Annotated in this window: 114 protein-coding genes and 1 pseudogene (2 of these 115 only partly in view); 62 read left to right on the top strand and 53 right to left on the bottom strand. The window is 70.2% G+C overall.

The features are described 5' to 3' along the window. The 4 genes from acuI to AC0N04_RS05960 form a co-directional block, all read left to right on the top strand. Nucleotides 1-867, top strand: partial view of an acrylyl-CoA reductase (NADPH) gene (gene acuI, locus AC0N04_RS05975; RefSeq protein ID WP_474279674.1) — the 3' portion only. Its footprint begins 117 nt before the window's first position; the window shows 867 of its 984 coding nt (coding positions 118-984); its start codon lies off the left edge, out of view; the stop codon is at nucleotides 865-867. Between the two features lie 70 nt (nucleotides 868-937). After that, on the top strand, nucleotides 938-1816 hold the full coding sequence (yghU, locus tag AC0N04_RS05970; protein ID WP_474279672.1) for a glutathione-dependent disulfide-bond oxidoreductase: 879 nt from the start codon (nucleotides 938-940) through the stop codon (nucleotides 1814-1816). A gap of 32 nt (nucleotides 1817-1848) precedes the next feature. Next, nucleotides 1849-2481, top strand: coding sequence for a glutathione S-transferase family protein (locus AC0N04_RS05965; RefSeq protein ID WP_474279670.1), 633 nt, complete (start codon nucleotides 1849-1851; stop codon nucleotides 2479-2481). Nucleotides 2482-2538: 57 nt separating this feature from the next. Then, on the top strand, nucleotides 2539-3432 hold the full coding sequence (locus AC0N04_RS05960; protein ID WP_474279668.1) for a DMT family transporter: 894 nt from the start codon (nucleotides 2539-2541) through the stop codon (nucleotides 3430-3432). Between the two features lie 39 nt (nucleotides 3433-3471). Here AC0N04_RS05960 and AC0N04_RS05955 read toward each other — a convergent pair whose 3' ends face one another. Together AC0N04_RS05955 and recG are read right to left on the bottom strand one after the other, a co-directional pair. After that, nucleotides 3472-4395: a hydrogen peroxide-inducible genes activator gene (locus tag AC0N04_RS05955; RefSeq protein ID WP_474279666.1), complete on the bottom strand. Its 924-nt coding sequence runs from the start codon at nucleotides 4393-4395 to the stop codon at nucleotides 3472-3474. Between the two features lie 10 nt (nucleotides 4396-4405). Further along, the gene (gene recG, locus AC0N04_RS05950) at nucleotides 4406-6538 is read right to left on the bottom strand and encodes an ATP-dependent DNA helicase RecG (RefSeq protein ID WP_474279663.1); all 2133 of its coding nucleotides are present in this window, start codon (nucleotides 6536-6538) and stop codon (nucleotides 4406-4408) included. A 244-nt stretch (nucleotides 6539-6782) separates the two neighbouring features. On the opposite strand from recG, the gene AC0N04_RS05945 reads away from it, so the two are divergent. From AC0N04_RS05945 to tgt, 4 genes are all read left to right on the top strand, one after another. After that, on the top strand, nucleotides 6783-6914 hold the full coding sequence (locus AC0N04_RS05945; protein ID WP_474279661.1) for a hypothetical protein: 132 nt from the start codon (nucleotides 6783-6785) through the stop codon (nucleotides 6912-6914). Nucleotides 6915-6996: 82 nt separating this feature from the next. Further along, nucleotides 6997-8109, top strand: a complete 1113-nt coding sequence (gene queA / locus AC0N04_RS05940; protein ID WP_474279659.1) for a tRNA preQ1(34) S-adenosylmethionine ribosyltransferase-isomerase QueA — start codon at nucleotides 6997-6999, stop codon at nucleotides 8107-8109. A 182-nt stretch (nucleotides 8110-8291) separates the two neighbouring features. Then, nucleotides 8292-8681 carry a c-type cytochrome gene (locus tag AC0N04_RS05935; protein ID WP_474279657.1) on the top strand — a complete coding sequence of 130 codons (390 nt, stop codon included), beginning with the start codon at nucleotides 8292-8294 and terminating at the stop codon, nucleotides 8679-8681. A gap of 47 nt (nucleotides 8682-8728) precedes the next feature. Further along, nucleotides 8729-9874 carry a tRNA guanosine(34) transglycosylase Tgt gene (gene tgt, locus AC0N04_RS05930; protein ID WP_474279655.1) on the top strand — a complete coding sequence of 382 codons (1146 nt, stop codon included), beginning with the start codon at nucleotides 8729-8731 and terminating at the stop codon, nucleotides 9872-9874. 79 nt (nucleotides 9875-9953) lie between these two features. Here tgt and AC0N04_RS05925 read toward each other — a convergent pair. Beyond that, nucleotides 9954-11276: pseudogene (locus tag AC0N04_RS05925) on the bottom strand (MFS transporter); the annotation flags it as partial. Then, nucleotides 11273-12460, bottom strand: a complete 1188-nt coding sequence (locus AC0N04_RS05920; RefSeq protein WP_474279653.1) for a CaiB/BaiF CoA transferase family protein — start codon at nucleotides 12458-12460, stop codon at nucleotides 11273-11275. The pseudogene AC0N04_RS05925 and the gene AC0N04_RS05920, both read right to left, overlap by 4 nt. Before the next feature lie 129 nt (nucleotides 12461-12589). Here AC0N04_RS05920 and aqpZ point away from each other — a divergent pair, with 129 nt between their 5' ends. Continuing rightward, a complete protein-coding gene (aqpZ, locus tag AC0N04_RS05915; protein ID WP_474279651.1) occupies nucleotides 12590-13273 on the top strand; it encodes an aquaporin Z in 684 nt (227 codons plus the stop codon). 13 nt (nucleotides 13274-13286) lie between these two features. On the opposite strand, the gene AC0N04_RS05910 is transcribed toward aqpZ, so the two are convergent. Further along, nucleotides 13287-14174 carry a 23S rRNA (adenine(2030)-N(6))-methyltransferase RlmJ gene (locus AC0N04_RS05910; protein ID WP_474279649.1) on the bottom strand — a complete coding sequence of 296 codons (888 nt, stop codon included), beginning with the start codon at nucleotides 14172-14174 and terminating at the stop codon, nucleotides 13287-13289. 294 nt (nucleotides 14175-14468) lie between these two features. Here AC0N04_RS05910 and AC0N04_RS05905 point away from each other — a divergent pair, with 294 nt between their 5' ends. After that, complete coding sequence (locus AC0N04_RS05905; protein WP_474279647.1) at nucleotides 14469-15572, top strand: alkene reductase; 1104 nt, start codon at nucleotides 14469-14471, stop codon at nucleotides 15570-15572. Nucleotides 15573-15681: 109 nt separating this feature from the next. Then, nucleotides 15682-16422, top strand: coding sequence for a BPSS1780 family membrane protein (locus tag AC0N04_RS05900; protein WP_474279645.1), 741 nt, complete (start codon nucleotides 15682-15684; stop codon nucleotides 16420-16422). A gap of 31 nt (nucleotides 16423-16453) precedes the next feature. Here the strand turns inward: AC0N04_RS05900 and AC0N04_RS05895 are convergent, their stop codons facing one another. Next, nucleotides 16454-17032, bottom strand: a complete 579-nt coding sequence (locus tag AC0N04_RS05895) for an MOSC domain-containing protein (RefSeq protein ID WP_474279643.1) — start codon at nucleotides 17030-17032, stop codon at nucleotides 16454-16456. A gap of 62 nt (nucleotides 17033-17094) precedes the next feature. Between AC0N04_RS05895 and AC0N04_RS05890 the strand changes: the two genes are divergently transcribed. Continuing rightward, nucleotides 17095-18474 (top strand): HD-GYP domain-containing protein, encoded by a 1380-nt coding sequence (locus AC0N04_RS05890; protein WP_474279642.1) that lies wholly within the window; start codon nucleotides 17095-17097, stop codon nucleotides 18472-18474. A 7-nt stretch (nucleotides 18475-18481) separates the two neighbouring features. Here AC0N04_RS05890 and AC0N04_RS05885 read toward each other — a convergent pair whose 3' ends face one another. From AC0N04_RS05885 to AC0N04_RS05875, 3 genes are read right to left on the bottom strand one after another with little or no spacing between them, the layout of a single operon-like run. Then, a complete protein-coding gene (locus AC0N04_RS05885; RefSeq protein ID WP_474279640.1) occupies nucleotides 18482-18742 on the bottom strand; it encodes a hypothetical protein in 261 nt (86 codons plus the stop codon). Between the two features lies 1 nt (nucleotide 18743). Then, nucleotides 18744-20630, bottom strand: a complete 1887-nt coding sequence (gene feoB, locus AC0N04_RS05880; protein ID WP_474279638.1) for a ferrous iron transporter B — start codon at nucleotides 20628-20630, stop codon at nucleotides 18744-18746. A gap of 14 nt (nucleotides 20631-20644) precedes the next feature. Further along, nucleotides 20645-20887, bottom strand: a complete 243-nt coding sequence (locus AC0N04_RS05875) for a FeoA family protein (RefSeq protein ID WP_474279636.1) — start codon at nucleotides 20885-20887, stop codon at nucleotides 20645-20647. Nucleotides 20888-21275: 388 nt separating this feature from the next. Between AC0N04_RS05875 and AC0N04_RS05870 the strand changes: the two genes are divergently transcribed. The 19 genes from AC0N04_RS05870 (at nucleotide 21276) to AC0N04_RS05780 (ending at nucleotide 38583) form a co-directional block, all read left to right on the top strand. After that, nucleotides 21276-22376 carry a hydrogenase small subunit gene (locus tag AC0N04_RS05870; RefSeq protein WP_474279634.1) on the top strand — a complete coding sequence of 367 codons (1101 nt, stop codon included), beginning with the start codon at nucleotides 21276-21278 and terminating at the stop codon, nucleotides 22374-22376. A gap of 38 nt (nucleotides 22377-22414) precedes the next feature. After that, nucleotides 22415-24271: a nickel-dependent hydrogenase large subunit gene (locus tag AC0N04_RS05865; protein WP_474279632.1), complete on the top strand. Its 1857-nt coding sequence runs from the start codon at nucleotides 22415-22417 to the stop codon at nucleotides 24269-24271. A 38-nt stretch (nucleotides 24272-24309) separates the two neighbouring features. After that, nucleotides 24310-24891, top strand: coding sequence for a HupE/UreJ family protein (locus tag AC0N04_RS05860; RefSeq protein ID WP_474279630.1), 582 nt, complete (start codon nucleotides 24310-24312; stop codon nucleotides 24889-24891). 41 nt (nucleotides 24892-24932) lie between these two features. Beyond that, nucleotides 24933-25676: a Ni/Fe-hydrogenase, b-type cytochrome subunit gene (cybH, locus tag AC0N04_RS05855; protein WP_474279628.1), complete on the top strand. Its 744-nt coding sequence runs from the start codon at nucleotides 24933-24935 to the stop codon at nucleotides 25674-25676. A 7-nt stretch (nucleotides 25677-25683) separates the two neighbouring features. Beyond that, complete coding sequence (locus tag AC0N04_RS05850; protein ID WP_474279626.1) at nucleotides 25684-26364, top strand: HyaD/HybD family hydrogenase maturation endopeptidase; 681 nt, start codon at nucleotides 25684-25686, stop codon at nucleotides 26362-26364. Between the two features lie 15 nt (nucleotides 26365-26379). Then, complete coding sequence (locus tag AC0N04_RS05845; RefSeq protein ID WP_474279625.1) at nucleotides 26380-26697, top strand: HypC/HybG/HupF family hydrogenase formation chaperone; 318 nt, start codon at nucleotides 26380-26382, stop codon at nucleotides 26695-26697. A 47-nt stretch (nucleotides 26698-26744) separates the two neighbouring features. Continuing rightward, the gene (locus tag AC0N04_RS05840; RefSeq protein ID WP_474279623.1) at nucleotides 26745-27206 is read left to right on the top strand and encodes a hydrogenase; all 462 of its coding nucleotides are present in this window, start codon (nucleotides 26745-26747) and stop codon (nucleotides 27204-27206) included. A 21-nt stretch (nucleotides 27207-27227) separates the two neighbouring features. Further along, nucleotides 27228-28121, top strand: coding sequence for a hydrogenase expression/formation protein (locus AC0N04_RS05835; RefSeq protein ID WP_474279621.1), 894 nt, complete (start codon nucleotides 27228-27230; stop codon nucleotides 28119-28121). A gap of 119 nt (nucleotides 28122-28240) precedes the next feature. Continuing rightward, on the top strand, nucleotides 28241-28468 hold the full coding sequence (locus tag AC0N04_RS05830) for a rubredoxin (RefSeq protein WP_474279619.1): 228 nt from the start codon (nucleotides 28241-28243) through the stop codon (nucleotides 28466-28468). 4 nt (nucleotides 28469-28472) lie between these two features. Then, entirely contained in the window at nucleotides 28473-29012 is a 540-nt protein-coding gene (gene hybE, locus AC0N04_RS05825) for a [NiFe]-hydrogenase assembly chaperone HybE (RefSeq protein WP_474279617.1), read from the top strand. Then, a complete protein-coding gene (locus AC0N04_RS05820; protein WP_474279615.1) occupies nucleotides 29009-30172 on the top strand; it encodes a serine/threonine-protein kinase in 1164 nt (387 codons plus the stop codon). Before hybE ends, AC0N04_RS05820 begins: the two co-directional genes overlap by 4 nt. Next, nucleotides 30160-30531 carry a hydrogenase maturation nickel metallochaperone HypA/HybF gene (locus AC0N04_RS05815; protein WP_474279613.1) on the top strand — a complete coding sequence of 124 codons (372 nt, stop codon included), beginning with the start codon at nucleotides 30160-30162 and terminating at the stop codon, nucleotides 30529-30531. Before AC0N04_RS05820 ends, AC0N04_RS05815 begins: the two co-directional genes overlap by 13 nt. A 10-nt stretch (nucleotides 30532-30541) precedes the next feature. After that, nucleotides 30542-31603: a hydrogenase nickel incorporation protein HypB gene (gene hypB, locus AC0N04_RS05810; protein ID WP_474279612.1), complete on the top strand. Its 1062-nt coding sequence runs from the start codon at nucleotides 30542-30544 to the stop codon at nucleotides 31601-31603. Between the two features lie 4 nt (nucleotides 31604-31607). Beyond that, complete coding sequence (locus tag AC0N04_RS05805; protein ID WP_474279610.1) at nucleotides 31608-32777, top strand: Kae1-like domain-containing protein; 1170 nt, start codon at nucleotides 31608-31610, stop codon at nucleotides 32775-32777. A gap of 5 nt (nucleotides 32778-32782) precedes the next feature. Then, nucleotides 32783-33016: a HypC/HybG/HupF family hydrogenase formation chaperone gene (locus tag AC0N04_RS05800; RefSeq protein WP_474279608.1), complete on the top strand. Its 234-nt coding sequence runs from the start codon at nucleotides 32783-32785 to the stop codon at nucleotides 33014-33016. Next, nucleotides 33013-34152 carry a hydrogenase formation protein HypD gene (gene hypD, locus AC0N04_RS05795; RefSeq protein WP_474279606.1) on the top strand — a complete coding sequence of 380 codons (1140 nt, stop codon included), beginning with the start codon at nucleotides 33013-33015 and terminating at the stop codon, nucleotides 34150-34152. The genes AC0N04_RS05800 and hypD overlap by 4 nt, the downstream gene beginning before the upstream one ends. A gap of 15 nt (nucleotides 34153-34167) precedes the next feature. Then, a complete protein-coding gene (gene hypE, locus AC0N04_RS05790) occupies nucleotides 34168-35226 on the top strand; it encodes a hydrogenase expression/formation protein HypE (RefSeq protein WP_474279604.1) in 1059 nt (352 codons plus the stop codon). A gap of 110 nt (nucleotides 35227-35336) precedes the next feature. Next, nucleotides 35337-37070, top strand: coding sequence for an enoyl-CoA hydratase-related protein (locus AC0N04_RS05785; RefSeq protein ID WP_474279602.1), 1734 nt, complete (start codon nucleotides 35337-35339; stop codon nucleotides 37068-37070). A gap of 34 nt (nucleotides 37071-37104) precedes the next feature. Further along, complete coding sequence (locus AC0N04_RS05780) at nucleotides 37105-38583, top strand: sigma-54-dependent transcriptional regulator (RefSeq protein ID WP_474279600.1); 1479 nt, start codon at nucleotides 37105-37107, stop codon at nucleotides 38581-38583. Nucleotides 38584-38603: 20 nt separating this feature from the next. On the opposite strand, the gene AC0N04_RS05775 is transcribed toward AC0N04_RS05780, so the two are convergent. Then, on the bottom strand, nucleotides 38604-40001 hold the full coding sequence (locus tag AC0N04_RS05775) for a GGDEF domain-containing protein (RefSeq protein ID WP_474279598.1): 1398 nt from the start codon (nucleotides 39999-40001) through the stop codon (nucleotides 38604-38606). A 74-nt stretch (nucleotides 40002-40075) separates the two neighbouring features. On the opposite strand from AC0N04_RS05775, the gene AC0N04_RS05770 reads away from it, so the two are divergent. From AC0N04_RS05770 to AC0N04_RS05760, 3 genes are read left to right on the top strand one after another with little or no spacing between them, the layout of a single operon-like run. After that, nucleotides 40076-41080, top strand: coding sequence for an NADH-quinone oxidoreductase subunit B family protein (locus AC0N04_RS05770; protein ID WP_474279596.1), 1005 nt, complete (start codon nucleotides 40076-40078; stop codon nucleotides 41078-41080). Beyond that, nucleotides 41077-42567 carry a nickel-dependent hydrogenase large subunit gene (locus AC0N04_RS05765; RefSeq protein ID WP_474279594.1) on the top strand — a complete coding sequence of 497 codons (1491 nt, stop codon included), beginning with the start codon at nucleotides 41077-41079 and terminating at the stop codon, nucleotides 42565-42567. Before AC0N04_RS05770 ends, AC0N04_RS05765 begins: the two co-directional genes overlap by 4 nt. A gap of 30 nt (nucleotides 42568-42597) precedes the next feature. Then, on the top strand, nucleotides 42598-43956 hold the full coding sequence (locus AC0N04_RS05760) for a sensor histidine kinase (RefSeq protein WP_474279592.1): 1359 nt from the start codon (nucleotides 42598-42600) through the stop codon (nucleotides 43954-43956). A 30-nt stretch (nucleotides 43957-43986) separates the two neighbouring features. Here AC0N04_RS05760 and AC0N04_RS05755 read toward each other — a convergent pair whose 3' ends face one another. The 5 genes from AC0N04_RS05755 to AC0N04_RS05735 all read right to left on the bottom strand — a co-directional run bounded on the left by AC0N04_RS05755 (nucleotide 43987) and on the right by AC0N04_RS05735 (nucleotide 50318). Further along, on the bottom strand, nucleotides 43987-45708 hold the full coding sequence (locus tag AC0N04_RS05755; protein ID WP_474279590.1) for a thiamine pyrophosphate-binding protein: 1722 nt from the start codon (nucleotides 45706-45708) through the stop codon (nucleotides 43987-43989). A gap of 8 nt (nucleotides 45709-45716) precedes the next feature. Further along, the gene (locus AC0N04_RS05750; RefSeq protein WP_474279588.1) at nucleotides 45717-46763 is read right to left on the bottom strand and encodes a GGDEF domain-containing protein; all 1047 of its coding nucleotides are present in this window, start codon (nucleotides 46761-46763) and stop codon (nucleotides 45717-45719) included. Nucleotides 46764-46883: 120 nt separating this feature from the next. Further along, complete coding sequence (locus AC0N04_RS05745) at nucleotides 46884-48674, bottom strand: ATP-binding protein (protein ID WP_474279586.1); 1791 nt, start codon at nucleotides 48672-48674, stop codon at nucleotides 46884-46886. 55 nt (nucleotides 48675-48729) lie between these two features. Next, complete coding sequence (locus AC0N04_RS05740) at nucleotides 48730-49677, bottom strand: crotonase/enoyl-CoA hydratase family protein (protein ID WP_474279584.1); 948 nt, start codon at nucleotides 49675-49677, stop codon at nucleotides 48730-48732. Continuing rightward, entirely contained in the window at nucleotides 49674-50318 is a 645-nt protein-coding gene (locus AC0N04_RS05735) for a TenA family transcriptional regulator (RefSeq protein ID WP_474279582.1), read from the bottom strand. Before AC0N04_RS05735 ends, AC0N04_RS05740 begins: the two co-directional genes overlap by 4 nt. Nucleotides 50319-50591: 273 nt before the next feature. On the opposite strand from AC0N04_RS05735, the gene AC0N04_RS05730 reads away from it, so the two are divergent. Then, on the top strand, nucleotides 50592-51299 hold the full coding sequence (locus tag AC0N04_RS05730; protein WP_474279580.1) for a hypothetical protein: 708 nt from the start codon (nucleotides 50592-50594) through the stop codon (nucleotides 51297-51299). Between the two features lie 32 nt (nucleotides 51300-51331). On the opposite strand, the gene AC0N04_RS05725 is transcribed toward AC0N04_RS05730, so the two are convergent. The 4 genes from AC0N04_RS05725 to AC0N04_RS05710 are packed head-to-tail and all read right to left on the bottom strand — an operon-like array spanning nucleotide 51332 to nucleotide 55677. Continuing rightward, complete coding sequence (locus tag AC0N04_RS05725) at nucleotides 51332-52504, bottom strand: ABC transporter permease (protein WP_474279578.1); 1173 nt, start codon at nucleotides 52502-52504, stop codon at nucleotides 51332-51334. A 12-nt stretch (nucleotides 52505-52516) separates the two neighbouring features. Then, nucleotides 52517-53674 (bottom strand): ABC transporter permease, encoded by a 1158-nt coding sequence (locus tag AC0N04_RS05720; protein ID WP_474279576.1) that lies wholly within the window; start codon nucleotides 53672-53674, stop codon nucleotides 52517-52519. 18 nt (nucleotides 53675-53692) lie between these two features. Next, complete coding sequence (locus AC0N04_RS05715; protein WP_474279574.1) at nucleotides 53693-54388, bottom strand: ABC transporter ATP-binding protein; 696 nt, start codon at nucleotides 54386-54388, stop codon at nucleotides 53693-53695. Continuing rightward, nucleotides 54385-55677: an efflux RND transporter periplasmic adaptor subunit gene (locus AC0N04_RS05710; protein WP_474279572.1), complete on the bottom strand. Its 1293-nt coding sequence runs from the start codon at nucleotides 55675-55677 to the stop codon at nucleotides 54385-54387. Before AC0N04_RS05710 ends, AC0N04_RS05715 begins: the two co-directional genes overlap by 4 nt. A gap of 155 nt (nucleotides 55678-55832) precedes the next feature. Here AC0N04_RS05710 and AC0N04_RS05705 point away from each other — a divergent pair, with 155 nt between their 5' ends. Continuing rightward, nucleotides 55833-56459 (top strand): thioredoxin fold domain-containing protein, encoded by a 627-nt coding sequence (locus tag AC0N04_RS05705; protein ID WP_474279570.1) that lies wholly within the window; start codon nucleotides 55833-55835, stop codon nucleotides 56457-56459. 13 nt (nucleotides 56460-56472) lie between these two features. Here the strand turns inward: AC0N04_RS05705 and mnmA are convergent, their stop codons facing one another. Continuing rightward, complete coding sequence (mnmA, locus tag AC0N04_RS05700; RefSeq protein WP_474279568.1) at nucleotides 56473-57588, bottom strand: tRNA 2-thiouridine(34) synthase MnmA; 1116 nt, start codon at nucleotides 57586-57588, stop codon at nucleotides 56473-56475. 95 nt (nucleotides 57589-57683) lie between these two features. Then, nucleotides 57684-58172, bottom strand: a complete 489-nt coding sequence (locus tag AC0N04_RS05695) for an NUDIX hydrolase (RefSeq protein ID WP_474279566.1) — start codon at nucleotides 58170-58172, stop codon at nucleotides 57684-57686. A gap of 204 nt (nucleotides 58173-58376) precedes the next feature. Here AC0N04_RS05695 and AC0N04_RS05690 point away from each other — a divergent pair, with 204 nt between their 5' ends. The 10 genes from AC0N04_RS05690 (at nucleotide 58377) to AC0N04_RS05645 (ending at nucleotide 68088) form a co-directional block, all read left to right on the top strand. Next, nucleotides 58377-59507 (top strand): Re/Si-specific NAD(P)(+) transhydrogenase subunit alpha, encoded by a 1131-nt coding sequence (locus AC0N04_RS05690; protein WP_474279564.1) that lies wholly within the window; start codon nucleotides 58377-58379, stop codon nucleotides 59505-59507. A gap of 53 nt (nucleotides 59508-59560) precedes the next feature. After that, a complete protein-coding gene (locus tag AC0N04_RS05685; protein WP_474279562.1) occupies nucleotides 59561-59872 on the top strand; it encodes an NAD(P) transhydrogenase subunit alpha part 2 in 312 nt (103 codons plus the stop codon). Beyond that, nucleotides 59869-60081 (top strand): hypothetical protein, encoded by a 213-nt coding sequence (locus tag AC0N04_RS05680; protein ID WP_474279560.1) that lies wholly within the window; start codon nucleotides 59869-59871, stop codon nucleotides 60079-60081. Before AC0N04_RS05685 ends, AC0N04_RS05680 begins: the two co-directional genes overlap by 4 nt. After that, nucleotides 60078-61514 (top strand): NAD(P)(+) transhydrogenase (Re/Si-specific) subunit beta, encoded by a 1437-nt coding sequence (locus AC0N04_RS05675; protein ID WP_474279558.1) that lies wholly within the window; start codon nucleotides 60078-60080, stop codon nucleotides 61512-61514. The genes AC0N04_RS05680 and AC0N04_RS05675 overlap by 4 nt, the downstream gene beginning before the upstream one ends. Before the next feature lie 90 nt (nucleotides 61515-61604). Continuing rightward, nucleotides 61605-62381 (top strand): 5'-methylthioadenosine/adenosylhomocysteine nucleosidase, encoded by a 777-nt coding sequence (locus tag AC0N04_RS05670; RefSeq protein ID WP_474279556.1) that lies wholly within the window; start codon nucleotides 61605-61607, stop codon nucleotides 62379-62381. 88 nt (nucleotides 62382-62469) lie between these two features. Continuing rightward, nucleotides 62470-64152, top strand: a complete 1683-nt coding sequence (locus AC0N04_RS05665; RefSeq protein ID WP_474279554.1) for a long-chain-fatty-acid--CoA ligase — start codon at nucleotides 62470-62472, stop codon at nucleotides 64150-64152. A 78-nt stretch (nucleotides 64153-64230) separates the two neighbouring features. Next, nucleotides 64231-64764 (top strand): hypothetical protein, encoded by a 534-nt coding sequence (locus AC0N04_RS05660; RefSeq protein WP_474279552.1) that lies wholly within the window; start codon nucleotides 64231-64233, stop codon nucleotides 64762-64764. 43 nt (nucleotides 64765-64807) lie between these two features. Further along, the gene (locus AC0N04_RS05655) at nucleotides 64808-65536 is read left to right on the top strand and encodes a 16S rRNA (uracil(1498)-N(3))-methyltransferase (protein ID WP_474279550.1); all 729 of its coding nucleotides are present in this window, start codon (nucleotides 64808-64810) and stop codon (nucleotides 65534-65536) included. Nucleotides 65537-65715: 179 nt separating this feature from the next. Further along, entirely contained in the window at nucleotides 65716-66138 is a 423-nt protein-coding gene (locus AC0N04_RS05650) for a YidB family protein (RefSeq protein WP_474279548.1), read from the top strand. A 123-nt stretch (nucleotides 66139-66261) separates the two neighbouring features. Continuing rightward, entirely contained in the window at nucleotides 66262-68088 is a 1827-nt protein-coding gene (locus tag AC0N04_RS05645; RefSeq protein ID WP_474279546.1) for an ABC transporter ATP-binding protein, read from the top strand. Between the two features lie 49 nt (nucleotides 68089-68137). Here AC0N04_RS05645 and AC0N04_RS05640 read toward each other — a convergent pair whose 3' ends face one another. The 4 genes from AC0N04_RS05640 to AC0N04_RS05625 all read right to left on the bottom strand — a co-directional run bounded on the left by AC0N04_RS05640 (nucleotide 68138) and on the right by AC0N04_RS05625 (nucleotide 70951). Next, nucleotides 68138-68539 carry a thioredoxin gene (locus AC0N04_RS05640; RefSeq protein WP_474279544.1) on the bottom strand — a complete coding sequence of 134 codons (402 nt, stop codon included), beginning with the start codon at nucleotides 68537-68539 and terminating at the stop codon, nucleotides 68138-68140. A 62-nt stretch (nucleotides 68540-68601) separates the two neighbouring features. Next, nucleotides 68602-68982, bottom strand: coding sequence for a rhodanese-like domain-containing protein (locus AC0N04_RS05635; RefSeq protein WP_474279542.1), 381 nt, complete (start codon nucleotides 68980-68982; stop codon nucleotides 68602-68604). Nucleotides 68983-69025: 43 nt separating this feature from the next. Further along, nucleotides 69026-70030, bottom strand: coding sequence for an SLAC1 anion channel family protein (locus tag AC0N04_RS05630; RefSeq protein ID WP_474279541.1), 1005 nt, complete (start codon nucleotides 70028-70030; stop codon nucleotides 69026-69028). Nucleotides 70031-70060: 30 nt separating this feature from the next. Further along, nucleotides 70061-70951 carry an MBL fold metallo-hydrolase gene (locus tag AC0N04_RS05625; protein ID WP_474279539.1) on the bottom strand — a complete coding sequence of 297 codons (891 nt, stop codon included), beginning with the start codon at nucleotides 70949-70951 and terminating at the stop codon, nucleotides 70061-70063. Nucleotides 70952-71112: 161 nt separating this feature from the next. On the opposite strand from AC0N04_RS05625, the gene AC0N04_RS05620 reads away from it, so the two are divergent. Continuing rightward, nucleotides 71113-71526, top strand: coding sequence for a DsrE family protein (locus AC0N04_RS05620; protein WP_474279537.1), 414 nt, complete (start codon nucleotides 71113-71115; stop codon nucleotides 71524-71526). Between the two features lie 21 nt (nucleotides 71527-71547). Here AC0N04_RS05620 and AC0N04_RS05615 read toward each other — a convergent pair whose 3' ends face one another. The 17 genes from AC0N04_RS05615 to AC0N04_RS05535 all read right to left on the bottom strand — a co-directional run bounded on the left by AC0N04_RS05615 (nucleotide 71548) and on the right by AC0N04_RS05535 (nucleotide 85689). Further along, nucleotides 71548-72369, bottom strand: coding sequence for a sulfite exporter TauE/SafE family protein (locus AC0N04_RS05615; protein WP_474279535.1), 822 nt, complete (start codon nucleotides 72367-72369; stop codon nucleotides 71548-71550). Nucleotides 72370-72389: 20 nt separating this feature from the next. Next, nucleotides 72390-73097, bottom strand: a complete 708-nt coding sequence (locus AC0N04_RS05610) for a class I SAM-dependent methyltransferase (RefSeq protein ID WP_474279533.1) — start codon at nucleotides 73095-73097, stop codon at nucleotides 72390-72392. Between the two features lie 92 nt (nucleotides 73098-73189). Beyond that, nucleotides 73190-73894: a class I SAM-dependent methyltransferase gene (locus tag AC0N04_RS05605; RefSeq protein WP_474279530.1), complete on the bottom strand. Its 705-nt coding sequence runs from the start codon at nucleotides 73892-73894 to the stop codon at nucleotides 73190-73192. A 30-nt stretch (nucleotides 73895-73924) separates the two neighbouring features. Further along, the gene (locus tag AC0N04_RS05600) at nucleotides 73925-75280 is read right to left on the bottom strand and encodes a DUF3422 family protein (protein WP_474279528.1); all 1356 of its coding nucleotides are present in this window, start codon (nucleotides 75278-75280) and stop codon (nucleotides 73925-73927) included. Nucleotides 75281-75358: 78 nt separating this feature from the next. Then, nucleotides 75359-75814: a group II truncated hemoglobin gene (locus tag AC0N04_RS05595; protein WP_474279526.1), complete on the bottom strand. Its 456-nt coding sequence runs from the start codon at nucleotides 75812-75814 to the stop codon at nucleotides 75359-75361. 17 nt (nucleotides 75815-75831) lie between these two features. Next, nucleotides 75832-76968: an NAD(P)/FAD-dependent oxidoreductase gene (locus tag AC0N04_RS05590; RefSeq protein WP_474279524.1), complete on the bottom strand. Its 1137-nt coding sequence runs from the start codon at nucleotides 76966-76968 to the stop codon at nucleotides 75832-75834. A 15-nt stretch (nucleotides 76969-76983) separates the two neighbouring features. Further along, on the bottom strand, nucleotides 76984-77100 hold the full coding sequence (gene cydX / locus AC0N04_RS05585) for a cytochrome bd-I oxidase subunit CydX (RefSeq protein ID WP_474279522.1): 117 nt from the start codon (nucleotides 77098-77100) through the stop codon (nucleotides 76984-76986). A 19-nt stretch (nucleotides 77101-77119) separates the two neighbouring features. Then, nucleotides 77120-78262, bottom strand: a complete 1143-nt coding sequence (gene cydB / locus AC0N04_RS05580) for a cytochrome d ubiquinol oxidase subunit II (RefSeq protein WP_474279520.1) — start codon at nucleotides 78260-78262, stop codon at nucleotides 77120-77122. A gap of 9 nt (nucleotides 78263-78271) precedes the next feature. Beyond that, nucleotides 78272-79828, bottom strand: coding sequence for a cytochrome ubiquinol oxidase subunit I (locus tag AC0N04_RS05575; protein ID WP_474279518.1), 1557 nt, complete (start codon nucleotides 79826-79828; stop codon nucleotides 78272-78274). Further along, complete coding sequence (gene cydP, locus AC0N04_RS05570) at nucleotides 79825-80001, bottom strand: cytochrome oxidase putative small subunit CydP (RefSeq protein WP_474279516.1); 177 nt, start codon at nucleotides 79999-80001, stop codon at nucleotides 79825-79827. The genes AC0N04_RS05575 and cydP overlap by 4 nt, the downstream gene beginning before the upstream one ends. Nucleotides 80002-80140: 139 nt before the next feature. Next, nucleotides 80141-80647, bottom strand: a complete 507-nt coding sequence (locus tag AC0N04_RS05565) for a DsrE family protein (RefSeq protein WP_474279514.1) — start codon at nucleotides 80645-80647, stop codon at nucleotides 80141-80143. A 214-nt stretch (nucleotides 80648-80861) separates the two neighbouring features. After that, nucleotides 80862-82187, bottom strand: coding sequence for an OmpP1/FadL family transporter (locus AC0N04_RS05560; RefSeq protein ID WP_474279512.1), 1326 nt, complete (start codon nucleotides 82185-82187; stop codon nucleotides 80862-80864). 328 nt (nucleotides 82188-82515) lie between these two features. Further along, on the bottom strand, nucleotides 82516-83502 hold the full coding sequence (locus AC0N04_RS05555; RefSeq protein WP_474279509.1) for a sulfurtransferase: 987 nt from the start codon (nucleotides 83500-83502) through the stop codon (nucleotides 82516-82518). 28 nt (nucleotides 83503-83530) lie between these two features. Next, nucleotides 83531-84196: a DUF6969 family protein gene (locus AC0N04_RS05550; protein ID WP_474279507.1), complete on the bottom strand. Its 666-nt coding sequence runs from the start codon at nucleotides 84194-84196 to the stop codon at nucleotides 83531-83533. A gap of 35 nt (nucleotides 84197-84231) precedes the next feature. Continuing rightward, nucleotides 84232-84474 (bottom strand): hypothetical protein, encoded by a 243-nt coding sequence (locus tag AC0N04_RS05545; protein WP_474279505.1) that lies wholly within the window; start codon nucleotides 84472-84474, stop codon nucleotides 84232-84234. Nucleotides 84475-84530: 56 nt separating this feature from the next. Then, complete coding sequence (locus AC0N04_RS05540) at nucleotides 84531-85154, bottom strand: DUF6691 family protein (RefSeq protein WP_474279503.1); 624 nt, start codon at nucleotides 85152-85154, stop codon at nucleotides 84531-84533. Nucleotide 85155: 1 nt separating this feature from the next. After that, nucleotides 85156-85689 (bottom strand): YeeE/YedE thiosulfate transporter family protein, encoded by a 534-nt coding sequence (locus AC0N04_RS05535; protein WP_474279501.1) that lies wholly within the window; start codon nucleotides 85687-85689, stop codon nucleotides 85156-85158. Nucleotides 85690-85865: 176 nt separating this feature from the next. On the opposite strand from AC0N04_RS05535, the gene AC0N04_RS05530 reads away from it, so the two are divergent. Then, complete coding sequence (locus AC0N04_RS05530) at nucleotides 85866-86471, top strand: class I SAM-dependent methyltransferase (RefSeq protein WP_474279499.1); 606 nt, start codon at nucleotides 85866-85868, stop codon at nucleotides 86469-86471. Nucleotides 86472-86481: 10 nt separating this feature from the next. Here AC0N04_RS05530 and AC0N04_RS05525 read toward each other — a convergent pair whose 3' ends face one another. Beyond that, nucleotides 86482-86796 (bottom strand): rhodanese-like domain-containing protein, encoded by a 315-nt coding sequence (locus AC0N04_RS05525; protein WP_474279498.1) that lies wholly within the window; start codon nucleotides 86794-86796, stop codon nucleotides 86482-86484. A gap of 122 nt (nucleotides 86797-86918) precedes the next feature. Here AC0N04_RS05525 and AC0N04_RS05520 point away from each other — a divergent pair, with 122 nt between their 5' ends. From AC0N04_RS05520 to soxB, 8 genes are all read left to right on the top strand, one after another. Next, the gene (locus tag AC0N04_RS05520) at nucleotides 86919-87227 is read left to right on the top strand and encodes an ArsR/SmtB family transcription factor (RefSeq protein ID WP_474279496.1); all 309 of its coding nucleotides are present in this window, start codon (nucleotides 86919-86921) and stop codon (nucleotides 87225-87227) included. 69 nt (nucleotides 87228-87296) lie between these two features. Next, nucleotides 87297-88673, top strand: a complete 1377-nt coding sequence (gene soxC, locus AC0N04_RS05515) for a sulfite dehydrogenase (RefSeq protein ID WP_474280496.1) — start codon at nucleotides 87297-87299, stop codon at nucleotides 88671-88673. Further along, nucleotides 88657-89775, top strand: coding sequence for a c-type cytochrome (locus tag AC0N04_RS05510; protein ID WP_474279494.1), 1119 nt, complete (start codon nucleotides 88657-88659; stop codon nucleotides 89773-89775). Before soxC ends, AC0N04_RS05510 begins: the two co-directional genes overlap by 17 nt. Nucleotides 89776-89892: 117 nt before the next feature. Next, complete coding sequence (soxY, locus tag AC0N04_RS05505) at nucleotides 89893-90351, top strand: thiosulfate oxidation carrier protein SoxY (protein WP_474279492.1); 459 nt, start codon at nucleotides 89893-89895, stop codon at nucleotides 90349-90351. Between the two features lie 117 nt (nucleotides 90352-90468). Further along, nucleotides 90469-90780, top strand: coding sequence for a thiosulfate oxidation carrier complex protein SoxZ (gene soxZ / locus AC0N04_RS05500; RefSeq protein ID WP_474279490.1), 312 nt, complete (start codon nucleotides 90469-90471; stop codon nucleotides 90778-90780). Nucleotides 90781-90856: 76 nt separating this feature from the next. Then, a complete protein-coding gene (gene soxA / locus AC0N04_RS05495; RefSeq protein WP_474279488.1) occupies nucleotides 90857-91663 on the top strand; it encodes a sulfur oxidation c-type cytochrome SoxA in 807 nt (268 codons plus the stop codon). Between the two features lie 25 nt (nucleotides 91664-91688). Further along, nucleotides 91689-92339 carry a sulfur oxidation c-type cytochrome SoxX gene (gene soxX, locus AC0N04_RS05490; RefSeq protein ID WP_474279486.1) on the top strand — a complete coding sequence of 217 codons (651 nt, stop codon included), beginning with the start codon at nucleotides 91689-91691 and terminating at the stop codon, nucleotides 92337-92339. A 59-nt stretch (nucleotides 92340-92398) separates the two neighbouring features. Continuing rightward, a complete protein-coding gene (soxB, locus tag AC0N04_RS05485; RefSeq protein WP_474279484.1) occupies nucleotides 92399-94135 on the top strand; it encodes a thiosulfohydrolase SoxB in 1737 nt (578 codons plus the stop codon). Nucleotides 94136-94192: 57 nt separating this feature from the next. Here soxB and AC0N04_RS05480 read toward each other — a convergent pair whose 3' ends face one another. After that, nucleotides 94193-95314: a YeeE/YedE family protein gene (locus tag AC0N04_RS05480; protein WP_474279482.1), complete on the bottom strand. Its 1122-nt coding sequence runs from the start codon at nucleotides 95312-95314 to the stop codon at nucleotides 94193-94195. Between AC0N04_RS05480 and AC0N04_RS05475 the strand changes: the two genes are divergently transcribed. The 4 genes from AC0N04_RS05475 (at nucleotide 95307) to AC0N04_RS05460 (ending at nucleotide 97590) form a co-directional block, all read left to right on the top strand. Then, on the top strand, nucleotides 95307-95459 hold the full coding sequence (locus AC0N04_RS05475; protein ID WP_474279479.1) for a hypothetical protein: 153 nt from the start codon (nucleotides 95307-95309) through the stop codon (nucleotides 95457-95459). The genes AC0N04_RS05480 and AC0N04_RS05475 overlap by 8 nt on opposite strands. 106 nt (nucleotides 95460-95565) lie before the next feature. Further along, on the top strand, nucleotides 95566-96564 hold the full coding sequence (locus tag AC0N04_RS05470) for an MBL fold metallo-hydrolase (RefSeq protein ID WP_474279477.1): 999 nt from the start codon (nucleotides 95566-95568) through the stop codon (nucleotides 96562-96564). Next, nucleotides 96561-97097, top strand: a complete 537-nt coding sequence (locus AC0N04_RS05465) for a TlpA disulfide reductase family protein (protein WP_474279475.1) — start codon at nucleotides 96561-96563, stop codon at nucleotides 97095-97097. The genes AC0N04_RS05470 and AC0N04_RS05465 overlap by 4 nt, the downstream gene beginning before the upstream one ends. Before the next feature lie 100 nt (nucleotides 97098-97197). Then, nucleotides 97198-97590, top strand: a complete 393-nt coding sequence (locus AC0N04_RS05460) for an ArsR/SmtB family transcription factor (protein ID WP_474279473.1) — start codon at nucleotides 97198-97200, stop codon at nucleotides 97588-97590. A gap of 31 nt (nucleotides 97591-97621) precedes the next feature. Here the strand turns inward: AC0N04_RS05460 and AC0N04_RS05455 are convergent, their stop codons facing one another. The 7 genes from AC0N04_RS05455 to AC0N04_RS05425 form a co-directional block, all read right to left on the bottom strand. Beyond that, nucleotides 97622-98068, bottom strand: coding sequence for an OsmC family protein (locus AC0N04_RS05455; protein WP_474279471.1), 447 nt, complete (start codon nucleotides 98066-98068; stop codon nucleotides 97622-97624). Between the two features lie 46 nt (nucleotides 98069-98114). Continuing rightward, nucleotides 98115-98405 carry a metal-sensing transcriptional repressor gene (locus AC0N04_RS05450; protein ID WP_474279469.1) on the bottom strand — a complete coding sequence of 97 codons (291 nt, stop codon included), beginning with the start codon at nucleotides 98403-98405 and terminating at the stop codon, nucleotides 98115-98117. 103 nt (nucleotides 98406-98508) lie between these two features. Beyond that, nucleotides 98509-98736 carry a YgaP family membrane protein gene (locus AC0N04_RS05445; RefSeq protein ID WP_474279467.1) on the bottom strand — a complete coding sequence of 76 codons (228 nt, stop codon included), beginning with the start codon at nucleotides 98734-98736 and terminating at the stop codon, nucleotides 98509-98511. Between the two features lie 70 nt (nucleotides 98737-98806). Then, nucleotides 98807-100084: an NAD(P)/FAD-dependent oxidoreductase gene (locus AC0N04_RS05440; protein WP_474279465.1), complete on the bottom strand. Its 1278-nt coding sequence runs from the start codon at nucleotides 100082-100084 to the stop codon at nucleotides 98807-98809. Nucleotides 100085-100118: 34 nt separating this feature from the next. After that, nucleotides 100119-103409, bottom strand: coding sequence for an efflux RND transporter permease subunit (locus AC0N04_RS05435; RefSeq protein WP_474279463.1), 3291 nt, complete (start codon nucleotides 103407-103409; stop codon nucleotides 100119-100121). A 13-nt stretch (nucleotides 103410-103422) separates the two neighbouring features. Beyond that, entirely contained in the window at nucleotides 103423-104421 is a 999-nt protein-coding gene (locus tag AC0N04_RS05430; RefSeq protein ID WP_474279461.1) for an efflux RND transporter periplasmic adaptor subunit, read from the bottom strand. A 352-nt stretch (nucleotides 104422-104773) separates the two neighbouring features. After that, nucleotides 104774-105565 carry an exodeoxyribonuclease III gene (locus AC0N04_RS05425; RefSeq protein WP_474279459.1) on the bottom strand — a complete coding sequence of 264 codons (792 nt, stop codon included), beginning with the start codon at nucleotides 105563-105565 and terminating at the stop codon, nucleotides 104774-104776. A 13-nt stretch (nucleotides 105566-105578) separates the two neighbouring features. Here AC0N04_RS05425 and pyrE point away from each other — a divergent pair, with 13 nt between their 5' ends. After that, entirely contained in the window at nucleotides 105579-106265 is a 687-nt protein-coding gene (gene pyrE / locus AC0N04_RS05420; protein ID WP_474279457.1) for an orotate phosphoribosyltransferase, read from the top strand. Further along, nucleotides 106262-106603 carry a hypothetical protein gene (locus AC0N04_RS05415; protein ID WP_474279455.1) on the top strand — a complete coding sequence of 114 codons (342 nt, stop codon included), beginning with the start codon at nucleotides 106262-106264 and terminating at the stop codon, nucleotides 106601-106603. Before pyrE ends, AC0N04_RS05415 begins: the two co-directional genes overlap by 4 nt. Nucleotides 106604-106663: 60 nt before the next feature. Here the strand turns inward: AC0N04_RS05415 and gatB are convergent, their stop codons facing one another. Together gatB and gatA are read right to left on the bottom strand one after the other, a co-directional pair. After that, complete coding sequence (gene gatB, locus AC0N04_RS05410) at nucleotides 106664-108133, bottom strand: Asp-tRNA(Asn)/Glu-tRNA(Gln) amidotransferase subunit GatB (RefSeq protein WP_474279452.1); 1470 nt, start codon at nucleotides 108131-108133, stop codon at nucleotides 106664-106666. 1 nt (nucleotide 108134) lies between these two features. Next, nucleotides 108135-109145, bottom strand: the 3' portion of a protein-coding gene (gatA, locus tag AC0N04_RS05405; protein ID WP_474279450.1) for an Asp-tRNA(Asn)/Glu-tRNA(Gln) amidotransferase subunit GatA. Its footprint extends 504 nt past the window's final position; the window shows 1011 of its 1515 coding nt (coding positions 505-1515); its start codon lies off the right edge, out of view; the stop codon is at nucleotides 108135-108137.

The following is a 109145-nucleotide window of genomic DNA, read 5'->3' as shown; positions in this document are numbered from 1 at the left end:
CTGAACTACAAGGACGCGCTGGCCGTCACCGGCCGCGGAGCCATCGTGCGCAAGTGGCCGATGGTGCCGGGCATCGACCTGGCCGGCGTGGTGGAAGCCAGCGACAGTGCCGCGTGGCGGCCCGGTGACCGGGTGGTCGTCAACGGCTGGGGCCTGGGCGAGACCGAGTGGGGCGGCCTGGCGCAGAAGGCGCGACTGAAAAGCGACTGGCTGCTGCGTCTGCCGGAGGCCTATTCGACCCGCGAGGCGATGGCCATCGCCACCGCCGGCTACACCGCGGCGCTGTGCGTGATGGCGCTGCAGCGCCACGGCGTCGCGCCGGGCGACGGCGAGGTGCTGGTCACCGGCGCGGCCGGTGGCGTCGGTTCGGTGGCGGTGGCGCTGCTGGCCGGCCTGGGCTACCGCGTGGTGGCGTCCACCGGCCGCGCCCAGGAAGCCGAATACCTGCAGTTCATGGGCGCCGAGCGCATCATCGACCGCAACGAACTCTCGGCGGCCGGCCGGCCGCTGCAGAGCGAGCGCTGGGCCGGGGTGGTCGACTCGGTGGGCAGCCACACGCTGGCCAACGCGCTGGCCCAGACCCGCTGGAACGGCGCGGTGGCGGCCTGCGGCCTGGCCCAGGGCGCCGACCTGCCGGCCACGGTGATGCCCTTCATCCTGCGCGGCATCACGCTCTATGGCATCAATTGCGTGTTCGTGCCCAACTCGCAGCGCGAACAGGCCTGGGCGCTGCTGGCCGGCCACCTGAAGGGCGAGCGGCTGGCGCGCATGAGCCACGAGATCGGCCTGAGCGAGATCGTCTCGGCCAGCGCCGACCTGCTCGAAGGCCGCATCCGCGGCCGCACGGTGGTCGACGTGAACCGCTGAGCCCCGCCATCCCCCGGCGCCGGCATGCCGTCGGCGCCCACCCATCCGTCCCCCGCCTGGAGAGCCCTGCATGACCGACGCGTCCGCCTACACACCGCCCAAGGTCTGGACCTGGAACAAGGACAACGGCGGGCGCTTCGCGAACATCAATCGCCCGGTCGCGGGCCCGACCCACGAACGCGACCTGCCGGTCGGCCGCCATCCGCTGCAGCTGTATTCGCTGGCCACGCCGAACGGCGTCAAGGTCACGGTGATGCTCGAAGAGCTGCTGGCGCGTGGCCATGCCGGCGCGGAGTACGACGCCTGGCTGGTCCGCATCAACGAAGGCGAGCAGTTCGGCAGCGGCTTCGTCGCGGTCAACCCGAACTCCAAGATCCCGGCCCTGGTGGACCGCAGCGGGCCGGCGCCGGTGCGGGTGTTCGAATCCGGCGCGATCCTGATGTACCTGGCCGAGAAGTTCGGCGCCTTCCTGCCGGCCGGTGGGCCGGAGCGCGCCGAATGCCTGTCGTGGCTGTTCTGGCAGATGGGCAGCGCGCCTTTCCTCGGCGGGGGCTTCGGCCATTTCTACGCCTATGCGCCGAGCAAGATCGGCTACGCGATCGATCGCTACGCGATGGAGGTCAAGCGCCAGCTCGACGTGCTCGACCGCCACCTCGCCGACCGCCCCTACCTGGCGGGCACCGACTACACGATCGCCGACATGGCCGTCTGGCCCTGGTACGGCACGCTGGTCAAGGGCCAGCTTTACGAGGCCGGTGAATTCCTGCAGGTGCAGGACTACCAGCACGTGTTGCGCTGGACCGACCAGATCGCGCAGCGGCCGGCTGTGCAGCGCGGGCGCAAGGTCAACCGGACCTGGGGCGAGGCGTCCAGCCAGCTGCATGAGCGCCATGACGCCGCCGATGTCGACACCCGGACCCAGGACAAGCTGGCGCCGCCGCCGCTCTGACGCCGCGTGCCCGCCCGCAGAAAGACCGCACCATGATCACCTTGTACGACTGCGCCACCGCGCCCAGCCCGCGCCGCGCCCGCATCCTGCTCGCCGAGAAGGGGGTCGTCCATGACACGGTCGAGATCGATCTGCGCCACGGCGAGCAGCGGAGCGAGGCCTACCGCCAGATCAATCCACAGTGCACCGTGCCGGCGCTGCGCACCGACGACGGCCTGCTGCTGACCGACAACGCGGCGATCACCGCCTGGCTGGAGGCGCGTTTCCCCGAACCGCCGCTGCTGGGCCGCAGCGCGCGGGACCAGGCCGAGATCGCGAGCTGGCACTGGCGCGTCGAATTCGAGGGGCTGCTGGCGGTCGCCGAGGCGCTGCGCAACAGCGCGCCGGCGATGGCCAACCGGGCGCTGCCCGGGCCGGTCGACTATCCGCAGATCCCCGAGCTGGCGCAGCGCGGCCTGGCGCGGGTGCGGCAGTTCTTCGCGACGCTCGAAGAGCGCCTGGCCGGACGGGACTTCGTCGCCGCCGATCAATTCAGCGTCGCCGACATCACGGCCGTGGTGGCGGTCGACTTCGCTCGCGTCGTGAAGCTCAAGCCCGACGAGCAGCAGCCGCACCTGCAGCGCTGGCGCGCCGCGATGGCGCAGCGGCCGTCGATGTCGCGCTAGCGCGGCGCGGGTGCCGCGCGCCACCGGACCGCTGCGCCGACCCCCTAACATCCAGGGATGTCTTCCACCTCCTCTGCGCCGCACCCGGGCGTGCTGTCGTCGCTGTACCCGCTGCTGTTCGTCGGCCTCTGGAGCACCGGCTTCATCGGCGCCAAGTTCGGTCTGCCCTACGCCGAGCCGCTGACCTTTCTGAGCCTGCGCTACCTGCTGGTGCTGGCGCTGATGGCGAGCGCCGCCGTGGTCATGCGCGCGCCGTGGCCGCGCACCGGGCCGGAGTGGCTGCACATCGGCGTGTCGGGACTGCTGGTGCATGCCGTGTACCTGGGCGGCGTGTTCACCGCCATCCGCCACGGCCTGCCCGCCGGGGTCACCTCGCTGGTCGTGGGCCTGCAACCCGTGCTCACGGCGCTGGGCGCAGGGCTCTTTCTGGGGGAGCGCGTGCGCGGCACCCAGTGGGCCGGGCTGGCCCTGGGCTTTGCCGGGGTCGGCCTCGTCGTCGCGCAGAAGCTGGCCACCAGCGCCAGCGCCGCGGCGCTGGCCGGCATGTTGCTGCCGGCGGTGATCGCGCTGCTGGGCATCACCGCCGGCACGCTGTACCAAAAGCGCTTCTGCCCGGCGTTCGACCTGCGCACCGGCTCGGTCATCCAGTTCCTGCCGTGCCTGGCCGTCACGGCCCTGGTGGCCGGCCAGACCGAAACGATGCGGGTGCAGTGGACGCCCCACTTCGTCTTCGCGCTGGGCTGGCTGGTGCTGGTGTTGTCGCTCGGCGCGGTGAGCCTGCTGAACCTGCTGATCCGGCGCGGCAGCGCCGTGAACGTGGCCAGCCTGTTCTACCTGACGCCACCGGCCACCGCGCTCGTCGCCTGGGCCTTGTTCGGCGAAACGCTGGCCGGCCTGGCCTGGGTCGGCATGGCGCTGACGGTGTTCGGCGTGTGGCTGGCGCGCAAGTGAGCCCGCGGCCAGGCCGGTCGGGTCAGTGCACCCGGCCGGTCAGGCGCTCAGGCGCTTGACGCCCGGCAGCTTGCAGGCATAGACGGCGTTGCGCAGCGTCGCGATCGCCTCGTAGCGCGTGAAGCTGCGGCGCCAGGCCAGCACCACGCGCCGCGTCGGCACGGGGGCCTCGAACGGGATGAAGCGCAGGTGCGGCTGCAGTTCAGCCGGCACCGACAGCCGCGGCACCACGGTGACGCCCATGCCCGAGGCCACCATGTGCTTGATGGTCTCGAGCGACGAGCCTTCGAAGCTCTTCTTGATGCCCTCGGTGTCGCTGGAAAAGTGGGCGAACTCGGGGCAGACCTCCAGCACGTGGTCGCGGAAGCAGTGGCCGGTGCCCAGCAGCAGCATCGTCTCCTTCTTCAGCTCCTCCGAGCTGACCTTCTTGCGCCGGGCGAGCGGGTGGTCCTTGGGCACGGCCACCATGAAGGGCTCGTCGTAGAGCGGCGCGATCGCCAGCCCGGCATCCGGAAACGGTTCGGCCATGATGGCGCAGTCGAGCTCGCCGGTGCGCAGCATCTCCAGCAGCTTGACCGTGAAGTTCTCCTGCAGCATCAGCGGCATCTGCGGCGTGTGCTCGATCACCTGGCGCACCAGTTCAGGCAGCAGGTACGGCCCGATGGTGTAGATGATGCCCAGGCGCAGCGGCCCGGCCAGCGGGTCCTTGCCGCGCTCGGCGATCTCGCGGATGCCCTGCGCCTGCTCGATCACCTGCTGCGCCTGGCGCACGATCGCCTCGCCCAGCGGTGTCATGCTGACCTCGGTGCTGCCGCGCTCGAAGATCTTCACATCCAGCTCTTCTTCCAGCTTCTTGATCGCCACGCTCAGCGTCGGCTGCGAGACGAAGCAGGCTTCGGCGGCGCGGCCGAAATGCCGTTCGCGGGCGACGGCGACGATGTAGCGAAGCTCGGTCAGGGTCATGGCGCGATTGTCAGGCTTTCAGGAATTCCGCCTTGCTGCCCAGCCAGCGCGTCACCTGGGCGCGGGCGGCGTCGGGGTGGCGGTCCAGCAGCAGCGGCGCCATGCGCCGGGCCTGGGCCAACAGCGGGGCGTCGTCCTGCAGGTCGGCGAAGCGCAGCAGCGCGTCGCCCGACTGGCGCGCGCCCATGAATTCGCCGGGACCGCGCAACTCCAGATCGCGGCGCGCGATCTCGAAGCCGTCGGTGGTCTCGGCCATCGCCCGGAGGCGCTGCTTGCCGGTCTCGGACAAGGGGCTGGTGTAGAGCAGCACGCAGACGCTCTCGGCTTCACCGCGTCCGACCCGGCCGCGCAGCTGGTGCAGCTGGGCCAGGCCGAAGCGCTCCGCGTGCTCGATCACCATCAGGCTGGCGTTGGGCACGTCGACCCCGACCTCGATCACCGTGGTGGCGACCAGCACGCCAAGCTGGTTGTCCTTGAACGCCGCCATCACCGCCGCCTTCTCGGCCGCCTTCATGCGGCCGTGCAGCAGGCCCACGGCGATGCCGGGCAGCGCGGCGCTCAACTCGGCGTGCGTCTCGGTGGCGTTGCTGAGTTCGGCCATCGAGTGGCCGGCCAGGTCCTCGGCCTCGGACTGCTCGACCAGCGGGCAGACCCAGTAGGCCTGCCGGCCACGCGTCAGCTCGTCGCGGATGCGGGCGAGCACCTCGGCGCGGCGCGTCTCGGCGAAGACGCGGGTGATGATGGGGCTGCGGCCGGGCGGCAGTTCGTCGAGCGTGCTCACCTCCAGGTCGGCGAAATACGTCATCGCCAGCGTGCGCGGGATCGGCGTGGCGCTCATCATCAGCAGATGCGGCTCCAGCCGCGCGCCGCCGGCGGTGTGTTCGCGCAGCTTGCGGCGCAGTTCCAGCCGCTGGGCGACGCCGAAGCGGTGCTGCTCGTCGACCACCGCCAACCCCAGGCGCTGGAAGTGCACGTCGTCCTGGATCACCGCATGGGTGCCGACGATCAGCCTGGCCGAGCCGCTGGCGATTGCATCGAGCTGGCCGCGCCGCAGCCGGCCCTTGCGGCTGCCGCTGAGCCAGGCCACCTCGATGCCCAGCGGCGTCAGCCACTGCACCAGCTTGGCGAAGTGCTGCTCGGCCAGGATCTCGGTCGGCGCCATCAACGCGCACTGCCAGCCGGCGTCCATCGCGATGCAGGCCGCCAGCGCCGCCACCACGGTCTTGCCCGAACCGACGTCGCCCTGCAGCAGGCGGTGCATGGGCTGCGGCCGCGCCAGGTCGGCGGCGATCTCGTCGGCCACGCGCGACTGCGCGGCGGTGAGCGTGAACGGCAGCCCGGCCAGCAAGGGCTCGTGCAGCCCGCCGGGCCGGCGGGCGAGGGCCGGCGCCTGCAGCCGCGCGCGCTCGCGCCGGGCCTGCATCTGCGACAACTGCTGGGCCAGCAGCTCCTCGAACTTCAGCCGCTGCCAGGCCGGGTGGCTGTGGTCTTCGAGGCGGTCCAGGCGGGTGCCGGGCGGCGGGTGGTGCAAAAAGCACAAGGCCTCGCGCAGTGGCGGCAGGCCGGCCGGCACGGTGCCTGGCGGCAGCACCTCGTCCAGCATCGCCCGCTGCAGCCCGCCGGCCACCGCCTTGCGCAGGTAGGCCTGCGGCAGCTGCGCCGAGGCCGGGTAGACGGGGGTCAGCGACGCCGCCAGCGGCGTCTGGGCGCTCACCGGCTTGAAGCTCGGGTGCACCATCTCGCGGCCGAAGAAGCCGCTGCGCACCTCGCCCCGCACCCGCAGCCGCGCGCCGGGCGAGAAGGCCTTCTGGTGCGAGGGGTAGAAATGCAGGAAGCGCAGCACCAGCTCGTCGCCGGCATCGTCCTGGGCGTGGACGATCAGCTGCCGGCGCGAGCGCAGCTCGACCCGGGCGTCGCGCACCTGCAGCTCGATCTGCGCGGCCTGGCCGGGACGGGCCTCGGCGACCGGCGTCAGCCGGGTTTCGTCCTCGTAGCGCAGGGGCAGGTGCAACGCCAGCGCCATCGGTGAGTCCAGCCCCAGACGTTCCAGCGCGCGGGCCGGGCCGCTGGGCGGCTTGGGCGCGGCGGCCGGCGGCGGGCCGTCCGCCTCGGAGGGCGGCTCGGGGGCGGGGTGGGCGGACATGACCGGATTTTGACCGGCGGCGGCGGCCGGCCGCAGCCCCGCCCCGGCGATCGGCGCGTGAAGAATCTGCGCCGGGCGTTTCGCGGCGGCCACAGACCGCCCGAGGTCGGTACGCCTTGACACGAAACAAGGCCTTCGCTCACGCGCCGCAGCGAGGGCCAAGGTGACAATCGCGCAGCATGCCGAGCTGCCTCCGTCGACATCGCCTGCCCCCCTTTCTGCCGGTTCTCACCTGCCCCAAGCCATGCGCCTGCTCGCCCGCCTGCTGCTCCTGCTGACCTTCGTGCTGGGACTGGCCCTGGCGCTGGCCTGGGCCTGGGACCGCTCCGACGGCGCTCCCCCGGCGATGAACCCTCCGGCGCTCGCCGGCCGCTGAGTCGGGGCCTGGCCGGTGCGGATCCGGCTGGCATGGAACAATCCTGGCCCGTTCACTTGAAGGTCGGTTCAGCCTGCAAGCCATGTCGCGTCCTGTTTCCGTTTCCGCCCTGCATCCCAGCGGCCGTCCCTACACGCTGGCCGATTTCGATTTCGCGCTGCCCCCCGCGCTGATCGCCCAGCACCCGGCGGCCCAGCGCAGCGCCTCGCGCCTGCTCGACGGCCGCGGCGATCGACCGGTCGACCGGCGCTTCGCCGACCTGCCCGGCCTGCTCGATGCCGGCGACCTGCTGGTGTTCAACGACACCCGCGTGCTGAAAGCGCGGCTGCACGGCGAAAAATCCACCGGAGGCGCGGTCGAGGCGCTGGTCGAGCGCCTGCTGCCGCGCGTCGAGGGCCAGCCCGCCGAGGTGCTGGCGCACCTGCGGGCCAGCAAGTCGCCCAAGGCGGGCAGCCGGTTGCGCTTCGGCGTGGACGGCGGCCAGGGCGGCTTCGAGGCCGAGGTGCTGGGCCGTGGCGGACCGGACGAATCGCTGTTCCGGCTGCGCCTGCCGGCCGACCCCTTGGCGCTGCTGGAAGCGTTCGGCCATGTGCCGCTGCCGCCTTACATCACCCACGCCGATGCGCCCGAGGATGCCGAGCGCTATCAGACCGTGTTCGCCCGTGCACCGGGGGCGGTGGCGGCGCCGACCGCGGCACTGCATTTCGACGAAGCGGTGCTGGCGGCCCTGGAGGCCCGCGGGGTGGGCCGGGCGCGGGTGACCCTGCATGTGGGCGCGGGCACCTTCCAGCCGGTGCGCACCGAGAACCTCGCCGAGCACAAGATGCACAGCGAGTGGTTCGAGGTGCCGCAGGCCACGGTGGATGCGATCGCCGCCACCCGCGCGGCCGGCGGGCGCATCGTCTCGGTCGGCACGACCACGCTGCGCGCCCTCGAATCGGCCGCACAGCGTGCCGGTGCGGCGGGACTGACGCAGGCCTGCAGCGGCGAGACCGGGATCTTCATCACGCCCGGCTTCGAGTTCCGCGTCGTCGACCGCTTGCTGACCAACTTCCACCTGCCCAAGAGCACGCTGATGATGCTGGTCAGTGCCTTCGCGGGCTACGACCCGGTGCGGGCGCTGTACCGCCACGCGATCGAGGCCGGTTACCGCTTCTTCAGCTACGGTGACGCGATGTTGCTGGCGCGGGCCTGACCCCCGCGCCGGCCGCGCCTGTCTCAGCCTGGAACAGCGCGTCGCGCCGCCGCTGCAGTGGCCACGGGGTGGCTTGTGCCATCCTGGCGAAAGCAGGTCGAACCTTGATATATCTCAACCGACAAGCCGGGCGGCTTTTTATGGTGGGCACCAGGGTTTGACTGTTTCAAGGAGAAGATGCCATGTCCCGTTTCCCACTGATCCCCCTGGCGCTGGGCCTGAGTGCCGCCGCTTTCGCCGGTTCCGCCGCGGCGACCGCCCATGACGACGCGATGCTGGCGCTGGCCAGCCACAGTGGTTGTCTGACCTGCCACCACGTCGAGCCGGGGGCCAAGGGCCCGGACGGCATGGCGCCGATCGGCCCGGCCTGGAAGGACGTCGCCGCCAAATACAAGGGCCAGGCGGGCGCGCAAAAGCAGCTCACCGCCACCGTGCTGGGCGGCTCGAACCCGTACTCCAGCCACTGGAAGGGCAAGGTCAGCGGCCTGGCGATGCCGCCCAACGCGGTGGCGATCACCCCGGCCGATGCCGGCAAGCTGGTGAGCTGGATCCTGAAGCTGAACGACAAGTAAGCGCCGCAGGGCGGGGCGCCGGGAACCGCTCGGCGACAATCCCGCCCATGCTCCAGTTCGAACTGCTCAAGACCGACGGCCACGCGCGGCGCGGCCGGCTCACGCTCAACCACGGCGTGGTCGAGACCCCCGTCTTCATGCCGGTGGGCACCTATGGCACGGTCAAGGGCGTGCTGCCGCGCTCGTTGCACGACATGGGCGCGCAGATCATCCTGGGCAACACCTTCCACCTGTGGATGCGCCCGGGGCTGGATGTGATGGCCAGCTTCGGCGGCCTGCACGGCTTCGAGCGCTGGAGCCGGCCCCTGCTGACCGATTCGGGCGGCTTCCAGGTCTGGTCGCTGGGCGAGATGCGCAAGATCAGCGAGGAGGGGGTGCGCTTCGCCTCGCCGGTCAACGGCGACAAGCTGTTTCTGACGCCCGAGGTCAGCATGCAGATCCAGACGGTGTTGAACAGCGACATCGTGATGCAGTTCGACGAGTGCACGCCGTTCGAGGTCAAGGGCCACCTGACCACCGAGGCGGAGGCGCGCTTCTCGATGGAGCTGAGCCGGCGCTGGGCGCAGCGCTGCATCACCGAGTTCGGACGGCTGCAGAACCCGAACGCGCTGTTCGGCATCGTGCAGGGCGGCATGTTCGAGCACCTGCGCGAGGAATCGCTGCAGGCGCTGGTCGAGATGGACCTGCCCGGCTACGCCATCGGCGGCGTCAGCGTCGGCGAGCCCAAGGACGAGATGCTGCGCATCATGGCCCACACGCCACACCGGCTGCCGGCGCACAAGCCGCGCTACCTGATGGGCGTGGGCACGCCCGAAGACCTGGTGCAGGGCGTGGCCGACGGGGTCGACATGTTCGACTGCGTGATGCCCACCCGCAACGCGCGCAACGGCCACCTGTTCACCCGCTACGGCGACCTGAAGATCCGCAACGCCCGCCACAAGACCGACCACCGCCCGATCGACGAGACCTGCTCGTGCTACGCCTGCACCGGCGACATGGTCAACGGCGGCTTCAGCCGTGCCTACCTGCACCACCTGGACCGTTGCGGCGAGATGCTGGGACCGATGCTGGCGACGATCCACAACCTGCACTACTACCTGAACCTGATGCGCGAGGTGCGCGAGGCGCTGGACAACGATCGTTTCGGCGATTTCCGCAAGCAGTTCGCGGCCGATCGCGCGCGCGGCGTCTGAGCTGCCGGCGCCGCGCTCAGCGGCGGGCGGGTGTGCGACCCACCGCGTGCCGCGCGCACGCCAGGCAGGCCTTGCCGGCGGACCGCGTCCAGGCGAGGAAGTGCCGCGGATAGTCGGGCACCCAGCAGAAGACCGCGCCAGCCACCAGCGCGTTGAGCAGGCCCAGCAGGCCGAAGACCTGCGGGATGCCGACGCCCGCGCCCAGCAAGGCGCCGACGATCAAGCTGCTGGCGATCATGAACAACGCGTTCAGGATGTTGTTGGCGGCGATGATGCGGGCCCGGTGGCTGGGCGGCGAGCGCAGCTGGATCAGCGCGTACATCGGCACGCTGTACAGCCCGGCCGAGAGCGACAGCGCGAACAGGTCGAACAACACCCGCCCATGGCCCGGCTGACGAAGGAACGCCGACAGGCCCTGCAATTCGCCGGCCGGCGATCCGCGCGTGGCGCGCCACAGGTCGACGGCGAACAGCGACATGCCGATCGCCCCCAGCGGCACCAGCCCGATTTCCACCTGTCGGCGGCCGAGGGACTCGCACAGCAGCGAGCCGCTGCCGATGCCCAGCGAGAACACCACCAGCAGCAGCGAGGCCACGTGCTCGTCGCCACGCAGCACCTCCTTGGCGAAGGCCGGGAATTGCGCCAGAAAGACCGCGCCGAAGAACCACATCCAGGAGATCGCCAGCAGCGAGCGGTAGACCACCGGGTCGCCGTGGGCGAGCTTCAGATTCCGCCAGGTCTCGCTGACCGGGTTCCAGTTCAGCCGCAGGCCGGGCGCGGTGGCCGGCGTGGCCGGCACGAATTGCGCCGTGGCCCGGCCCAGCAGGGCCACCGCCAGCGTGACCAGCGCGACGGCGCGCGCGCCGCCCAGCCCGGCCGCCCCGGCCGGCAGCGCGACCAGCATGCCACCGGCGACGTTGCCCAGCAGGATGGCGACGAAGGTGCCCATCTCGACCATGCCGTTGCCGCCGGTGATCTCGTGCTCGTCCAGGTGCTGCGGCAGGTAGGCATATTTCACCGGCCCGAACACGGTGCTGTGCACGCCCAGCAGGAAGATGCAGCCCAGCAGCAACCCCACCTGCGGCTGCCACAGCCCGGCCAGGCCGAGCAGCATGATGGCGATCTCCAGGTTCTTCACCCCGCGGATCAGCCGTGCCTTGTCGACCTTGTCGGCCCACTGGCCGGCGCTGGCCGAGAACAGCAGGAACGGCAGGATGAACACCGCGCCGATCGCCAGCCCGGCCATCGCCGGCGGCAGCCAGGCCACCGAGAGCTGGTAGGTGACCAGCACCGTGAACGCGAACTTGAAGATGTTGTCGTTGGCCGCGCCGAGGAACTGGGTCCAGAAGAACGGCGCGAAGCGGCGCTGGCGCAGCAGCGCGAACTGGTTCGAGCGGCTCATGCCGACGGACCTCGGCGCCGCGGCCCCAGCACTTCGTCGTCGTGTTCGCCCAGCGAAGGCGCCGGGCGCCGCAGGCTGCCCGGCGTGGCCGACAGCTTGGGCACCACGCCCGGCACGTCCAGGCTCAGCCCGTCGGACGTGACGATGCGCTCGATCATGCCGCGGGCGCGGTAGTGCGGGTCTTCGGCGATGTCCCTGACGGTGTAGATGCGGCCCACCGGCACGCTCGCCGCCTGCAGCGTCGCCACCACCTCGGCGACCGGACGCTGCACCGTCCAGGCGGTGATCGCCGCGTCGAGCGCGTCGGCGCGGGCGGCGCGCTGCGCGTTGTTCGCCAGGCTCGGGTCCTGCCCCAGGTCGGGCCGGCCGACGGCGTCCATCAGGCGCTTGTAGATGCTGTCGCCGTTGCCGCCGATCACCACCTGGCCGTCGGCGCAGCGGTAGGCGTTGCTGGGTGCGATGCCGGGCAGTGCCGAGCCGGCGGGTTCGCGCACCGCGCCGAAGGCGCTGTACTCGGGCAGCAGGCTTTCCATGCAGTTGAACACCGCTTCGTACAAGGCCACGTCCACGACCTGGCCGCGGCCCTTGGGGGCGTCGGGGCCGACGCTGGCGGCGCGCGCCTGCAAGGCCAGCAGCACGCCGATCACGCCGTGCAGCGCGGCCAGCGTGTCACCCAGGCTGACGCCGGCGCGCACCGGCACCCGGCCGGGTTCGCCCATCAGGTGGCGCAGCCCGCCCATGGCCTCGGCCACCACGGCGAAGCCGGGCAGGTCGCGGTACGGGCCGTCCTGGCCGTAGCCCGAGATGCGCAGCATGATCAGGCCCGGGTTGCTGCGGGCGAGTTCGTCGTAGCCCAGCCCCCATTTCTCCAGCGTGCCGGGCTTGAAGTTCTCGATCAGCACGTCGGCCTCGGCAATCAGGCGGCGCACGTCGGCGCGGCCTTCGGGCGTGCGCAGGTCCAGCACCACGCTGCGCTTGTTGCGGCTCTGCACCTGCCACCAGACGCTGGTGCCCTCGTGCAGCATCCGCCACTGGCGCAGCGGGTCGCCGCTGCCGGGGGGCTCGACCTTGACCACGTCGGCGCCGAAGTCGCCCAGGGTCTTGCCGGCGAAGGGGCCGGCGATCAGCTGGCCGAGCTCCAGCACCTTCAGGCCGGCCAGCGGGCCGGTGGTATTTGCACTCATGCGTGGATCTCAGAAGACAGTTGCAGCGGGACCGGGTGACATGATGCACGAGCTGCAGGCCTCCCCGGTTGACGGCCTGCCGCGCCCGCCTAGCATCCGCAGCCTTTGGCATTTCTTCAAGGACGTCACATGAAAGCGTACGGTGCGGAGTTTTTGGGAACCTTCTGGCTGGTGCTGGGCGGGTGCGGCAGCGCGGTGCTGGCGGCGGCGTTTCCCGGCCTGGGCATCGGGCTGATGGGCGTGTCGCTGGCCTTCGGCCTGACGGTGCTGACGATGGCGTTCGCGATCGGCCACGTCTCGGGCTGCCACCTGAACCCGGCGGTGTCGGTCGGCCTGTGGGCGGGCGGGCGCTTCCCGGCGTCCCGGCTGCTGCCCTACATCGCGGCGCAGGTCCTGGGGGGCATCGCAGCGGGCGCGGTGCTGTACCTGATCGTCAGCGGCAAGGCCGGCTTCGTGTCGGTCGGCGACTTCGCGTCCAACGGCTACGGCGCCCATTCGCCGGGTGGCTATTCGCTCGCCTCGGCGTTGGTGACCGAGGTCGTGATGACCGGCTTCTTCCTGTTCGTCATCATGGGCGCCACTGATGACCGTGCACCCAAGGGCTTCGCACCGATCGCGATCGGCCTGTGCCTGACGCTGATCCACCTGATCAGCATCCCGGTCACCAACACCTCGGTCAATCCGGCCCGCTCGACCGGCGTGGCGCTGTTCGCCGGCGGTTGGGCGCTGGACCAGCTGTGGCTGTTCTGGGTGGCCCCCATCGCCGGCGCCGTGCTGGGCGCGCTGGCCTACAAGGCGGTGGCCGAGGAGTGACCGCGGCGCGGGTTCAGGCCGGCTGTTCTTCGATCAGGTAGCTGGCGCCGTCGAACTGCGCCAGCGTGTCGACCAGGAAGGGCATCACTTCGGCCAGGGTCTGGTGCAACGAGAACGGCGGGTTGAGGATGAACAGGCCGCTGCCGGTCAGGCCGAAGCCGCGTTCGTCGGGCTGGCTCACCGTCATGCGCACGTGCAGCCAGCCCTTGGGCGCCAGGCCCATCAGGCGCTTGGGCAGCTGGGCCGATTCGATGCGGCTGACCTGCGGGTACCAGACCATGTAGACGCCCTCGGCGAAGCGCTGTACCGCGTCGCGCAAGGTGGCCACCACCTTGCCGTAATCGCCGACCAGTTCGTAGGACGGGTCCATCAGCACCAGGGCGCGGCGCGGGGTGGGCGGGATCTGCCCCTTCAGGCCGGCGAAGCCGTCTTCGTTGAGCACCTGCACGTGTCGGTTGCCGCCGAAATGGGCGGCCAGCGTGCGCGCGTCGCTGGGGTGCAGCTCGAACAGCCGCATCGCGTCGCTGCGCGGCAGGATCATCCGCGCGATCGACGGCGAGCCCGGGTACAGCGCCAGCGGCGGGGTCATGCCCTTCTCCAGCGCCGGCGTCTGGCCGTCTTCGCCGGGCTGCAGGTTGAACTCCTGCACCAGGCGGACGTAGTCGGCCACCGCCTCGGGCAGGTCGGACCGGCTCCACAGGCGGTTGATGCCCTCGCGGTACTCGGCCTTCTTCTGCGCCTGCGCGCCCTTTAGCAGGTAGCCGCCCGCACCGGCGTGGGTGTCGATGTAGCGCAAAGGCTTGCCCTTGGCCGCCATGTAGCGCAGCACCTGGACCAGCACCAGGTGCTTCAGCACATCGGCGTGATTGCCGGCGTGGAAGGCGTGTCGATAGGCCAGCATGTCAGTACCGCCCGGCCGCCCGAAGGTGCTGACGCGCCCCCGCGGGGGGCACCGAACGCAGTGAGGCGGGGGGTGCCGTCAAGTACCGCCCGGCCGCCCGAAGGTGCTGACGCGCCCCCGCGGGGGGCACCGAACGCAGTGAGGCGGGGGGTGCCGTCAAGTACCGCCCGGCCGCCCGAAGGTGCTGACGCGCCCCCGTGGGGGGCACCGAACGCAGTGAGTTGGGGGGCGTCATCTGGGGTCTTTCGGATCAGGTCAATCGCGCACTGTACCGGGCCGGGTACGCTCGCGGCCATGAACAAGCTTTTCACCCCCCTGCAAGTCGGCGACATCGCCCTTCAAAACCGCATCGTGATGGCGCCGCTCACCCGCAACCGGGCCGACGCGCAGCGCGTGCCCACCGAGCTGGCGGTCACCTATTACCGCCAGCGCGCCAACCCGGCCACCGGCGCCGGCCTGATCATCACCGAGGCCAGCCAGATCAGCCCCATGGCGCAGGGCTACCTGGACACGCCGGGCATCTACAGCCCCGAGCAGGTCGCCGCGTGGAAGAAGGTCACCGACGCGGTGCACGCCGAAGGCGGCAAGATCGTGATCCAGCTGTGGCACGTGGGCCGCATCTCGCACACCTCGCTGCTGCCGGGTGGCGCGGCGCCGGTGTCGTCCACCGCCCGGGCCGCCAAGAGCAAGACCTACATCGCCGGCGGCTTCGCCGAGGTCTCGGCGCCGCGTGCGCTGGCGACCGAGGAGATCGCCGGCATCGTCGAGGACTACCGCCGCGCCGCGCGCAACGCGATCGAAGCCGGTTTCGACGGGGTCGAGATCCACGCCGCCAACGGCTATTTGATCGAGCAGTTCCTGAAGGACTCGGCCAATGACCGCACCGACGCCTACGGCGGCTCGATCGCCAACCGCACCCGCTTGCTGATGGAGGTGGCGCGCGCCATCACCGCCGAGATCGGCGCCGGCCGCACCGGCATCCGCCTGTCGCCCGTCACCCCGGCCAACGACATCGGGCAGGACAGCGACGCACAGGCGCTCTACACCCACGTGATCGCGCAGCTGGCGCCGCTCGGCCTGGCCTTCTGCCATGTGGTGGAGGGCGCCACCGGCGGCCCGCGCGACCTGAGCAGCCAGGGCGTGGCGCCGTTCGACTACGCCGCGCTGCGCAAGCTGTTTCCGGGCGCCTGGATGGTCAACAACGGCTACGACCGGTCCATGGCGCTGGACGTGGTGCAGGCCGGCGAGGCCGATCTGGTCGCCTTCGGCAAGCCGTTCATCGCCAACCCCGACCTGGGGCGCCGGCTGCGCGAAGGCGCGGCCTGGAATGCGCTGGACGCCACCACGCTCTACGGCGGCGGCGCCAAGGGCTACACCGACTACCCGACGCTGGCCTGAGGCGCGCCGGCCGAGCCGGGCTTCAGCGTCGGGATGGCGCGGGGCCGCTCGGCCGCGGCATACTGGCCTGCATCGGCCCATGTCGAGCCGAACTGCGAGGGAGGCCAGCATGGACGCATCGTCCGGAAGTTCGGCCGGCACGAGGGTGCCGCGCCAGGTGGAATCCGGCCGGGGCTCGGCCTGGTGGAGCGAGGCCTGGGCCTTGTTCAACCGCCAGGCGGGCATGTGGGTCGCGTGCGGCGTGGTCTTCTTCGTCATCCTGGTGGCGCTGCACTTCGTGCCGATGCTGGGGTGGCTGGCCGGCTCGCTGCTGACGCCGGTGTTCATAGGCGGCTGGATGCTGGCGGCGCGCAAGGTCGATGGCGGCGGCGCATTGGACCTGGCTGACCTGTTCGAAGGCTTCAAGGGCCACTTCGGCGCGTTGTTGACGCTCGGCGCGCTGGTGCTGGTGGCCAACCTGGTGATCGGCGCGGTGGTCGGCGCGCTGGGCTTCGGCGCCTTCATGGGGGCGATGGCCGGCGGCGCGATGCACAGCGGCATGGGCATGGGCGCGTCGATCGGGGCCGGGGTGCTGGCGGCGCTGGTGGGCCTGGTGCTGTTCCTGGCGGTGGCGGCGGCCCTGTGGTTCGCGCCGGCGCTGGTGGTGCTGGGCCAGGTGGCGCCGGTCGAGGCCTTGAAGGCCAGCCTGCGGGCCAGCCTGGGCAACGTCGTGCCCTTCCTGATCTACGGCGTGATCTACCTGGTGGCGGCGATCCTGGCGTCGGTGCTGCTCGGGCTGGGCTGGCTGGTGCTGGGGCCGATGACGCTGCTGTCGGTCTACACCTCGTACAAGGACATCTACGAAGGCTGAACCGCGCCGGCGTGGCGCCACCGGCCGGCGGTCAGAACGACTTGCCGGCGGTGCGGGCCCGGAAGGCCTCGGCCAGGCCCAGTGCCCGCTCGCCGGGCTCCAGCGTGAATTCATCGCCGGCCTGCACCCGGCCTGGCACCAGCACCGCCAGGTAGCTGCCGCAGTAGCCCGATTCGGCCATCAGCTTGGCCGCCTTGGCAAAGCCCATCGCCGCGTTGAACTTGAAGCACGGGAAGCGCGGTTCGCTGACCACCAGCACGCCGCCATCGGCAAAGCGCAGGCGGTCGCCGACCCACAGTTCGCGCTCGGTCACGCCTTGCAGCGTCAGGTTCTCGCCGACCAGGCCGGGCGGCACCGCGTGGTCCCAGTCGGCCACGCGGGCCTGGGCGCGCACCGTGCGCCAGAACGGCAGGTGTTCGGACGGATAGGCGTAGAGGGCCTTGGACAGGCCGCCGTGCACCGTCGGGTCGGCCTGCTCGTCGCCGTCCAGACCCATCGGCCCGTAGGCCACCGGGCCGCTGCGGGGCTGCTTGGCGATCGCGGTCAGGATCTGCCGGCCGTTGATCGTCACCTTGCGGGCGACGGCGGTGTTGACGCTGAGGATCTTCATCGTCGCATTGTCGCGGCACGGTCGCCGCTCAACCCACGGCCGACACGGTCGATAACCTCTGCATGGAACGCTTGCTGACCGCCTCGCCGATCGCGTCCGGTGCCGTGGGCGACCCCCTGCAGCTGCGCCTGTCCGAGCTGATCGGCGCACTCAGCCATGCGCTGGACATCACCGAAGGCCAGCCCAAGGGGCACTGCGTGCGCTGCTGCTGGATCGGCATGCACATCGGCCAGGAGATCGGCCTGGACGAGCGCCAGCGCTGGGAGCTGTACTACGTGCTGCTGCTCAAGGACCTGGGCTGCAGCAGCAACGCGGCGCGCATCTGCGAGCTCTACCTGACCGACGACCTGCAGTTCAAGCACGACTTCAAGGCGGTCGGCGACAGCCTGCCGCAGATGCTGCGCTTCGTGTTCAGCCACACCGGATTGCGGGTCGGCTTGGCGGATCGGCTGCGCAGCGTGGTCAACATCCTGCGCAACGGCCCGGAGATCGCCCAGGAACTGATCCAGACCCGTTGCCAGCGTGGCGCCGACATCGCGCGTCAGCTGCGCTTCTCGGACGCGGTGGCCGACGGCATCCACAGCCTGGACGAGCACTGGAGCGGCCAGGGCAAGCCCGAAGGCTTGCGCGGCGAGGCCATCCCGCTCTACGCGCGGATTGCACTGCTGTCGCAGGTGATCGACGTCTTCCGCACCGCCGACGGCGGCGACGCCGCGGTGGCCGAGGTCCGGGCGCGCGCCGGCCAATGGTTCGACCCGGCGCTGGTCGCGGCGTTCGAGCGCGTGGCGCGCCAGCCCGGTTTCTGGGACACGCTGGCCTCGCCCGGCATCGACCAGGCGGTGCTGGCGCTCGAGCCCGGGCGCTTCCAGGTGCCGCTGGACGAGGACTACCTGGACGACATCGCCGCCGCGTTCGGCCAGATCGTCGACAGCAAAAGCCCCTACACCAGCGGCCACAGCGCGCGGGTGGCCGACTATGTCGACCGCATCGCCGGCCAGCTCGGGCTGCCGCCGCTGCGGCGGCGCTGGCTGCGCCGCGGCGCACTGCTGCACGACGTGGGCAAGCTCGGGGTCAGCAATGCCGTGCTCGACAAGCCCGGCAAGCTCGACGACACCGAGTGGGAGGCGGTGCGGCTTCACGCCGCCTACACCGAGGCGATCCTGTCGCGCATCGCGCCGTTCGCCGAACTGGCACGCGTCTCGGCCGCGCACCACGAGCGTCTCGACGGCAAGGGTTATCCGCTGGGGCTGCGCGAGCACGAGATCTCGCTCGAAACCCGCATCATCACGACCGCCGACATCTTCGATGCGATCTCGGCCGAACGGCCCTACCGCGGTGCGGTGCCGATCCCGCAGACACTGGAGATCATGGCCGGCACGATCGGCACGGCGATCGACGCGCGCTGCTTCGAGGCCTTGAAGGCCGTGATCCAGGACGCTTGAGGGGCCTTTAGCGGGCCTTGCGCCGCATCACGATCATGCGCTGCGGCGCGCCGGGGGCGGGCCGCGCCGCGGCATCGCAACCCTCGCAGCCGCAGCCGGCGGCCTGGGCCTGGGCCGCCTGGCGCAACCAGGCCCGGCCTTGCAGGCCCGGCCAGCGCAGCAACCCGGCGGCCAGCGGCCGGCGTAGCGCGGCGGGCATCAGGGTCCAGGCGGCGTACAGGCCGCAGGCCAGCACCACGGCGGCGGCGATCAGTCCTTGCAGAGACATTTCATCCTCCCAGCGCCAGCGTGACGCGGTAGGTGACGAACGCGGCCGCATAGGCCAGCGCGAACAGGTAGGCGGTCATGATCAGCGGATAGCGCCACGAGTTGGTCTCGCGCTTGACCACGGCCAGCGTCGACAGGCACTGCGGCGCGAACACGAACCAGGCCAGCAGCGAATACGCGGTCGCCAGCGACCAGCTGTGGGCGATCACCGGGGTCAGCGTCTGGGCCACCGCATCCTTGGCGCCGGACAGCGAATACACCGTGCCGAGCGCCCCCACCACCACCTCGCGCGCCGCCATGCCGGGCACCAGCGCGATCGAGATCTGCCAGTTGAAGCCGATCGGCGCGAACAGGGTCTGCAGCCCGTAACCCAACCGGCCGGCCAGGCTGTACGAGATCGCCGCCTGGGTCGCGCCCTCGGGCGCACCGGGCCAGCTCGACAGGGCCCACAGCACCACCGTCAACGTGAAGATGATGGTGCCGACGCGGCGCACGAAGATGCGCGCGCGTTCCCACAGGCCGATGGCGAGGTTGCGCAGGCTGGGCACGCGGTAGGGCGGCAGCTCCAGCATCAGCGGTTGGTAGCTGCTCTTCATCCACACCCGCTTGAACACCCAGGCCACCGCGCAGGCCGACAGCACGCCGGCGACGTAGAGCGCGAACAGGGTCAGCCCGCGCAGGCTCAGCCCGGCCACCGAGCGCTCCGGCACGAAGGCGGCGATCAGCAAGGCGTAGACCGGCAGGCGGGCCGAACAGGTCATCAGCGGCGCGACCATGATGGTGGCCAGCCGGTCGCGCCAGTTGCTGATGGTGCGGGTGGCCATGATGCCGGGCACCGCGCAGGCGAAGCTGGACAGCAGCGGAATGAAGGCCCGGCCCGACAGCCCGACCTTGCCCATCAAGGTGTCGAGCAGGAAGGCGGCGCGCGGCAGGTAGCCCGAATCCTCCAGCGCCAGGATGAAGGCGAACAGGATCAGGATTTGCGGCAGGAAGACCAGCACGCTGCCGGCGCCGGCGATCGCGCCATCGGCCAGCAGGCTGCGCAGCGGGCCGGGGGCCATGTGGCTGCGGGTCAGCTCGCCCAGCAGGGTCACGCCGTCGTTGATCATCGCCATCGGCCACTGCGCCCAGGTGAAGACCGCCTGGAACATCACGAACAGCAGCAGCGCCAGGATCACCACGCCCCACACCGGGTGCATCACCCAGGCGTCCAGCCCCGGGTGGAAGCGCGGCGTGCGCGCGGCCACCGGCGCGGCCGCGGCCAGGATGCGGCGCACCTCGCGCTGCAGCGTGGCGGCGTCGGGGACGTCCAGGTGGCGCGCGTCGATCGCCGCATGCACGCTGGGCAGGTCGCGCGCCAGCTCGGCCAGCAGCGCGGCATGGCCGTTGTGCTTGACCGCGACGGTCTCGACCACCGGGCAGCCCAGCTCGGCGGCCAGTCGCGCCACGTCGATCACCAGGCCGCGTTCGCGCGCCATGTCGGCCATGTTCAGCGCCACCAGCATCGGCCGGCCCAGGCGACGCAGTTCCAGCACCAGGCGCAGGTTCATGCGCAGGTTGGTGGCGTCGACCACGGCCACGATCAGGTCGGGCGCCGCTTCGCCGCTGCGCCGGCCCTCGATCACGTCCAGCGTCACCGCCTCGTCGGCCGAGGTCGGGTGCAGGCTGTAAGTGCCGGGCAGGTCCACCACCGCGACGCTCTGGCCATCGGGCAGGCGGGCCAGCCCGACCTTGCGTTCGACCGTCACGCCGGCGTAGTTGGCGACCTTCTGCCGCGCGCCGGTCAGCAGGTTGAACAGCGCCGTCTTGCCGCAGTTCGGGTTGCCCACCAGCGCCACGCTGCGCATCAGACCGGCGGGGGAAAGATTCAGCGAGCTGGCGGCGTTCATGGCGTGGGCGCGGTTCAGGCCGGGGCGACCTCGATGCAGCGGGCCTCGCACAGGCGCAGCGCCAGCAAGGTCTCGCCGACCAGCACCGCCAGCGGTTCGCGCCCCCCGGGGCCGCGGCGCAGCGCCTGCACCGGCTCGCCCGGCAGGAAGCCCAGTTCGCCCAGGCGGCGCAGCAGATCGGCGCCCAGTTCACTGGATTGCGCGGCCACGTTCAGCACGGTGGCGTGGTCTCCGTCGGGCAGATCGGCGAGCAGCATGGCGGTGGCAGGTGCAGTCATGAACCACCGAACCGGCGGTTTCTAAATGAGAGTGTATCTCATTCAAGTATTGAGTGAGGTGCTCAGGCGACGGGATCGGTCGGGTTTTGGCGTCCGCCCTGCCTGGGTGGCCTGAGGCGTGGCGCCGGTCGGTCGCAAATCGAAAGGTCATCTTCCAGTTTTGAAGCCAATCTGCAAAGTGAATGACCTTGCCGAGCGGCGGACGGCAGCGGGATCGACCCGGTCTCCAAAAATTCCTCAACCCTGACAAGGGCTTGCGCGCGCCGCTCGGGGCTTTCCCGAGGGGAGGCCGGATCGGGCACGTCCCTTGAGACAAGACAAGCGTGCCGCATCGTGCGGCGCGCCGAAGTCTGGAGGAGACCCCGAGATGGAAACTTTTTACGAGGTGATGCGCCGACAGGGCATCTCCCGGCGCAGCCTGATGAAGTACTGCTCGCTCACGGCCACCTCGCTGGGCTTGGGGCCGGCCTTCGTGCCGCAGATTGCGCACGCGATGGAAACCAAGCCGCGCACGCCGGTGCTGTGGTTGCACGGCCTGGAATGCACCTGCTGCTCCGAGAGCTTCATCCGCTCGGCCCACCCGCTGACCAAGGATGTGGTGCTGTCGATGATCTCGCTGGACTACGACGACACCTTGATGGCCGCCGCCGGCCACCAGGCCGAGGCCATCCTCGACGAGATCATGGCCAAGTACAAGGGCCAGTACATCCTCGCCGTGGAAGGCAACCCGCCGCTCAACGAGGACGGCATGTTCTGCATCCAGTCGGGCAAACCCTTCATCGAGAAGTTGAAGCGCGTGGCCAAGGACGCCAAGGCGGTGATCGCCTGGGGCTCGTGCGCGTCCTGGGGCTGCGTGCAGGCGGCCAAGCCCAACCCGACGCAGGCCACGCCGATCCACAAGGTCATCACCGACAAGCCCATCATCAAGGTGCCGGGCTGCCCGCCGATCGCCGAGGTGATGACCGGCGTGATCACCTACATGCTGACCTTCGACAAGATTCCCGAGCTGGACCGCCAGGGCCGGCCGAAGATGTTCTACAGCCAGCGCATCCACGACAAGTGCTACCGCCGTCCGCATTTCGACGCCGGCCAGTTCGTCGAGAGCTTCGACGACGAATTCGCGCGTCGCGGCTACTGCCTCTACAAGATGGGTTGCAAGGGTCCGACCACCTACAACGCCTGCTCGACGGTGATGTGGAACGAGGGCACCAGCTTCCCGATCAAGGCCGGCCACGGCTGCATCGGCTGCTCGGAGGACGGCTTCTGGGACAAGGGCTCGTTCTACGACCGCCTGACCACGATCCACCAGTTCGGCATCGAGGGCACGGCCGACAAGGTGGGCGGCACGGCGGCCGGCGTGGTGGGCGCCGCGGTGGTGGCGCATGCCGCCGCCTCGGCGATCAAACGCGCCTCGAGCACCGGCCGTCCCCCGAGCGACGCCAAGAACGACACGACCACCGGCGCCTGAGCCGACCGGCCTGACAGCACACAGAGGACCACAACATCATGGGCGTGATCGAAACCCAAGGCTTCAAGCTGGACGACAGCGGCAAGCGCATCGTCGTCGACCCGGTGACCCGCATCGAGGGCCACATGCGCTGCGAGGTCAACGTCGACAGCAACAACGTGATCCGCAACGCGGTCTCCACCGGCACCATGTGGCGCGGCCTGGAGGTCATCCTCAAGGGCCGCGACCCGCGCGACGCCTGGGCCTTCGTCGAGCGCATCTGCGGCGTCTGCACCGGATGCCACGCGCTCACCTCGGTCCGTGCGGTGGAGGACGCGCTGGGGATCACGATCCCCAAGAACGCCTACCTGATCCGCGAGATCATGGCCAAGACGCTGCAGGAGCACGACCACGCGGTGCACTTCTACCACCTGCATGCGCTGGACTGGGTCGACGTGGTCTCGGCGCTGAAGGCCGATCCGAAGAAGACCTCGGAGCTGCAGCAGACGGTGTCGCCCTCGCACCCGATGTCGTCGCCCGGCTACTTCCGCGACATCCAGAACCGGCTCAAGAAATTCGTCGAGAGCGGTCAGCTCGGCCCCTTCATGAACGGCTACTGGGGCTCCAAGGCCTACGTGCTGCCGGCCGAGGCCAACCTGATGGCGGTGACCCATTACCTGGAGGCGCTGGACCTGCAGAAGGAATGGGTCAAGGTCCACACCATCTTCGGCGGCAAGAACCCGCACCCCAACTACCTGGTGGGCGGCGTGCCCTGCGCGATCAACCTCGACGGCAACGGCGCGGCCGGTGCGCCGATCAACATGGAGCGGCTGAATTTCGTCAAGGCGCGCATCGACGAGATGATCACGTTCAACAACAACGTCTACATCCCGGACGTGCTGGCCATCGGCACGATCTACAAGAACGCCGGCTGGCTGCACGGCGGCGGCCTGTCCGCCACCAACGTGATGGACTACGGCACCTACGAGAAGGTGATGGGCGACCACGCGACCCAGCAGCTGCCCGGCGGCGCGATCCTCGACGGCAACTGGGACGTGATCCACCCGGTCGACCCGCGCGATCCCGAGCAGGTCCAGGAGTTCGTGCCGCACAGCTGGTACCAGTACGCCGACGAGACCAAGGGACTGCACCCCTGGGACGGCGTGACCGAGCCCCACTACCAGCTCGGCGACAAGACCAAGGGCACGCGCACCGCGATCGAGAACATCGACGAAAGCGCCAAGTATTCGTGGATCAAGTCGCCGCGCTGGCGCGGCCACGCGATGGAAGTGGGCCCGCTGGCCCGCTACATCCTGGGCTATGCCCACGCCCGCCAGGGCAACACCCATTGCCAGCGCGTCAAGGAGCAGATCGAGAGCTCGGCGGCGATCATCAACAGCGCCTTCCCCAAGGCGCTGGGCCTGCCCGAGACGCAGTACACGGTCAAGCAGCTGATGCCCACCACCATCGGCCGCACGCTGGCCCGTGCGCTCGAGGCCCAGTACTGCGCCGAGATGATGCGCGAGGACTTCCAGGAGCTGGTCGCCAACATCCAGGCCGGCGACACCGCCACCGCCAATGTCGACAAATGGGACCCGGCCACCTGGCCCAAGGACGCCAAAGGCGTGGGCACGGTGGCGGCGCCGCGCGGCGCGCTGGGCCACTGGATCCACATCAAGGACGGCAAGATCGCGAACTACCAGTGCGTGGTGCCCACCACCTGGAACGGTTCGCCGCGCGACACCAAGGGCCAGATCGGCGCCTTCGAGGCCTCGCTGATGAACACGCCCATGGTCAACCCCGAGCAGCCGGTCGAGATCCTGCGCACCCTGCACAGCTTCGACCCCTGCCTGGCCTGCTCGACCCATGTGATGAGCGAAGACGGCGCCGAACTCAGCACCGTCACGGTCCGCTGACCGCCCGCTGCCCGCCCATTGATTCCCGGAGACCGACCATGACCCGACGCTCGCTTCCCCTGCTGACCCTGTTCGCGCTGCTGACCGCCAGCACCGCCGCCTCGGCCCACCTGGGCCATGGCACCCACACGCTGGCCCAGGGCCTGGCCCACCCGTTCGGCCCGGACCACCTGCTGGCCATGGTCGCGGTGGGCCTGTGGTCCGCCGCCGCCTTGCCCGACGCCCGCCGCTGGGCCGGGCCGGCCACCTTCATGGCGGCGCTGATCGTCGGCGCCGCGCTGGGCGCTGCCGGCCTGGCTTTGCCCGGCACCGAGACCGGCATCGCGCTGTCGGTGACGGTGTTCGGCGTGATGCTGGCGGCCGGGACGCGGCTGGCGCCGCGCGTCGGCCTGGGCCTGATCGCCGCCGCCGCGCTGCTGCACGGTCTGGCCCACGGCGCCGAGCTGCCGTCGGGTGGCAGCTTCGCGGCCTACGCGGCCGGCTTCCTGGCCACCACCGCGGCGCTGCACGCCGCCGGCCTGGGCCTGGGCGAGCGCCTGCGAAGCGCCCGCGCCGCGGTCTGGTCCAGCCTGGGCGCCGCGATGGGCCTGGCCGGCCTGTGGCTGCTGGTGCGCGTCTGACGCGGACCGCGCCTGCTCCCCGACGCTGCCAGGAGACCGCCATGTCCGCCAACCTTTCCGCCCCCCCCGCCAGCGCGCTGGCCGACATCACCGGCACCGATCCGCAGGCGATCGCGCACGGCGCCAGCACGAAATCGGTCTATGTCTACGAGGCGCCAGTGCGGCTGTGGCACTGGGTCAACGCCTTGTCGATCACCGTGCTCGCGGTCACCGGCTACTTCATCGGCTCGCCGCTGCCCACCTTGCCGGGCGAGGCCAGCGCGCATTTCCTGATGGGCTACATCCGCTTCGCCCATTTCGCCGCCGGCTACGTGTTCGCGGTCGGCCTGCTGGGCCGGATCTACTGGGCCTTCGTCGGCAACCACCATGCGCGCGAACTGTTCACGCTGCCGGTGTTCCAGAAGGCCTACTGGCGCGAGGTGCTGACGATGCTGAAGTGGTACGCCTTCCTGATCCCGCAGCCCAGCCAGTACGTGGGCCACAACCCGCTGGCCCGCGCGGCGATGTTCCTGGGCTACTTCTTCCTGTCGGTGTTCATGATGCTGACCGGCTTCGCGATGTACGGCGAAGGCGAGCAGACCGGCTCCTGGGCCGACCACCTGTTCGGCTGGGTCATCCCGCTGATGGGCCAGTCGCAGGACGTCCACACCTGGCATCACTTCGGCCTGTGGGCGATGGTGATGTTCGTGACGCTGCACGTCTACGCCGCGATCCGCGAAGACATCATGGGCCGCCAGAGCATCGTCAGCACGATGATCTCGGGCTACCGCACTTTCAAGAAGTGAGGGCAACATGAACGCGGGCCTGTCCCACTCCCACCCGGCCGAGGCCGAGGGCGTCGATCCGTTCGTGCCGGCCGACGATCTGATCGTCGTGCTCGGCATCGGCAACCTGCTGTGGGCCGACGAGGGCTTCGGCGTGCGCTGCGTCGAGGCGCTGCAGCGCCAATGGGCCTTCGGCGACCGGGTGCGCCTGGTCGACGGTGGCACCCAGGGCCTGTACCTGATTCAGCATGTGCAGGCCGCCAGGAAGCTGTTGATCTTCGATGCGATCGACTACGGTCTGCCGCCCGGCACGCTCAAGCTGGTGGAAGACGACGAGGTGCCGCGCTTCATGGGTGCCAAGAAGATGAGCCTGCACCAGACCGGCTTCCAGGAAGTGCTGATGCTGGCGCTGCTGACCGAGCGCTACCCCGAGCAGGTGCTGCTGATCGGTTGCCAGCCCGAGGAACTGGACGACTACGGCGGCAGCCTGCGCCCGGTCGTCAAGCTGGCGATGGACGACGCCCTGGCGCTGGGCGTCCAGCGCCTGCGCGACTGGGGCGCCGCGCCTACGCCGCGCCCCGCCACCGCGCCCGCCGCGGAAGGCGTGACGGTCTCGATGCTGGCGATGGCCGCGTACGAGGCCGGCCGCCCTCCCGCCGAGCTCGCCTGCCGGATCGGCGACGAGCGCTTCCTGGCCACGGCCGGCTGACGCGGAGCCGATGCCATGTGCCTGGGGATGCCGATGCAGGTGCTGCACAGCCGGCCCGGCCGCGCGTCGGTGCGCGGCCGCGGCGAGACCCGCGAGGTCGGCACCGCGCTGGTCGGCGACGTGCAGCCGGGCGACTGGCTGCTGATCTTCCTGGACGACGCGCGCGAGCGCCTCAGCGCCGAGCGCGCGGCCGAGGTCGATGCGGCGCTGGACCTGGTGCTGGCCGCGATGCGCGGCGCCGACGGCGCGCAAGGCCCGGCGGATCCCGGCTTCGCGCTGCCGTCGGCGATGAGCGCCGAGCAGCTGGCCGCGCTGGCCGGCGCGGCGCGTTGACCCCCACCCCTGTTTCACCAGCCTGTTCGCCTGCCCGAGGACCGACGATGACCGACATCCTGCTGCCCGACTCCCCCGCCGCGCGCGAACCCCTGCTGTTGCAGCGCCTGGTCTGCGACCACGGCGCGAGCTGGGTGTGCCCGGCCACGCTGGCCGCGTTCACGGCCGCCGGCGGCGACCAGGTGCTGTTCTTCGGAGGCGACCCGGTGCGCTTTCCCGAGGTGCTGGACGTCGCCGTCGTGCTGCCCGAACTGCAGCGGGCGTTTCCGGGCCGCTTCCGCGTCGGCGTGGTGCGGCGCGACGGCGAGGACGAGATCGCCCAACGCTATGGCGCGCAGCGCTGGCCGTCGCTGGTGTTCCTGCGCGACGGCCGTTACGTCGCGACCATCGCCGGCATGCTGGACTGGACCGATTACCTCGACCGCGTCGCCCAGGCGCTGGCCACCCCGGCCAGCCGCCCGCCGATCGCGCTGGTGGGCACCGTGCCGGCCGGCGCGTCCTGCCACTGACCCAGCAACCCAGAGCCCGCCATGACCCTGCCTGCCGCCCCCCGCGCCTTCCCGATCCCCGTGGTGGCCGCCTTCGCGACGAACGAGGACGAGACCCTGGACTACCTGCGCATGCCCTCGGGGATGGACACCTACCGGCCGCCGCTGCTGCCCGAGCCGGAGGCCCTGGCCGGGCACGACAGCGCCGTGCAGGTGCTGCGCCAGGCCGTGCATGCGCTGCAGCAATGCGGGCGCGGCGAGACGCCCGCGCCGGTGCGGCTGGACGGCCTGCCCGAGGCCGATCGGCAACTGATCAACCAGGTGCTGGGCGAGGGCGAGGTCAGCGCCCAGGTGCTGTCGGCGCCGGACGCGGTGGACGGCCGGAGCACGGTGCAGATCCAGGAATCGGTCTTCGCCGGGCTGTGGCGGGTCGTGACCCGCACCGACGATGGCGCGCTGTGCGACACCCTCGAGGCCGGCGCCGTGCCGGCCGTGCTGCGCGAGGCCGCGCGCGAGGACGGCCGCCACCCGCCCGCCGCCATGGCGCCGCCGCCGCACGTGATCAACGCGGCGTCGGTGCTGAGCGAACTGGCCGATCTGCGGCGCCATTGGCAGCCCGGCCAGGCGCCCGCGGTGATCAACCTGAGCCTGCTGCCGATGTCGCCCGAGGACATCGCCTACCTGGACCACCAGCTGGGCACCGGCCGGGTGCTGATCCTGTCGCGCGGCTACGGCAACTGCCGCATCACCGACGCCTGCGTTCCCCACACCTGGCGGGTGGTCTATTACAACTCGCAGGACACCGTGATCCTCAACACCGTCGAGGTCTGCGCCATGCCCGAGGCGGCCTGCGCCGCGCCCGAAGACCTGGCCGATTCGGCCCAGCGCCTGGTCGAGGTGCTGCAATGGGTCGAACAGGCCGGGAGCCGGACATGAGCGCGCCGGGCCGCTCCCAAGCGCGAATCCCGAAGTGCGCAGCGCGGAGGGAGTCCAGTGAGCGCGCCGGGCCGCTCCCAAGCGCGAATCCCGAAGTGCGCAGCGCGGAGGGGAGACCTGTGAGCACGGCGCGCTTCGAAGGCAGCTACCTGGGCGACCGCCAGCGCCTGGCCGCCGGCGCGCGGCTGGAATGCAAGATCTGCTGGTGGGTTTACGATCCCGCCGTGGGCGACGCGCAGTGGCAGATCCCGCCCGGCACGGCGTTCACCGAGCTGCCGCCGCATTGGCGTTGCCCGCAGTGCGATGGCGACGCCGAGCAGTTCATGGTGCTGATGGAACAGGACTGAACCCGTGCCGGATCCCCACCCCGAAGCGGCCGACCGCGTCGCCCTGCTGGAGGCGGTGTTCGACCGCGTGGCCCGCACACGGATGGCCGGCGTGCCGCTGCTGAACCCGGCGTTGCACGTCCGCGCGCTGGGCTTTGCGCCCGGCGCGCTGGAACCCGACCTGCTCGAAGGCGTGCTGGTCACGCCCTGGTTCATGAACCTGCTGCGCCTGCCGCGGCAGGCCGTGGCGGCGGGCGCCCCGGGCTGGCTGGCCGTGGGGCAGTGCGCGGCACGCCCGGTGGGTCCGGCCGCCGCAGGCCCGCGGCTGGACTTCATCGGCCGCTTCGAGCCGGGCCTGGGGGCGTTCGAGGCCGCGTCGCTGTTTTCGCCGATGGCCGAGTTCGCCGACCAGGCGGCGGCGCTGGCGGTCGCGGCGGACGTGCTGCGTCAGCTGCGCCAGCCGCATGCCGCGCCGGCCGCGCCGCAGACCGTGCCGGCGCCGCCCTCGCGCCGCGGTTTTCTGTTCGGCCGCGGCGGCGCCGACGCGAGGGCCGGTGCGCCATGACCCTCGATTGGCAGCACCTGGCCGGCGAGGTCACGCTGCGCCCCGGGCCCGGCACGCACGACACGCTGGTCAGCACCCGGCCGGACCTGGCGCCGCGTCTGGCCAGCGGCCGCCCGGCCGACCGGCTGCCCGATCTGCTCGGCACGTTGTTCGCGCTGTGCTCGCACGCCCACCGCTGGACCGCGCGCCGCGCCGTCGAACGCGCGCTGGGTCGGCCGGACCGGGTCAGCCCGGCCGATCGACAAGCCCATCGCCGTGCCACGCTGCGCGAGCACCTGCTGCGCCTGGGCCACGACTGGCCGCGCCTGGTGCCGTGGCCGGGCACGCCGGCATCGCCATCGGTCCACGAGGCCTTGCGCGACTGTCCCGCCTGGCGCGACGGCGCCGACGCGGACGAGGATCTGTCGGCGCTGCGCGATTGGCTGGACCGGCAGTGGCTGGGCCGCCGTCCGGCCGCCTGGCTGGCGGCTTTCGAGGCGGATCCGCAAGCCTGGCCCGCGCGCTGGTGCATGGACGCCCCAGGCCCGGTGGCGGTCTGGCTGCGCGCCCAGCGAGCGCAGGCGCAGGCGCTGGACGCACCCGGGCCGGCGCTGCGACTGCAGGGCGATGCGGCGATGGCCGAGCTGGCCCGCTGCATGGTCGACCAACCCGGCTTCTGTGCCCGCCCGCACTGGCAGGGCCATCAGCCCGACACCGGACCCTGGTCGCGCGTGGCCGACGGCGGGCCGGGCCAGACCGTGCCGGCGCGCACCGCGTGGGACCGGCTGATCGCCCGGCTGGTCGAGCTGCTGCGGCTGGCCGAGCCCGGCGGCGAGCGGTGGCTGGCGCACGGCGCGCTGGCGCTGGGCCCGGGCGAAGGCCTGGCCTGGACCGAGATGGCGCGCGGCCTGCTGGTGCACCGGGTGCGGCTGGCGGACGGCGCGGGCGGCGAGCCGGTGGTGGCCGACTGCCGGGTGCTGGCGCCGACCGAATGGAACTTCCATTCCGCCGGCGTGCTGGCCCAGGCGCTGCGCCGCTTGCCGGACGACGCGGCCCAGGCGGGCGGGGCGGCGCTGCTGGCCGTGGCCTTCGACCCCTGCGTGCCGTTCCGCATCGCCGGCGGCCCCGCGAAGGCGCAAGATGGCGGCATCGCGTTGGAGAGCGGGTCATGCACGAGTTGAGCTTGGCAGGCGGGATCCTGAAGGTGGTGGAAGACGCCGCCCGGCGCGAAGGCTTTGCGCGCGTCTCGCAGCTGCGGCTGGAGGCGGGCGCGCTGGCGGGCGTCGAGGTTCGCGCGCTGCGTTTCGCGCTCGACGCGCTCAGCCCCGGCACCTGCCTGCAGGGCGCGGCGATCGAGATCGACGAGCCGCCCGGCACCGCCTGGTGCCTGCCCTGCGGCGCGTCGGTCTCGATCGCCAGCCGTGCCGACCCCTGCCCGCGCTGCGGCGGTTTTCAGATTCAACCCACCGGCGGCACCGAGTTGCGCGTGGTGGACTTGCTGGTCCATGACGATCCGGTCGCCCCCGCGACGGCGGCTTGAGGAGAACACCATGTGTGTGGTTTGCGGTTGCGCCGGCGGCGCCTCGACGGTCGAGACCCGGCACGACGCCGCGCAGGGGCACGATCATGGGCACGATCACGCCCATTCCCACGATCACGCACACCCCCATGCGCCGGTGCTCGAGCACGCCGAGACCGCGCTGGCGGTGGACCCGGCCACCGGCGACCTGCACTACGGCGCCGGCGCGGCGCGGGTCTCGGTGCCGGGCATGAGCCAGGCCCGGGCGATCAAGCTCGAAGCCGACGTGCTGGGCGAGAACAACCGGCTGGCCGCGATGAACCGCGCCCATTTCCTGGCCCATGGCGTGACGGCCTACAACCTGGTCTCCAGCCCCGGGTCGGGCAAGACCACGCTGCTGTGCGCCACCATCGAAGCGCTGAAGGCGCGCGCGCCGGCGCTGCCGCTGGCGGTGATCGAGGGCGACCAGCAGACCTCGAACGACGCCGACCGCATCCGCGCCACTGGTGCGCCGGCCATCCAGGTCAACACCGGCAAGGGCTGCCACCTCGACGCGCAGATGGTGGCCGACGCCTTCGGCCGCCTCGGTCTGCACGGCCATGACCACCACCATCACGCTCATTCCCACGAGCACGAGCACGAGCACGAGCACGCTCAAGACCACGATCATGCCGAGGCCGGGTCGCTGCTGTTCATCGAGAACGTCGGCAACCTGGTCTGCCCGGCGATGTGGGACCTGGGCGAGGCCGCCAAGATCGCGATCCTCTCGGTCACCGAGGGCGAGGACAAGCCGATCAAGTACCCCGACATGTTCGCCGCCGCCCGGCTGATGGTGCTGAACAAGGTCGACCTGCTGCCCCACCTCAACTTCGACCTGCCCAAGTGCATCGAGTACGCGCGCCGCGTCAACCCCGGCATCGAGGTGCTGCTGGTTTCGGCCACGCGCGGCGACGGCATGGACGCTTGGATCGACTGGCTGCTGCAGGCCGACGACGCGGCGCCGGCCGGCGCGGTGCCGCCGACCTCGGTCGAGGCCACGCTGCGCCGGCGCATCGCCGAGCTCGAAGCCCAGCTGGCGGCCGCCCGCGCCTGAGGTGATGACGCTGGCCCGCACCGCCTTGCCCCGGCCCGCGCCCGCGCGGGTGCTGGCCTGTGGCGCCTTCCTGAAGAACCGCGCCTGCCTGCTGGAGGGCGACACCGCGTGGTGGTCCGAGCTGCATGGCGACCTGGGCGAGCCGGGCGCCTGCGCGGCACTGGAGCAGTCGGTGGCGGCACTGCGGGCGGCCGCCACCGGACCGATTGCCGCCGTGGCGCACGACCTGCATCCCGATTTCCACTCGACCCGGATCGCGCTGGAGCTGGCCGGCGCGCTCGGCGTGCCCGCGATCGCCGTGCAGCACCACCATGCCCACATCGTCGTGGTCCAGGCCGAACAAGGCCTGGACGGCCCGGTGATCGGCCTCGCGCTGGACGGCGTCGGCCTGGGCACCGATGGCAGCGCCTGGGGTGGTGAAGTGCTGCAGGTGGACGCCTTGGAGCGGGCGCAGCACTGGCAGCGCCGGGCCCATCTGCCCACGCTGCGTCTGCCGGGCGGCGACGTCGCCGCGCGCGAGCCCTGGCGCATGGCGGCCGCGCTGCTGCAGGCCAGCGGCCACGCGGACCGGATCGTGCCGTGGCTGTCGCCGCAGGTCGGCGAGCGCTCGGCGGCCTTGATCGCGCAGATGTTGGCGCGCAGCCTGAACTGTCCGCCCACCACCAGCGCCGGGCGCTGGTTCGATGCGGTCGCGGGCCTGCTGCGGCTGAGCCGGGCGCAGCGCGAGGAGGCCGAGGCCGCGATCGCGCTGGAGCGCTGCGCCACCGACTGGCTCGAAACCCATGCCGTGCCGCCGCTGGACACGCCGTCGCTGGACCTGCTGGCGCGGGTGCCGACCTGGCTCGCGTGGTGCCCGCCGCATGCCGAAGGCGCGGCGCTGGCCGAGGCCCAGGGCCGCGTCGCGGCGCACTTCCATCTCGCGCTGGCCCAGGGTCTGGCGGCCACCGCCGAGGCCGCGGCGCGCGAGGCCGGCGCGGCCACCGTGGTGCTGGGCGGCGGCTGCTTCTTCAACCGGCTGCTGACGCGCGGCGTGCGCCAGGCGCTGGCCCCGACCGGCCTGGCGGTGGCGGCGCCCCAGGCCCTCAGCTGCGGCGACGCCGGCCTGGCGCTGGGCCAGGCCTGGATCGCCGCGTGCACCGTGGCCGACCCCGAATTCCTGTCATCGAAGGACTAGACCCCATGTGCCTTGCCCTGCCGGCCCTGGTGGTCGCCCTGCATGACGCCGACCAGGCCACCGTGGACCTGGGTGGCGTGCGCAAGGCGATCTCGATCGCGCTGACGCCCGAAGCCCGGGTGGGCGACTACGTCATCGTCCATGTCGGCCATGCGATCGGCCTGCTCGACCCCGAGGAGGCGCAGCGCACGCTGGCGCTGTTCGCCGAACTGGCCGCCGCCGAAGGGGCCGCACCGTGAAGCACATCAGCGAATACCGCGACGGCGAGCTGGCCCGCCGGCTGGCTGAGCGCCTGGCCGCCGAGGTGCAGCCCGGCCGCCGCTACAGCTTCATGGAATTCTGCGGCGGCCACACCCATGCGATCTCGCGCTACGGCATCACCGAACTGCTGCCGCCCAGCGTGCGCATGATCCACGGCCCGGGTTGTCCGGTCTGCGTGCTGCCGATCGGCCGGGTCGATCTGGCGATCCGGCTGGCGCTGGAAAAGCAGGTCATGCTGTGCACCTACGGCGACGTGATGCGCGTGCCGGCCTCGGACGGCCTGAGCCTGATGAAGGCCAAGGCGCGTGGCGCCGACATCCGCATGGTGTACTCCGCGGCCGATGCGCTGGCGCTGGCTCGCAGCCACCCGGAGCGCGAGGTGGTGTTCCTGGCGATCGGCTTCGAGACCACCACCCCGCCCACCGCGCTGGTGATCCGCCAGGCCGCGAAGGAGGGCATCGCCAACTTCAGCGTGCTGTGCTGCCACGTGCTGACGCCCAGCGCGATCACGCACATCCTGGAGAGCCCCGAGGTGCGCCGCTACGGCACCGTGCCGATCGACGGCTTCATCGGCCCGGCACACGTCAGCATCGTGATCGGCTCCCAGCCTTACGCGCATTTCGCCGAGGAATACCGCAAGCCGGTGGTGATCGCCGGCTTCGAGCCGCTGGACGTGATGCAGGCCATCCTGATGCTGGTGCGCCAGGTCAACCAGGGCCGCGCCGAGGTCGAGAACGAGTTCACCCGCGCCGTCACACCCGAGGGCAACCAGGCCGCGCAGGCGGTGGTCAGCGAGGTGTTCGAGCTGCGCAGCCATTTCGAGTGGCGCGGCCTGGGCGAGGTGCCGTACAGCGCGCTGAAGATCCGGCCGGCCTTGGCTGCCTTCGATGCCGAGCAGCGCTTCGCGCTGCACTACACGCCGGTGCCCGACCACAAGCAATGCGAATGCGGCGCGATCCTGCGCGGCGTCAAGCGGCCGCAGGACTGCAAGTTGTTCGGCAACGTCTGCACGCCCGAGAACCCGATCGGCTCGTGCATGGTGTCGAGCGAGGGGGCTTGCGCGGCCCATTATTCGTATGGCCGTTTCCGCGACATCCCGGTCGTTGCGGCCTGATCCCGAGACCGCCTCATGAGTCTGAAGAAAAACTATGTACGGCCGCTCGACCTGCGCGGCGGCCGCATCGACATGAACCACGGCGCCGGTGGCCGGGCCGGTGCGCAGCTGATCGCCGAGGTCTTCGCCCGCGCCTTCGACAACGAGTTCCTGCGCCAGGGCGACGACGGTGCGTGCCTGCCGCCGCTGCCGACCGGCCATCAGCTGGTGATGGCCACCGACGGCCACGTGATCTCGCCGCTGTTCTTTCCGGGTGGCGACATCGGCTGCCTGTCAGTGCACGGCACGGTCAACGACCTGGCGATGATGGGGGCGACGCCGCTGTACCTGGCGGCCAGCTTCATCCTCGAAGAGGGCTTCGCGCTGGCCGACCTGAAGCGCATCGTCGACTCGATGGCGGCGGCCGCGCGCGAGGCCGGCGTGCCGGTGGTCACCGGCGACACCAAGGTGGTCGAGCAGGGCAAGGGCGACGGCGTGTTCATCAGCACCACCGGCGTCGGCGCGCTGCCGCCGGGCCGCCGTCTCGGCGGCGCCCGGGCGCGTGCGGGCGACGTGCTGATCGTCTCGGGCACGATAGGCGAGCACGGGGTGGCGGTGCTGTCGCAGCGCGAATCGCTGGAATTCGAGACCGCGATCGTCTCCGACACCGCGGCGCTGCACACGCTGGTGGCTCAGCTGTTGGCGGCGGCGCCCGAAGGCGCGGTGCATGCCTTGCGCGACCCGACCCGCGGCGGCCTGGCCACGACGCTCAACGAGATCGCCGCGCAGTCGGGCGTGGGCATGCTGCTGGACGAGGCGGCGATCCCCATCCTGCCGCAGGTCGACGCGGCCTGCGAGCTGCTGGGCCTCGATCCGCTCTACATCGCCAACGAGGGCAAGCTGGTCGCGGTCGTCGCACCCGAGGCCGCCGACAGCGTGCTCGGCGCGATGCGTGCCCACCCGCTGGGCCACGCGGCCGCACGCATCGGCACCGTCACCGTCGACCCGCAGCACTTCGTGCAGATGGCCACCCGCTTCGGCGGCCGGCGCGTGGTGGACTGGCTCAGCGGCGAGCCGCTGCCGCGGATCTGCTGAACCGCCGAGGTGGCCAGGGTGAAGACCGTGCGAGGGATCTCGGTGCCCAAGAGGCCGCTGGAGCCGGTGCAGACCGTTCCCGGCCGAACGATGAACCGTCCGGTCTGCTGATGCGCATCCTGCTGTTGTGCCATCTCTTCAACAGCCTGTCCCAGCGCCTGTTCGTCGACCTGCGCGAGGCGGGTCACACGGTCTCGGTCGAGCTCGACATCGCCGACGCGGTGACCGAGGAGGCGGTGGCGCTGTTCCAGCCCGACGTGGTGCTGGCGCCGTTCCTGAAGCGCAAGATCCCCGAGTCGGTGTGGCGCACCCGGTGCTGCCTGGTGGTGCACCCCGGGCCGCCCGGCGACCGCGGTCCCAGCGCGCTGGACTGGGCGCTGATGCGTCGGCACCGGCGCTGGGGCGTGACGGTGCTGCAGGCCGACGGCGATTTCGATGCCGGGCCGGTCTGGGCCCACGCGGACTTCGCGCTGCGCGAGGACACCAAATCCAGCGTCTACCGCCGCGAGCTGGGGCAGGCGGCGGTGCTGGCCGTGCGCGAGGCGCTGCAGCGCGGCGCCGCGCTGCCGTCCGGGCCCGAGGCGGCGGCGACCGGGCCGATGGGCTGGCAGCCCTGGATGACCCCGGCCGATCGCGCCGTCGACTGGGCCCGCCACGATGGCGCGACGCTGCTGCGCCACCTGCGTGCCGCCGACGGCGCGCCGGGCGTGGTGGCGGCCTTGTTCGGCGAGCCGGTCCGGCTGTTCGACGCCCATCCGGCCAGCGCAGACGCGCTGGCGCGCAGCGGCGGCGCCGCGGCCCGGCCCGGTGCGGCGATCGCGCGGCGCGGCCCGGCCGTGCTGGTGCGCACCGTCGATGGCGCGATCTGGGTCGGCCAGGTGCGCCGCGCTGCGGCCGCGTCCGGCGCGGGCACGTTGAAGCTGGCCGCCACCCGCGCCTTCGCCATCGAGGCGGCGGCCCTGCCCGAGTTGCCGGTGCCACTGATGCGCGACGCCGCCGAATGGGACGAGTTGCACTACGAGGAATCCGGGCCACCGTCGGCGCGCGTGGGCTGGCTCGGATTCGCCTTTCACAATGGCGCGATGAGCACCCGCCAATGCCAGCGCCTGCGCGATGCGCTGTGCGAACTGCGCCAGCGCCCGATGGCGGTGCTGGTGCTGGCGGGCGGACCGGATTTCTTCTCGAACGGCATCCACCTGCACGATATCGAGGCCTCGGCCGAGGTGGCGGGCGACAGCGCCGCCGATGCGTCCTGGCGCAACATCGAGGCGATGGACGACGTGGCGCTGGAACTGCTGACGCTGACCGACCGGCTGACCGTGGCGGCGCTGCGCGGCAACGCCGGCGCCGGCGGCTGTTTTCTCGCGCTGGCGGCCGATCAGGTCTGGTCGCATGCGGGCGTGGTGCTGAACCCGCACTACAAGAACATGGGCAACCTGTACGGGTCGGAATACTGGACCTACACCTTGCCGCGCCGGGTCGGCGCCGAGGCGGCGAATCGCATCACCCAGCAGCGGCTGCCGCTGGGCGCCGCCGAGGCGCAGCGGCTGGGCCTGCTGGACGCGGTGCTCGCGGCCGATGCCGCCGGCTTCGAGGCCGCGGCCCGCCAGGCCGCGCAGGCGCTGGCCACGGCCCCCGGCGGAGCTGCCAGAATCGCGGCCAAGCGTGAACGCCGCGCGGCCGACGAGGCGCTCAAGCCGCTGGCGGCCTACCGCAGCGAGGAGTTGCAACGCATGCACCGCAACTTCTACGGCTTCGACCCGAGCTATCACGTGGCGCGCCACCACTTCGTCTACCGCAAGCCCCTGGCCTGGACGCCACGCCACCTCGCGGTGCATCGCTGAGCGCAGCGCCCCACCGACCTGCCGAACCCCCTTGATGAACGCCGCCGACGCCCCGCCCTCGATCGCTGCCGACCTGCCGGTGGTGCTGCTGGTCGACGACGAGGTTCGCTCGCTCGATGCGATGCGGCGCACGCTGGACGAGGAGTTCCGCATCGTCACCGCCAGCAGCGCCGAGGCGGCTCGCGAGGCGCTGCAGCAGCAGGCGGTCGCGGTGATCCTGTGCGACCAGCGCATGCCGGGGCTGACCGGGGTCGAGTTCCTGAAGGAGGTGCGTGAGCGCTGGCCCGACACGGTGCGCATCGTGATCTCGGGCTACACCGACAGCGAGGACATCATCGCCGGCGTCAACGAGGCCGGCATCTACCAGTACGTGCTCAAGCCCTGGGTGCCGGACCACCTGCTGCAGACCGTGCGCACCGCGGCCGAGGCGCGTTCGCTGCAGCAAGGCCTGTCGCGGCTGGAGATCGAACTGCGCACCGGCGCGCCGGTGCTGCGCGCGCGCAGCCGCCAGAAGCTGGGCGAGGCTCGCGCGGCCTTCGATTTCGAGCGCATCGTGCGGGCGCCGGGCAGCCCGCTGGACGCGGTCTGCGAGATGGCCTCGCGCATCGCCCGCTACGACCTGCCGGTGCTGATCCTGGGCGAGTCGGGCACCGGCAAGGAGTTGCTGGCGCGCGCGCTGCACTACGCGTCGCCGCGCCACGCCGGCGCCTTCGTGCTCGAGAACTGCGCGGCGATCCCCGACACGTTGCTGGAGTCCGAGCTCTTCGGCCACAAGCGCGGCGCCTTCACCGGCGCGTATGAGGACCACGTCGGCCTGTTCCAGCGCGCGCACGGCGGCACCGTCTTCCTCGACGAGATCGGCGAGACCTCGCCGGCCTTCCAGGTCAAGCTGCTGCGGGTCCTGCAGGAAGGCGAGCTGCGGCCGGTCGGCTCGACCCGCTCGCTGCCGGTGGACGTGCGGGTGATCGCCGCCACCCACCGCCAGCTCGAAGACGAGGTGCACGCCGGGCGCTTCCGCGAGGACTTGTACTACCGCATCGCCGGCGTCACGCTGCACATGCCGGCGCTGCGCGAGCGTGCCGGCGACATCGCGCCGATCGCCGAACGGCTGCTGGTCGACGTCGCGCGCGAACTGGGGCGGCCGACGCTGGCCCTGGAGGCCGAGGCCCTGGCCCGCCTGCAGGCCTACCCCTGGCCCGGCAACATCCGCGAGCTGCGCAACGAGATCGCCCGTGCCGCGGCCCTCAGCGACGGCGCGCGCATCGGCGCCGAGGCCTTCTCGGCGCGGGTGCTGCAAGGGCCGGCCGGCCCGCGTCCGGCGTCACCGGCCGTGCCGGCGGCGGCGGCCGGCACGACGCTGCAGGAGCGGCTCGATGTCCTGGAGGCGCATGTGCTGGGCGAGGCCTTGCTGCGCCATCGCTGGAACAAGACCCGGGTCGCGGCCGAGCTGGGCTTGTCGCGGGTCGGCCTGCGGGCCAAGCTCAGGCGCTTCGGCCTGGAGCCGCAGCCATGACGCTGCCGCCCGTCGCCGGCTCAGCCGTCCAGCACGCAGCGGTTGCGGCCGGCTTGCTTGGCGCGGTAGAGCGCCTGGTCGGCGCGTTCGATCAGGCGCTGGTAATCGGGGTGGCCGTCATGCGCGGCCACGCCGACGCTGATGCTGGCCTTGAGCGTCTGCGCGTTGGACAGCAGAAAGGTCTCCTGCTCGACCGCGTGGCGGATCTTCTCGGCCACCTGCAGCGCCTGGGCCGGGCTCAGTTCGACGGCGATGACCAGGAACTCCTCGCCGCCGTAGCGGAACACGAAGTCGCCGCTGCGAACCGCGTTCACCAGCACGTTACCCAGGTGCTGCAACACGCGATCGCCGGCGTCGTGACCGTGGCGGTCGTTGATGTCCTTGAAGTGGTCGACATCGATCAGCAGCAGCGAAAACTCCTTGCGGGCCTGCCGGCTCAGCTCGATTTCGCGGCCCAGGATGGACGGCAGAAAGCGCCGGTTCAGCAACTGGGTCAGCGCGTCGCGACCGACCTCCATGTCGACCAGGTGGTCGAACAGGCTGTCCTTCAAGTAGCGGATCTGCCTCACCTCGGACGACACGCCGCGCAGCAGGCGGCGCAGCTCCTCGCCGCCGGGCTGGTTCAGCTCGCGCTGGCACAGTGGCAGCAGGGCGCCGTCGATGCGGTCCATCGCCTCGATGATGCCTTGGAGTTCGCTGCCGCGGCTGAACAGGGCGGCTGCCTTGTGCCGTATCCACAGTCCGAAGGACGACTGGCCGATCGGCGGCAGCGCATCTTCCACGCGCCCGCTCATCACCTGCTGCAGCACCTGGTTCTCCCAGTTCAGCAGGGCGGTGCGCTGGCGCTCGCGCTCCAGCGACATGTTCATGCTCGACACGAAGGTGCGGTAGGACTCGTCGGCGCGCGCAGCCACCTCGTGCGAGCTGAAGTATTGCGCCGACATCGCCTCCACCGCCAGGTCGATCAGCTCGCTCGCGGCGATGACGGCTTCGATGTGGACGGCGCTCACGCTGGCGGGCCCCAGCAGCCGGTGAGCCACGCCTTGCTTGATCTGACGGGCACCCCGCATCACCAGGTCGCCGCGCACGCCGATGCGTGCATGCACCGTGCCGACGTGGCGCTGCAGCGCCAGCTGCTCGTCCACGGCGGCCTCGTCCCAGCGCCCCAGCAGGCCGGCCACCCAGCGTCCCATCGAGGCGCGCAGCCGGCTGTCCACCACCTCGTGGGTCAGGAAGGCGCGCGCGTCCGGATCGGCCAGCATCGCGCCGTAGAACAGGTCGGCGAGTTCGCCGGCGTCGCTGCGGGCCAGCGCCACGAGCAAGGCCTGTGCCGGCGCAGACGTGTTCGCCTGCACCGCCAGCCACTGCTGTCGAAGGACGGTGTCTTGAACGGGGCGATCGGCGGCCGGAAGGGTCATCGGAGCAGGCGTGCGAGGGTGGCGGGCCGCCAAGATAGCATGGGCGCCTGTGCCCTTGTCCCGGGAGTCCGCCGATGTGCGCGCTGAACGTGTTGTGGCTGCAGAGCGGCGGTTGCGGCGGCTGCAGCATGTCCTTGCTGAACGCCGACACCGCCGATTTCGCCGGGCTGTGGCAGCAGGCCGGGCTGAACCTGCTGTGGCACCCGTCGCTGTCGCTCGAATCGGGCGGCGAGTTGCTGGCCTTGCTGGACGATTGCCTGGCCGGACGGCAGCGGCTGGACCTGCTGTGCGTCGAAGGCTCGCTGCTGCGCGGCCCGAACGGTAGCGGCCGCTTCCACCTGCTGGCGGGCAGCGGCCTGCCCATGACGCAGTGGGTCGAGCGCCTGGCCGCGGTGTCGCGGCACGTGCTGGCGGTCGGCTCCTGCGCGGCCTGGGGCGGCATCACCGCCGGCGGGCCCAACCCGACCGAGGCCTGCGGCCTGCAGTACGACGACGACCGCCCCGGCGGCCTGCTGGGCGCCGATTTTCGCGGCACGGCCGGGCTGCCGGTGATCAACGTGGCCGGCTGCCCGACCCACCCGGGCTGGGTGATGGACACGCTGATGGCGTTGGCCGCAGGCCAGTTGGCCGAGGCCGATCTGGATCCGCTGAACCGGCCGCGCTTCTATGCCGACCAGCTGGTGCACCACGGTTGCACCCGCAACGAGTTCTACGAGTTCAAGGCCAGCGCCGAGAAGCCCTCTGATCTGGGCTGCATGATGGAGCACCTGGGCTGCAAGGGCACGCAGGCCCATGCCGACTGCAACACCCGGCTGTGGAACGGCGAGGGCAGCTGCACGCGCGGCGGCTATGCCTGCATCAGCTGCACCGAACCCGGCTTCCAGGATCCGGGCCACCCCTTCCATGCCACGCCCAAGCTGGCCGGCATCCCGATCGGCCTGCCGACCGACATGCCCAAGGCCTGGTTCGTCGCGCTGGCTTCGCTGTCCAAGAGCGCGACGCCCAGGCGGGTGCGGCAGAACGCCACCGCCGACCACATCGTCGTGGCACCCGCCGTGCGCCGCACCCGGCTGAAATGACCGACGACGCGAGCGCGCCGCGCCGGCTGGTGGTCGGGCCGTTCAACCGGGTCGAGGGCGACCTGGAGGTGGCGCTGACGGTGGCCGACGGCCGGGTCGGCGAGGCGCGGATCACCGCCACGATGTACCGCGGCTTCGAGCAGATCCTGCCCGGCCGAGATCCGCACGACGCGCTGGTGATCGTGCCGCGCATCTGCGGCATCTGCTCGGTCTCGCAATCGGTGGCCGCCGCGCGCGCGCTGGCCGATGCCGCCGGCGTGGCGCCGCCGCCCAACGGCGAGCACGCGATCAACCTGATGCTGGCGTGCGAGAACCTGGCCGACCACCTGACCCATTTCTACCTGTTCTTCATGCCCGATTTCAGCCGCGGCGCCTATGTCCGGCGCCCCTGGCACGGCGAGGCGCTGCAGCGTTTCGCGGCCCTGGGCGCGGGCGGCGGCGGGGCCCATGCCCGCGCCGCCACCGCGGCCCGCCAGCGCTGGTTCACGCTGATGGGCACGCTGGGTGGCAAGTGGCCGCACACCCAGAGCGTGCTGCCCGGCGGCTCGTCGCGCGCGATCGAGGCGTCCGAGCGCATCCGCCTGCTGGCGCGGGTGCGCGAGTTCCGCGCCTTTCTCGAATCGACCTTGTACGGTGCCCCGCTCGAAGAGGTGGCGGCGCTCGACAGCGAAGCCGCGCTGCAGGCCTGGCGCGCGCGCGAGCCGCTGCGCGGCGACCTGCGGCTGTTCCTCACGATCGCCGACGATCTGCAGCTGGAACGCCTGGGAGTCGGTCCCGGCCGCTACCTGAGCTACGGCGCCTATCGCCAGCCGGGCGGCGAGCCGCTGCTGGCCCAGGGCGTGTGGGACGCGGCGGCGTGCGCCCGCCGGCCGGTGGCGTGGGACGCGATCCGCGAAGACGCCCGCCACGCCTGGCTCAGCGACGCCGGCGGCGCGCTGCACCCCCGCCACGGCCGCACCGAGCCGCAGGCCGACAAGCCCGGTGCCTACAGCTGGAACAAGGCCCCGCGGCTGGACGGCGAGGTGGTGGAAACCGGCGCGATCGCGCGCCAGCTCGTCAACGGCCAGGGCTTGCTGCGCGACGCGGTGGCGCGCAGCGGCGGCAACGTGCGCACCCGGGTGCTGGCGCGGCTGGTCGAGCTGGCCGCCGTGGTGCCGCAGATGGAGCGCTGGCTGGCGGCGATCGTGCCCGGCGAGCCGTTTCACGTCGCGCACGCGCTGCCGCCGGACGCCGACGGCTGTGGCCACACCGAAGCCGCGCGCGGCGCGCTGGGCCACTGGTTGAGCGTGCGCGGCGGCAAGCTGGCGGCCTACCAGATCGTCGCGCCGACCAGCTGGAATTTTTCGCCGCGCGACGCCGCCGGCGTGCCCGGGGCGCTGGAGGCGGCGCTGGTGGGCACCCCGGTCGAGCCGGGCGAGACCACGCCGGTGGCGGTGCAGCATGTGGTGCGCTCGTTCGATCCGTGCATGGTCTGCACGGTGCATTGAGCGGCCCGCCTCTGGCAGACTGGCGGCCTGATGATCCGTTCACTGCTGCACCCTACCGGCCCGCTGTCGGCGCCCAGTCCCGAAATGGAGGGCGTTGACGAGTCGACCTGGCTGGACGTGATCCACAAGATGGACGAGGTCTATTCGCAGCTGGTCGCCGACGAGGTCGCACTGGAAGAAAAAAACAGCGAGCTGGAACAGTCGCAGCAGTTCATCTTCAGCCTGTTGACGGCGATGAGCGACGTGCTGGCCGCCTGCAACCCCGCCGGCCGGATCGAGGAGACCAATGCCGCGCTGTGCGAACTGGTGGGCCGCCCCGACGCCGAGCTGCGCGGCCTGCCGCTGGACGCGCTGACCGCCGACGCGGCGAGCGCCGCGCGCCTGCACCATGTGCTCGAGACGCCGGCGCTGCAGCGCAGCGGCACCGTGGTCGAGCTGGAGTTGCGCGATGCGCAGGGCCAGACGGTGCCGGTGGACTTCAACTGCACGCCGCGGCTGGACGCGACCGGCCGGCGCGCCGGCTGGGTCTTCGTCGGCCGGCCGATGGGCGAGATCAAGCGCGCCTACCACCAGCTGCGCGAGGCGCACGAGGCCTTGAAGCGCACCCAGCAGCAGCTGCTGCACTCCGAGAAGATGGCCTCGCTGGGCCGGCTGGTGGCCGGCGTGGCGCACGAGCTCAACAACCCGATCAGCTTCGTGCTGGGCAACGTCCACGCGCTGCAGCGCTACACCGAGCGGCTGCGCAGCTACCTGGCGGCGATCCACGCCCGGGCGCCGGCCGAGGAGCAGGCGGCCTTGCGCGCCCGCCTGCGCATCGATCATCTGCTGGACGACCTGCCTTCGCTGATGGAAGGCACGCTCGAAGGCGCGCAGCGCACCGCCGACATCGTCCACGGCCTGAAGCGCTTCTCGGCGGTCGACCGCGAGGACCGCCAGCCGGTGGACCTGAACGGCGTGATCGAGCGCGCGATCCACTGGGTGCGCAAGGGCACGGCGCCGGCGCTGGACGTGCACTGGGCGCCCGGCCCGCCGTGCGAGGTGCTGGGCAGCGCCGGCCAGTTGCTGCAGGTGATGATGAACCTGATCCAGAACGCCTACGACGCCGCCAGCAACCGGCCCGGCGTGGCGCCGGCACTGTGGATCGACGGCGACTGCGACGGCAGCACCGCCCGTCTGCGCTTTCGCGACAACGGCCCGGGCATCGCGCCCGAGCATCTGGGGCGCCTCTTCGAACCCTTCTTCACCACCAAGCCGGTGGGCCGCGGCACCGGCCTGGGCCTGTCGATCAGCTACGGCATCGTCGAGCAGCATGGCGGCCGACTCAGCGCCGAGAACCACCCGGACGGCGGCTCGGTCTTCACGCTGGAGCTGCCGCTGCGGGCCGCCTGAACCCTGCGAGCGGGCCGCGGCCGGGCGTTCCTAAGCCGCCGCGGGGGGCGTGCGCGCCATGCCGGCCTGACGCAACGCGGTCAGCGTGGTCTGCGGCGTGATGGCTTCGGGGTCGATCAGGCAGTGCAGCACGGCCGGGCGGCCGCTGGCGCGTGCGCGGGCCAGCGCCAGCGGGAAATCGGCGGTGTCGACGACCGTCTCGCCGTGGGCGCCGAAGGCCCGGGCGTAGGCGGCGAAGTCGGGGTTGGTCAGGCCGGTGGCGCTGACGCGTCCCGGGTAGCTGCGCTCCTGGTGCATCCGGATCGTGCCGTACATGCCGTTGTCCAGCACCAGGACCAGCAGCGGCAGGCCGTACTGCACGGCGGTGGCCAGTTCCTGGCCGTGCATCAGGAAGTCGCCGTCGCCGGCCACCACCAGCACCGTGCGATCGGGCCACAGGCGCTGCGCCCCGACGCCGGCCGGCAGGCCGTAGCCCATCGAGCCGCTGGTCGGCGCCAGCTGGGTGCCGTAGGTGCCGAAGCGCCAGAAGCGGTGCACCCAGGTGGCAAAGTTGCCCGCGCCGTTGCAGACCACGGTGTCGGGCGGCAGCACGCCGGCCAGGTGGGCCATCACCGCGCCCATTTGCAGCCGGCCCGGCAGGCGGATCGGCGCCGGGTCGCTCCAGGCCAGGTAGTCGGCCCGGGCGGCGGTGGTCCAGTCGGCCCAGCGCGGCGGGGCGGGCGGGGCGAGCCCGGCCAGCGCGGCGGCGAAGGCGCGCGGGCTGGCGTGCACCGCCAGCGTCGGGTGGTAGAGCGCGCCCAGCTCGCGCGCCTCGGCATGCACGTGGACCAGCGCCTGGCGCGGCTGGGGATGGTCGATCAGCGTGTAGCCCTGCGAGGGCACCTCCGAGAGCCGCGCGCCGACCAGCAGCAGCAGGTCGGCCTGCCGCACGCGCTCGGCCAGCGCCGGGTTCAGCGCCAGGCCGATGTCGCCGACATAGGCGGGGTGGTGGGCGTCGAACAGCATCTGGCGCCGGAACGAACAGGCCACCGGCAGCCCGAAGGCCTGCGCGAAGGCCTGCATTCGCGCCACCGCCGCGGCGTTCCAGCGGCTGCCGCCCAGCACCAGCAGCGGCCGCTGCGCGGCGTGCAGCAACTGTTCGAGGCGGGCCAGGTCGGCGGCGGCGGGGTGGGTTTCGGCGGCCTCGCAACGGGGCGCGTCGGCGGCCACGGCCTGTTCGGTCAGCATGTCCTCGGGCAGCGCCACCACCACCGGGCCGGGCCGGCCCGACATCGCCTCCAGGAAGGCGCGCGACACCAGCTCGGGCACCCGGCGCGGGTCGTCGATCTCGACCACCCACTTGGCCATCGTGCCGAACACGGCGCGGTAGTCCAGTTCCTGGAACGCGTCGCGTCCGCGTGCGCCGCGCTCGACCTGACCGACGAAGACGATCAGCGGCGTCGAGTCCTGCTGCGCGATGTGGATGCCGGCCGACGCGTTGGTGGCGCCTGGGCCGCGGGTGACGAAGCACACGCCGGGGCGCCCGGTCAGCTTGCCCTGGGCCTCGGCCATCATCGCCGCGCCGCCCTCCTGGCGGCAGACGGTGACGGCGATCGCGCTGTCGAGCAGGGCGTCGAGCACCGCCAGGAAGCTCTCGCCGGGCACGCAGAACAGCTGCTGCACGCCCTGGATCATCAGCTGGTCCACCAGCATGCGGCCGCCGCTGCGGCGGACCGGGGGGCGAGGGGGGGCGGCGGCGAGGGGAGCAGACATGGCGGTATTCAGGCGAGGGCGGAGGGGCGGCTCCCGGCGCCATGCACCGAGACCCGGTCGCGGCCATTGTGCTTCGATTGGTACAGCGCCTGGTCGGCCCGCTCGATCAACGCCTGGGCGTCGTCGCCGGGCGCCGATTCGGCCAGCCCGCCGGAGACGGTCACGGTCAGCAGCAGGTCCTGGCTGCCCTTGTGGCGGATCTTCATCGCGCGGGTGCGCGTGCGCACCGCCTCGGCCAGCTGGGCCGCCTGCGTCACCGGCGTGCGGGGCAGCAGGATCACGAATTCCTCGCCGCCGTAGCGGGCCACGCAATGGCCGGGCTGGGTCACCGTGGCGCGAAGCACCTCGCCGACCGCCTTCAGCACCCGGTCGCCCATCAGGTGGCCGTGGGTGTCGTTGACGTGCTTGAAATGGTCCAGGTCCAGCATGATCAGGCTGTGGCCCGGATCGGCGGCCGGCGGCTGGCCGAACAAGGCCTGGATCCGCTGCTCGAAGCCGCCCCGGTTCAGCACACCGGTCAGCGGATCCACCATCGCCTCGCTGCGCACCCGGTCGAGGTCGCTGCGCAGGCGGGCGATCTCCTGCTGGCTGTCGCCGAGCTGGCGCTGCAGCGCGTCGACCGACTGTTTCATCTGCGCCGCACCGGCCCGCACCTCGTCGAGCCGGGCCGCCAGCGGGGCCTCGGAGGTCGCCAGCGCCTGCGCCAGGTGGCCGATTTGCGCGCCGAACCGGTCCGCGTGCCGGCCGGTGTGCGAGGCGGATTGCGCGACGCCGGCCATCACCTGCTGCATCGAGTGGCCGATGCGCTCCAGCGCCTCGGCGTCGGCCGGCGCGATGTGCCGGTGGTACAGGCGAAGCACCTCGGCGTCGTCCAGGCTCTGTCCCCGCGCCTCGAGCTGCGCGATCTCGGCGCCGAGCGCCGGATTGATGCCGGCCGCGCATTCGTACCAGACGGTGAAGGTGATCGGGTGGAAACCGGCCGGGTGGCGGCCCATCCGGGCCAGTGCCAGGCGCAGGAATTCGGCACATCGCTCGCGCGATTCGAGGTAACGCATCGTGATCCTTCTTCTTCGGCGCAATCCGGCGATGAAGGCCCGCGGGGCGTTGCGCATCGCCCTTCGCGCGGCCTGGGCCCGGGCCGACACTGCGGCCGCCGCGGGCAAGGGTCTTGGCGATCAGCCCAGCCAGGCGTGCAACTGCTCCTTCATCTGCGCCAGCGTGTAGGGCTTGGACAGGTGGGCATCCATGCCGGCCTCGCGGGTGCGGCGGATGTCTTCTTCGTAGGCGTCGGCGGTCAGGGCGATGATCGGTGTCCTGCGCAGGCCCAGGCGGGCCTCGCGTTCGCGCCAGCGCAGCGTGGCGGCCAGGCCATCGAGGTGCGGCATGTGGCAGTCCATGAACACGATGTCGATGGGCTGCTGCTCGGCCAGCGCCAAGGCTTCCAGGCCATCGGCCGCCTCCAGCACCTGCAGGCCCAGCGATTCCAGCTGCGCCCGCGCGATCAGGCGGTTGGTGGCGTCGTCGTCGGCGACCAGCGCCGTGCCGTGGAGCGCGTCCAGCGGATCGAGCGCGCCGGTGACCGTGTCGGGGCGGGACGGCGGGGGTTCGGCCAGGCGCTGCAGGCGAACCGAGAAGCGGAAGACCGATCCGACGCCGGGCTGGCTGCTGACTTCGATGCGCCCGCCCATGGCTTCGATCAGGCGCTGCGAGATGCTCAGGCCCAGCCCGGTGCCGCGGCGCGCCCGGCGTTCGGCCTGGGACAGTTGCTGGAAGGGCGTGAACAAGCGCGCCTGGCCAGCCTCGCTGATGCCCACGCCGCTGTCGTGGACCTCGAACAGCAGGGTGGCCCAGCCGTCCGCCTCGCCGCTGCAGCGCACGAACAGCTGCACGCTGCCGAGGTCGGTGAACTTGATCGCATTGCTGACCAGATTGAGCAACACCTGGGACAGGCGCTGCGCGTCGCCCGCCACCCAGGGCGGCACGTCGCGATCGACCCGCAAGCCCAGGGCCAGGCCCTTGGCCCGGGCATTGGCGCGGAACAGGCCGATCACCGACGCGGCGAGATCCTGCGGAGCCAGCGGCTCGGTCCGCAGGCTCAGCTTGCCGGCCTCGATCTTGGCGTGGTCGAGCACGTCGTTGAGCAGCGCCATCAAGGTCTCGCCGGAGGTGCCGGCGGCGCGCACCAGGCGCCGCTGCTCTTCGCTCAGCGGCGAGCGGCGCAGCAGCTCCAGCGAACCGAGCACGCCGTTCATCGGCGTGCGGATCTCGTGGCTCATCGTGGCCAGGAAGCTCGACATCGCCACCGCATTGGCTTCAGCGGCTTCCTTGGCCTGCTGCAGCGAGCCGCTGGACTGCTCCGCCGCCACCCGGTGTGCGATGGCCTGGGCCGCGGTGTCCCGGTAGCGCGCGCCGGTGCGCAGCAGCGCGGCGGCATAGAGCGCGGCCAGCAGCGCCAGCGGCAGCGAGTGAACCGGGCCGGCTCCCAGCGAGACGGCGACCAGCGAGCCCATCGAGGGCAGCACTAACAGCCCATAGCAGCCGCGGACCAGGGTCATGAAGTGCACCGCCATCGTCGTCGAGCCGGCCAGCACCAGGATGTGCTCGGCGCCGCCCTGGGCGCTCAGCGAGGGGTAGATGAACAGCGTCGCGAGTGCCCAGGTCAGCCCGGTCAGCAGCGCGTTGCCTTGCAGTTCCCGCTCGGTGCGCCGAACCCCCGCCTGCGTCAGGTCGCGATCCAGGCAGCGGTGGGCGATGTGGTGGCGCCAGCCGGCGGCGATCAGCGACAGCAGGCTGACCGCCGCCGCTGCGCGGACCGCACCGGCCTGCTGCCCCATCCAGGCGACGTAGCAGCCGGCCAGCGCCAGCAGGGGCACGCTGCCGCTAGCGTTGCGCAGCGACAGCGCGAGCAGGTCCCGACGCAGGGGAACGTCCGGATCGTCGGGGGCGGCGGGCGCGGCGGGGTTCATCGCTCAGCCGCTGGGCGCGCGGGAGCCCGCGGGGGCTGCGGCCATGGCGGCGGCCTCAATCGGCCAGCGCGGCCGAGGGCCGGCCGCCGCCGTCGAATTCGCCCCAGGCGGTGTCGAGTTCCATCTTCTTGATTTCCTCGATCGCGCCTTCCTCGGCGCCGCCGACCTTGCGGATCTGCGCCCGGGCCAGGCGCTCCATCAGGCGCAGGTCGCGGTCGGTCAGCGTCAGCGCGGCCTCGGCCCATTGCTCGACCACCGTCACCAGGGCCTCGTAATGGATGGGGGCGGCGACGCTGCGGGCCCGCAATGCGGCCAGCATGCCGCGCTGGCGGCCGTCGACCGAGCGCACCAGCGCCTCGACCGCGGCTTCGCCCTGGCCGTCCTCGGCGACCAGGTCGACCAGGCCGCGCCGCTGCAGTTCGTCGGCGCTGTAGAGCCGGCCCGACATGATCATTTCGTTGGCCACCGCGAAGCCGGCGCGCCGGATCGCGAAGCTCCACGCGCCCATGCCGGGAAAGAGGTTGAACAACACCTCCGGAAAGCCGGCCTGGGCGCTGCGTTCGAAGACGATCTGCTGGAACGGCAGCACCGATTCCAGGCCGCCGCCCAGCGTGTCGCCTTCGACCAGCACGGTGGTGCGTATGCCTTGCTGCGCCGCCTGCTCGGCCCACCAGACCAGGTCGACGCAGCGCCGGCCGTAGAGTTTGAGCGAGTCCAGGTCGCGTGCCCGCACCAGCAGCACGAACAAGGCCAGGTCGCCGCCGAAGTTGAACACGCCGGGCACGTCCGAGCTCATCACATAGTGGCGCACCAGGCCGGGATGGGCGTCGATGTCGTCGAGCGCGCGCTGCAGCTCGGCCATCACCGCCAGGCTGTAGCACTGGATCGGCCGCACCTGCATGCGCACGCGCAGCAGGCCCAGCGCCTGGTTCCATTGCAGGCGGATGTAGCGGTAGCTTCGCTCCAGCGCGGCGGGCAGCGGGTCGGCGCAGCGAAGGCTCATGCGGCTTTGACGATCTGTGTGAAGTGGTGCAGGTTGATCCGGGCCGATTCGACGATCGCGTCGCGCGCGGCGGGGTCGGCGATCGGGTCGGCGATCTCGCGCAGGCGGGCCATGTGGTCGGCGTCCATCGTGGCGTGCGAGCTGATGAAGGACACGCCGGCGTCGCCCTGCAGCAGCAGCCGGTCCCTGAGCGCGTTGGCGAACGGGCCGCCATAGACCGACGCGATCACCTCCAGCGCGTACAGCATGCCCAGCACCGAACAGGGGTGGCGCCGGTCGGCCGCCCAGTAGTTGTAGCCGGTCAGCGTCAGCGTGTACGGCGACGGCGCGTGCGCCAGCACGCGTGCCGCCGGCACGCCGACGGCCTGCAGATCGTTCATCACCCAGTTCTCGTGGCCCATTTCCTCCTGCATGTGCTGGTAGAGGAAATAGCGGACGTCGCGCAGCGCGTCGGGAAGGCGGCTGGCGGCGGCGGCGCTGACCGGGTTGAAATGCCAGACCACGTGGTACAGCTCCAGCAGCAGGTTCTGGTAGCGCTCCAGCGACATGCCGTGGGCCACGGCATCCATCACGACCGGGTGGTTCTCGAAGCCGCGCCGGGCTTCGTCCGTGCGGGTGACCAGATCGAGGAAGAATTTCATGCAGGGAGGCCAAGCGGGCCGCAGCGCCGGGTGTCTTGAGGGAAGGGACGGAACGACGCAAAGTCCTGGCCGATTGTTCGGAGGGCGCCGGCCCGGGGCAACTGTCAGCTCTGACAGGTGGGTCGGACGTGGCCCACGCCACAATCCGGCGGGTCACGCCGCACCGGCGGCTGGAAGGGCTCCGGTTTGAGGCATATTTCAGGCATGCGTCTTGTTGTCAGATCGAACCGGCCCGCGCCTGCCCGCTCCGGGCGTTGCGTCGGAGCCTGGGTGGTGCTGGCGTGGACCCTGTCATGGGCCGCCCAGGGGGCGTGGGCCCAGCCCAAGCCGGCGCCCAAGACCCAGATCTTCCGCTGCGAGTCCGGCCACAGCGTGACCTTTTCGGATGCGCCGCAGCGCTGCGTCGGCGGCCAGGTCAGCTCGAACCGGCCGGCGGCCGCGTCCAGCCCGCCGGTGGTGGTCGGCCGGTTGAGTTTCGTCGGCGCCCCGTGCCCGCTGTGGGTCAAGGACCCCGAGGGCCCGGCCTGGACCAGCCTGCAACTCTGCTACAGCCGCTACCTGGACAGCCAACCCAGCCACGTCGCGGCCGAGGCCCAGCTGGCCGGTGCGGCGATGGGCGAGTGCGACGTCGACACCGAGAAGCTGGTGAACAGTTCCGCCCACCGCGCGGAGTTGGGGGCCGGGCCGGACAACCGCCGCCAGGCGATCCGGCTGTGGGCGCAGTGGCTGGTGCGCAGCATGGACAAGGCGGTCGACAGCGTGCCGGTCGACGTGGTGCGGACCGGCCAGGCCGTCACGGTCGCGCGGCTGAACGGCCCGCTGGAGATGCAGCTGCCCGACGGCCAGGTCAGCGAGGCCTTCGACGGCACCGTGGTGCAGCCCGGCAGCCAGTTGCACGTGCGCCAAGGGGTGTCCTTCCTGCTCGGCGGCGTGATGGTCACGGCCCAGTCCAAGCAAGACCGCTGCGTCCGGGTCGATTGACGCCGTGGGGGCTTCGGCCGGCGCGCGGCGGCTCAGGCGGCGCGCAGGCTGTCGACGATGTTCAGGCGCGCGGCGCGCCAAGCCGGGATGAAGCCGCCGACGAAGCCCATCGCCAGCGCGAACAGCACGGTCCTGGCGGCGATGCCCGCAGTCAGCTTGAACTGGAAAGCCAGCTCGGCGAAGGTCTGGAAGTTGGTGGTGCTGATGTTCACCGTCTGCATCAGGCTGGCCGCGGCCAGGCCGATCACGCCGCCGACCAGACTCAGCAGCAGGCTCTCGATCAGAAAAGCCAGCAGCACGGCGCCGCGCCGGAAGCCCAGCGCGCGCAAGGTGCCGATCTCGCCGGTGCGCTGGGCGACCGCGGCGAACATCGTGATCATCGCGCCCACCACCGCGCCGACGCTGAAGATCGCCGACAGCACCGTGCCCAGCACGCTGATGAACTTGGCCAGCGCCTGGCTTTGCTCGGCGTAGAACTGCATCTCGGGCTTGGCGTCGACCTGCAGGCGGGGATCGTCGGCGATCGCGGCCTGGACGCGCTGCACGCCCTCGGCGCCGTCGGCCAGCCGCATCACGACGGTGGAATAGACGCTGCGGCGAAAGCTCTGCATCATCAGGTCGGCGTCGCCCCAGATCTCGGAATCGAAGCCGGTGTGGCCGGCGTTGAAGACGCCGACGATGCGCCATTCGCGCCCGCCGAAGCGCAGCGAGCGCCCCAGGTCGGCGCCGGCAAATCCCCTCGCCACCGCGCTGCCGATGACGATCTCGGCGGTGCCGGGCCGGAACAGCCGGCCGTCCACCAGCCGCACCTGCGGGCGCAACTGCAGCCCGACCCGGCTGGTGCCCCGCATCGTGACGTTGCTGGGCTTGCCGTTGGCGCGCTTGGGCAGGCTGTTGAGCACCACCGTCTCCTTGCTCACCAGCACCTGGCCTTGCGCACCGGTGGCGAGGCCGGGCAGGCTTTCCAGGATGCCGGCCTGCACACGGTCGATGCCGCTGCTGATCTCGGCGTTCGAGCCCTTGCGCAGCACCAGCAGGTTGTCGGGCTGGCCGGTGGCCACCAGGGTGGCGCGGATGCCTTCGCTCATCATCAGCACCGTGGCGAAGGTGTAGACCACCAGCGCCATCCCGCCGGCCGTCAGCAGCGTGGTGACGCGGCGGGCCCACAGGTTGCGGGCGACGTAGGCCAGCGGGATCGCCTTCATGCGCGCGCCCCGTCAGGCCACATGGCGCAGCCCCTGCACGATGTCGATCCGGCTCATCTTCCAGGCCGGCCACGCCGCCGCCACCAGGCCGACGATCAGCGTGGCGCCGGCCTGCAGCGCCACGGTCTGCGGCGAGACCACGAACGACGGCAGGAACGAGCCCAGCACGCGGGCGATCCCGGCCACCGCCGGAAAGGTCAGCGCGATGCCCACTCCGCCGCCGATCAACGCGATCAGCAGACTCTCACCGAACAGCAGCTTGACGACGAAGCCCGGCGCGAAGCCCAGCGCCTTGAGCGTGGCGTACTCGGACAGCCGTTCGCGCGCGGTCATCGTCATCGTGTTGGCCATCACGACCATGATGATCACGATGATGATCTGGCTCACCGCCTGGATCGCCGCCAGCAGCGTGTCGCTCATCGAGACGAAGCTGAGCTGGAACGCGGCCTCTGTTTCGGTCAGGGTCTCGGCCAGCGAGTTCTTGAATTCGGCGTCGATGCGCTGCGAGATCAGCGCGGCGTCGGCCGGGTTCGAGATGCCCACCACCAGCGCGCCGACGGTGTCGCCGCGGCCCGGAAAGCGCTGCTTGATGGTTTCGTTGACCAGGTCGTACTGCATCAGCATCTGGCTCTCGTCGGTCTTGGCGTCGGCGCCGTCCCAGATGCCGCGCAGCGTGAAATTCCAGGTGCCGCTGTAGATCGTGCCCTGCAAGGGGATCGAGTCGCCGATCTTCCAGCCGAAGCGCCGCGCCAGTTTGCGCCCGACGATCACACCCTGGCGATCCTTGATGAAGGCCTCCTTCTGCGCCTGCGGCAGGCGGTATTCCGGGTACAGCGCCAGGTAGGCCGCGGGCTGGACCGCGAACTGCGGGAAGAAGTTGCGCGGGTTCTGGTAGATGCCGCCGAACCAGCTGGACGCGCTGATCTCGGTCACGCCTGGCACCGCCCGGATGCGCTGGGCGTAGGAGATCGGCAGCGGGAAGGTCAGCGAGACCGCGTTGCGCGTGACCAGCCGGGTGCTGGAACTGGCGGCCACGCCGGTGTACCAGGCGTCGATCAGGGTGCGCAGCAGGCCGAACGACCCCACCGCCACCACCAGGCCGACCAGGGTCAGCGCGGTGCGCAGCCGGTGGCGGAAGACGTTGCGCAGCAGCAGCTTGAACAGGAACATCTCGGTCGCGCCGCCGGGTCAGGCCGGCGCCTCGTCCACCAGCACGCCTTTTTCGAGGTGCACGATGCGCTGCGCGCGGGCCGCGGCCTTGGGGTCGTGCGTGACCATCACGATGGTCTTGCCCAGCTCGCGCACCAGCGCGTCCATCAGCTGCAGCACCTCTTCGCCGGTCGCGCGGTCCAGGTCGCCGGTCGGCTCGTCGGCGACGATCAGCGCCGGGTCGGTCACCAGCGCGCGGGCGATCGCCACGCGCTGCTGCTGGCCGCCCGAGAGCTCGCTGGGCGTGTGGTCGGCGCGGTCGCCCAGGCCCACCATCTCCAGCACCGCCGCCACCCGCTCGGCGCGCTCGCGCGCCGACAGGCGGGTCAGCAGCAGCGGCAGCTCGACGTTCTCGAACGCGCTGAGCACCGGCAGCAGGTTGTAGAACTGGAAAATAAAGCCGACGTGGGCGGCGCGCCAGTCGGCCAGCCGGGCTTCGCCCAGGGTGGCGATGTCGACGCCGCCGATCTCTATCGTGCCGCGGTCGGGCTGGTCGATTCCGGCGATCAGGTTCAGCAGCGTGCTCTTGCCCGAGCCCGACGGGCCCATCAGCGCGACGAACTCGCCCTCCATCACGTCGAGGTGGATGTCTTCCAGCACCGCGATCGTCTGCCCGCCGCGGTGATAGGCCTTGCTCAGCGAACGTACCTGGATCAGCGGCCGGGTCGCGTTCATGAACTGCCTGCCGGTGCGGCCACGCCGATCCTGCTGCCGGCCTTGAGCTGGGCGGGCGGCGACAGCACCAGGCGCTCGCCGGATTTGAGCGTGCTGCCCCGCACCTCCACGCTGTCGCCCAACGTGCGCCCGGGCGTCACCGGCACCACCTCGACCGTGTCGTCGGCGGCGATGCGCAGCACCGCCTGACGGCCGTCGCGCACGGTCAGGGCCTTCGGGCTGACGGCCAGCACCGGCTTGAAGTCCGCCTCGGTGGCCGGCTGCGAGAGAAAGTTCACCTTGGCGCTCATCTCCGGCAGGATGCGCGGGTCCAGGGTCTCGAAGCGCACCTTGGTCATCACCGTGGCCTTGGCCCGGTCCACCGTGGGCACGATGCGCGAGACGCTGCCGCGAAAGCGCCGGTCGGGAATCGCGTCGAGCGTGATCTCGACCGGTTGGTCGCGCCGCACCTTGGCGACGTTGGCCTCCGAGACGTCGGCCTCGACCTCCAGTGTCGACATGTCGGCCATCGTCACCACCGCGCCCGAGGTGCCCGAGGCGTTCGAGAACGGCGTGATCAGGTCGCCGACGTTGGCGTTCTTGACCAGCACCACGCCGTCGAACGGGGCGCGGATCTCGGTCGAGTCGCGGTTCACCTGCTGCACCCTGACCTGGGCCCGGGCCTGGCCGACGGCGGCCTGCGCCGAAGCCAGCGCGGCCTGCGCCACGGCCGCCGCGGCGCGGGCCGAGCGGGCGCGGGTCAGCGCGGCGTCGACCGCCTGGGGTGAGACGAAGCCCTGGCTCGCCAGGCCCTGGGTGCGCTTCAGGTCGCCGTCGGCATTGGCTTGCAGGATCTGGGCCTGGGCCTGCCCGGCCCGCGCCTGCTGCACGGCCGCCTCGGCCTGACGCACGCCCGCCTCGCCGAGCTCCAGCGCGGCCTGCACGTCGCTGGGGTCGACCCGCGCGATCAACGCGCCCTGCTTGACGACGCTGCCCTCCCGCACGTTGAGCTCGACCAGGCGGCCGGTCGCCTTGGACGAGACCGCGGCGCGGCGCTGCGCCACGACATAGCCCGACGCGGCGAGCTGGCCGTACTGCTGGACGCCGTAGGCGGTCTGCACGGTACCGACCTGGACCTCGGTGCGATGGGGGCCGAACAGCGTCCAGCCCGCTGCGGCCAGCAGCACCGCGCCCAGCACCCACGGCCAGCGGCGGCGACGGCGCCGTGCCGGCGCGGCGCGGTCGATGCTCAAGGCCTTCAGGCGGAGGGTGGCGTTGGGAGCGGGTGCGCTCGGTGCGGGGTCGGCCATCGGTGGTCCAGGTGGTGGCCCGGCTCCACCGGGCTCGGGCGCAGCATGCCATGGAAATCGCCGGCCCCGCGCCCGTCGGATCACGCGGATCGCGCCAGGGAACCGCGTGCCGTGCTGGCGATCAGAATAGGCCTTTTCGTCCGATGCGATCCACCATGACCTGTCGCTCTTCCTTTTCGCCCCTCGCCCGCCCGCAACGCCGGGCCTTTCTCCGCGCCGGTGGCAGCGGCGTGCTGGCGCTGGGCCTGCTGGCCGCCTGTTCGCGCGAGGCCGCCCAGGCCCAGACCCCGGCCGCGCCAGCCGTGCAGCAGCCCGATGCGTCGCTGGACCTGGTGTCCCGCCAGGGGCAGGGCTTCACCATCGGCGCGGCGGCGCCGGCGCCCACCGTCTACGTGTTCTTCGACACCACTTGTCCGCACTGCGCCCACCTGTGGCGCGCGTCGCAGCCGCTGCTGGGCAAGCTGAGGATGGTGTGGATGCCGGTCGGCCTGCTGCAGAAGCGCTCGGCGCCCCAGGGCGCGATGATCCTGGGGGCGCCGGATCCGGCGGCGGCCATGAGCGCCAACGAAGCGGCGGTGCTGTCGGGCAGCCCCGGGCTGACGCCGATGGGGGAGCCCAACGCGGCGCTGCAGGCCAGGGTGCAGGCCAACACCGCGCTGTTTCGCCAGCTGGGCGCCGACAGCGTGCCGCTGATCCTGCTGCGCAATCCCCGCACCGGCGTCGCACAGCGGCACGAGGGCGCGTGGGAGACCGCCGAGCTGGCGGCGGCGGCCGGCGTCTGAGCGCGGCCGGCGGCTACGCGGCGCCGGTGGCCTCGGCCGCCGAGATCACGCCGCCGCCCAGGCAGACCTCGCCGTCGTACAGCACGGCCGACTGGCCCGGCGTCACCGCCCACTGCGGCGGCTCGAACGCCAGGCGCATGACGCCGGCCGCCAGCGACAGCGTGCACGGCGCGTCGGCCTGGCGATAGCGGGTCTTGGCGGCCAGCAGGCCCTCGGCCGGCGGCGTGCCGGCGACCCAGCTGAGATCGTCGGCCTGCAGCCAGCGCGACTGCAGCCAGGGGTGCTCGTGGCCCTGCACCACGACCAAGGTGTTGCGGGCCGGGTCCTTGCGGGCCACGAACCAGGGCGCGTGGTCGCCGCCGCCGCGCGGCGCCTTGCGGTCTTTCACGCCGCCGATGCCCAGGCCCTGGCGCTGGCCCAGCGTGTAGAACGACAGGCCGACGTGCCGGCCCAGCGTGCGGCCGCGGTCGTCGACGATCGGACCGGGCTCGTGGCTGAGGTAGCGGTTGAGGAAATCGCGGAACGGCCGCTCGCCGATGAAGCAGATGCCGGTCGAATCCTTTTTCTTGGCGTTCGGCAGGCCCACCTCGGCGGCGATGCGTCGCACCTCGGTCTTGGTCAGTTCGCCGACCGGAAACAGCGTCCTGGCCAACTGGGTCTGGTTCAGGCGGTGCAGGAAATAGCTCTGGTCCTTCAGCGGATCCAGGCCCTTGAGCAATTCAAAGCGCCCGCCACGCTCGCGCACCCGCGCGTAGTGGCCGGTGGCGATCTTCTCGGCGCCCAGGCGCAGCGCGTGGTCGAGGAAGGCCTTGAACTTGATCTCGGCGTTGCACAGCACGTCGGGGTTGGGCGTGCGGCCGGCCTGGTACTCGCGCAGGAATTCGGCGAAGACGCGGTCCTTGTAGTCGGCCGCGAAGTTGACGTGCTCGATCTCGATGCCGATCACGTCGGCCACCGCCGCGGCGTCGACGAAGTCGACGTTCGACGAGCAGTACTCGCTGTCGTCGTCGTCCTCCCAGTTCTTCATGAACACGCCGATCACCTCGTGGCCTTGCTGCTTGAGCAGCCAGGCCGAGACCGCGGAATCGACGCCGCCGGACAGGCCGACGACCACACGTTGTTTGCGCATGCCGCGATTGTCGCGCGGCGCCCCGGAGGCCGCCGCGCGCAGGCCCGGCCATCCGGGACGGCGTTTCGCAATGAGAAATGCCAATCGGGCGATGCCTACTTTTGCGGCAGCGACGGATCGGCCATGGCGCGCAGCAGACCGAGCGGATGGCGCCGGCCGGCGAGGTGATCCTCGACGCACTGCAGGACCAGCGGGCTGCGGTGGCGCGCGCGGCTTGCGCGCAGTTCGGCCATGCTCATCCAGAGCGTGCGCAGCACCGGCGCGTCCAGCGGCCGACCCGCTTGCGCGTCACCGACGGCGCCGCAGAAAGCGAAGCGCAGGTAGGTGATCTCGGCGCCGGCGGCGTCGTGCGACAGGCGGGCCAGATAGACGCCGACCAGCGCCTCGGGCACGAAGGGGCGGGCGGTCTCTTCCAGCGTTTCGCGGGCGACTGCGTCGACCAGCGATTCGCCGGGCTCCAGGTGGCCTGCGGGGTTGTTCAGGCGCAGGCCCTCGGCGGTCTGTTCCTCGACCAGCAGGTAGCGCCCGTCGCGTTCGATCACGGCGGCGACGGTGACACGGGGAGTCCATCTCGGCGAGCTCATGGGCCGATGGTAGCGAGGCGGTCGGCCGGGGCGCCCAGGCATCCGCGGGCGCGTGTGGCGAAGCCGGCACACATCGCCGCGGGACGGGTGGTCTTATCCGTTAAGCTTTGCGCCCAATCACAAGCACCCGCGCCAGGGCGTTGCCGGACAGGGCGATGGGCGAAGGTGTGCGGTTCAATCAAGCGCGTTGGAGAGGAGACATCCATGCTGATCGGCGTTCCGCTCGAAACGGCGGCGGGGGAGACCCGCGTTGCCGTCACCCCCGAGACGGCGAAGAAATACGTGGCCCAGGGGCACACCGTGAAGGTGCAGTCCGGCGCAGGGGTGGCCGCCAGCGCCACCGATGCCGCCTATGAGGCGGTGGGCGCGCAGATCGTCGACCGCAACGCCGCGTTCGGGGCCGACCTGGTGCTGAAGGTCCAGCGGCCCTCGCCCGAGGAACTGGCGCTGACCCGACCCGGCGCGGCGCTGGTGGGCATGCTCAACCCGTTCGACAAGGACGGCCTGGCGCAGCTGGCCGGCGCGGGCCTGACCGCGTTCGCGCTGGAGGCCGCCCCGCGCACCACCCGGGCGCAAAGCATGGACGTGCTCAGCTCGCAGGCCAACATCGCGGGCTACAAGGCGGTGATGATGGCGGCCGACGCCTACCAGCGCTTCTTCCCGATGCTGATGACCGCGGCCGGCACGGTCAAGGCGGCGCGGGTGGTGATCCTGGGCGTGGGGGTGGCCGGCCTGCAGGCCATCGCCACCGCCAAGCGTCTGGGCGCGGTGATCGAGGCTTCGGACGTCCGGCCCTCGGTCAAGGAGCAGGTCGAGTCGCTGGGCGCCAAGTTCATCGAGGTGCCCTACGAGACCGACGAGGAAAAGGAAGCCGCGGTGGGCGTGGGCGGCTACGCCCGGCCGATGCCGCCGAGCTGGCTGGAGCGCCAGAAGGTCGAGGTCGCCAAGCGCGTGGCCGCGGCCGACGTGGTGATCTCGACCGCGCTGATCCCGGGCCGCGCCGCGCCGGTGCTGGTGACCGAGGAGATGGTCAAGGCGATGAAGCCGGGCTCGGTGATCGTCGACATCGCCGCGGGCAAGGGGCCGAACGGCCACGACGGCAACTGCCCGCTGACCGAGGCCGGCAAGACGGTCGTCAAGCACGGCGTGACGATCATCGGCGAAACCAACCTGGCCGCGCGGGTGGCGGCCGATGCGTCGGCGCTGTACGCACGCAACGTGCTGGACTTCCTCAAGCTGGTCATCACCAAGGAAGGGGTGTTCAACGTGCCGCTGGACGACGACATCGTGGCCGCCTGCCTGATGACGCAGAACGGCGAGATCAAGAAGGCCTGAAGACCGCGCGGAACGGCTGACCACCCGCGCCGTCCGCCACTGGAGAACACTGCATGGAACTCGTATCACCCACCGTCACCCACCTGATCATCTTCGTGCTGGCGATCTACGTCGGCTACCACGTGGTCTGGACCGTGACCCCGGCGTTGCACACTCCGCTGATGGCGGTGACCAACGCGATCTCGGCCATCGTCATCGTCGGCGCCATGCTGGCGGCGGCGCAGACCGAGACCCCGCTCGGCAAGACCATGGGCGTGCTGGCGGTGACGCTGGCCGCGGTCAACGTCTTCGGCGGCTTCCTGGTCACCCGCCGGATGCTGGAGATGTTCAAGAAGAAGGACAGGAAGCCCGAGGTGAAGTCATGAACGGCCTGGTGATGTTCGCCATCGGCAGCGTCGGCCTGCTCAATGCTGGCTTCATCGGCGTGGTGCTGGCCGAGATGGCCTCGCCGGCCGTCGGTGTGGCCGGTGGGCTGGCCACGCTGGTGGTCGAATCCCTGATCGTGCGCCGCGTGCGCCAGGCCATCGCGGCCTCGTCTTCATCGTCCACATCACGCCAAGAGGGCCGCGCATGAGCATGAACCTCGTCACCCTGCTGTACCTGGTTGCGAGCGTCTGCTTCATCCAGGCCTTGAAGGGTCTGTCACACCCCACCACCTCGATTCGCGGCAACCTGTTCGGCATGACCGGCATGACGATCGCCGCGATCACCACCGCGGCGTTGATCGTCAAGCTGTCCGGCAGCCCGTCCGGCCTGGCCTGGGTGCTGCTGGGCCTGGTCGTGGGCGGCGGCGCCGGCGCCACGATGGCCAAGCGGGTCGAGATGACCAAGATGCCCGAGCTGGTCGCCTTCATGCACAGCATGATCGGCCTGGCCGCGGTGTTCATCGCCGCCACCGTGGTGGTCGAGCCCTACGCGTTCCAGATCGTCACCAAGCTGGCCGATGGCAGCGTGCCGCCGATCCCGCAGGGCAACCGCATCGAGCTGGCGCTGGGCGCGTTCATCGGTGCGGTGACCTTCAGCGGCTCGGTGATCGCGTTCGGCAAGCTCAGCGGCAAGTACAAGTTCCGCCTGTTCCAGGGCGCGCCGGTGACCTTCCCGGGCCAGCACAAGCTCAACGCCGCGCTGGGCCTGGCCACGCTGTTCTTCATCGTCGGCTTCTGGCATTCGCAGAGCACGCTCGATTTCGGCCTGATCTGCGGGCTGGGCTTCGTGATGGGCGTGCTGATCATCATCCCGATCGGCGGCGCCGACATGCCGGTGGTGGTGTCGATGCTCAACAGCTACTCGGGCTGGGCGGCGGCCGGCATCGGCTTCAGCCTGGACAACGCGATGCTGATCATCGCCGGCTCGCTGGTGGGCAGCTCGGGTGCGATCCTGAGCTACATCATGTGCAAGGCGATGAACCGCTCGTTCTTCAACGTGATCCTGGGCGGCTTCGGTGGTGATGCGGCGGCGGCCACCGGCGGCGCCCAGCAGCAGCGCCCGGTCAAGAGCGGCAGCGCGGACGACGCGGCCTTCGTGCTGAGCAACGCCGAGACCGTGATCATCGTGCCCGGCTACGGCCTGGCGGTGGCGCGCGCGCAGCATGCGGTGAAGGAGCTGGCGCAAAAGCTCACCGAGAAGGGCGTCACCGTCAAGTACGCGATCCATCCGGTGGCCGGCCGCATGCCGGGCCACATGAACGTGCTGCTGGCCGAAGCCGAGGTGCCGTACGACCAGGTCTTCGAGATGGAAGACATCAACGGCGAGTTCGGCCAGGCCGACGTGGCCATCATCCTGGGCGCCAACGACGTGGTGAATCCGGCCGCGCTGACCAAGGGCAGCCCGATCTACGGCATGCCCATCCTGGAGGCCTACAAGGCCAAGACCATCATCGTCAACAAGCGCTCGATGGCCGCCGGCTACGCCGGCCTGGACAACGAGCTGTTCTACATGGACAAGACCATGATGGTGTTCGGCGACGCGAAGAAGGTGGTCGAGGAGATGGTCAAGGCCGTCGAGTGACGCAGCGCGGCTGACGCCGCCGTCCGAAGGCGCCCCGGTGGCGCCTTCGTCGTTTCCGCGGCCCGGGTCCGGCCGTGACAGGAGTTCCTCATGCCGTTGGCGATCATCGCCGCCCTGCCCGACGAACTGGCCGCGCTGCAAGCGGCGCTGATCACCGACCGGGTCGAGACCGTGGCCGGCCGGCGGGTCCACCGCGGCCGGCTTGCCGGTCACGAGGTGGTGCTGGCGCTGGCCGGCATCGGCAAGGTGGCGGCGGCCACCACCACGGCGCTGCTGCTGGACCGCTTCGCGGTGCGCTCGTTGATCTTCACCGGGGTCGCCGGCGGCCTGGCCGACGGCGTGGCGGTGGGCGACGTGGTGGTGGGCGAACAGTTCCTCCAGCACGACCTGGACGCTTCGCCGCTGTTTCCCCGCTGGGAGGTGCCCGGCACGGGCCGGTCGCGCTTCGGCGCGGATGCCGGCTGGTCCCAGGCGCTGGCCGATGCGGCCGAGGCCGTGCTGTCCCGGCCGCATGCGGCGCTGGCGTCGTTCGGCATCGCCGCGCCGGCGCTGCACCGGGGGCTGATCGTCAGCGGCGACCGTTTCGTCGCGGCGGCGGCCGAGAGCCGGGCTTTGCGCGAGGCCCTGCCGGACGCGCTGGCGGTCGAAATGGAGGGGGCGGCGGTCGCCCAAGTGTGTGCCGACTTCGGTCGACCGTTCGCGGTGCTGAGGACCGTGTCCGATCGTGCCGACGACCAGGCGCACGTGGACTTCGCGCGCTTCCTGGCCGAGGTCGCCGCCGAGTATTCGCGCGACATCGTGCTGGCGGCACTGGCGCCGCACAATGCAGGACGGGTCGCGGCGAGCGCGCGGGGGCCGCTCGTCTAGGGAGTTGTCCCCAGCGGCCGCTATCGAATCCCCTGATGAACGCCCCCGGAGCGGGCCCCGAAAATCAGCTGCTTAGACGGAGTCGAGGATGGAAAAAGTCTGGCTGAAGCAATATCCCGCAGGCGTGCCTGCCGAGGTGAAGACCGACGTCTTCCCGACGCTGGTGAACCTGCTGGACGAGAGCTTTCGCACCTATGCGGACTTGCCCGCGTTCAAGTTCATGGGCAGGTCGTTCAGCTTCGCCCAGATCGACGAGATGTCGCGCGCCTTCGCCGCGTACCTGCAGGACAGCGGTCTGGCGCGCGGTGACCGCGTGGCGGTGATGATGCCCAACGTGCCGCAGTACCCGGTGGTGGTGGCGGGCATCCTGCGGGCCGGCATGGTGGTGGTCAACGTCAACCCGCTGTACACGCCGCGCGAGCTGGAGCACCAGCTCAAGGATTCGGGCGCCAAGTGCATCGTCATCCTCGAGAACTTCGCCGCCACGCTGCAGCAGGTGCAGCGCCACGTGCCGACCCAGAAGGTGGTGCTCGCGGCGATGGGCGATCTGCTCGGCCTGCTCAAGGGCGCGGTGGTGAACCATGTGGTGCGCAAGGTCAGGAAGATGGTGCCGGCCTTCGAACTGCCCGGCGCGGTGCGCTTCAACGACGCGCTGGCGCGCGGGCGGCGCCAGACCTGGTCGCCGCCCGGCGTCGGGCCGGACGACATCGCCGTGCTGCAGTACACCGGCGGCACCACCGGGGTCAGCAAGGGCGCGGTGCTCCTGCATCGCAACCTGGTGGCCAACGTGCTGCAGTCCGAGGCCTGGTACCAGCCGGCGCTCAAGAAGATCCCGGCCGGCGAGCAGATCGTTACCGTCTGCGCGCTGCCGCTCTATCACATCTTCGGTTTCAACACGAACATGATGCTGGGCCTGCGCATGGGCGGCTGCAACATCCTGGTGGCCAATCCACGCGACATCGCCGGCATGCTCAAGGAACTGTCGGGCGAGCGCTTCCACAGCCTGCCGGCGGTCAACACCTTGTTCAACGCGCTGGCCAACCACCCGAACTTCGATCAGGTCGACTGGGGCCACCTGAAGATCTCGGTGGGCGGCGGCATGGCCGTGCAGCAGGCCACGGCCCGCCTGTGGCTGGAGAAGACCGGCTGCCCGATCTGCGAGGGCTACGGCCTGTCGGAAACCTCGCCGTCGGCCACCTGCAATCCGGTCGACACGGCGGCCTACACCGGCACCATCGGCCTGCCGATGCCCAACACCGAACTGATGCTGCTGGACGACGACGGCCGCGAAGTGCCGATGGGCGCCACCGGCGAGATTGCCATCCGCGGCCCGCAGGTGATGGCCGGCTATTGGCAGCGGCCCGACGAGACCGCCAAGGTGATGACCGCCGACGGCTTCTTCCGCACCGGCGACATCGGCATCGTCGACGAGCGCGGCTACTTCCGCATCGTCGATCGCAAGAAGGACATGATCCTGGTGTCCGGGTTCAACGTCTATCCGAACGAGATCGAGGACGTGCTTACCCAACTGCCCGGGGTGCTCGAGTGCGCGGCCGTCGGCGTGCCCGACGAGAAAGCGGGCGAGGCCGTCAAGGTGGTGATCGTCAAGAAAGATCCTGCACTCACCGAGGCCGATGTGAGACACTGGTGCGAGGCCAATCTCACCGGTTACAAGCGGCCGCGGTTGATCGAATTCAGAACCGATCTGCCGAAGACGCCGGTGGGCAAGATCCTGCGGCGCGAGTTGCGGGACAAGGCTCCGGCGCGCTAGGCGCCTCGGCCGGCCGCATGGCGCGGGGCCGGGCAGTGATGGCGGTCTTCCCGGCAAGATGTTCAGTGCAAAGACGACATGCAGTACCGATGTGTCCGCACCGCCGAGGGTCAGGCGGAGATCCAGTCCAACGCGCGCCGGCTGTCGCGGCCGCTGCGCAATCTGCTGCTGATCATCAACGCGAGCCAACCCGCCGGCTTCTGGCTGACGCAGGTCAAGGGCTGCACGGAGGCCGACCTGCAGTGGATGCTCGCCGAGCGCCTGCTGGCGACGGTTGACCTGCCGGCGCCGCCACCACCGGCAGGCGCGGGTGGCGAGCCGCCGCCCGCCGATGCGCAGGCGTTGGCCGTGGCGCGTCAGATCCAGCAAGCCGGACAGAGGCCGCTCTACGAAGCGTTGAACGCCTTCAGCAAGGAAGCCCTCGGCTTGGTGCGCGGTTACCGCTTCGCGCTGGAAATCGAGCGCTGCGACGGGCCGGCCGAGTTGCGCGTCCTGGCGCAGCGCCTGCTGGACCAGGTCCGCGGCGATCAGGGCGACGCGGCGCTGACGCGCTTCGCGGCCTTGCTGGCCGAGTGCACCCAGCGCGCGCCGCGCGAATCCAGCCGGGTCTGACGGCCGCGGCCGCGCGCTGCGGTGCCTGGGGCACACTGACGGCATGACGCCTCGCTTGTACCTGCCCACGGCCCTGCACCCGGGCGCGGCCCTGACCCTGTCGCCCGAATCGTCGCGCCACGTGCAGGTGCTGCGGCTGCAGCCCGGCGATGCGCTGACGGTGTTCAACGGCGATGGCCGGCAGTGGCAGGCCGGCATCACGCGCATGGGGCGACAGGCGGTGGACCTGACGATCGGATCGCTGCTTCAGACGCCGGAGCGCGAGCTGCCGGTGGCCGTGACACTGGCCCTGGGCATGCCCGCCAATGAGCGCATGGACGCGCTGGTCGAGAAAGCCACCGAGCTGGGTGCGGCGGTGATCCAGCCGCTGCAGTGCGCGCGCTCGGTGCTCAAGCTGTCGGGCGAGCGCGCCGAGCGCCGCTGCGCGCATTGGCAGGGGGTGGCGCAGGCCGCGGCCGAGCAGAGCGGCCGCACCCGGCTGCCGCAGGTGGCCCCGGTGCGCTCGCTGGCCGAGTGGCTCGCCGGCCTGCCGGCGCCGGCGCCGGGCGAGGCCCGCCAGGTGCTGAGCTTTGCCGACGACGCGCAGCCCGTCGCGGCGCTGCCCCCGGACCTCGCCGCGCTGACCTTGCTGAGCGGGCCCGAGGGCGGGCTGGCGCCGGCCGAGGAGGCGCTCGCCCTCAGCCGCGGCTTCGGCGCGTTGAGCCTCGGTCCCCGCGTGCTGCGGGCGGACACCGCGCCGCTGGCGGCGCTGGCCTACGTCGGCCTGCGCTGATCTTGGCCGCCGTGCGACGGCGGGCCTCGTGTGCCCTGCCTGCCACGCCGGCCGCGATCCCGTCACGCCGTTCCGTCGGGCCGCTTGCCGCGGGTCGCCGGCCATGCTGCAATCGCCCGCCAAGGTGGCGCCACGTCGGCGCACGGGAAAGCGGGCACACCGCATGGAAGGACAGGGCGATGGGATTGCTTGATTCAGTGATGGGCATGCTGGGCGGCGCACAGGGGGCCCCGGCGGCCGGCGGCAATGCCGCCCTGCTGAATGCCGTGGTGGGCCTGCTCGGCAACAACTCGTCGATCGGCGGGCTGGCCGGGCTGGTGCAGCAGTTCGAGCAGGGCGGCCTGGGCCATGTCGTCGGTTCGTGGGTCTCCAACGGCCAGAACCTGCCGATCTCGGCCGATCAGCTGCAGTCGGTGCTGGGCAGCGGCGTGCTGCAGAACCTGGCGCAGCAGACCGGCCTGTCGCATGGCGACCTGGCCACCCAGCTCAGCCAGCTGCTGCCCCAGGTGGTCAACCAGGTCACCCCCAACGGGCAGGTGCCTGCCGGCGGGCTGGGCGACGAACTCGGCAGCCTGCTGGGCGGGTTGATGGGCGGCCACTGAACCTGCTGCGGGGGGCGCCGGGAGGCGGCCCCCCGACACCACGCCGCCACCGAGGCGTGCGGCCTGGCGAACGGACCTGGATGGGCTACCCTGCGGGTCGAGCCATTGCCAGGGAGCCGCTGCGTGTTCGCGCGTTTTGAACGACTGATTTCCCCCTACCCCGACGCGGTGCCCCCGGTGCCGCCATACGGGCTGCTGCGTTTCATCTGGGCCTGCAGCCAGGGCCTGCGCGGGCCGCTGCTGTGGCTGGTGCTGCTGACCGCGGCCTTCGGCAGCTTCGAGGCGCTGCTGTTCGGCTTCCTGAGCCACATCGTCGACGGGCTGAGCCAGGCCGACCGGGCCACCTGGTGGGCGCAGGCCCAGGGTTCGCTGTGGTTGTTCGGCGGCCTGCTGCTGGCCAGCCCACTGCTGCTGAGCGCCTGGGCGCTGTGCAAGTACCAGGTGCTGTTCGCCAATTTTCCGATGCGCTTGCGCTGGAACTTCCACCGTCAGTTGCTGGCGCAGAGCCTGAGCTTCTACCAGGACGAATTCGCCGGCCGGGTCGCCACCAAGCTCATGCAGACCGCGCTGGCCGTGCGCGACACCGTGATGACCGTGGCCGACGTGCTGGTCTACGTGGTGGTCTATTTCGCGACCATCGTCGGCGTGGTGGCGTCGTTCAACCTGTGGCTGCTGCTGCCGTTCCTGGGGTGGCTGCTGCTGTACCTGGCGGCCTTGCGCTGGTTCGTGCCGCAACTGGGCCGGATCGGCCAGGCCCAGGCCGACGCGCGCTCGCTGATGACCGGCCGCATCGCCGATGCCTACACCAACATCGCCACCGTCAAGCTGTTCTCGCACACCCGCCGCGAGGCCGAACATGCCCGCTCGGCGATGCGCGATTTCATGGCCACCGCCTACCCCCAGATGCGGCTGACGAGCCAGCTGGAGGTGGCGATGCAGACACTCAACGTCGCGCTGGTGCTGGGGTGCGCGGCGGTCGGGCTCACGCTGTGGACCCATGGCCAGCTGGGGCCGGGCGCGGTGGCGGCGTCGACCGCGATGGCGCTGCGGCTCAACGGCGTGTCGCACTGGGTCATGTGGGAGACCGCCGGCCTGTTCGAGAACATCGGCACGGTGCAGGACGGCATGCAGACGCTGACCCGCGCGCCGGCGGTGCGCGACGCGGACCACGCGACGACGCTGAGCGTGCCGCGCGGCGAGATCCGGTTCGAGAACGTGTCGTTCAGCTACGGCGGCAAGCGACCGGTCATCGAGAACCTGGATCTGCACATCCGGTCGGGCGAGAAGATCGGCGTGGTCGGCCGCTCGGGGGCCGGCAAGTCGACGCTGGTCAACCTGCTGCTGCGCTTTCACGACCTGGAAGGCGGTCGCATCGTGATCGATGGCCAGGACATCGCCACCGTCACGCAGGACAGCCTGCGCGCCCAGATCGGCATGGTGACGCAGGACACCTCGCTGCTGCACCGGTCGGTGCGCGACAACCTGCTCTACGGCCGCCCGGATGCGGACGACGCCGCGATGCGATCGGCGGCGATGCGGGCCGAGGCGCATGACTTCATCCAGGCGCTGTCCGACCCCAAGGGCCGCACCGGTTACGACGCCCACGTGGGCGAGCGCGGCGTCAAGCTGTCAGGCGGCCAGCGCCAGCGCATTGCGATCGCCCGGGTGATGCTGAAGGACGCGCCCATCCTGCTGCTTGACGAGGCCACCAGCGCGCTCGACAGCGAGGTGGAGGCGGCGATCCAGCACAGCCTGTACCGGCTGATGGAGGGCAAGACCGTGGTTGCGATCGCCCACCGCCTGTCCACCATCGCCGCGATGGACCGGCTGATCGTGATGGAGGGCGGGCGCATCGTCGAGGAAGGCGATCACGCCCAGCTGCTGGCCGCGGGTGGGCTGTATGCGCGCCTGTGGGCCCACCAAAGCGGCGGCTTTCTCGGCGAGGCCTGAGCCGGACGAAGGCGGTCCCTCCGGGCTGCAGGCACTGGCCTGCGCTCGCTCAAGCCAGCGACGCGGCCAGCCGGCGCAGGATGGGGGCGAGCGCCTGGCCGGCCGGAGCCGCGGTGGCGGGCAGCCCGCCCCGCCCGGCTTCGCTCACCAGCCGCTCCAGCACCGCCGCAATCGGCAGCACCGGGCCGAAGAACACCGGCACGTCGTCGCCGCCCTGCAGCGCCAGGGTGGGGAAGTCCTGGATGTCGGGCGCACCGCCGGGCGCTTCCTCCAGCGCGTCGCCATGGTCCTCGATGTCCACCCAGACGAAGCGATGGCCGGGGTGACGGGCTGCGACGGCGTCGAACACGGCCCGGTAGGCGTCGCAGGTCAGGCACCAGCCGGCGCACAGGCAGGTGACCAGCAACGGGACCGGGGCGTCGGTTCGGGGAGCGTCGGGAGCCGCAAGCATGGGCGCGAGTGTGCCATCGCGCGGCCCGCCGCCCGAGCCGACGCGCCGCCGACCCGGCCGGGTCAGTCGAAGGACGGCTGCTGTGGCCTGGCGACGGGCTTGCCGGCGGCGACCCAGGCGTCGTACCCGCCGACGATGGAGCGCACGTTCAGGTAGCCCATCTCCTGCATCGCGACGGCAGCGAGCGCCGCGCGGCCGCTGGTCTTGCAGTACAGCACCACCTTGAGGTCGCGCGCGTCCAGCTCGGGCAGCGTGCTGAGCTTGAATTCCAGCAGCCCGCGCGAGACATGGATCGCGCCCGGCAGGTGGCCGGCGGCGAACTCCTCGGTCTCGCGCACGTCGAGCAGCATGTCGGCGTCGCGGATCGCGGCTTCGGCCTGGTCGATGGTGATTTCCTGGATCCGGCTCTTGGCGGCGGCCACCAGGTCATGGGCTGTCTTCATGGGTGCTTCCTTGGGGACGAAAAGTGGGATCTCGGAGCGCGGCTCAGGCCGCAGGCGTGGCGGTGAGGATGGGTGCGACCGGTTCGGGCGCCAGCAGGCTGCCTTCGCGCAGGCCGCGCACCGTGGCCAGGGCCAGCGCCAGGATGATGACCGAGGTCAGCGCCAGCAGCGCCGGCCCCAGGACCGCCAGCAGGCCCCCCGGGGTGGCCAGCCGCAGCGTCAGCGAGGTGAAGGCCGCGAGCGGAAAGCTGATGGCCCAGTGCGTGGTCGAGAACGGCAGCGACCGCATCCGGCCGGCCAGCGACGCCGCCCAGACCGCACTGAAGGCCGCCATCCCCCAGCAGGCCCAGGCCAGCAGCAGCGGGGCGCCCAAGGGCAGCACCGCCAGGCCGATCACGGACGGCGGCGCCACGACGATGAACACCGACGGCAGCAGGCGCTCCTGGAACAGGCCCTGCATCGCGATCCGCACCAGCAGCAGGATCAGCACCACCGGCCAGAACAGCAGGCCGATGCCGAACTGCGCGGCGGCCCATTCGGCGTGGCCCAGCGGCACGCCGGCCAGCGGCACCAGCACGTTGCCCACCACCGACACGAACAGCGCCGGGGTGACCGCCGCCCACTGCAGGCCGCCGGCCTGGTTGCCGCGCCACCAGCGCGACATCACCCAGCCGGTGACGCCGAGCTGGCCCACCGAACCGATCCACCAAAGCCCCCCGGCCAGCGGCCCAGGCCCGAACAGCGCCACCGCCGCGGTGGCCAGCAGGATCACGGCCGCCGGTACCGCGGCGACGAAGGTGTGGCGCACCGGATGCCGGAAGTCCTCGGCCCAGGCGGTCGGAAAGCGCCGCCATCGGATCAGCGCCGCCACCGCCAGCGCGGCAAAGACCAGCGCCGCGATGCCGGCGAGGGCGACCGCCAACGCGCCGGCCACCTCGCCCATCAGCGGCACGGCGCGCTGCCATGCCAGCGCCAAGCCGGCCAGACCCATCGGGATCGAGAACCAGTTCGGCAGCAGGAACTTGAGTGCGTCGGTTCGGTGGGTCATGGCAGGCGGTGGGTACCGGGGGGCAGCGGTTCAGAGCGCGTTGAGCGGGATCTTCAGGTACGACACGCCGTTGTCCTCGGGCGGGGGGAACTGACCGCCGCGCATGTTGACCTGTACCGAGGGCAGCAGCAGCGCCGGCATCGACAGCGTGGCGTCGCGCGCGCGGCGCAGCGTGACGAACTCGGCCTCGCTGACGCCGTCGTGGACATGGACGTTGCGGGCGCGCTGATCTGCCACCGTGCAACTCGGCTGGTGCGTCCGGCCGGCCGGTGGATAGTCGTGGCACAGGTACAGCACGGTCTGCTCGGGCAGCGCCAGCACCCTGCGGATCGAACGGTACAAGGCGGCGGCGTCGCCGCCGGGGAAGTCGCAGCGCGCGCTGCCGTAGTCCGGCATGAACAAGGTATCGCCGACGAAGGCCACGGTGTGGCCTTCGGCTTCGATCACGTAGGTCATGCACGCCGGCGTGTGGCCCGGCGTGTGCAGCGCGCGGGCCTGCAGGCCACCGATCGCGAAGCGGTCGTTGTCGTGGAACAGCCGATCGAATGGCCGGCCGTCATGCGCGAAGTCGGGGCCGGCGTTGAACAGGCGGCCGAAGGTCGACTGAACTTCGGTGATCTGCGCGCCGATGGCCAAGGTGCCGCCGAGGGCCTGCTTGAGGGGTTGGGCCGCCGACAGGTGATCGGCATGCACGTGGGTCTCCAGCAGCCACTGCACCGTCGCGCCGAGCTCGCGCACGCGGGCGATCAGGCGGTCCGCCTGGGCGGTGCCGGTGCGGCCCGACTTCGGATCGAAATCCAGCACGCTGTCGATCAGCGCGCACTGCCCCGTGACCGTGTCGAGCACGAGGTGGCTGTAGGTGGAACTGGCCTCGTCCAGGAAGGACTCGATCTGCATGCGGGTGGTGACGGCGGTGTTCATGGGACAGCCCCGGGAAGCCGAAGGAGAGCGGAGTTTATACCCTATGGGGTATGCAACGCGACGGCAGGGGCATGTTCTCGGCGGCGGTGTATATGCGTATTGACGAATGCTAAGCCGATCCCTAGCCTACGCGGGCGGGCCCTTTTGCCCGGGAGATACCCATGAAATTGAAGCACGTATTGATGACGGCGTTGTTGTCCCTGTTCGCCTTCTGCGCGATGGCGCAGGACAAGGTGGTCTACCACATCAGCGACGCCCAGACCCAGGCGCTGGCCGGCCTGCGCAACATCCGCAATCACCTCGACATGGAGCCTGACGCCCAGATCATTGTCGTCGCCCATGGCGCGGGGGTCGACTTTCTGATGCAGGACGCCAAGGACAAGTCCGGCGAGCCCTACGAAAGCCTGGTGTCGGCGCTGAAGAACCGCGGCGTGCGCTTCGAGGTCTGCGAGGTCACGTTGAAGAACCGCAACCTGAAGAAGGACCAGTTCATCATGGAGGCCGACTTCACCCCGTCAGGCGTGGTGCGCGTCTCGCAGCTGCAGCACCAGGGCTATTCCTACATCAAGCCCTGATCCCGGCGCGGCCGGCGGGCCTCAGGTCTTCAGCCAGCCCAGGCCGCGGGCCACCATCAGCAGGGCCACCAGGGCGCTGACCACGGCAAAAGCCTGCTGCAGCATCTTCGGCGAGAGCTTGCGCGCCAGGCTGCGGCCGCCGAGCAAGGCCAGCGTCGCACCCGCGCCGAAGGGCAGCGCCACCGCGAGGTTCAGGCTGCCGTAATGGCTGGCGGCGGTGATGCCGCCGACCGCGACGATCGCGATCACGCCCAGCGAGGTGGTGGCAATGCTGAGCGCGTCCAGATTGCTGAAGCGCGTCAGCGAGGGCACGATGACGAACCCGCCGCCCACGCCGAGCAGGCCGCTGAGCAGGCCGGAGACCGCGCCGGTGCCGCCGAGCGCGAGCGCGCACGGTGGCGTCCAGCGCAACCGCCCCTGCTGCGGGTTCACCTGGCAGGGGGGCGGTGTCTCGGCGTGCGACAGTGGCGCCTTGCCCAGCCCGCTCATGCGCCAGGCCGTCCAGGCCAGCACCACCGCAAAGGCCAGCATCAGCGGCTGCGCCGGCAGCTGGTGCGCCAGCCAGACTCCGAGCGGCGCCACCACCATGCCGGTCAGCCCGATCACGCTGGCCGCCCGGTAACGCACGACGCCATCGCGCAGGCCCATCAGCGCCCCCAGAAGCGATGCGACGCCGACCGCGAGCAAGCCTACCGGTGACGCCTCCTGGATCGGCAGGTGCAGGCCGAAGATCAGCAGCGGCACCGCCAGAACCCCGCCGCCAGCGCCGGTCAGCGCCAGGATCAGGCCGACGATGGCCCCCAGTGCCCAGGCCAGGATCCCGCCGTGCATCAATGCCGCCATGTTCAGCTCCGTCCGGCAGGTCAGCCGAGCCGGCGCAGCAGGCGCACGTGCATCGGCCGGGTGAAATCGGCGCCCTGCGGACCCTGGTGCGGCGCATAGCGGACGCGAACGGCCTCGATCAGGGTCTCGGTCAGATGATGGTCGGCGAAGGTCGGCCGCATCATGCGCTGCTCGAACTCGTCGAAATCGCGGAAGTGCGCCGGCGTCTCGAAGCGGCGCTCGGCCACCTGCTCCCATGCGCCGCCGCGCAAGGCCTCATCCAACGCGGCCTGGGCGGCCGCCCGCACCGGGCCTTCGTCGTTGTAGAGCCGCACCAGTTCGTTGAGCGGGCCGGCGTAGACCGGCTCCGACACGTACAGCCAGCCCGAGGGCTTGAGCACCCGCGCCACCTCGGCCAGCGCAGCCGCCATGTCGGCAACCGGAACGTGGTGCAGCGATTTGAGCATCAGCGCGCCGTCGAACCGGCCGTCGGGATGCGCGATCCGCTGAGCCACGCCGTGTTCGAAGTGCAGGCCCGCCTGAGGCTGCGTCAGGTTCTTCGCCAACTGGCGCTGGTCGACCTCGACGGCGGTGATCTCGGTGTCAGGATGGCGCTTGAGCAGCGCACGCGCCAGCTGGGCCGGGCCGCAACCCAGCTCGACCAGCCGCTGGCCGCCCAGCGGCACCAGATCGGCCAGCACATCGAGTTCGTCGGTGACCAAAGGGACGGCGGGGGCAGTGGGCGTCATGGCGACATGATACCGGGAGGGGTGTCCGGTCGGTGGCGAGGGGCCTTCGGCCGGGCGGCCACCCGGTGCCGGCCATCGCTTGGATGGCGGAATCAGCCGCGCTTGCGCAGCAGGCGGACGTGCATCGGACGGGTGAAGTCGGCGCCGCCGGCACGCTGGTGGGGCAGGTAGCGCGCGCGGACCGCCGCCAGCAGCGACGGGGTGACCTGGTGCGCCGCGAGCACCGAGCGCACCATGCGCTGCTCGAAATCGTCGAAGTCGCGGAAGTGCACCGGGACCTCGAAGCGCCGCTCGGCGACCGGCTCCCAGGCGCCACTGCGCTGCGCGGCGTCCAGCGCGGCCTGGGCGGCGGCGCGGACGGCCCCTTCGTCGTCGTACAGCCGCATCAGGTCGTTGAGCGCGCCGGCGTACACCGGCTCCGACACATACAGCCAACCCGCCGGGCGCAGCACCCGCGCCACCTCGGCCAGCGCGGTGGCCATTCGCGCCACCGGCACATGGTGCAGCGACTTGAGCATCAGCGCGCCGTCGAACTGCGCGTCCGGTAGCGGGATCGCCTCGGCGACGCCGGCGAGGAAGTGCAGTCGTTCCTGCGGCCAGGCGCGGTTCTCGGCGAGTTGCGGCTCGTCGACCTCGACCGCGGTGACCTCGCTGTCGGCGAAGCGCAGCAGCAGCGCGCGCGCCAGCAGGGCCGGGCCGCAGCCCAGCTCGACCAGGCGCTGGCCGGCCAGGGGCACCAGTTCGGACAGCAGGTCGAGTTCGTTCGGGCTGGGGGGAATCTCGAGGACAGGGGGCATGCGGGATGTCGACGAAAGAGGGCGGGCTGCTCAGTGCGCCTGGCCGTGCACCTTGGCGTGGATGCGCTGGGTGGCCTTCCAGACGACCCACATCACCAGGGGGATCAGCGCGCCGGCCGCCATCTCGGGATTGATCGGCAGCCCCAGGGCCTTCAGCGCCTTGCCGCCGTACAGCAGCAGGCTGATGACGTAGTACGAGATGGCGGCGATCGACAGGCCCTCGACGGTGGTCTGCAGGCTCAGCTGCAATTCCTGGCCGCGGGTCAGCTTGGCCAGCAACTGCTGGTTCTGGGTCTCGGTGGCGATGTCCACCCGGGTGCGCAGCAGCGAACTGGCGCGTTCGATGCGCTGCGACAGCGAAGCCAGGCGCTGCGATGTGGCGGCGACCGTGGCGATCGCGGGCGAGAGTCGCCGCTGCATGAACTCGCCCAGGGTCTGCGTGCCCGGAATGGCCTTCTCGCGCAACTCGGTGATGCGCTGGCGCACCAGCGTGTCGTACGCGCGGGTGGCCGAGAAGCGGTACATGTGCTCGGCGGTGGCGCGTTCGACCCCCGCCGCAACGTGGACCAGGGTGTCGAGCAGGGCCTCTTCCGAGGTCTGCCGGCCTTCGAGCTGGGCGGTCACATCGGCCAGCGCGCCCTCGGCCTCGGCCAGCATCGGCGCCAGCGTCTTGGCCACCGGCAGGCCGCGCAAGGCCATCAGGCGGTAGGTCTCCAGTTCGAGCAGGCGCTGCGAGATGCGGCCGGCGCGGGTCTCGCTGGTGCCCGGCGGCGCAATCACCAGCATGCGCTCGAAGCCGCTGGGCAGCAGGCGGAAATTGGTCACTGCGATCGAATGGCCGTTGCCCATCATCGAGGCGACCACGGTCCGTCCGCCGAACCATTGCTGGCCCAGCGCCAGCGCGGCCTGCGGATCGTCCAGGGTATGGGTCACCATCGCCAGCTTGACCGCGGCGACGGTGCGGCCCGGAATCGCGGCCAGCCACTCGGGGTCGATCGCCAGCGCGCTCATCAACTCGGGTTCGCGCGCGCCGAGCAGCGCGCGGTCCGGCAAGGGCTGCACCAGCGCGTAGCGGGTGAACTCCGAGTGGCGCTCCCATTTCAGCGTGTGGCCGTCCAGGCGCAGGCGCAGGAAGTTGTCGCGCAGATCGGTCGGCGTCAGGTGCGCCTGGCCGGGCAGGCGGCGCAGATGCTCGCACTCCTGCTCGCGGCTGACGCCGTCGTTGAGCACCGCGATGAACACCACCAGCGCCGGCAGCCGGATGCGCGCCGACGGACGGGCATGCACCTCGTTGTGCAGCGCCTCGCGCTGGACATCGTCCGGCGGCAGCGCGCAGCGCCTGGCGGTGGCGGGTTCGGTCGGCAGGGAGGCGGTCGGATCGGTCATGGCGGCATCAGGCAGGGTCAAGGTGTCGCGGGCAGGCCGAGAGTATCGTTCCAACGGCCGCGGGCGCCCGCGGCGAACTCACGGGCCGGGGGAGGTCGCGGCGGCAGCCCGGCAAGGGGCGGGCCCCTCGGTGTTGAGCAGGTGCGTGGCCATGTCGTCGAAGGCCTTTTGCAGGGCGGCGCGCAAGGCCTCGTCGGCGACCTGCTCCTGCAGCGCCTGGCGCATGCACAGCAGCCACTCCTCGCGCTCGACCGGACCGACGCGGTAGGGGGCGTGGCGCATGCGCAGGCGCGGGTGGCCGCGTTCCCGGATGTACAAGGGCGGGCCGCCGAACCAGCCCGACAGGAACATGAACAGGCTGTCGGCGCTGCCGGCCAGGCTGTCCGGGTGGAGGCGGCGCACCGTCCAGGCCTCAGGCAGTTCGTCCATCAGCGCGTAGAAGCGGTCCACCAGGGCGCGGACCGCCGCGGCGCCGCCGAGGCGGGCGTAGACGCTGCCGGGATCCACCGGTTCGTTGTCCATCGGGTCGGTCATGTCGGTGTCAAAGGAAGTCAGCGATAGGTTTGCAGATAGCGCCACTCGAACCAGCGCTTGGCCCAGTGCATCAGGCGCAGCGGCGGCAGCAGGCCCTGGCGGGCCGGCGTGCGCCAGATCAGCGCGCCGCGGCTGAGGCTGTCGACGATGCAGACCAGTTCGATCTTGAAGCGGGCCCCGACCGCCTCGCCGCGCAGGTCGCCGAGCAGGTTGGCGGCGGCCGCGGCGGCCTGCAGGTCGGCCATGTGGGCCTGCTTGGGCATCCAGTCCGGGCCCGGGAAACTGCCCGAGTCGCCGACCACGTAGACGCGCTCGAAGCCGGCCACCCGGCAGTGCGCGTCGGCCTGCACCAGGCCGCCGGGCGAGCGCGGCAGCGCGGTCGCGTCGAACCACGCATTGCCGGTCATGCCTGGCATGAACAGGATCAGATCGGCAGCGAACTCGCCGCCGTCGGTGACCACCTTGTCGGACTCGAAGCGCTGCAGCTTGTGGCCCAGGTGGGTACGGATGCCGCGCCGGGCCATTTCGTCCAGCAGATGGCGCACGGCCCGGGCGCCGAGGCGGTTGCCGGGTTCGGTGCTGGGGTTGAAGAACACCAGATCGAAGCGCCCGCGCCGGCCTTCGCGCCGCAACAGTTCATCGATGCCGAACAGGAACTCGAACATCGGCCCGCCGCGCACGGCGGTGGGTTCGTTCGGGTTGCCGGCAAAGCCGACCGCGATCGTGCCGCCGCCCATCTCGCGCAGGCGGTCGCGGATCCGCTCGGCGGCGGCAATGCCTTCGCAGGGCGTGATCGCGTGCTCGATGCCCGGCAGCTTCTTCAGGAAGCGTCCTCCGGTGGCGATCACCAGACCGTCATTGCGCAGCTCGCCCGCGCTGGTCTGGACGACCCGGCCGCCTTCGGCCAGGCCGGTGGCTTCGGCGGCGACATGGGTGACGCGCTGGCGCCGCAGGAAGTTGCCCAGCGGCACGATCAGGTCCTCGCGCCGGCGCAGGCCGCTGGGAATCCAGATGATGCCGGGCAGGTAGTGCAGTTCGGCGCGCGGCGAGACCAGCGTGATCTCGGCGTCGGGCGAGCGCTGGCGCAAGGCGCGCACGGCGGACAAGGCACCGAAGCCGGCGCCCAGCACGGTGATGCGGTGAGGGCTGGTCATGCTGCGATTGTGGGGCTAAGCGTCCTCGTCATCGGCGCCCTGCCGGCCTTCCAGGTTTTCGCCCCACATGGCGTTCATCACGGCCAGCAAGACGGCAAATCCGACGCCCAGCACCCAGGAGAAATACCACATGACCCTGTCCCTTCCGCGCTCAGTACGCACTGTGTTCGTCGGCGCGGATCTGCGCCTCGGTGACCTTGCCGCGCATCACGCGGTAGGCCCAGCCGGTGTAGAGGATGATCAGCGGCATGAAGATCAGCGTGGCCCAGAACATCAGACCCAGGGTCAGCGGACTGGAGACGCTGTCCCACACCGTCAGGCTGGCCTCGGGATGGCTGGACGACGGCATGATGAACGGGTACATCGAGGCGCCGGCGGTGCCGATCACGCCGGCCAGCGCCAGCGACGAGGCGACGAACGCCAGGCCGGTGCGGCGCAGCATGGCCAGGCCCATCGCCATCAGCGTTGCGCCGATGCCGGTCAGCGGCAGCAGCAGCAGCCAGGGTTGGATCCGGTAGTTGCGCCACCAAGCGTCCGCGTCGCGCACCACGGTCTTGGCCAGCGGATCGGGGGCGGCGCCAGGATCGATCACCGAGGTGATGGTGTAGCCCGGGATCGCACCGCTGCGCAGCCAGAGACCGGCACCGATGAAGGCGACCACCAGCACCGCGCCGGCGATCAGCGCGCCGCCGATGGCGCGCCGCTGGATCACGCCTTCCGTGCGGTGCGCTAGGTAGACGCCGCCGTGCATCGTGATCATCGCGCTCGAGACGACGCCGGCCAGCAGCGCGAAGGGGTTGAGCAGCTGCCAGAAGGTGCCGGTGTAGGTCGACGCGAGGTAGGCGTCGAACTGGAAGGGCACGCCCTGCAGCAGGTTGCCGAAGGCCACGCCGAAGATCAGCGGCGGCACGGCCCCGCCGATGAACAGCCCCCAGTCCCAGGTCGAGCGCCAGCGGGGGTCGTGGACCTTGCTGCGGTAGTCGAAGCCGACCGGCCTGAAGAACAGCGCCCACAGCACCGCCAGCATGGCCCAGTAAAAGCCGCTGAAGGCGGTGGCGTAGACCAGCGGCCAGGCGGCGAAGATGGCGCCGCCGCCGGTGATGAACCAGACTTGGTTGCCGTCCCAGTGCGGGCCGACCGTGTTGATGACGACACGGCGTTCGAGGTCGTTGCGGCCGACGAAGGGCAGCAAGGTGCCCACGCCCATGTCGTGTCCATCCATGATGGCGAAGCCCACCAGCAGCACGCCGATCAGCAGCCACCAGATGACTTTCAGGGTGGGGTAGTCCAGCATGCGGGTTCCTCAGGCGTGGGCGGGCTCGCGGTCATAGCGGCCGGTGCCCAGGCTGCCCGGTCCGAGCCGGGCGAAGCTGACCATCAGGTAGACCTCGATGACCAGCAGCACCGTGTAGAAGCCGATGAAGCCGGCCAGCGAGCCGTACAGGCTGGCCGGCGACAGCGTGGACACGCTCTGGAACGTGGGCAGCACGCCGTAGATGGTCCAGGGCTGGCGGCCGTACTCGGCCACGAACCAGCCCAGTTCGCACGACAGCCACGGCACCGGCAGCATCCACAGCGCGGCCTTGAGCAGCCAGCGCTTGTCACCGCAGGCCGAGGTCAGCGTGCTCCAGAAGGCCAGGCCGAACAGCGCCAGCATCGCGAAGCCGAACACCACCATCACCCGGAAGGCCCAGAACATCGGCGTGACGCGCGGCACGGTGTCGTCGACCGCCTTGTCGATCATCGCCGGCGTGGCCTGCCGCACGTCGGCGACGTAGCGCTTGAGCAGCAGGCCGAAACCCAGGTCGGCCTGATGGCTGCGCAGCGTCTGCTCGGCCTGCGGGTCGTCACGATGGGCGCGCAGGCTGTCCAGCGCGGCCACGGCCAGGATGCCGTTCCGGATGCGCTCGCGGTTGCGGGCCTTGATCTCGTGGATGCCGGGGATCTGCTTGCTGATCGAGCGCGTGCCGATCAGGCCCATCACCCACGGAATCCTGATCGACCAATCGTTCTTCTGGGCCGCTTCGTTCGGCCAGGCGATCAGATTGAAGCTGGCCGGTGCCGGTTCGGTCTCCCACATGGCCTCGATCGCCGCCATCTTGGTCTGCTGCGCCTCGCCGACGGTGTAGCCCGATTCATCGCCCAGCACGATCACCGAGCACACGCTGGCCAGGCCGAAGGCCGCCGCGACCCGGAAACTGCGCTTGGCGAACTCGACGTTGCGGCCCTGCAGCAGGTAATAGCTGGAGATCGAGAGCACGAACATCGCGCCGGTGACGTAGCCGGCCGAGACGGTGTGGACGAACTTGGCCTGCGCGTCGGGGTTGAAGACCACGGCCCAGAAGTCGGTCAGCTCCATGCGCATGGTGTGCCAGTCGAAGGTGGCGCCCACCGGGTTCTGCATCCAGCCGTTGGCGATCAGGATCCACAGCGCCGAGAGGTTGGTGCCGACCGCCATCAGCGTCGTCACCAGCAGATGCCGGGTCTTGGACAGGCGCTTCCAGCCAAAGAAGAACAGGCCGATGAAGGTGGATTCCAGAAAGAAGGCCATCAAGCCTTCGATGGCCAGCGGCGCGCCGAAGATGTCGCCGACGTAGTGCGAGTAGTAGGCCCAGTTGGTGCCGAACTGGAACTCCAGCGTGATGCCGGTGGTCACGCCGAGCGCGAAGTTGATCCCGAACAGCTTGCCCCAGAAACGGGTCATGTCCTTCCAGACGACCTTGCCCGTCATCACGTAGACGGTTTCCATGATCACCAGCAGCCAGACCATGCCCAGCGTCAACGGCACGAACAGGAAGTGGTAGAGCGCGGTGGCCGCGAACTGCAGCCGCGACAATTCGACGAGATGTTCCGAGATCAAGGGCAGGCTCCGGTGGTGGAGGGCCCCGCGACGGCCTGGACCCGCGCCGGGTCCGCGTCGCCGCAGGTCGCGGTGGGGCGTCCGAAGCACCACCACAGCGCCGCGAGCGCCACGAGCTTGAGCGCCACCGCGAGGGCGAGGTGGCGCAGCAGTCGGCGGTCAACAAGGCTCATGCGCCATGATGACTCAAGTTCCGTGCCCGCGGCTGCTCCTGCGCAATCCTGTTCTTGATCAAGGACTTGCCGCGTGGCGGCCCCGCCGACGCGGCCACGGTGTGGTGATCATGTGGTCACGGCGCGTCAAATTCGGTCGTCACCAAGCCACGTAGGCCCAGCCCTTCTCCTGCCGCTCCATCAGCGAGGCGGCGCCGACGTCCTCGATGGTCGCGAAATCGAGCATGTCCTTGGCGCCCCAGTTCATCGATTTCATCGTGTTGCCGCAGGCGATGTAGTGCACGCCATAGTCGCGCGACTGGGCGGCCGCGCGCTGGCGGAGTTCCTCGGGGATGGGGCGCACGGGCTTCTTGGCCAGCAGGTGGATGCCGCGGCCGAACACCACCACGGCGATCGCCACGTTGTCCTCGTACTTGGTGATCAGCGCCCCAATCGAGCCCAGGATGTGCTCGATGTACTCGGCGTCGGCCTGGTCGAGCTGGTAGACGATGCGGTGCTCCGGCGGGTCGCCGGGCATGCGGTCGGCTTTCGGCGCGCTGCCCGCGGCGGCAGCGCGAGCGCCGGACAGCGTGCCAGCGCTCCCCAGCAGCGCGCCCAGTCCGGCGAGCCAGCGGCGTCGGGGAGGCTGGGGGGGCAGAGTCGTCATGGGACCGTCCTTCTTTCTTCGGTGGGGCCAGGGCCTCATCATCGGGCAAGCGCCGAAACGGCGCCGGGTCCGGGGCATCGACGAGGATGGCCCGAACCCGGCGCAGGATGCAGCGCGCTGTGCGCTGTGCCTCTCAGGACACGCCGGGCCAGCTCCCGCGTCCAGGGCCCCTGCCGGGGGCGCGCGGAACGCGAGGGGCTGCCGCGGCCGCCGATCAGAAGCGGTGGCTGTACATCAACTGCATGTTCACCTGGTGATGGCTGATCGTGATGCCCTGCGGCGTGTTGGCCGTCACGCTGGGCGCGTAGGACATCGAGGCGTTGATCTCGCTGGCATCGGACAAGGTATAGCCGGCGCCCAAGGTGAGGTGGTTGGTCACGATGGCCGGGAACAGCGGGTTGACATAGGTGTCGGGCACCGGGTTGTTGGCCAGGTTCACGCCGCCGCGAACCACCCACTGCGGGTTCAACCGCTGCGTCGCGCCGATCTCCAGCACGGTCTGGTCCTTCCAGTGTTGCGGCAGCGCGAAGCTGACGCTGCCACCCATGCCGCCGCCGCTGGCATTGCTGTCGTACTGCATGCGGAAGCTTTCCATCACGCCGGACCAGCCGATGTACTTCAGGTCGGCGGCCACCAGCAGGCCGGGGTTCGCCTGCCAGGCGACGCCCACCGTGCCTTCCGACGGCATCTGGAAGTTCTGCACCGTGATGCGGCCGGTGTCGAGGAAGCCACCGGTGGCGCTCAAGGTGGCGCCGCTGGCCGAGGTCCGCATGTCCTTCAGCGAGGTGCGGGAGTGGTAGCTGGCGCCCACGCGCAGGCTCGGGCTGGCCTGGTACAGCACGCCGATCTTGGCGGCGAAGCCCTGGGCCGTCGCGGCCCCCCAGAACTTGCTGCTGTCGGAAAAATCGATCCGCGCCCAGGGGGCGCCGCCGAGTGCCGGCAGCGCGGCACCCAGGTTGCCGCTGGCCCCGGTCACCAGGCCGCCCAACTGGGCGCCGCTGGCCGCAAAGCGCATGTCCAGCGTCGCCCAGACGTAGTCGATCGAGGCCCCCAGTGTCAGGTCGGGGGTGGCCTGCCAGGACACCGGCGCGATCACGCGGCCCACCCCCAGTTCGGAGCGCACCGGCGCGCCCGAGCCGGCGGCCAGGAAGCTGTTGGCGCTGTACTCGGTGCCCATGCCCCCTTGGGCAAACAAGGCCACGCCGTAGCTCAGCGCGCCCTGGTGATGGCCATAGCCGAAGGCCGGCATCACGTAGCTGGTGCCGCTCGAATTGGCGGTCATCGACCCGGCCGAGCTGGAGACGTGCGGGCCCAGCAGGCCGATGGCGGCGTCGACCCGCGAGCCGTCGCCCATCAGCCCCAGCGTGGCGGGGTTGTTGGTGGCCGCGGCCATGCCGTTGTCAACGGCGGTCGATGCGCCGCCCATGCCGGTGGCCACCGGGCCGTAGCCCTCCAGCAGCATGCCGTTGGTGGCCGAAGCCGCCAGAGGAAAGCCCAGCGCGGCCATGGCCGCCAAGGTCAAGGGGGTCAGGAATTTCATGCAATGTCTCCTGGAGGCGTCTGAAGCGCCGTTCGAGGTGGGTTGAAGGAAACGCAAAAACTCGGTTCGTCCGCATCGCCTGCTCGCGATGGCGCCTCCATCGATGCGGACGGGTGCCGTCTCCGGCCCTCTTGGAAAAGGGTCTGATCCAGCACAAGTGATGGCGTGACGATATGCGTTATGGGCGATACCCAGTTAGGTATTTGCCCTTGTTGCGGGTTTCACCTCTTCGCAATATCACTGATTGCGAATGGAGCGATTGTTTTCGGGGCGGCCATGAAAAAGCCGCCCGTAGGCGGCTTTGAACACAGTGCAACGGGGCAGGCGTTCAGTCCGCCGCCACCGCGCCGACGACCGGACGCTTCTCGAGCGTCCACTCGTGCAGCGAGCCGTCGTAGAGCTTGGCCTGTTGGTTGCCCACCACTTCAGACAGCACGAACCAGGTGCCCGAGGCCAGGTGGCCGCTGTTGCAGTAGGAGATCGCCGCGCCGTTCGGGTCGATGCCCTGGCCGGCCATCAGACCGCGGTACGCGGCCGGACTCATGAACTTCAGCGCGCCGCCGACGCTCTTGTACATCAGGTCCATCGGGTACAGCTTGGCACCTTCCAGGTGGCCCGGGGCGTACACGTAGTCGCGCTTGACCAGGCCGTAGTACTGCTTGTCCTCGCGCGAATCGACCAGGGTGGCGCTCTTGTCGGCCATGGCCTTGGCGACATCCTCGGAGGTGGCCATGTAGCGGGCCGTGCGGTCGCCCTCGGACTTCCAGGTGCCGGTGCGGGCCTCGGGCGCGCCGCCGACGTAGGGATGGCCCTCGATCAGCCAGCTGGCCATGCCGCCGTTCAGCACGGCGACCTTGTCTTCGCCGTAGACCTTGAATTCCCAGAAGACGCGCAGGGCTTCGTCGACATCGGGCACCTGCTGGCCCACGGGCACCAGGACGATGGGCTTGCCGGCGTCGACGCCGATGGCCTGCACGGCCTTTTCGAAGGCGGCCTGTTCGGGGATCATGTACTTGACCTTCTGGCCGTTGATCACCCGCTCGGTACGGACGGCTTCCATGTTCAGCAGGCGCGAACCGGCGATGTGGCCGCCGACCTCGGACAGGGTCTTCTTGCCGGTCTTGGCATTGGTGTCGAACTCGGGCGCGCCGGCGAAGGCCTTGGCGTCGTCCTGCACCGCAATCACCTGCACCTCGTTCAGGTGTTCGGCGAGCCATTGGGCGTCGACCAGCGGGCCGGGCAGGGTGGCGGCACCGGCCAGGTTCAGGCTCATCGCCAGTGCGGTGGCGGCAAAGCCGCGCATCAGATTCGTCATTGCAGGTCTCCTGGGGGTTGGGCGGAATTCAAGGCCGGGCGTTGCCGGCCAGTTGTTGCAGGCGCCGCGGCAGCGACACCCGGGTTTCGGTGATCACGTCGAGGCGCCGGTCCTCGAACAGGGTGTTTGCCGGCGTGCGTGCCAGACGGCGCGCCATCACGGCGTCGCGCCGGCGCAGCAGCGCGGCGAGGGTGGGGGTGTAGAGCACGGTGATCGCGCCGAGCCAGCGCGCCACCGGTGCCAGCCGGCCGGCTGCCACGGGCTGAAACCCGGGCAGCGCGGCGATGGCGCGGTCCGCGTCCACCCACGTCTCGCCGGTGACCCAGCGGTTGGTGGTGAACCAGCGCAAGGGCCAGCCCCGGGCGTCCAGCGACAGCCCCGCCAAATGGAAGAAATCGGCCCCTCCCCCCTGCCTGACGAACAGGTGGAAATGACCGTGCTCCTCGGCAGGGCGGCGGCGCGACTCGTGCGCGTGGTAGTAGAACTGGCTCTGGTGGGGCCGGTCCACCACGTCGCCGGCGGGATAGTGGCGCAGGGTCTCGATGCGACGCGCGCCGCCCAGCGCTGCCTCGGCCATGCCGATGCCGGCCTGCGCGTAGCGGGCCTGCACCGACACGACGCGCTCCGCCGCCGCCAGCAAAGCGTCGGCGCCAGGCGATGTCGTCGCCGCGTCGGTGGCCTGGGTGGGGTTCAAGCGGCGTCTCGGCAAGCGCGGTCAGAACGAAGGGATCAGCCCTTCTTGGGGGCGCAGGGATTGCTCGGTGCGCAGGGGTTGCCGGAACCCTTCTTCTTCTTGTGCTTGGCCGGGCCGCAGGGGTTGGCGGGGCCGCAGGGGTTGCCGGCCTTGGTCGTGGCGGAGGCGGCCTTGGCAGGGGCCTCGGCGGCGTGTGCGGCAGGGGCGACCAGCGCCGCGGCCATCATCAGGGCGGGCAGGGCGGCGGCCAGGCGGCGGGAGGCGTCACGTTTGCTCATGGGAAGGTTCCTTGTGTGGTTTCGGGTTCAGCGGAAAGGAAGGCGCAGGCGCGCGCCTATCGGGTGAGGGATTCGTCGGCACCGGCCACGGCCTGCTCGGCGGTCACCGGGCCGCGCCGGGCGCGCTCCATGCGTCCGCCCAGCACGAAGACCGCCACCAGGGCGGCCCCCATCAGGGCCAGCACGGCCGCGTCGGGAATGCCGAAGGCATCGGAGAAGGTGTCGCCCGAGGCGACGTCGCCCATGCTCAGCAACTTCTCGACTGCGGGCCCGTACAGCCCGGCGAACACCACCGTGCCCAGCAACAGGCCGATCACGAACATCAGCGCATCGAGCCGGCCGGAAAACAGCCCCACCACCGAGGTCCCGGGGCAGTAGCCGCCGACGGCGAAGCCGGCACCGACCAGCGCGCCGCCGACAGCCGATGCCACCACGTAGGCCGACGGCACGAACAGCGCATCGGCCGGGATCAGGCCGGCGAGGCGGAGCAGCCACAAGCCCGTCGCCGAGACGACGATGGCGGTGAACATCACCTTGAAGACCGACCAGTCGGACAGGCGGAACTGCGCGGTCAGCTTGCAAGGGCTGCCGAAGCCGGCGCTTTCCAGCACGTAGCCGAACAGGCCGCCGCACACCAGGCCGGAGACGATGCCGACGCTGTTCAATGGCAAGGACAGCATGTCACACCCCCCTGATCAAGCGGCTGGCCAGCAGGCCGGCGGCGAAGAACGTGGCCAGGAACACGAACGCGGCGATCGCCAGCGTGGCCGCACCCGACAGGCCCAGACCGCTGGTGCAACCGGCGGAGACCCGCGCACCGAAGCCGGAGACCAGGCCGCCTGCCAGCGCGGCCAGCATGCGGCGCGCGCCGCCGACGCTCTTGGCGCCGTCCAGCTGGATCCTGAAGCGGCCGGCGAAGAACGCGGAGATCAGCGCACCGATGGCGACGCCGACGACCTGCCAGGTGATCCACGACGGCAGCGGATTGCCGTCCTGCACCATCGGGCCGAGGTAGCCGTTGGCGGCGGTCGCGTGCGGCGCGACCTCGGTGCCCATCCAGGCGGTGAGGCGCGTCGAAGCGCCGGTCGCGCCCAGGCCGTGGCCGGTGAGCACGAAGGTCATCAGCAGCACCAGCCCGAGGGCGATGCCTGCGGTCAGGGGCGACCAGAACGGCCGCACCGCCCGGGTGGATGGGTCTGTGGGTGAAGTTGTCATGGGGTTGCCGTGGATCAAAAATTGAATACCCCATACAGTATACGTAAACACATCTCGGCGTACTTGTCGATTACCCGATGTTCCAGTGCGAGAACGCGCGCCCGGCGCGCCTCTCCGGCGCGGCCCGGCATAGCATGCGCGCCTGTCCGCAGACCGGACGCCCCAGGAGAGACGTGATGCAAGAGCAGTGGAACCAGCGCTACGCGGAGCCCGGATACAAGTACGGCACCGAGCCGAATGCCTTCCTGCGCGAGAGCGCCGGCCGCCTGCCTGCCGCCGCCCAGGTGCTGGTGCCCGGGGATGGCGAAGGGCGCAACAGCGTCTGGCTCGCGGAACGGGGTCACACGGTGCTGGCGGTGGACTACGCGCAACGCGGCCTGGACAAGGCGAAGGCGCTCGCCCAGGAGCGCGGCGTGGCCGAGCGCCTGCGGACCGAGTGGGTCGATCTTGCCGAGTGGCAACCACCCCTGGCCCAGTTCGACGCGGTGGTGTTGACTTTCGTGCACCTTCCGTCGGCCATCCGCCGAGAGGTGCATCGACGGCTGGCCCGTGCTCTGAAGCCCGCCGGGGTGCTGATCCTGGAGGCCTTTCGTCCGCGCCAGCTGGCCTGCCAGAGCGGTGGGCCCAAGGATCCGGACATGCTCTACACGCTGGCGCAGATCCGAGCCGACGTCGATGGTCTGCTGCAGGAGGTGCTGGGGTGGGAAGGCGAGGTGCTGCTGGACGAAGGGCCGGGGCACCAAGGGCCGGGCCAGGTGACCCGGTGGCTGGGGAGGCGCTGAGCGGCGGCGCTCAGCTGCGCCGCAGTGCGCGTTGCGTCGTCATCGCCAGCAAGCCGATCCCGCCCCCGTTGCGCACGCAGGTGTAGCCCATCTGCTGCAGCACGGCGCAGGCGAAGGCCGAGCGGGCGCCGGAGGCGCAGTACAGCACGAGTTCGCGGTGCCGGTCGGGCGCCACGTGCCCGATCTGGTGCTGTAGTTGATCCAGGGGCACGTTGACCGCGCCGTCGAGGTAGCCGCCGCCGAATTCGCCGCTTGAGCGCACGTCGATGTACAGAGGTTCGCCGGTGGCGCCGGCGCCCGGCGGAGTGGCAGAAGTCGCTTGCATGGTCGGTTCCTTAACCGCAGAGGGTGGGGCAATGTTTTGACGAAAATCAGTGTTTTCACCAGTTTCGCGTCAGCTGGGTTCCCATAATATCGGCATGTGCTTATATCGCAATAGGCGGATCAGTGGATCCTTCGGATCGGGACAAGGTGTTCGAGCGCGCTGCGGAGTTGTTCGCGCTGCTGTCGACGCCTGTTCGGTTGCGAATTGTCCGTGAACTGCTCGACGGCGAGAGGAATGTCAGCCAATTGATCGAGAGCGTTGGCGCCAGTCAGCCCAATCTCTCCCAGCATCTGGCCACGCTGTACCGCTGCGGGCTGCTGAGCCGTCGGCGCGAGGGCGTGCATGTGCTGTACCGGATCGCGGCCGACCGGCTGGGTCCGCTGGCGCAATGGATGACGACCGAAGCGGCGGCGCCCGAGCGCCTCCGGTGAGTCTGGTGATGTCTGCAGGCCGAGCCTGCGAATGAGCGAGGAGAGTTCGTGCAACCCGATGACGACACGATGCGCCTGGAAGCGCTGTCCGGCCGCCTGCTGAAGGCGCCGGAGAACTACCTGGATGCCGGCGGCATCCAGACGGTGCAGGAGGAGGCGCGCCATGGGCGGCGCGACTTCATCAGGCGCGCCTTCGCGGCGGCCGCTGTCACGGCCGGGGCTTCGCGCGTGGCCCATGCCCAATCCAACCCGGTGCCCAGCGAAGGCGGCGACCCGAACATCCTGAACCTGCCCATCTACAGCAAGTCGCTGGGCCAGGGGGTGGGCGTCGAGCCTTACGGCCAGCCGTCGAAGTACGAGGCCAATGTGCAGCGCCGGCAAAGTCCGGGCCTGTCGCAGACCACCCAGTCGTCCGTGGCGTTCGCGCCGATCCAGTCGCTGTTCGGCATCGTCACGCCGAGCGGGCTTCATTTCGAGCGCCACCACCAGGGCTGGTGGGACATGGATCCGTCCAAGCATCGCCTGATGGTGCACGGCGAAGACGCGAGCCTGGTGAAGAAGCCCCACGTGTTCACGATGGACGAGTTGATGCGCCTGCCTTCGGTGTCGCGCTTCCACTTCACCGAGTGCGGCGCCAACACCAGCATGGAATGGGGCAACGTCGCCGTGCCCACGGTGCAGTACACCCACGGCATGCTGTCGTGCAGCGAGTTCACCGGCGTGCCGTTGAAGCTGGTGCTCGACATGTGCGGCGTCGACACCAAGCGCGGCCGCTTCGTGCTGGCTGAAGGCGCCGACGGCGCTGCCCAGCACCGCACCATCCCGATGGAGCTGATCGAAAGCGGCGAGGTGCTGCTGGCCTGGGGGCAGAACGGCGAGATGCTGCGCCCGGCGCAGGGCTATCCGCTGCGTCTGGTGGTTCCGGGCGTCCAGGGCGTCAGTTGGATCAAGTACCTGCGCCGGATCAAGGTGGGCGACATGCCCTTCGGCACCAAGGACGAGATGCTGGGCTATGCCGACCTGATGCCCGATGGCATGCAGCGCCAGTACACCAGCACGATGGAGGTCAAGAGCGTCGTGACCACGCCGTCGGGCGGCCAGGTGCTGCTGGACAAGGGCTTCTACAACATCAGCGGCCTGGCGTGGTCCGGGCGCGGCAAGATCAAGCGCGTCGACGTCTCGGTCGACGGCGGCCGCAACTGGCGCGAGGCGCGCCTGCAGGGTCCGGTGATGTCGAAGTGCCTGACGCGCTTCAACCTCGACTGGGTCTGGGACGGCAAGCCGGCCCTGGTGCAGAGCCGGGCCACCGACGAGACGGGTCAGGTGCAGGCCACCTACCGGCAATTGCGCGCCGTGCGCGGCACGCGTTCGATCTATCACAACAACGCCATCCAGACCTGGCTGGTGGGGGAAGACGGCGAGGTGAAGAATGTTCAGTTGTCGTGATCTGACGGTCGCCGTCGCGCTGTCGCTGGGGCTGGTCGGCGTCGGCCTGGCCAAGAAGCCCACGGTGGACCAACCGCAGGAAAGCGCTTCGTACGAGGGCATCGGCCGCGCTGCGACCGACAAGGAGATCGCTGCCTGGAACATCGACGTCCGGCCCGATTTCAAGGGCTTGCCCAAGGGCTCCGGCACGGTGTCGGCGGGGCAGGACGTGTGGGAAGGCAAGTGCGCCTCCTGCCACGGCATCTTCGGTGAATCGCGCGACTTCTTCAGCCCCATCGTCGGCGGCACCACCAAGGAAGACATCAAGACCGGGCATGTCGCGCGCCTGACCGATCCGTCGTACCCCGAGCGCACGACGCTGATGAAGCTCAGCACCTTGTCGACGCTGTGGGACTTCATCCACCGTGCGATGCCGTGGACGTCGCCCAAGTCCTTGTCGACCGACGAGGTCTATTCGGTGGTGGCCTACATCCTCAACATGGGCGGCATCGTGCCCGACAACTTCACGCTGTCCGATGCCAACATGGCCGAGGTCCAGAAGCTGCTGCCCAACCGCAACGGCATGACGACCAAGCACTTCATGTGGCCGGGCAAGGAACTGGGCGGCACCGACAAGCCCGACGTCCAGGGGTCGTCGTGCATGAAGAACTGCGCCACCGAAGTGAAGGTGTCCTCGTTCCTGCCGGACTTCGCGCGCAACGCCCACGGCAATCTGGCGGATCAGAATCGCCTGATCGGCCCGCAGCGGGGTGCCGACACCAGCAAGCCGGAAAACAAGACGCCAGTCGGTTCGGAGTCCGGCAAGCCGGCGACCGCGGCGGCTGTCCCGGTGGCGGCGGCCGCCGCGCCTGGGGCGATGGCCTTGTTGCAGAAGAACGGCTGCGTGGCTTGCCACTCGGTCGACACCAAGATCGTCGGACCGGCTTTCCGCGACGTGGCGGCCAAGTACGGCAGCCGTCCGGACGCGGTGGCCTACCTGAGCGGCAAGATCCACAGCGGCGGATCGGGCATCTGGGGGGCCATCCCGATGCCGGCGCAAGGACTGTCCGACGCGGATGCCAAAGCGATCGCCGAATGGCTGGCTTCCGGCGCAAAAAAATAAGCGATTCATCGACACCCCGGCACGTACCGGTCGGGGTATTCACCAACATGGTGTTCACCCCAGGCCGGACAGGGCCGAAGGTGGATACGATCTCACCCACCTTCAGGAGTGCACTACATGCTTAATCGTCGCGAATTGATGACCCACAGCGCCACCGTGGCGGGCCTGCTGGCCGCTGGCGGCCTGCTGCCTTCCCAGGCCATGGCGGCCTGGAACCAGGCGGCGTTTTCCGCCAAGACCATGGGCGATCTGATGAAGGCCATGGGCGGCGCCACGCCGGTCGAGAGCAAGGACGTCACCATCACCGGTCCGGACATCGCCGAAAACGGCGCGGTGGTGCCGGTGGGCGCGTCGACGGCGCTGCCCGGCGTCAAGAAGATGCTGATCCTGATCGAGAAGAACCCGGCCATGCTGGCTGCGTCCTTCGACGTCACCGACGCCGTCGAGGCCAATTTCCTGACCCGCGTGAAGATGAACCAGTCGTCCAACGTCTACGCCGTGGCGATGATGGCCGACGGCAAGGTGCTGTTCGCCCAGAAGGAAGTCAAGGTCACGTTGGGCGGCTGCGGCGGCTGACGCCTCGCCGGTCCCTTCTTCGGGACGTCGGCGGCACGGATAGCGCCGGCAATTTCTGCCGAGCCTGTGCGCCGACTCCCATCCCCTCGTTCGAATTGAATTTTCAGGAGAATCAACATGGCAGATCCGATGCGCATTCGCGCTCAAGCCTCTGGCGACAAGGCCAATGTCCGGGTGCTGATGGCCCACGAAGAGGAAACCGGCCTGCGCAAGGACGCGTCCGGCAAGCTCGTGCCCGCCTGGTACATCCAGGAAGTCAGCGCGTCGCTGAACGGCAAGGTCGTGATGACCGCCGAATGGGGCCCGTCGATCTCGAAGAACCCGTTCCTGCAGTTCTTCATCAAGGGTGCCAAGGCCGGCGACAAGGTGTCGATCTCCTGGGTCGACATCAAGGGTGACAAGCGCACCGACGAAACGACCGTTTCCTGACCCCGTTGGCGGGCCTGCGGGCCCGCCCTGCATTCGGCGCCCTGCGCAGGCGCCCCTCTTTCCCCAAGGAGACTCCGTGCTCGCTCAACTTCGTATCCCTTTGCTCGTGGCGGCGGCTTCGCTGCTGTCCGCCCCTGTGTTCGCCCAGAAAAGCGCGTCGGACGGCATTGCCGAATACCGCGCCATGCTGGCTGACGGCAATCCGGCCGAACTGTTCGAGGCCAAGGGCGAAGATCTGTGGAAGCAAAAGCGCGGTCCGAAGGCGGCCTCGCTGGAGCGCTGCGACCTGGGCCAGGGCCCGGGCGTGGTCAAGGGCGCGTGGGTGCAGATGCCGCGCTATTTCGCCGACACCCACAAGGTGCAGGACCTGGAGTCCCGCCTGCTGACCTGCATGGAGACCTTGCAGGGCATCCCCGCGGCCGAGGTCATCAAGACCCCGTTCGGCAAGGGCGAGCAGGCGACGATCGAGTCCCTGGTGGCCTGGATCTCGTCCGAGTCGGACGGCATGAAGATCAACGTGCCGCAGTCGACGCCCGAAGAAAAGCGCATGTACGAGTTGGGCAAGAAGGCGTTCTACTACCGCAGCGGCCCGATGGATTTCGCCTGCTCGACCTGCCACGGCCAGGCCGACAAGCGCATCCGCCTGCAAGACCTGCCGGACCTGCGCGGCAATCCCGGCAAGGGCGTTGGCTTCGGCGCCTGGCCGGCCTACCGGGTGTCCAGCGGCGAACTGTGGAGCATGCAGCGACGCCTGAACGACTGCTTCCGCCAGCAGCGTTTCCCGTATCCGGGCTACACCTCGGAAGTGACGATTGCCTTGAGCGAGTTCATGGGCGTGAACGCCAAGGGCGCCGAGTCGGTCGCACCGGCCCTCAAGCGCTGAAGCCCGAGCAGAACCGGAGACCCCTATGAATCGCAACAAAACCCTGACCCTCGGCCTGGTGGCCGCTGCTGCAGCGCTGGCGGGCTGCGCCGCCGTGTCGTCGAGCGACGACTTCAACGCCCAGTTCCAGTCCATGCTCAAGAGTTCGTTCACGAGCAAGGGCATTGCCACGGTCGATCGCCTGAACCAGGAGCCTGATCAGGCGGCCTGCTCGACCGGCGAGCCGCTCGACCCGGCGGTCGCCAAGCGCATCCAGGATGCCGCGCTCGCCTCGGTCAAGCCGCCCACCGACGGCAAGTACCTGGGCGACTGGAAGGCCGGCGAAAAGCTGGCGCAGAGCGGCAAAGGCATGACCTGGTCGGACAAGAGCGCCGCGCCGAGCGACAACGGTGCCAATTGCTACAACTGCCACCAGCTCACCAAGGCCGAGATCTCGTTCGGCACGATCGGCCCCAGCCTGTACCACTACGGCAAGCTGCGCGGCGTGACCAACCCGAACGACCCGGCGTCGGCGGCGATGGTCCAGTACACCTGGGGCAAGATCTACAACGCCTGGGCCTACAACGCCTGCTCGAACATGCCTCGTTTCGGCCACAAGGGCTTGCTGGACCAGGCCCAGATGCAGGACGTGATGGCCTTGTTGCTCGACCCGAAATCGCCGGTCAACGCCGATTGACGGCCTGACCGGGGCGCCGCGCAGTGCGCGGCGCTTTTTCTTTTGTGCGAAGGTGGATGATGAATATAAGCAAACGCGAATTCATGCAGGTGCTGAGCGCCGCGTCAGTGGCTGGCATGGGGCTGGGCCGCTATGCCGACGCCGATGCGGCCACGGCCCAGCGCGGCCTGTACGACGTGCCGACCTTCGGCAACGTGTCGTTCCTGCACATGACGGACTGCCACGCGCAGTTGCGTCCGATCTATTTCCGCGAGCCCAGCGTCAACCTGGGCGTCGGGGCGATGAAGGGCAACCTGCCGCATCTGGTCGGTGAGAACCTGCTGAAGATCGCCGGCGCGCGGCCGGGGACCGATCTGGCCTACGCGTTCACCTGCCTGGACTTCGAGAAGGCGGCCCGCCGCTACGGCAAGGTCGGTGGCTTTTCGCACCTGACCACGCTGGTCAAGCAGCTCAAGGCCAGCCGGCCGGGTTCGTTGCTGCTGGATGGCGGCGACACCTGGCAAGGTTCCGCCACGTCGCTCTGGACCAGCGGCCAGGACATGGTCGATGCCTGCAAGCTGCTGGGCGTGGACGTGATGACCGGCCACTGGGAATTCACCTACGGCATGGAGCGGGTCAAGGAAATCGTCGACAAGGATTTCAAGGGCAAGATCGATTTCGTCGCGCAGAACGTCAAGACCAACGACTTCGGCGACCAGGTCTTCAAGCCCTATGTGATCCGCGAGATCAACGGCGTGCCGTGCGCGATCATCGGCCAGGCCTTTCCGTACACGCCCATCGCCAACCCGCGCTACATGGTCGCTGACTGGAGCTTCGGCATCCAGGACGAGAACATGCAGAAGATGGTCGACGAGGCCCGCGGCAAGGGCGCGCAGGTGGTGGTGGTGCTCAGCCACAACGGCATGGACGTGGACCTGAAGATGGCCAGCCGGGTGCGCGGCATCGATGCCATCTTCGGCGGCCATACCCACGACGGCGTGCCGGTCGCGGTGCCGGTGACCAACGCCGGCGGCAAGACGCTGGTGACCAACGCCGGCTCGAACAGCAAGTTCCTGGGCGTGATGGACTTCGACGTCAAGGGCGGCAAGGTGGTGGATTTCCGCTACCGCCTGTTGCCGGTGCTGTCCAACCAGCTGGTGGCCGACCCGGAGATGGAGGCGCTGATCGCCAAGATCCGCCAGCCCCACGAGGCCAAGCTGAGCGAGAAGCTCGGGGTCACCGACGGCCTGCTGTATCGCCGCGGCAATTTCAACGGCAGCTGGGACCAGCTGATCTGCGACGCCTTGATCGAGGTGCAGGGCGCCGATTTGTCGTTCTCACCGGGCTTCCGCTGGGGCACGTCGCTGCTGCCGGGCGACGTGATCACGCGCGAGCTGATGATGGACCAGCTCGCGATCACCTACCCGTATGCCACGCTCACCGACATGTCCGGCGAGATGATCAAGACCGTCCTCGAGGATGTCTGCGACAACCTGTTCAACCCGGATCCGTACTATCAGCAGGGCGGCGACATGGTGCGTGTCGGCGCGCTGCAATACACGTGCACGCCGGGCGAGACGATCGGCAAGCGCATCAGCGACATGCGACTGAACGGCAAGCCCATCGACGCCTCCAAGACCTACAAGGTGGCGGGCTGGGCGCCGGTGTCCGAAGCGGCGCGGACCGCGCCCGGCGTCAAGCCGGTCTGGGACGTGGTGGAGACCTGGCTCAAGTCCCAGGGCGGGCATGTCAAGGCGCGCCCGATCAACACCCCCAAGCTGATCGGCATGGCCGGCAATGCCGGCATGGTGGCCTGAGCCGCGCAGGGCCGTGGCCGGCGCCTGCGGGCGCGGCAACGGCCCTTGCCGGCGACGTCAGGGACGCGCGTAGCTCGCACCCGGATCGAACGCCGGATTCGCCACCCCCGCCGCGACGGCGACGTCTTCGTGGGGGCGGTCCAGCAGCCAGTCGGTCAGTGTGGCCGAGGCCCACATCGTGCACAAGGTCATCCACGAGGTCATCGTGAACACCGCGGCACCCGAGACGCCGGCACCGACGGCGCAACCGCCGGCCAGCATGCCGCCAAAGCCCATCAGCATCGCGCCCGCGATGTAGCGCCGCATCGACTGGCCGCCCTGGAAGCCCTCCAGCTTCAGCTCGCGCCACAGCAGCGCCGACAGAAAGGCGCCGGCGGCCACGCCGGGCACCAAGCCGATGTCGAATTTGAGGGCCTGGCCGGGCGGCGACAGGACCAGCATCAGGATGTCGGCCGCGGGACCGGTGAACGACAGGCTCTGGATCGGGATCACCAGGTCGAAGGCGGCCCGCGACACGGCATAGGTCGTCCACCAGGCGGTGGCGACCATCACGCCGACGCCGATCGCTCCGAACCAGTTCCAGAACTTGACCCGCTGGCGCCAGGCCCAGATCAACGCGGCCACCAGCCACATCGCGCCGAACAGCAGGCCTCCGATATGGCCCCAGCCGGTCAGCGCCAGCAGATCGCGGGCGGAGCCGCCTTCCACCGTCCACCAGCTGGACAAGGTCATGCGCAGGGGCGACAACAGGCCCGACAGCGCCGATTGCGCGGTGACGGCGAACACCAGGCCGGACAACAAGGCGCGCAGGTTGCCTTGAGCCGCCAGCACCAGCAGTCGGCTGGAGCAGCCGCGCGCCAGGATCATGCCGGTGCCGAACATCAGTCCGCCGATCGCTGCGCCGGACATGCTGCCGCGCATCGCCAGCTGACGCGCGTCGCGCACGTCCATCGCACCCGACATGATCAGGGCCTGGGTCAGCAGCACGGCCGTGGAAAAGGTGAACAGCCAGACCGTCAGCTTGCCCTCGCGGGTGCCGCGCGCGAACTCGATCACCGCCGAGCGCATGCAGAAACGCGAGCGATGGGCGAAAAAGCCGAAGAGCACGCCGATCGCGCTGCCCGCCAGCGTGATGGTCCACATCTCGCCGAGGTGGGCGATCAGGAAATCGATGAGCATGAAAGATTCCGGCGCTATATTCATCCGTACCGATACGGCGATGATGGTCATTGTGCCGCTGTCGAGACTTGACATTGGTCAGATGACGGCCGATTCGGGCCGCCACCGGGCGATGTCCTCCCGGGTGCGTCGTCGGCGCCCCTGAGGGCGCTTGCAAGCCATCGGGTCGAACCCGAATTCCGGGCGTCACTCGATTGGCAGGTGCCTGCCGCTGCGCGTATAGTGGCCGAATATCACTGATTGCTGATTCAATGCCTTTGTTGCCTTCTTTCCTGCGCCGCCGCTTGGTCTGGGGCCTGGCCGTCGCGGTTTGCCTGTGCGGCGCGGCCGGCGCGGCGCCCGCGGCGCCGGAGCCGGTGGTGAGCGTCCGGATGACCCCTCAGAAGGTCGCAGACGGGGTCTATTTCGTGCAGGGCGAGTCGGCCCTGGGGTCGCCGGAGAACCAGAACTTCATCTCCAATGCCGGCTTCGTGATCACCGATGACGGCGTGGTGGTGATCGACGCGCTCGGCTCCCCGCCGCTGGCGCGTCAGCTTGTGGCCGAGATCCGCAAGCTGACCTCGCAGCCGATCCGTTACGTGATCGCCACCCACTACCATGCCGACCACATCTATGGCCTGCAGGTGTTTCACGACCTGGGCGCGACCATCATCGCGCATGTGCTCGCCCGGGATTACCTGTCCTCGGACACCGCGCGGCTCCGCTTGGAGGCCAGCCGCAAGGACTTGGCGCCCTGGATCGACGAGAACACCCACCTCGTGCCGGCCGATCGCTGGGTCGGCGTGCCCGACATCCATGCCGACACGGTGCTCAAGGTCGGATCGACCGAATTCCTGATCCGGCCGGTCGGTCCGTCGCACACGCCCGAGGACTTGGTGATCTTCGTGCCGTCGCGTGGCGTGCTGTTTTCGGGCGACCTGCTGTTCCGCGGCCGGATTCCGTTCGTCGGCGAAGCCGACAGCGGCGGCTGGATCAAGGCGCTGGAGCGCATGCTGACGATGCACGCCAAGGTCGTCGTGCCGGGGCACGGCCCGGCCTCGACCGATCCTCAGGCGGATCTGGCGCTGACCCGCGATTACCTGACCTACCTGCGCCAGAGCATGGGCGAGGCGGCACGCAACATGGATCCGTTCGACGAGGTCTACGACCGAACCGACTGGAGCCGGTTCAGCGGCCTGCCGCTGTTCAAGGCGGCCAACCGGATGAACGCCTACAACACCTATCTGCTGATGCAGAACGAGGCCAAATGAGCGGCTCCGCTGTCGACCGGCGGGTGGGCCGGCGCCGCTGTCTGGTGAGCCTGCTCGCTGCCGGCGCCGGGTTGCATCTGGCCGGCGCTCGCGCCGACGAGGGCGAGCCTGCGAAGAAGGGTGATCTCGTCCACCTGCCGGCTGTCACGGCGTTGGACGGTACCCGCCTGCCGCTCGACACGCTGCGGGGCACCGCCCTGATTCTGGTGTTCTTCTCCACCACCTGCCCCTACTGCCATCGCCACAACGAGCGCATCCAGTCGCTGGTGGATGCGGTCCGCGGCAAGCCGCTGCGCGTGATCGGGGTGGCCGAAGACCGACAGGCCGAGCCGGTGCGAGCGTATCTCCAGGCGCACGGTTACACCTTCGACGTGACCTTGGATGCCGAACGGCTCCGCGCCCCGCTGACCCGCCGACACGTGATGCCGCTGACCTGCGTGATCGATCGCCAGGGCCGCTTGCGCGAGGTCATTCCCGGCGAGATGAGCGCGGACGACGTGCAGGAACTGGCCCATTGGGCCGATGCAGCGTAGCGTAGCGGTCGCGACGATGGAAAATAGGCCGTCCCACCCTCACCCCTCGACCCCGCGGCCTGCGTTGGGGTCGCCACCGTAGCCACATCAGAACTCCACCATGAGCGCACTGACCGACCCAGGGTCCGATTCCGCGACGACGCAGACCCGCGAAGAGGACGCCGTGTTCGATTCCGTCGCGGAGTTGTTCTCGCTGCTGTCGACGCCGGTGCGCCTGAAGATCATCAGCGCGCTGTGCAACGGCGAAAAGAACGTGACGCAGTTGCTCGAAGAGATCGAAACGACCCAGCCGAACATGTCCCAGCACCTGTCGACGCTGTACCGCGCCGGCGTGCTGGGCAAGCGCCGGGACAGCACCCAGATCTACTATCGCCTGCAGAGCGAGCGTGTGGCCACGCTGTGCCGCGCGGTCTGCACCCAGGTGGCGATCGAACTGGATCCGGACACCGACATCGACTCCACCGACCGGCTGCTGCCGGCCAACGCGCGCTGATCGCCGCGGGGGCGGCGTCGGCGCCTGCGGCTCACTTGAGACGTGCGCCCAGGCTGTCGAACACCCGGACCTCGACCGGGATCGCCGACGCGACGCTCTGCGTGACCGTGCAGTAGGCCTCGAAGCCGGAAAGCACCCGGTCCAGGTGCTCCAGCGCGGCGGCCGGCACGCCCAGGTGGAGGGCCGCCGTCATCTGCAGCACGCGCAGGCGATTGTCGGCATTGCGGCCGACGTTGGCCGTCACCTCGCAGCGCAGCGGCTCGGGTTGCTGCTTGAACTTGCGCAGCGCGAACAGCAAAGAATCGCTCAGGCAGTTGCCCACCGCCGCGCACAGCAGTTGCACGGGCGAGGGCCCCTGCGCCTGACCCAGCGGGGGCGGCTCGTCGGCCAGCAGGGTCGGCATGTCGGCACCGAAGCGGACCTCGAACCGGTAATCGTGCTGCTGTTGCAGCTGGACAGTGACGACGGCGTCGCTCATCGGGGCTCCAGGGATACGGCTGGCGGTGCGGTGTGCGCGGCGGCGCTCAGCGCACCTTGCCCAGCATGGTCTGCACTTCGTCCAGCACGTCGGTCAGCTGTTTGCGGCCCTTGGGGTTGTCGCCCAGGCGCGACCCCAGCTCCTGCTCCATGAAGCACACCGTCATGCGCACATAGGTGCTGTCCAGCGCCTTGCGGACGGCCGCCATCTGGCCGGCGACGTCCAGACAGGTTTGGCCTTCCTCGATCATGCGTTGAATGCCCCTCAGCTGGCCTTCGGCCCGCTTGAGGCGGTTCATGATGTCGGAACGGTTCTTTTCGTCGGTCAGCATGGCCATGGCGCATAACTCCGTGCGGGGAGCTTTGGGGTGAGGGTCAGCGGCCATTGTCGTTGCTTCCGAAAGGCAGGCGGGATCCGCGGGCATCGTGCCTCGCACGGTGTCAGCGGCTGGCGCAGCTGCCGGATTCGTCAGGCACGCCGAGGCGGCGCAGGATCCAGCCCATCGGGCACATGTTGGTGAAACCGAACTGCAGCAGGTTCGCCCCGACGAAGGCGGTGAAGGCCAGCCACCACTTGCTCATGAACAGCGGGCTGCCTTCGACGCCCAGCAGCAGCGACAAGAGAATGAAGCTGCCGGCAAAAATGCGGATCAACCGGTCGACGGTCATGGTGTAGGCCTTTCAGGTGGGTTGGTTTGGCGGTGCGGGGTGCCTCGGGCGGGCACCCCGGCACGCGGAGTCAGCGGTCGGTCAGGCGCACGATGCCCATGGCCTTGAGCACGTATTTCTCGTAGACCGGCTCGGAGTTGCCGGTCTTCATCTTGCGCATGAAGTACTTCTCGAAGGCGATCTTGGCCAGGTGGACCCATTTGCCCTTCTTGAACCAGTTCACGTTGCGCGGCGGGATCTGCGGCAGCGCCACGAAGGCCGCGCCGGTGTCGCCCATGTCGGCCAGGCAGATCGCGTTCCAGGTGCCTTTGGCGGTGACCGGCTTGCCGGCCAGCTCATCGGCGATGTTGTGCGCGATGGCCGTGGTCATGGTCTCGATCATGTAGCCGGTCTTGGGCGCGCCGGTGGCGACCGGGGTCGCCTCGACGGGCGGGATCGCCACGCAGACGCCGGCCGAGAAGATGTTGCGGTACTTCTTGCTGCGCTGGAACTCGTCGATCAGCACGAAGCCGCGCGGATTGCACAGCTCGGGCACGGCCGCCACCGCGTCGACGCCCTTGAAGGCCGGCAGCATCATCGACAGCTTGAACGGAACCTCGTGTTCCTTGTAGACCGCACCGTGATCGTCGACCTGTGTGACGAACAGCTTGCCGGCCTCGACCTTGGTGGTCTTGGCATTGGTGATCCACTTCATGTCGTGGCCGCGCATCTCGGATTCCATCATCGACTTCGAGTCGCCGACGCCGCCCAGGCCGAGGTGGCCGATGTAGGGCTCGCTGGTGACGAAGGTGATGGGCACCTTGTTGCGGATCTTGCGCTTGCGCAAGTCGGCGTCGACGATGAAGGCGAATTCGTAGGCCGGCCCGAAGCAACTGGCGCCCGGCATCGCACCGATGACGATCGGGCCCGGGTTCTTCAGGAATTCCTGGTAGTCCTTCCAGAACGCCTCCGCGTGGTCCACCGAGCACACCGAATGGGTGTGGCCGCCGTGCGGGCCGGCGCCGGGCACTTCCTCGAAGCTCAGCTTGGGGCCGGTGGTGATCACCAGGTAGTCGTAATCCAGCACCTGGCCATCGGCCAGGGTCAGCTTGTTGCCGGGAGCGTCGATGGCCGTGACCGCCTGGCCGACGAAGCCGATGCCCTTGCGTTCCAGCAGCGGGGCGACCTTCAGCACGACCTCGTCGCGCTGGCGCCAGCCCACGCCGATCCAGGGGTTGGACGGCGTGAACTGGAAGTAGTCCACCGCGCTCACCACGGTGATCTTGTGTTCCTTGGGCAGCAATTCGCGCATCTCGTACGCGCAGGGCATGCCGCCGATGCCAGCTCCCATGATGACGATGTGGGCCATGACTGTCTCCTTTTCCCGCTCGATCGGCGGTGGTTTATGAACCGTAGCGACGGTGGTACATCGCGTAATACAGCACCGGGATGACGACCAGCGTCAGCAAGGTCGACACCAGGATCCCGAAGATCAGCGCGATCGCCAGGCCGTTGAAGATCGGGTCGTCCAGGATGAAGAACGCACCCACCATGGCGGCCAGACCGGTCAGCACGATGGGCTGCGCGCGCACTCGGGCCGAGTTGACGACCGCATCGCGCAGCGCCATGCCCTGCGCCACCTGCAGTTCGATGAAGTCGACCAGCAGGATCGAATTGCGCACGATGATGCCCGCCAGCGCGATCATGCCGATCATGCTGGTGGCGGTGAACTGGGCGCCCAGCAAGGCATGGCCCGGCATCACGCCGATCAGCGTCAGCGGGATCGGCGCCATGATGACCAGCGGCGTCAGGTAGCTGCGGAACTGCGCGACCACCAGCAGGTAGATCAGCACCAGCCCGACCGCGTAGGCCGCCCCCATGTCGCGGAAGGTCTCGTAGGTCACCTGCCACTCGCCGTCCCACTTGATCGCGTACTGCCGGTACGGGTCGGACGGCTGGTGGATCCAGTACTCCCCCAACGCCCCGGTGCCGGGCAGGGCCGCGGCGGTCAGGCGCGGACGGATGTCGAACAGGCCGTACAGCGGCGAATCGAGCTTGCCGGCCATGTCGCCGAAGACGTAGGACACGCCCTGCAGATCCTTGGTGTAGAGCGGCTTGTCGATCACGCCGCGCTCCACGTGCACCAGCTCCGACAGCGGCACCAGCTGGCCGTTGGCGGCCTGCACCGGCAAGGCCAGCACGGCGTCGAGGCCGACCTGCGAATCGCGCGGCAGTTGCAGCCGCACCGGCACCGGGTACTTGCTGTGCCCATCGTGCAGCCAGGCCGCATCGGCGCCGGACAGCGCTCCCTGGACGGTCTGGGCGATCGTGGCCACCGCGATGCCCAGCGATTCGGCACGCTGCCGATTGACCCGCAGAAACACCCGCGGCGCATTCTCTTTCAGCGTGGTGTCGATCGAGACGATGTCCGGCGTGTCGCGGAAGGCCTTTTCGATGCGCGCCGCCAAGGCCTGGCGGCCGGCCTCGTCGGGTCCGTAGACCTCGGCCATCAGCGGGCTCATCACCGGCGGGCCGGGCGGCACTTCGACGACCTTGATCTTGGCGCCGTAGTTTGCGGCGATCTTCTCCAGACCCGGACGCAAGCGCTGGGCGATGGCGTGGCTCTGGTCCGAGCGATGGTGCTTGTCGACCAGGTTGACCTGCAGATCGCCTTGTTCCGGGTCGGCGCGCAGGTAGTACTGGCGCACCAGGCCGTTGAAGGTGATCGGGCTGGCCGTGCCGGCGTAGCCCTGGAGATGGGTCACCTCGGGTTGCTTGGCCAGGTAGGCGCTCATGTCGTGCAGCGCCGCCGCCGTGTTCTCGAGGGCCGTGCCCGCCGGCATGTCGACCACCACCTGGAACTCCGACTTGTTGTCGAAGGGCAGCATCTTCAGCACCACCCACTGCACCAGCGTCAGTCCGATCGACAGCAGCAGTGCCGCCACGATGCCGGCCAGCAGCAGCCAGCGCTTGCGCGAGCTCTCCAGCAGCGGACGCAGCAAGCCGGCGAAGACGCCGCCCAGGCGGGCGCCGATCTTGCCGGCGGCCGCCGCCGCATGGGCTTCGGCATCGAGGCCGTGGCCGGCGTGCGGCTTCATCAGCTTCAGCGCCAGCCACGGCGTGACCGTGAAGGCGATGGCCAGCGACAGCGCCATGCCCAGACTGGCGTTGATCGGGATCGGGCTCATGTACGGGCCCATCAGGCCGGTGACGAAGGCCATCGGCAGCAGGGCCGCGATCACCGTCATCGTCGCCAGGATGGTCGGACCACCGACCTCGTTGACGGCGGCCGGAATGATCTCGCGCAGGCTCTTGTGCGGATCGAGCTGCTGGTGGCGGTGGATGTTCTCGACCACCACGATCGCGTCGTCGACCAGGATGCCGATCGAGAAGATCAACGCGAACAGCGAGACCCGGTTGAGGGTGAACCCCCAGGCCCAGGAGGCGAACAGCGTCGCGGTGAGGGTGAGGATCACCGCGGCGCCGACGATGACCGCCTCGCGGCGACCCAGCGCGATGCCCACCAGCAAGATGACCGAGCTGGTGGCGAAGATCAGCTTCTCGATCAGCTTGTTGGCCTTGTCCGATGCGGTCTGGCCGTAATCCCGGGTGATCGTGGCCTCGATCCCAGGCGGTATGACGGTGCCGCGAAGTTCGGCCAGGCGCGCGCGGGCTTGCGCCGCCACGTCGACGGCGTTCTGGCCGGGCTTCTTGGTGATGGTCAGCGTGACCGCCGGGTACACCTTGCCGGGAGGCGCCGAGGCCTTGCTCGCGCCGCCCTGGTCGGCCGGCGCCGCGCCCGGGGTGAACCAGACGTAGTGCTGCGGCTGTGCGGCTCCGGCGACGATGGTGGCCACCTCGCGCAGGTAGACCGGCTTGCCGTTGTTGACACCGACCACCACGTCGCCGACGTCCTCGGCAGAACGCAGGAATTCGCCCGTGTCGACGGTCAGCATCTGGCCGGTGTCGGACTGCACCACGCTGCCCGACGGCATGCTCAGATTGGCCGCGCCCAGCGTGGCCTTGAGGCGCATCAGGTCGATACCGCGCTCGCGCAGGCGCGACGGATCGAGCTGCACGTTGACGGCGCGGCCGGGGCCGCCGATGGTCTGGACGGCGCGGCTGCCGGGAATCCGCTTGAGGTCGGCCTCGACGGTGTGCGCCACGCGCTCCAGGTCGACCGCTGCGCGGCCGTCGTCGGCCCACAGGGTGATGCCCAGCACCGGCACGTCGTCGATGCCCATCGGACGCACGATCGGGCTCAAGGTGCCCAGGCCGGCGGGCAGCCAGTCCTGGTTGGCGTTGAGCACGTCGTACAGGCGCACCAGCGCATCGGTGCGGGGCACCCCGACCTTGAACTGGACGGTCAGCAAGGCCAGACCGGGGCGGGCGACGGAGTAGGTGTGCTCGATACCGGCGATCTGCGCCAGGGCCTGCTCCGCCGGCCGGGCCACCATGTTTTGCACGTCGGCGCTGCTGGCCCCCGGGAAGGGGATCAGCACATTGGCCATCGTGACGTTGATCTGAGGCTCTTCTTCGCGCGGCGTCACCATCACCGCGAACAAGCCCAGCAGCAAGGCCACCAGGGCCAGCAGCGGCGTGATCGCATTGCCCTGGAAGGCGCGCGCCAGCCGGCCGGAGACGCCCAGCTCGGTGGATTCGGCGGCGGTGGTCTGGGTTTCGGGGGCGGACATCGCGGCCGGCCCTTCAGCGCGCCGGGGTGGCGTCGAGCAAGCCGGCGCGCACGGCGTCGACGGCCACCACGTCACCGGGACGCAGCCCGGCCAGCACGGCCACGCTGTCGCCGCCTTGGCTGTCGCCCAGGCGGACTGCCCGCAGCACGAACTGCGAGCCCTGAACCAGATAGACCGCCTCCAGTTCGCCGCGCCGCAGCACGGCCGACGCCGGCACGGTCAGGGCGGCCGGCGCGGCGGCAGCGGCGGGCGCACCCGCAAATCGCGCCGTCAGGCTCTGACCCGGCGTGACGCCGGCGTTGCCAGGCAGGTCCAGCCGCCATTCGACGGTCTGGGCGACCGGATCGGTCACGGGCAACTCGGTGCTGTGCACCGGAGCGACCCAGGTGCTGCTCGCCGGCAGTTGCACCAGGCGCTGGGTGGCCTGGCGGGCCGCGGCGGCCCGCGACGAGGGAATCTGCACCACGGCGCGCATCGCGCCCGGGGCGTACAGCGTGGCGATCGGGCGGCCCGGCGCGGCGAGATCGCCGACGTTCACCAGTGTCGCGAGCACCACGCCATCGAACGGCGCCGAGACGGCAGAGAACCCGTGCCCCAGTGCCGCCTGACTGCGTGCGGCCTGGGCCTGCTGCAGACCGGCCTGGGCCGCACGCAGCTGGGTGTCGGAGCTGTCCACGGCGGCCTGGCTCACAAAGCCCTTGGCGCGCAGGTCGCGGTTGCGCTCGGCGGCGATGCGGGCGTTCCGGAACTCGGCGTCGGCCTGGGCAACGCCCGCCTCGGCGCGCGCCAGGCCGGCGCTGGCGTCGCGATCGTCCAGACGGGCCAGGATCTGACCCGCCTTGACCCGGTCACCGGCCTTGACGTCCAGCGACAGGACGTTGCCGCTGATCTGAGCCGCCACCGTGGCCTGCTTGAGCGCCTCGGCCGTGCCGTCGATCTCGAAGCCCGACGTGGTCGCGCCGACGCCGACCTTGATCGTGGCGACGGGCGCCGCCATCACGGCGAGCGGCATGGCGACCAAGACGCCCAGCGCCGCCCGGCGATACGCGGCGGAAAAGGAGTGCGATGAGAGCATAGTGGAGATCATACAGAATACCCCAATGGGTATCAAGCGACACCCCCTCATGAACCCGGAAAGCCCGGGATGTGACCCAGGGACGATGCCCGGCTCTTGTTGGAGATCAAGGCGTCGGCCATCCCTCGCGCACCCTCTCCCGCATGGTACGTTGGTCGAGGCTCTGTGTCATGGTTCGGACCCGCGACCGCGGCCTGCAAACTGGGGTGGGCGGCGCAGGGCGCCCTGCGGCTCAGGCCCATGCCGGCGCCAGACAGATGCGTGGGCGCCCGGAACGGGCCGCTGATCCTCAAAGTTGGAAGTCGTAGTCGATCGTCAGCGGCGCGTGGTCGGAAAAGCGCGACTCCAGATGGATGTGCTCGGCCTTGGCGTGCCTGGCGAGGCCTGGCGTCGCCAGGTGGTAGTCCAGCCGCCAGCCCACGTTCTTGGCCCAGGCCTGACCGCGGTTGCTCCACCAGGTGTATTGCTCGGGGCGGTCGTTCAGGGTGCGGAACACGTCGACCAGGCCGCCTTCGTCGAGCAGCCGGGTCATCCAGGCGCGCTCCTCGGGCAGGAAGCCGCTGTTCTTCTGGTTGCTCTTCCAGTTCTTCAGGTCGATTTCCTTGTGCGCGATGTTCACGTCGCCGACCAGGATGAACTCGCGCCCGTCCGCCTTCAGCGCCATCAGGTGCGGCCAGATCGCGTCGAGGAAGCGGAACTTGGCCTGCTGGCGCTCTTCGCCCGACGAGCCGCTGGGGAAGTAGCAGCTGATGAGGCTGAGCTTGCGCCCGGGCTTGTCGTAGCGGACCTCGACGTAGCGGCCCTCGGCGTCGAACTCCTCGACGCCGAAGCCGGTGATCACGTCGCTGGGCTGCTGCCGGGCGTACAGGCCCACGCCGGAGTAGCCCTTCTTCTGCGCGTAGTGGAAATGGCCGGCCATGTCGGCGACCTGGTCGAACTGGCCCTGCACCGTGTCGGCCTGGGCCTTGACTTCCTGCACCCCCATACAATCCGGCCGCACGCTCTCGGTCCAGGCCTGGAAGCCCTTGGTGGCGGCCGAACGGATGCCGTTCAGGTTGAGCGTGACGAGTCTGAAACCCATGGGGAACCCTTCCATGTCCAACACAAGCAACACCGATCCGCTGGCGCAGGACTTCGTGAAGTTCTCGGTCGAGGCGGGGGTGCTGCGCTTCGGCGACTTCACCACCAAGGCCGGCCGCCAGTCGCCGTATTTCTTCAACACCGGCCTGTTCGACGACGGCGCCAAGCTGATGCGGCTGGGCGAATTCTATGCACGCCGACTGCTGGCGTCGGGCCTCGAGTTCGACATGCTGTTCGGTCCGGCCTACAAGGGCATCACGCTGGCCGCGGCGGTGGCCATCGGCCTGGCGCGCGAGGGCCGCAGCGTGCCCTACGCCTACAACCGCAAGGAAGCCAAGGACCACGGCGAGGGCGGCACGCTGGTGGGTGCGCCGGTGAAGGGCCGGGTTCTGATCATCGACGACGTGATCACCGACGGTGCCTCCAAACGCGAGGCCGCCGACATGATCCGCGCCGCCGGCGCCACGCCGGTGGGCGTGGCGATCACGATGGACCGGCAGGAGCGCGCCAGCGACGCGCCGGGGCAGACCCGCTCGGGCGTGCAATACGTCGAGCAGGAACTCGGCCTGACGGTGCTGGCCATCGCCACGCTGGCCGACCTGATGCAGTTCCTGCAGACCACCGGCGATGCGGCACTGGCCGCCAATCTCGACCGCGTGGCGGCCTACCGCGCGCGTTACGGGGTGGGGGTGGCGGCGTGAGGCGCGCCGGCCCTCTGGTGGCGGCCCTGCTGGCGGTCGCCGCGTCGGCGCAGGCGGCACCGGCCACCTACGTCTGCGAGGACCGGCAGGTGCTCAAGGCCACGACCACGCCGTTGACGGTGCAGGTCGATGTGGGCGCCGAACACTGGGTCGCCCGGCGGGTGCGCGACGCTCGGGAGGCCTATTTCGTGAACAAGGCCAAGGGCGTCAAGCTGTTCATCAAGCACAGCGACCTGGAATTGCAGCGCCCGGGCGGCACGCTGCGCTGCAAGCTGCTGCCGCAGGGCATGGCGCCGGAAAACATGTACGTGGCGCCAGGAGCCTCCGCGCCAGGGTGAAGCCGCTGCCGCGCCGGCGGGCGCGGGCGGGCGGCGTCACCGGGTTGCCCTCCGCAGGCCTCAGCTGCCGAGGCGGGCCTTCAGCAGCGCACTGGCTTGCGCGGGATTGGCCTTGCCCTGGCTGGCCTTCATGACCTGGCCGACCAGTGCGTTGAAGGCACGGTCCTTGCCGGCGCGGAATTCCTCGACCGACTTCGGATTCGCGGCGATCACCGCATCGACGATGGCCTCCAGCGCGCCGGTGTCGTTCATCTGCTTCAGGCCCTTGGCCTCGATCAGCGCATCGACGTCCGGCGTGGCGCCGCCCCATAGCGCGTCGAACACCTGCCGGGCGGCGCTGTTCGAGATCGTTCCGTCCTGGATGCGGCCGATCAACGCCCCCAGCGTGGCGGGCGCCACCGGCGCGTCGCCGATGTCCAGGTCGTCGGCGTTCAGTCGTTTGCTGAACTCGCCCATCAACCAGTTGGCGACCAGTTTGGGCGCCTTCGACGCATCGCGCGCGGCCTCGTAGTAGCCCGCGAAGGCGCGGCTCTGGGTCATCATCGCGGCGTCGTGGGGGGGCAGACCGTCCTGGGCCGCGAAACGCTCGGCCATCGCTCGCGGCAACTCGGGCATGCCGGCGCGGACTTGCGCGATCCAGTCGGGTGCGATCACCAGCGGCGGCAGATCCGGGTCGGGGAAATAGCGGTAGTCGTGCGCATCTTCCTTGGTGCGCATCGAGCGGGTCTCGCCGCGGCCGCCATTGGCGTCGGGATTGAACAGCACGGTGGCCTGCTGGATCGCCAGGCCGTCTTCGAGCTGGTCGATCTGCCAGTGCGTCTCGGCCTCGATCGCGGCCTGCAGAAAGCGGAAGCTGTTGAGGTTCTTGATCTCGCGCCGCGTGCCATAGGGCGCGCCGGGCCGGCGCACCGACACGTTGGCATCGCAGCGGAACGAGCCTTCCTGCATGTTGCCGTCGCAGATGCCCAGCCACACCACCAGCGCGTGCAGCGCCTTGGCGTACTCCACCGCTTCGGCGGCCGAGCGCATGTCGGGCTCGGTGACGATCTCCAGCAGCGGCGTGCCGGCCCGGTTCAGGTCGATGCCCGAGCAGCCCGGCGTCTCCAGGCCCTCATGCAGCGACTTGCCGGCGTCCTCTTCCAGGTGGGCGCGGGTCAGCTGCACCGTCATCGGCCGGTCGCCGACGAAAAAGGCGACTCGGCCACCCTGGACCACCGGGATCTCGTACTGGCTGATCTGGTAGCCCTTGGGCAGGTCAGGGTAGAAGTAGTTCTTGCGCGCGAAGATCGACAGCGGCGCCACCTTGGCGTCGACGGCCAGGCCGAAGCGGATCGCCCGTTCGACCGCACCGCGGTTGATCACCGGCAAGGTGCCGGGCAAGGCCAGGTCGACCGGGCAGGCCTGGGTGTTGGGATCGGCGCCGAAGCGGGTCGACGCGCCCGAGAAGATCTTCGACGCGGTCGACAGCTGGGCATGGGTTTCCAGGCCGATCACGACCTCGTAGCCGCGGATGAGTTGGGGGGGCGTCATGTCAGAAGCCCTCCGGCGTGCGGAGGTGGACATCGGTGGCTTGCTGCAAGGCGTGGGCGGCGTGCAGCAGCCGGCCTTCGGTGAAGTAGTTGCCGATCAACTGCAGGCCCACGGGCATGCCGCAGGCGCCGAACCCGGCGGGCACGCTCATGCCGGGCAGGCCGGCCAGGCTGGCGGGCAGCGTGAAGATATCGGCCAGGTAGGCCTGCAGCGGGTCGTCGCCCTGTTCGCCGATGCGCCAGGCCACGGTCGGCGCGACCGGGCCGGCGATCAGGTCGCATTGCTGGAAGCAGGCCTGGAAGTCGTCGGCGATCATGCGGCGCAGTTTCTGCGCCTGCAGGTAGTAGGCGTCGTAGTAGCCGTGCGAGAGCACGTAGGTGCCAATCATGATGCGGCGCTTGACCTCGGCGCCGAAGCCTTCGGCGCGGGTCTTGCGATACATGTCCAGCAGGTCGTCGTACTTCGCCGCGCGGTGGCCGAACTTGACGCCGTCGAAGCGGCTCAGGTTCGAGCTGGCCTCGGCCGGCGCGATGATGTAGTAGACCGGGATCGACAGCTCGGTGCGCGGCAGACTGACGTCGACCAGCGTGGCGCCGAGCTTTTCGAGCTCGGCCAGCGCGGCGCGCACCGCGCCGTCCACGTCGGCCGCCAGCGCCGCGGGGAAGAACTCGGCCGGCAGGCCGATGCGCAGGCCTTTGAGCGGCTGGGCCGCGGTGGCGCCGGCGCGGGGCTGCAGCATCTGGGCGTGGAAGTCCTGGGCCGGGCGCTCTGCGCTGGTGCTGTCGCGCTCGTCGAAGCCGCTCATCGCCGACAGCAGCAGCGCGCAGTCTTCGGCGCTGCGCGCCAGCGGACCGGCCTGGTCCAGGCTGGAGGCGAAGGCGATCATGCCGTAGCGGCTGCACACGCCGTAGGTCGGCTTGATGCCGGTGAGGCCGGAGAAGCTGGCCGGCTGGCGGATCGAGCCGCCGGTGTCGGTGCCGGTGGCGGCCGGCAGCAGGCGGGCCGCCACCGC

The sequence above is a fragment of the Ideonella sp. sgz306126 genome, from assembly GCF_056032705.1.
The sequence above is the reverse complement of the archived record's forward strand: the minus strand, read 5'-3'. Positions and strand labels throughout refer to the sequence as shown.

Bases quoted from the DNA above. Each gene is read 5' to 3' on its own strand.
- yghU (WP_474279672.1), top strand. From the start codon at position 938: ATGACCGACGCGTCCGCCTACACACCGCCCAAGGTCTGGACCTGGAAC.
- AC0N04_RS05965 (WP_474279670.1), top strand. From the start codon at position 1,849: ATGATCACCTTGTACGACTGCGCCACCGCGCCCAGCCCGCGCCGCGCC.
- AC0N04_RS05960 (WP_474279668.1), top strand. From the start codon at position 2,539: ATGTCTTCCACCTCCTCTGCGCCGCACCCGGGCGTGCTGTCGTCGCTG.
- AC0N04_RS05955 (WP_474279666.1), bottom strand. From the start codon at position 4,395: ATGACCCTGACCGAGCTTCGCTACATCGTCGCCGTCGCCCGCGAACGG.
- recG (WP_474279663.1), bottom strand. From the start codon at position 6,538: ATGTCCGCCCACCCCGCCCCCGAGCCGCCCTCCGAGGCGGACGGCCCG.
- AC0N04_RS05945 (WP_474279661.1), top strand. From the start codon at position 6,783: ATGCGCCTGCTCGCCCGCCTGCTGCTCCTGCTGACCTTCGTGCTGGGA.
- queA (WP_474279659.1), top strand. From the start codon at position 6,997: ATGTCGCGTCCTGTTTCCGTTTCCGCCCTGCATCCCAGCGGCCGTCCC.
- AC0N04_RS05935 (WP_474279657.1), top strand. From the start codon at position 8,292: ATGTCCCGTTTCCCACTGATCCCCCTGGCGCTGGGCCTGAGTGCCGCC.
- tgt (WP_474279655.1), top strand. From the start codon at position 8,729: ATGCTCCAGTTCGAACTGCTCAAGACCGACGGCCACGCGCGGCGCGGC.
- AC0N04_RS05920 (WP_474279653.1), bottom strand. From the start codon at position 12,460: ATGAGTGCAAATACCACCGGCCCGCTGGCCGGCCTGAAGGTGCTGGAG.
- aqpZ (WP_474279651.1), top strand. From the start codon at position 12,590: ATGAAAGCGTACGGTGCGGAGTTTTTGGGAACCTTCTGGCTGGTGCTG.
- AC0N04_RS05910 (WP_474279649.1), bottom strand. From the start codon at position 14,174: ATGCTGGCCTATCGACACGCCTTCCACGCCGGCAATCACGCCGATGTG.
- AC0N04_RS05905 (WP_474279647.1), top strand. From the start codon at position 14,469: ATGAACAAGCTTTTCACCCCCCTGCAAGTCGGCGACATCGCCCTTCAA.
- AC0N04_RS05900 (WP_474279645.1), top strand. From the start codon at position 15,682: ATGGACGCATCGTCCGGAAGTTCGGCCGGCACGAGGGTGCCGCGCCAG.
- AC0N04_RS05895 (WP_474279643.1), bottom strand. From the start codon at position 17,032: ATGAAGATCCTCAGCGTCAACACCGCCGTCGCCCGCAAGGTGACGATC.
- AC0N04_RS05890 (WP_474279642.1), top strand. From the start codon at position 17,095: ATGGAACGCTTGCTGACCGCCTCGCCGATCGCGTCCGGTGCCGTGGGC.
- AC0N04_RS05885 (WP_474279640.1), bottom strand. From the start codon at position 18,742: ATGTCTCTGCAAGGACTGATCGCCGCCGCCGTGGTGCTGGCCTGCGGC.
- feoB (WP_474279638.1), bottom strand. From the start codon at position 20,630: ATGAACGCCGCCAGCTCGCTGAATCTTTCCCCCGCCGGTCTGATGCGC.
- AC0N04_RS05875 (WP_474279636.1), bottom strand. From the start codon at position 20,887: ATGCTGCTCGCCGATCTGCCCGACGGAGACCACGCCACCGTGCTGAAC.
- AC0N04_RS05870 (WP_474279634.1), top strand. From the start codon at position 21,276: ATGGAAACTTTTTACGAGGTGATGCGCCGACAGGGCATCTCCCGGCGC.
- AC0N04_RS05865 (WP_474279632.1), top strand. From the start codon at position 22,415: ATGGGCGTGATCGAAACCCAAGGCTTCAAGCTGGACGACAGCGGCAAG.
- AC0N04_RS05860 (WP_474279630.1), top strand. From the start codon at position 24,310: ATGACCCGACGCTCGCTTCCCCTGCTGACCCTGTTCGCGCTGCTGACC.
- cybH (WP_474279628.1), top strand. From the start codon at position 24,933: ATGTCCGCCAACCTTTCCGCCCCCCCCGCCAGCGCGCTGGCCGACATC.
- AC0N04_RS05850 (WP_474279626.1), top strand. From the start codon at position 25,684: ATGAACGCGGGCCTGTCCCACTCCCACCCGGCCGAGGCCGAGGGCGTC.
- AC0N04_RS05845 (WP_474279625.1), top strand. From the start codon at position 26,380: ATGTGCCTGGGGATGCCGATGCAGGTGCTGCACAGCCGGCCCGGCCGC.
- AC0N04_RS05840 (WP_474279623.1), top strand. From the start codon at position 26,745: ATGACCGACATCCTGCTGCCCGACTCCCCCGCCGCGCGCGAACCCCTG.
- AC0N04_RS05835 (WP_474279621.1), top strand. From the start codon at position 27,228: ATGACCCTGCCTGCCGCCCCCCGCGCCTTCCCGATCCCCGTGGTGGCC.
- AC0N04_RS05820 (WP_474279615.1), top strand. From the start codon at position 29,009: ATGACCCTCGATTGGCAGCACCTGGCCGGCGAGGTCACGCTGCGCCCC.
- AC0N04_RS05815 (WP_474279613.1), top strand. From the start codon at position 30,160: ATGCACGAGTTGAGCTTGGCAGGCGGGATCCTGAAGGTGGTGGAAGAC.
- hypB (WP_474279612.1), top strand. From the start codon at position 30,542: ATGTGTGTGGTTTGCGGTTGCGCCGGCGGCGCCTCGACGGTCGAGACC.
- AC0N04_RS05805 (WP_474279610.1), top strand. From the start codon at position 31,608: ATGACGCTGGCCCGCACCGCCTTGCCCCGGCCCGCGCCCGCGCGGGTG.
- AC0N04_RS05800 (WP_474279608.1), top strand. From the start codon at position 32,783: ATGTGCCTTGCCCTGCCGGCCCTGGTGGTCGCCCTGCATGACGCCGAC.
- hypE (WP_474279604.1), top strand. From the start codon at position 34,168: ATGAGTCTGAAGAAAAACTATGTACGGCCGCTCGACCTGCGCGGCGGC.
- AC0N04_RS05785 (WP_474279602.1), top strand. From the start codon at position 35,337: ATGCGCATCCTGCTGTTGTGCCATCTCTTCAACAGCCTGTCCCAGCGC.
- AC0N04_RS05780 (WP_474279600.1), top strand. From the start codon at position 37,105: ATGAACGCCGCCGACGCCCCGCCCTCGATCGCTGCCGACCTGCCGGTG.
- AC0N04_RS05775 (WP_474279598.1), bottom strand. From the start codon at position 40,001: ATGACCCTTCCGGCCGCCGATCGCCCCGTTCAAGACACCGTCCTTCGA.
- AC0N04_RS05770 (WP_474279596.1), top strand. From the start codon at position 40,076: ATGTGCGCGCTGAACGTGTTGTGGCTGCAGAGCGGCGGTTGCGGCGGC.
- AC0N04_RS05765 (WP_474279594.1), top strand. From the start codon at position 41,077: ATGACCGACGACGCGAGCGCGCCGCGCCGGCTGGTGGTCGGGCCGTTC.
- AC0N04_RS05760 (WP_474279592.1), top strand. From the start codon at position 42,598: ATGATCCGTTCACTGCTGCACCCTACCGGCCCGCTGTCGGCGCCCAGT.
- AC0N04_RS05755 (WP_474279590.1), bottom strand. From the start codon at position 45,708: ATGTCTGCTCCCCTCGCCGCCGCCCCCCCTCGCCCCCCGGTCCGCCGC.
- AC0N04_RS05750 (WP_474279588.1), bottom strand. From the start codon at position 46,763: ATGCGTTACCTCGAATCGCGCGAGCGATGTGCCGAATTCCTGCGCCTG.
- AC0N04_RS05745 (WP_474279586.1), bottom strand. From the start codon at position 48,674: ATGAACCCCGCCGCGCCCGCCGCCCCCGACGATCCGGACGTTCCCCTG.
- AC0N04_RS05740 (WP_474279584.1), bottom strand. From the start codon at position 49,677: ATGAGCCTTCGCTGCGCCGACCCGCTGCCCGCCGCGCTGGAGCGAAGC.
- AC0N04_RS05735 (WP_474279582.1), bottom strand. From the start codon at position 50,318: ATGAAATTCTTCCTCGATCTGGTCACCCGCACGGACGAAGCCCGGCGC.
- AC0N04_RS05725 (WP_474279578.1), bottom strand. From the start codon at position 52,504: ATGAAGGCGATCCCGCTGGCCTACGTCGCCCGCAACCTGTGGGCCCGC.
- AC0N04_RS05720 (WP_474279576.1), bottom strand. From the start codon at position 53,674: ATGTTCCTGTTCAAGCTGCTGCTGCGCAACGTCTTCCGCCACCGGCTG.
- AC0N04_RS05715 (WP_474279574.1), bottom strand. From the start codon at position 54,388: ATGAACGCGACCCGGCCGCTGATCCAGGTACGTTCGCTGAGCAAGGCC.
- AC0N04_RS05710 (WP_474279572.1), bottom strand. From the start codon at position 55,677: ATGGCCGACCCCGCACCGAGCGCACCCGCTCCCAACGCCACCCTCCGC.
- AC0N04_RS05705 (WP_474279570.1), top strand. From the start codon at position 55,833: ATGACCTGTCGCTCTTCCTTTTCGCCCCTCGCCCGCCCGCAACGCCGG.
- mnmA (WP_474279568.1), bottom strand. From the start codon at position 57,588: ATGCGCAAACAACGTGTGGTCGTCGGCCTGTCCGGCGGCGTCGATTCC.
- AC0N04_RS05695 (WP_474279566.1), bottom strand. From the start codon at position 58,172: ATGAGCTCGCCGAGATGGACTCCCCGTGTCACCGTCGCCGCCGTGATC.
- AC0N04_RS05690 (WP_474279564.1), top strand. From the start codon at position 58,377: ATGCTGATCGGCGTTCCGCTCGAAACGGCGGCGGGGGAGACCCGCGTT.
- AC0N04_RS05685 (WP_474279562.1), top strand. From the start codon at position 59,561: ATGGAACTCGTATCACCCACCGTCACCCACCTGATCATCTTCGTGCTG.
- AC0N04_RS05680 (WP_474279560.1), top strand. From the start codon at position 59,869: ATGAACGGCCTGGTGATGTTCGCCATCGGCAGCGTCGGCCTGCTCAAT.
- AC0N04_RS05675 (WP_474279558.1), top strand. From the start codon at position 60,078: ATGAGCATGAACCTCGTCACCCTGCTGTACCTGGTTGCGAGCGTCTGC.
- AC0N04_RS05670 (WP_474279556.1), top strand. From the start codon at position 61,605: ATGCCGTTGGCGATCATCGCCGCCCTGCCCGACGAACTGGCCGCGCTG.
- AC0N04_RS05665 (WP_474279554.1), top strand. From the start codon at position 62,470: ATGGAAAAAGTCTGGCTGAAGCAATATCCCGCAGGCGTGCCTGCCGAG.
- AC0N04_RS05660 (WP_474279552.1), top strand. From the start codon at position 64,231: ATGCAGTACCGATGTGTCCGCACCGCCGAGGGTCAGGCGGAGATCCAG.
- AC0N04_RS05655 (WP_474279550.1), top strand. From the start codon at position 64,808: ATGACGCCTCGCTTGTACCTGCCCACGGCCCTGCACCCGGGCGCGGCC.
- AC0N04_RS05650 (WP_474279548.1), top strand. From the start codon at position 65,716: ATGGGATTGCTTGATTCAGTGATGGGCATGCTGGGCGGCGCACAGGGG.
- AC0N04_RS05640 (WP_474279544.1), bottom strand. From the start codon at position 68,539: ATGCTTGCGGCTCCCGACGCTCCCCGAACCGACGCCCCGGTCCCGTTG.
- AC0N04_RS05635 (WP_474279542.1), bottom strand. From the start codon at position 68,982: ATGAAGACAGCCCATGACCTGGTGGCCGCCGCCAAGAGCCGGATCCAG.
- AC0N04_RS05630 (WP_474279541.1), bottom strand. From the start codon at position 70,030: ATGACCCACCGAACCGACGCACTCAAGTTCCTGCTGCCGAACTGGTTC.
- AC0N04_RS05625 (WP_474279539.1), bottom strand. From the start codon at position 70,951: ATGAACACCGCCGTCACCACCCGCATGCAGATCGAGTCCTTCCTGGAC.
- AC0N04_RS05620 (WP_474279537.1), top strand. From the start codon at position 71,113: ATGAAATTGAAGCACGTATTGATGACGGCGTTGTTGTCCCTGTTCGCC.
- AC0N04_RS05615 (WP_474279535.1), bottom strand. From the start codon at position 72,369: ATGGCGGCATTGATGCACGGCGGGATCCTGGCCTGGGCACTGGGGGCC.
- AC0N04_RS05610 (WP_474279533.1), bottom strand. From the start codon at position 73,097: ATGACGCCCACTGCCCCCGCCGTCCCTTTGGTCACCGACGAACTCGAT.
- AC0N04_RS05605 (WP_474279530.1), bottom strand. From the start codon at position 73,894: ATGCCCCCTGTCCTCGAGATTCCCCCCAGCCCGAACGAACTCGACCTG.
- AC0N04_RS05600 (WP_474279528.1), bottom strand. From the start codon at position 75,280: ATGACCGATCCGACCGCCTCCCTGCCGACCGAACCCGCCACCGCCAGG.
- AC0N04_RS05595 (WP_474279526.1), bottom strand. From the start codon at position 75,814: ATGACCGACCCGATGGACAACGAACCGGTGGATCCCGGCAGCGTCTAC.
- AC0N04_RS05590 (WP_474279524.1), bottom strand. From the start codon at position 76,968: ATGACCAGCCCTCACCGCATCACCGTGCTGGGCGCCGGCTTCGGTGCC.
- cydX (WP_474279522.1), bottom strand. From the start codon at position 77,100: ATGTGGTATTTCTCCTGGGTGCTGGGCGTCGGATTTGCCGTCTTGCTG.
- cydB (WP_474279520.1), bottom strand. From the start codon at position 78,262: ATGCTGGACTACCCCACCCTGAAAGTCATCTGGTGGCTGCTGATCGGC.
- cydP (WP_474279516.1), bottom strand. From the start codon at position 80,001: ATGAGCCTTGTTGACCGCCGACTGCTGCGCCACCTCGCCCTCGCGGTG.
- AC0N04_RS05565 (WP_474279514.1), bottom strand. From the start codon at position 80,647: ATGACGACTCTGCCCCCCCAGCCTCCCCGACGCCGCTGGCTCGCCGGA.
- AC0N04_RS05560 (WP_474279512.1), bottom strand. From the start codon at position 82,187: ATGAAATTCCTGACCCCCTTGACCTTGGCGGCCATGGCCGCGCTGGGC.
- AC0N04_RS05555 (WP_474279509.1), bottom strand. From the start codon at position 83,502: ATGACGAATCTGATGCGCGGCTTTGCCGCCACCGCACTGGCGATGAGC.
- AC0N04_RS05545 (WP_474279505.1), bottom strand. From the start codon at position 84,474: ATGAGCAAACGTGACGCCTCCCGCCGCCTGGCCGCCGCCCTGCCCGCC.
- AC0N04_RS05540 (WP_474279503.1), bottom strand. From the start codon at position 85,154: ATGCTGTCCTTGCCATTGAACAGCGTCGGCATCGTCTCCGGCCTGGTG.
- AC0N04_RS05535 (WP_474279501.1), bottom strand. From the start codon at position 85,689: ATGACAACTTCACCCACAGACCCATCCACCCGGGCGGTGCGGCCGTTC.
- AC0N04_RS05530 (WP_474279499.1), top strand. From the start codon at position 85,866: ATGCAAGAGCAGTGGAACCAGCGCTACGCGGAGCCCGGATACAAGTAC.
- AC0N04_RS05525 (WP_474279498.1), bottom strand. From the start codon at position 86,796: ATGCAAGCGACTTCTGCCACTCCGCCGGGCGCCGGCGCCACCGGCGAA.
- soxC (WP_474280496.1), top strand. From the start codon at position 87,297: ATGCGCCTGGAAGCGCTGTCCGGCCGCCTGCTGAAGGCGCCGGAGAAC.
- AC0N04_RS05510 (WP_474279494.1), top strand. From the start codon at position 88,657: ATGTTCAGTTGTCGTGATCTGACGGTCGCCGTCGCGCTGTCGCTGGGG.
- soxY (WP_474279492.1), top strand. From the start codon at position 89,893: ATGCTTAATCGTCGCGAATTGATGACCCACAGCGCCACCGTGGCGGGC.
- soxZ (WP_474279490.1), top strand. From the start codon at position 90,469: ATGGCAGATCCGATGCGCATTCGCGCTCAAGCCTCTGGCGACAAGGCC.
- soxX (WP_474279486.1), top strand. From the start codon at position 91,689: ATGAATCGCAACAAAACCCTGACCCTCGGCCTGGTGGCCGCTGCTGCA.
- soxB (WP_474279484.1), top strand. From the start codon at position 92,399: ATGAATATAAGCAAACGCGAATTCATGCAGGTGCTGAGCGCCGCGTCA.
- AC0N04_RS05475 (WP_474279479.1), top strand. From the start codon at position 95,307: ATGAGCATGAAAGATTCCGGCGCTATATTCATCCGTACCGATACGGCG.
- AC0N04_RS05480 (WP_474279482.1), bottom strand. From the start codon at position 95,314: ATGCTCATCGATTTCCTGATCGCCCACCTCGGCGAGATGTGGACCATC.
- AC0N04_RS05470 (WP_474279477.1), top strand. From the start codon at position 95,566: ATGCCTTTGTTGCCTTCTTTCCTGCGCCGCCGCTTGGTCTGGGGCCTG.
- AC0N04_RS05465 (WP_474279475.1), top strand. From the start codon at position 96,561: ATGAGCGGCTCCGCTGTCGACCGGCGGGTGGGCCGGCGCCGCTGTCTG.
- AC0N04_RS05460 (WP_474279473.1), top strand. From the start codon at position 97,198: ATGAGCGCACTGACCGACCCAGGGTCCGATTCCGCGACGACGCAGACC.
- AC0N04_RS05455 (WP_474279471.1), bottom strand. From the start codon at position 98,068: ATGAGCGACGCCGTCGTCACTGTCCAGCTGCAACAGCAGCACGATTAC.
- AC0N04_RS05450 (WP_474279469.1), bottom strand. From the start codon at position 98,405: ATGGCCATGCTGACCGACGAAAAGAACCGTTCCGACATCATGAACCGC.
- AC0N04_RS05445 (WP_474279467.1), bottom strand. From the start codon at position 98,736: ATGACCGTCGACCGGTTGATCCGCATTTTTGCCGGCAGCTTCATTCTC.
- AC0N04_RS05440 (WP_474279465.1), bottom strand. From the start codon at position 100,084: ATGGCCCACATCGTCATCATGGGAGCTGGCATCGGCGGCATGCCCTGC.
- AC0N04_RS05435 (WP_474279463.1), bottom strand. From the start codon at position 103,409: ATGTCCGCCCCCGAAACCCAGACCACCGCCGCCGAATCCACCGAGCTG.
- AC0N04_RS05430 (WP_474279461.1), bottom strand. From the start codon at position 104,421: ATGCCGCTCGCCGTGATGGCGGCGCCCGTCGCCACGATCAAGGTCGGC.
- AC0N04_RS05425 (WP_474279459.1), bottom strand. From the start codon at position 105,565: ATGGGTTTCAGACTCGTCACGCTCAACCTGAACGGCATCCGTTCGGCC.
- pyrE (WP_474279457.1), top strand. From the start codon at position 105,579: ATGTCCAACACAAGCAACACCGATCCGCTGGCGCAGGACTTCGTGAAG.
- gatB (WP_474279452.1), bottom strand. From the start codon at position 108,133: ATGACGCCCCCCCAACTCATCCGCGGCTACGAGGTCGTGATCGGCCTG.